This is a genomic window from Aeromonas tecta, from assembly GCF_000820185.1.
GTDB classification, from domain to species: Bacteria; Pseudomonadota; Gammaproteobacteria; order Enterobacterales; family Aeromonadaceae; genus Aeromonas; species Aeromonas tecta.
This window is the reverse complement of the sequence record NZ_CDCA01000037.1, coordinates 149,853-238,229: the sequence shown is the minus strand read 5'-3', so window position 1 is coordinate 238,229 and position 88,377 is coordinate 149,853. Positions and strand designations below refer to the sequence as shown.

Genomic DNA, 88,377 nt, shown 5'->3' with positions numbered 1-88,377 from the left:
TGGTCAGCGGCCAGGCCATGGCCATCAAGGCTGATAGCCTGACGCTGAATGGGGAAACCGAAGCCAAGTCGCTCAATGTGAACAGCGACGCTCTAACGGTCGGCGGCAAGGTGCGAGGAGAAGAAGTCCAGCTGACGGCAGGCAAGCTCCATAACCAGGGCGAGATACAGGCGGGCCAGACCCTGAGTTGGCAAGGCGGTGAGCTGGACAATAGCGGCAGCCTGCAGGGTGACAAGCACCTGGTGCTCAAGGGCGACACCCTGAGTAACCAGGGCTCTCTGGCCGGCGGTGAAACCTTGGCGATAACGGCCAACAAGCTAACCAACACGGGACGTATCGCCAGCCAGGATGTGGCGGTGGATGCCCACCAGTTGAGCAGTAGCGGCACTTTGCTGGGGGTCTCACGGCTCGCCCTTGACGGGGATGAGCTGGTGCTGATGGGCCAGCAGCTGACCGACGGTGAGCTGCAACTGGGCAGCCGGTTGTTGCAACTGAGTGGTCAGACCCTGGTGGGAGGCAAGGCCCACATCACAGCCGAGGAAGGTGAGTTTGATGGACTGCTCAAGGCCCAGTCGCTGGTGTTGGCGGTCAATCAGGCCAAGAGCGACGGCAAGCTGCACAGTCGGGAAGGGCTGCAGTGGTTGGGGCAGCATCTGACCACAGATCAGAATAGCGAGTTGATTGCCAACCAGGGGGTCACGCTCACAGGTGAGCAGCTGACGCTGGGAGGCACCATCGGCGCGGGTAACGCGCTGGACATCCAGGGCAAACAGGTCAGTCAGAGTGGCGCCCTGGTCAGCGGCCAGGCCATGGCCATCAAGGCTGATGATTTGTCATTGACCGGGCAGGTACAGGGGCAGTCCGTTCTACTCACCAGCGATCGCGGTAGCCAGCATGGTCGACTGCTGGCATCGGACAATTTGGTATGGCAAAGCAAGCAGCTGGAAGGTAATGGCTGGATGCAGGCGGGTGCCGATCTGACCCTGTCAGGGAATGCCTTGACTCACAAAGGCACTGCGCTGGCACAGGGGCGTATGGCGCTCGATTTTGCCGAGCTCAGCAGCCAGGGAGGGTTGTTCGCCCGGGATATGGCCTTGACTGGCTCTCGATTGACCCTGCAAGGAACGCTCGAGACCACCCGGGGCGCTCAATTGCAGGCCGATACGCTGCAACTCGGTGGGGGGTCTCGCATTGGCACGGATCTGACCTTGGGGGCCACCTTGTTGAGTCTGTCTGGCACACAGCAAGTCGGTGGCGCACTGCGGCTGGAGGCGAAAGATGCCGATCTCGGCGGTGAACTGGAGGTTGGCGCAGATCTCAACGTGAAGGCGGAAACCCTGCGCAGTGCCGGCAAGGTGTTGGCCAAGCAGGCGGACATCGACGCAGGGCAGTGGGATCAACGGGGTTCGCTGGCCACTGACGGTGCGCTGGTCTGGCGTGGAACACGGCTGACCCAACAAGACAAAGGTGTGTTACAGGCCGGTGGCAAGCTGTCATTGGCCGGAGATGCCGTGACGTTGGCAGGTACCGTGGCAGCCAAGGGGAACGTGGGCATCACTGCTGACAACTACGTTCAACTCGGCACGCTGAACACAGTCCAGGGCCTCAGCATTGATGCCGACCAGTTGCAGCTGGGTGGCTCGACACAAGCCAGGACTGCGGCGTTGCAAAGCCGTGAGGGGCAGAGCAGTGGCCAACACCTTATCGCAGATAGTTTTACCTGGCAGAGCGATCTGCTGACCAATAAGGGGTGGTTGCAGGCGGGCAAGGATCTGACGCTGACCACTCGCTCCCTCGATAACGATGGGACCCTCATTGCCGGTGGCAAACACAGTATCGAAGCCAAAGATCGCCTGACCAACCAGGGTAGCCTGGCGGGTAACCAACTCTCCCTGATCAGCAAAGAGCTGCAAAACAGTGGCTTGTTGCAAGGCAAGCAAGGGGTCGAACTTTCGGCGGAGCGCGCCATCCTGACCGGGCGCCTCACCAGTCAGGGGGCTGTCCAGCTTGGTGCCAACCTTTTAGCCCTGGGAGGGAATGCCGATATTGGTGGCTCCTTGACCCTGAAGGGCGATGAGCAACAGCTGGCTGGTAACTGGCGTGTTGGCGCCCTACTGCACAGCACGGGCAAGCAACTGACCCTCGATGGTGATTGGCAAGCCAGCCAATGGCAACTGTTGGCCGACTCTCTGGTCAACAAGGGGCGCTTGGCGAGCGAACAGGCTGCGAGTCTTAACGTCGGAGAAATGCATAACCAGCAGGGGGCGACTCTGGTGGCCGGTGGACCGCTCACCCTGGTTGGCAAGAGCCTGGTGCAAGAAGGCTCCTGGCTCGGTGCAGGCGATCAATCCATCAAGGTAGATGATGTGCAGCAGCACGGCCAGTGGGTCGGCGATGGCGCGCTGAAGATGGAAGGCACCCAATTCAACAACAGCGGCGCCTTGCGTGCCGCCAGCATGGGACTGGCATTTGGCGAACTGACAAACCGCGGGCGGATGGAGAGCCTGGAGGAATTTGGTTGGGAGGGGAAACAATGGCACAACCTGGGTGCCTTGATCGCCGGCCGGGCGACCCTGTCGGGTCAACACCTCATCAACAGTGGTGATGTGGGGGTTCATCAGTTGACCATGGTGGCCACGGATCGCCTCGAGAACAATGGGGTTCTGGTTGGCAAGGATCACATCAATCTGAACGCCGCAACCCTGGACTCCCAAGGGGACATGCTAAGCAGTGGCGAGCTGACGCTGGGAGCCGACTCATTGGCTCTGGGTGGTCTCACCCAGGCTAAGAAGCAACTCACACTGACTGCAGGCCAGGCAACGCTGGCAGGCAATGTCGTGGCCGATCGCCTGCAATGGGGTGGCCAGCATCTGATCATGGGGGGAACAACCGTCGCCCGCGAGGCTGAACTCAGCGGCAATCAGATCTCCCTGGAGGGGAGCCTCAAGGGAGATCGTCAGACACTGGAAGCCAGCACCCTGACAACAGGCAAAACAAGCAGCCTGCTGGCCAAGGAAAAGCAGCAGCTAAAGGCCGACCAGATGACGTTGCAAGGCAGTATAGTGGCTGGTTTGCAGCAGGAAATTCTGGCGACAGCCTTGACTCAGCAGGGTGTGCTGGCCAGTGGGGGAGGCTTGGCATTGCAGGTGGCAGATACCCTGCATAACGAAGGCAAGATCTCGAGTGAGACACTGACGCTTGAGGCCGGTCATATCGACAACGGCGGTGCGCTGGTCAGCAAGGGCGCGCTGGCCTTGAAAACTGGCGATCTGATCAACCGTGGCCATTGGCAAGCCGATCAAGGCATCACGCTGACGGCAACTCGTCTGCTCAATAGTGGGCACTGGATCAGTGGCCTGGCGCAGAGCCTGACGCTGGATGCGTTGGACAACAGCGGTACGCTGCAATCAGGCAGTGCCATGACCCTGACGGCGCAGCACCTCAATAGCCGCGGCAAGTTGTTGGCCAATCAGGATATGTCCCTGACTGCCGACGAGATAATTCTTGAGAACGGCAGCACCACGGCCAGTAACGGCCGGTTGGCACTCAAGGGGGCGGATGTCAGCAGTGCTGGCATGCTCTCCGCCGCGGATGATCTGAGCTGGCAGGGGCAACGCTTCAACCACAGTGGCACGACCGTCACGGATAGTGCGCTGCGGCTAGAAGGTGAAGCCTTGACGCTGGATGGCACCTTGCAGGGAGGGGCTGTCGCTCTGGATACGAGCAGCCTGACGACAGGAGGCAGCCTCAACAGCCAGGGCAATCTGGTGGTGAACGCCCGGGGCGCGGTTCAGCATGACGGACAGTGGCAAGGTGGTAATCTCGTTCTGAACAGTGCTAGCTGGCAAGGGGCGGGTACTCTGGGTAGCAATGGCACTCTGACGCTGCGCACCGGCCAACTGCAACAACAGGGCCCATGGCGTATCCTCGGCGCGACCGATATCCAGGCGGATACAGTCACGTTAAACGGATCTTTGATCAGTGGCGGCGATCTGACCCTACTGAGCCGCGGCGATCTGAGCAGTAAAACAGGCAGTCAGCTGGTATCGGGCGGTAACTTGTCGGTCGAAGGCAAGCAGCTGACCCAGCAAGGGCTCTGGCAGTCCGAGCGAGCAATGCAGATCAAAGGTAGCCGCGTTGAACAGCAGGGCGATCTGCTGGCAGGGACCGATCTCGGACTGCGCAGCGGCAGCTGGCAGCAAAACGGCAAGACCCGTGCCAGCGGCACCTTGAATGCCGCATTCACCGAGGATTCGGTACTTGCGGGCACGGTACAGGCAGATGGGGGCATCCTTCTCTCTGCGCCTTCACTGACTCTCAAGGGAACCCTGGCCTCCAAGGGCAATGTCAATCTCACCACCACCTCTCAGCTAAGCCAGTTGGGTAATCTGCTCAGTGGCGGTGAACTGACTCTGGGGGCGGCTCGCATCGATCAGCAAGGACGTATTGAGGCTGGTACTCTGCAGAGCCGCGGCGAACTGCAAAACGACGGCATCATGCTGGTTGTCGGTCAAGGAAGCCTGAGTGGCGCCCGGTTGGATAACCGGGGAACCTTGCAAGGGGATGGACTCACCATCACAAACGCTCAACTCGATAACCGGGGAGCGCTACTTGCCAATAATCTGACCATCACCAATGCCGAGGTTCTGAACCGTGGGCGTGTGCAGGGTGGCTCTGTGCGCCTGGAGACGCAGTCTCTCGACAATCAGCTGGGCGCCGTGCTGCGAGCACAGAACCAGGGCGATATCTCCGCCGTCACGCTCAGCAATGCCGGCGAGCTTTCATCCGGCAACAGTTTGCTCCTCAAGGGAAACCAGTTAAGCAATGCGGGCCTCGTCAGCGCTAACTGGCTGGAGGCCTCGCCACTGGCACGCTTGGTCAATACTGGCACCTTGTTCGGACAACAGCTTACCCTGCACAGTGCAGACATCTATGCTCCCGGCAAGATCCTGGCGGGGCAGAAGGCCACGCTGGAGGCTGGTCAGGCAACCGGCATAGGTGAATGGCTGTCCGGTGGCGATCTCTCCCTCAAAGTTGGTTCATCCCTGAGTAGCCAAGGCACTCTGAGTGCTAAGGGCACTCTTGACGTGAGAGTGCAAGGTGATTGGACACATGTTAATGAATGGGGTAGTGGTAATAAATTTATAATTAATATATCAGGCAATATGTATAATAAAGGTATGTTGGGGAGTAATGGAAGTGTAAATGTTGCTGTGAATAACCTATCCCAAACCGGATCAATTGTAGGTGGGGGAAAAGTAGGTATAAAAAGTAATGGCAACGTGGAGAATAAAGGGGCCATTGTTGGCACCATACTTTCAATTAACTCTAAAAGCATAGATAACTATAGTACACTTATCTCTGATAGTACCATGGTATTACATAGTGAACGTCTGACTAATGATCGTGGAGAGATAAGCTCACAGGATAATATTTTCATTGGCAGTGTGGTGGTCGTCAATGATGGGGGGAGAATAGAGAGTGTTGGTGGTAACATAGAAATAGTTGGTGAGAGGTTTACTAATAAATCCAATGCGATCTCTGTTGTTCGGAATGAAGTAAAACCTACACATAACCTTAATATTGGCAGCTCATCTCTCTATATACCTGTGGATTATAATGACCTTGTCATTGAAAGTAGAAACATACCATATGTATCTTATAAAAAAGTTGCAGTACCTAAGAATAAAGAAGATATAATATTGAATGGCAATGCATCAGAGTTGGTTGTTAATGCAGGGGAAAGAGGGGTTGTTGTCTCAGGGAAAGATATCAAAATAAAATCAAATCAAGTTGTGAATGAAATTGGAGATATCGTATCAGGTAGAGATATATATATGGAGTCATCACAAATAAATAATATTGGGTATACATCTGGCATCTCCCGTGAGACTTTTGTATATAAGCTAAAAGATGATGCGCTCCCACAGTTGTCAGATTTCTATAATACAGGTGTTTATGTATATAAAGATCCAGAGACGGGTGTGTTGTATGGAGTGAAGGACAATAAGACCAAGTTTTTATATACTCTGGTAAATACGAGTTCGAGCTATGCTGAAGGTACGGTACACACTTCTAATATATCGGCCTCACATGGGCTTTATGGTAATGTTAGTGGGATTTTAAATAATAATGGCGTAAAGGTTGATGGTCGCGATGATATATCTAGGCCTCAATACATAAATAATAATGGTAGTGCTTTCACTCCTCCATCGCCTAGTAATTTACAGTTTATATCTCATGTGTTGAAACCAGTCGGTCCCGATAACGGAGTACCGATGCCGGACTTCCAGTTACCCTCGGGAGACAAGGGTCTCTTTGCCATCAATGACAGCGGTGACAGCCCTTATCTGATCGAGGTCAATCCGCTGCTGGCCAACTTGGGGCAATCCGGCAACGGCATGATGGATCGCATCGATGCAGCTCTCCAGCAGCAGTTGCAGGGGTCGGGGCAACTCTCCTTCGATAGCATTTCTGGTAATGGCGGTATAACCCAGGCTAATGGTCAGAATGCGAACTGGTCGTTGCCTGGGCGTGTGATTGGCGAAGCCGCATCCCCCGATTTCCAAGACTTGAACGGCGTCAAGCCAGTCAACAATGGCCATGCCACTGTCTCTCAGCAATGGCAGCAGAGTTTGCAACAGGGCTTTGGCCCTACTGAACAGGGACCACAAGTCGGGGCTGGAGCCACAGGCGCTTCAGACCAATGGCAGCAGAGTTTGCAACAGGGTTTCAGCCCAACTGGACAAGGACCGCAAATTGCTGGGGGAAGTTCAGGGGCAACAGACCTGTGGCAACAGAGTTTGCAACAGGGTTTCAGCCCAACTGGGCAAGAGCCGCAAATTGCAGGGGGCAGCTCAGGAGTAACAAACCAATGGCAACATAGTCTGCAACAGAGCTTCAACCCCAGTGGACAGGGGCCGCATATCTCGGGTGGACATTCGGGGTCAGCTGGTCAATGGCAGCAAAGCTTGCAGGATGGTTTCACCCATGAAGGAGGTGGGCAGCAAGTTACCGGAGGGGGAGGACAAGTTGCTGGCCAATGGCAACAGAGCCTGCAAAATGGCTGGCAGGGTCAGCCCGTCAGCGGCGTGACTGTGGTGGCGCCTGGCGCCGCACAGATTAGCAGCCAGCCCACGCCTGCCGTTGTAACGGCTCCAGTGGTTGAAACCAGCCCGGTTCTGACCCAGGTCGACCAGTTCCTCGGCTCAAACTACTTCTTCGATCAGGTGAACTTCACCCCGGAGAAAGACATCAAGCTGCTCGGGGATGCGGCTTTCGATACCCGCGTTATCCGTGATGCGGTATTGGCCCAGACGGGTCGGCGCTTCATCAACAACGAGATGGGGTCTGATCTGGCTCAGATGAAGGCTCTGATCGACAACGCAGCCAAGAACCAGCGTGAGCTTGGGCTCTCTCCAGGGGTTGCCTTGAGCGCCGAGCAGGTCGCCCAACTCGGTCACAGCATGGTGTGGTGGGAGCCAGTCTGGTATCAGGGCAAGATAGTGCTCGCTCCCAAGCTCTACTTGACCGAAGCCGACAAACGCCACCTCTCCGGTAGTGTCATCACTGCCGCTAATATCGATCTGACTGCAGGAGGCATCAACAACAGCGGCACCCTGCTGGCCGATGGCACTCTATCCCTCAAGAGCGGCAGCACCCTGGTCAACCAGGGTCAGATCCAGGCCGGTGGGCGTCTCGAGCTGATTGCGAAGGGAGACATCCTCAACCAGAACCTCATCAAGGGGGGGAATGTCGCCATTGCCTCGTTGGACGGCTCGGTTCGTAACGAAACCCAGACCTCCCAGCGTCATGTGGATGTCAACGGTGTGCTGTCGAGTGAACTCACCGATCAGACTCGCTTCAGCCGCACCGACGTGGGGGACATCGCCCGTATCGAGTCAACGGGCAACCTCTTGCTGCAAGCCGGGCAGGACATCTCCCTGTCAGCCAGCAATCTCCTCGCGGGCCTCGACATGTCCCTCTCGGCAGGGCGGGATATCACCATTGGCAGCCTGGAGGATCGAAGCAAGTGGGAAGAGGGCCAAAACAGCTTCACCCGGGTCGAGCAGCTGATGAGTAGCCTGGATGCGGGCCGTTCATTGGCCCTCTCGGCAGATAGGGATCTGATTATCAGCGCCACCTCCCTCACGGCGAAAGGGGATGCGCTGTTGCAGGCAGGCAACGAACTCAGTTTGAAAACCGCGGATAACCAAGCCTCCTTGCATACCACTCGCCGCAATGGCTATGACATCGAGCGTCAGAGTGAAGAGGTAGGGGTCAACCTGACCGCCAACAACATAGCGCTGCGTTCGGGCGGGGATCTCAGCCTGCGCGCCGCCAGCGTACAGGCGACGGAGCAGCTATCGGCCACCGCTGGGCGAGATCTTCTGGTCGAGTCCGGTGAGACCACCGACTACCGTGAGTCTTATACCAAGGAAACAAAGAAGAAGGCGTTCAGCAAGAAGACCTCCACCACCCATGACATCGTCGAGCAACATGCCGCCCAGGCCAGCGATCTGGGTGGCCAGTATGTGCTGCTCAAGGCGCAGCAGGATATGGATATCAAGGGAAGCAATGTGGTCGGGGATCTCGGTGCTACCTTGTTGGCGGGCCGCGATATGAATATTTCCGCTGTCGATCTGTTGAGCCGCGAGATGCACTTCAGCGAAACCAAGCGCTCCGGCCTGATGGGCAGCGGCGGTCTGGGAGTCACCATCGGCAAACAGCAGCAAAGCAGCGACATGATGGGTGCCACCCTGGCCAAAGAGGGCTCCAGCGTTGGCAGCGTGCAAGGGAATGTCACCCTGCAGGCGGGTGATCAGCTGGTGGTAGCGGGCAGCGATGTCATCGCCGGCAAGGATATCCTGATGACGGGCAAGGATGTTGCGATCCTGTCCGAGCAGCAGATCATCACGCGCAAGGAGGAGTTCAAGAGCCAGCAGTCTGGCTTGACCCTGGCCTTGACAGGGGGCGCCGTCACCGCCGTACAGGCAGCCTATGATCTCGCCAAGACCAGCAAGGAGAGCAGCAACGATCGTCTGGTCGCCCTGCAAGGCACCAAGGCGGCGATGAGTGGTTACCAGGCCTGGGAGGCATTGCAATCCAGCTCGGGAGGTCCCGGGGGGGTGCCTGACGCCTCCTTCGTTGGCATCGCCATTTCGGTGGGCAACCAGCGCAGCCACTCGAGCAGCCAGAGCAGTGAGAGCAATGCCTTCACTTCCGAGGTCAACGCAGGCGGCGATGTGACCATCGTTGCCAAGGGCGATGCGGCCAATACCTCGGGTGATCTCCTGATGACAGGCAGTAGCGTCAAGGGGCAGAACGTGACCCTAGGCGCGGCCCGTGATCTGGTGTTGCAATCGGCAGTCAACAGCAGCGATAGCAAAGGCAGCAACCATAGCAGCGGCTGGAATGTGGGGCTCAGTATTGGGGTGTCCCAAGGCAGCTTCGGGATCAGCATCTTTGCCAATATGAATGCCGCCAAGGGCAAGGAGAATGGCGATTCGGATCGCTATACTGAAACCAATATCACCGCCGGCAATGTGCTGACCCTCACCTCGGGCCGTGATGCAACCCTGCTCGGGGCCATGGTCAGCGGTGACAAGGTCAATGCCGACATAGGTCGCAACCTGACTCTCACCAGCCAGCAGGATAACGATCACTATCAGAGCAAGCAGAGCAGCATAGCGGCGGGAGGCAGCTTTACCTTCGGCTCCATGTCAGGCTCTGGCTACATCAATGCCAGTCGCCAGAAGATTAACAGCGATTTTGAGAGCGTAGTGGAACAAACCGGGGTCTTTGCCGGCAAGCAGGGCTTCGATATCCGGGTCGGTGAGCATACCCAGCTCAATGGTGCCGTGCTGGCGGGCAGTGAAGACGATAGTAAGAACCGGCTCTCTACCGGCACGCTGGGCTGGAACGACCTGGTCAACCGCGCCGATTACAAGGTCGAAAGCCAGAGCATAGGCATCAGTAGCAGTGGAGGATCCAAGGAGGAGGGATTCTCAGGCAAAGGCGCAATGACAGCCGCCGCCATGCTGGGTGGTGGCAACAGTAGTGGTAGTGCCAGCTCGACCACTCATGCATCCATCAGCGCGGGTCAGATAGAGATCCGTAACGAAGAGGCGCAGCAGCAGGATCTAGTAACTCTGCACCGGGATCCGACCCAGGCTGCCAACGGCCTCTCACCCATCTTCGACAAGCAGAAAGAGCTGGAGAGAATGCAAGAGGCCCGGATGATCGGCGAAGTTGGGCAGCAGGCTACTCAATTGGTGGTGACCAAATATCTGGGAGAGGCGAACGAGAAGGCCAAGGAGGATCCCAAGTATGCCCAGAGCAAGGAGTACAAGGATCTTCAAGCGAAATGGGGGGTCGGCAGTGACTTCCAGCGGGGGATGCAGGCGGCGACAGCCGCCCTGCAAGGACTGGCCGGCGGGGATATCGCTCAGGCCGCTGCCGGTGCCGCTGCTCCTTATCTGGCTCAGTTGATTAAACAGCAAACCCCGGAGGGTCCATCTAGGGTGATGGCTCATGCCCTGGTACAGGGAGCCCTGGCCGCAGCCCAGAACAAGAACGCCATGGTCAGCGCTACCGGCGCCGCCACCGGCGAGTTGGTCGGCATGTTGGCGACTGAACTCTACCACAAAGATGCAAGCCAGCTGACAGAAGGGGAGAAGGAGACCGTCTCGACTCTGGCTACCCTCGCCGCCGGCTTGGCCGGTGGCCTGACCGGTGCTGATGGTACCGATGTGCTGGCAGGCGCCCAGACCGGCAAGACGGTGGTGGAAAATAACTCCTTAAGTGATGGTTGGCATAATATGCTTCAACCAGGAATAATGAGTTATGGGCAATCAGTAGCTTCTTATGTGAAATATGTGCAGGACAATAATCTGCCACCTGAACAGGTGTATGCAGGTTTAACTCAAATGGTAAAAGGCGATGCACCAGAAGGTACGGATATTATCAGGGCCATTCTGAGTAACAATCCCGGCTCCGATACCATAATGGCGATATTGTCTGCAGAAGATGCGAAAGATTACGCGTTGGCGCTACTGACATCGATCCCGGCAGAAAAGGCACTGTCTCTTGTCAGTAAAACAGCTAAAGTTATTGATAATAAAATCCTGATCCGTGCGGCAGAAAAAATATCGACGGCGAAGAAGGGACAGTCTACTCAGCCACGTGATTTAAATGAACAAGTCTTGTGGAATAATATTAAAGAAAGTCCATCAGGTGGGGTGAAGTTTTCAGATATGGGACTTGATTTAAATGGCGATGTTCGCTTCCCCAAATCCGCGGGTTTTGAAAAGATGACGATGTCTCATGAATTGCCTAATGGAAAGAAAATTGAAGTTCATTATCAATACAACACTGTTACAGGTAAGGCATATGATATGAAAATAGTTTCTCCTCAACGCACAACAACCAACCCAACTGATATCATTAATAATATAAAGGATGTAGTTAAATGAAAATTAAAACTGAAAAGGGTAACGCTGTCGATATTTATGGTATTTATTGGGTCATGTCAATTGATCGATCTAATACCGAAACAATTTTATTGGGCCTCCCCAAAGGTAATGGTGGTCTATCACCTTATAGAATCACTGGTGACCTAGCGGAGAAGGTAGAGTTTATTGATTCTACACTCCCTAATGGATTTGTTTATTCTAATTCCGGGGTTTATCATTGGTCACTAATAGAGGAAGGGTTGCTTGATGATCTTTTGGAATATGATGAAATAGCCTATGGTCGCTTTATCGACATTCTTAAAGATGAAGGTAAAATAGAGCAGGATTTTTTTTGAACTTTATAGGAGTAAGAAAAAATAAAGAGTGATTTTAAAAATGAAAAGTGAAGATATTATATTCTTTGCAAGGCTTATAGGTGTGTTTTTTATGTCAATATGAAGTCGGGCAACAGGCCACCCAGTTGGTGGTGAGCAAATATTTGGGAGAGGCGCATGCAGGCAACGACAGCCACCTTTGATGTGGAAGGTATCGGAAAGGTTGGCAAGAAAATATACTGGTACGACTTTAAAATGGAAGTGTTATGAAGATTGTTTTTACATCAGGCATGATATTATTTCTTGCGCTTCTAATATTGTATCAAGTACGTTTTTATGCTGAGAACAAAATAAAATCAAATGATGCGAAAGGTGTATTGATATTCATGAATAAGATTATGTATCAGTCTAGTGTATTGACTAATGCATCTGCTGTGTTCTTTCTTATATCATGCATTATGGGAATTGGGCTTTCGTGGGTGATGGGAGAGTCCTATGGCAATATCATTTCTTACTGTATTAACATGCTCGGAATAGTTTCTCTATTCCTACATTGTAGATTTCTATCAGTAAAGAACGATAAGGCAGATAGATTTGGTTTTTTAAAAGAGTTACTCTTTAGATGTGAGGTGTCTAAAAACAGCATCCTTATTTGGATGGCTAGATTGTCTTATTTAACATCAATACTTATTATGCTCTATTATGGATGGATTCTTAAGTGAGAAAGATTAATGTTATTGAATGGCAGTTGTAGGTGCAAGGCTAAGAGGCTAGCCCCAGCTCCAATCTATATGCTGACTGCGATAGAGCATCATTAAGGCCTCTGGTAGGTATGGCATATATATCTCCTCAGTGTACAACAGGCGACCTAATGGGCAGTTAAAGGAGCGATTTCAGTTGCAATGGCCAACGTGGCGTTTAGTACCTTGGTCAGTCAGGCGACAATTTCCACAATCAATAACGGTGGCAGCTTTGGTGGCAAGTGCAGGGGCATTGCAAGGGCAGGATAATACAATGGGGTGGGCGCAAAAGGCTAATGCAGCCAGCCACATCCGATCTGTTCTCCTGGGATACCTTCAACCGGGTGACGAGTCACTCAGCCGTAACCGCAGGCATTAATACCACCATCAATGGCTCCCACTTTGCGGATGCGTTTAAAGCCAGTTTGCTCTCCAATATTCAGGGGGAAGTGGGTAAGTCCACCGCCAACTGGATAGGGGATCAAGGCATTAAATTTGATGCTGCCAACAGTGCGTTGGCAGAGGCAGGGAAAATCGCTGCCCATGGGGTGACCAGCGGTGCCATTGCCGAGATCACCGGTGGCAAGTTTGCTGCGGGGGCAGCAGGTGGCGCCATGTCGGAGTTGGCCAGCAGCTGGAGTAGTCAGGTTTTCTCTAATACCGAGCACCAGGTCGCTTTGAACAAGGTACTGGGTGGTTTGGCTGCAGTGGCTGTAACTGGCGATCAAAACCAGTTTGATATCGGAGCTGAGCGGGCTGAGACGGTGTATCGGTATAACTACCTAAGTCATCCTCAAGAAAAGGAGCGTGAAAAGGATTTTGTTTCCTGTAACGGGGAAAGGCTATGCATTGTCCAGGAGGGTGCCAAATGGAATGCAATTAGTTTGTTGCAAGATAGCACCTTTGGTGCCGGTATGTTGGCAGGTGTTCCGGCAGGGATGATTGATGGTGTACAAGGGTTAGTACAACTGGGACTTAACCCCGTTCAGACGCTCACTGCACTGAAAGAACTGGTCAATAGTGGCGATATCCTTGGTACCGCGAAGGATGCAATAAAGCAGAGTTATCTGGCCCGTATTGAAGCTGCAGAGGCTGAGTATCAGAAGGCTGGTGCCAGCGGCTCGTTTAATGCGGGTATGGAGTATGGCAAACTGCTGGTCGAGGGGGCTTCGCTGGTCGCTGGGGGCGCAGGTGCAATCAAAGGCGGTGCGCTGCTGACTGAGAAAGTCACGGCCAAGTTGGTGAAGGAGGGGGGAGAAACATTGTTACCGGCGGTAGGTAAACCGGTGATGGTAACTTATCCCGATGGTATTAGCTTTCGTATTGATCAGCCAAAGCATCTGGCTACTGTAGATGGATTTACACAGAAATCAGGTATTTCTGGCGGACACAATGCGAATGTATTTTATGATGCCGCAAAAGAATACAATGTAAAGATTGTCAGCGAAACGCCTACGGGAGTGAATGGCATCACTGAGGTGAGGTATTTAATCCTGACTAAAGACCGTGCTGGGAATCTTACAGGGGAGTACAAAGTAACGCCTGAAACAAAAACTATCTATGACCCTTAAATATTTAATGATCAGAAAATGTTGGAGCTTGGGCAACAGGCTGCAGCTAAGGGCTATAAAGATGCACTAAACAGTCCTAATGGTGCCGTTAATGTTAGTGTCGATGGGATTAGTTTCAGGATATATGTTGACAAATCAACTGGAACTGTAAGAAATTATCACCCTAATTGATTTATTTCGGGAGCCGATATGAATAAAAACCTATTTGAAATGTCAGATGTGTACGCTGGTTTAGATGAAGTTATTATAGGATATTTCAATGCCATGTTTTCTGGTCGAAATTTCTTAGATGTTATTGAGCACATAGTGAAAAGACATGGTTTTAATACAGATGGCGCTTATTGTAACTTTCCAGATATGAATAGTTATGATGAAAGTGAGCATTTTGAAGGGGTTGAATTTGCCGTTGGCTATCCACCTTCTGAAGCCAAAGCAGTTATTGTTAGCGAAGAAACCTGCTATCACTACGTGCATCTTGCATGTGAACGATTCTTAAATCTGCATCCGGAACACGCATTAAAAATAAATAGTTTAATTGATAAAATACCAAAAAAAGGTACATAGATACAGCCTCGATTTATTCAGCGTAATTGATCTAACAAGGCAAGGCCATTACCGGTCTCACCCTTAATTTGATATTAACATCATCACTATTTACCGCAAATCAAACCATGCTTTATTAGCCCGTAGGCTCGATTAGCGAAGCGTAATCGGGCATTTGCGAAAATCTGCTTATCATAAAACACCGGCCTTTAGCCGGTGTTTTATATTGTCCACCAGCTATGCTGGCAAGCGGGTCGTTCAAGCAGACTCCCATCCGCCAAAATTCTGGGACACCCACCATTTTGACAGGAATATAGCGGTTTGCTTGGCTTGAGGCATCACTGCCGAGTAACTTGCCATGACCATTGCCCGTTCACGTCAAATCAGTCTGCAGGATACGCCTTACTACCATGTGGTCAGCCGCTGTGTGCGGCGGGCCTTCCTGTGCGGGGAAGATGCTTACTCGGGCCAGAGCTACGAGCTCGTCGCCAGTGGGTGGTAGACAAGCTGGGCCAGTTGTTTGTCGCGGATTTTTGCCATCGGTATCTGCACCTATGCGGTGATGATCAACCACTATCACCTGGTCCTGAAAGTGGATGCAGAGCAGGCGCAGGGGTGGAGCGAGCGGGAAGTGGCCGAGCACGTAGCAGTCGTGGTGCTCCGGAGTTGGCGCAGTGCCTGGATCACACTGAGGGAGTGGCCAATGGTTGTTCGATGGAAGAGTGCGGGAAGGCTGGCGGGACTGTTGATGACGAGCCTGGTGTCGGGTTGCGCCACCCTTGTCCCAGCCCCCATCTCGTATCTGCCGCAGGATCCGCCGCCGGGAGCCATCCCTTATGGCAAGCAGGTCTATGTGGATGATGGCCGCTGCCCGGACAGTCAGGTGAAGAAGCTGGTCGGCGGCGACGCCAAGCGGAATATCCCACGCCAAGTGGAATGTGTGCCCAGACCGCAATGATAAGTGGGCTGGAGTAGCGGAATATAGTGTAAAAAAGAGCCAAGGTAGTCGCCTTGGCTCTTTTCATATGGCTCGAAAGGGCCCCGCCGGGCTAGAAGGTGTCTCCCGGCACCCGTACCCAGCCTTCCATCAGGATGCGGGCGGAGCGCGACATCACCGCCTTGGTGACGGTCCACTCCCCATCCAGTTGCCGCGCCTCTGCACCCACCCGCAGGGTGCCTGAGGGATGACCGAAGCGCACTGCCTCGCGCTCGCCACCACCGGCGGCCGCGTTCACCAAGGTGCCCGGGATGGCCGCGGCCGTGCCGATGGCCACCGCGCAGGTGCCCATCATGGCGTGGTGCAGCTTGCCCATGGAGAGCGCCCTCACCAGCAGATCGACGTCCCCTGCCTTCACCTGTTTGCCACTGGCACTGAGGTAATCCTTCGGCTTGGCCACGAAGGCCACCTTGGGGGTGTGCTGGCGGGTGGCCGCCTCTGCCGCCGTCTTGATGAGCCCCATGCGCAGGGCGCCGGCGATGCGGATCGCCTCGAAGCGGGCCAGCGTCTCGGGATCTGTGTTGATCGCCTCGCGTAGCTCGGTGCCTTCATAGCCAATATCTTCGGCGTTGACGAACACAGTAGGGATGCCGGCGGTAATCATGGTGGCCTTCAGCACACCGATGCCGGGGACTTCCAGCTCATCTATCAAATTGCCGGTGGGGAAGAGGGCGCCGCCGTCTTCACCGTCATCTGAGGGGTCGAGAAATTCCAGCACGATCTCGGCGGCGGGGAAGGTCACCCCGTCCAGCTCGAAGTCGCCGGTCTCCTGCACCTGACCGTTGGTCACCGGCACGTGGGCGATGATGGTCTTACCGATGTTGGCCTGCCAGATCCGCACCACGCAGGTGCCGTTATCCGGGATGCGAGCTGCGTCTACCAGGCCGGCGTGGATGGCGAAGGCGCCGGCGCCGGTGGAGAGGTTGCCGCAGTTGCCGCTCCAGTCGACGAACGCCTTGTCGATGGCAATCTGGCCGTAGAGGTAGTCCACGTCGTGATCGGGCTGGCTGCTTTTAGAGAGGATCACGCACTTGGAGGTCGAAGAGGTGGCGCCCCCCATGCCGTCGATATGGGCGCTGTAGGGGTCCGGGCTGCCGATCACCCGCATGAAGAACTGGTCGCGGGTTGGGCCCGGTACCTGGCAGCGCGCTGGCAGGTCTTGCAGACGGAAAAATACACCCTTGCTGGTTCCGCCGCGCAGATAGGTGGCCGGGATTTTCACTTGGGGTTGGTGGGCCATAGAATCGTCCTGAAATGGGTGATAGACCCTTCTCCTTTGGGGAGAATGAGCCCGAAGATCAAAAGAGGGGAGAGCGCCGTATTTTCCCTCCCCAACCCTCTCCCACTGGGAGAGGGTACCTGGCCCGATATTAGCTGGCGGCCTGGTGCGCCGTTGACTCCAGGAAGTCCTGGGCGAAGCGTTGCAGCACGCCACCTGCCTCGTAGACCGAGACCTCCTCGGCGGTGTCGAGACGGCAGGTCATGGGCACCTCGACCACTTCACCGTTGCGACGAGTAATCACGAGCGCGAGATCGGTACGCGGCTTGCGCTCCCCCACCACATCGTAGGTCTCTGTGCCATCCAGCCCAAGGGTCAGGCGGGTGGTGCCCGGCTTGAACTCCAGGGGCAGCACGCCCATGCCGATCAGGTTGGTGCGGTGAATGCGCTCGAAGCCTTCCGCCGCGATCACCTCCACCCCGGCCAGCCGCACGCCCTTGGCCGCCCAGTCACGGGACGAGCCCTGACCGTAGTCGGCGCCCGCGACGATGATCAGCGGTTGCTTGCGCTCCATGTAGGTCTCGATAGCCTCCCACATCCGCATGACCCGGCCTTCCGGCTCGACACGGGCGAGGGAGCCCTTCTTCACCGCCCCGTTGACCACCGCCATCTCGTTCACCAACTGCGGGTTCGCGAAGGTGGCGCGCTGGGCGGTCAGGTGATCGCCGCGGTGCGTCGCGTAGGAGTTGAAGTCCTCCTCCGGCAGGCCCATCTTGTGCAGGTACTCCCCCGCCGCGCTGTTCATCATGATGGCGTTGGACGGCGACAGATGGTCGGTGGTGATGTTGTCAGGCAACACCGCCAGCGGCCTCATGCCCTTGAGGGTACGCTCACCGGCCAGGGCGCCTTCCCAGTAGGGGGGGCGGCGGATATAGGTGCTCTGTGGGCGCCAGTCATACAGTGGTGCCACCTTCGGACCCTGGTCTTCCTCGATGGTGAACATAGGGATATAGACCTGACGGAATTGAGAGGGCTTGACAGAGGCCTTGACCACGGCGTCGATCTCTTCATCCGATGGCCAGATGTCCTTGAGGCGGATTTCGCGCCCGTCTACCACCGCCAACACATCCTTCTCGATGTCAAAGCGGATGGTGCCGGCGATGGCGTAGGCCACCACCAGCGGCGGGGAGGCCAGGAACGCCTGCTTGGCATAGGGGTGGATGCGACCGTCGAAGTTGCGGTTGCCCGACAGCACCGCGGTGGCGTACAGATCCCGGTCGATGATCTCCTGCTGGATGATGGGATCCAGCGCACCGGACATGCCGTTGCAGGTGGTGCAGGCGAACGCCACTATGCCGAAGCCAAGTTGCTCCAGCTCCGCGTCGAGGCCGGCGTCTTTCAGGTACAGCGCCACTGTCTTGGAGCCCGGCGCCAGGGAGGATTTCACCCAGGGCTTGCGCGTCAGGCCGAGCCTGTTCGCGTTGCGGGCCAGCAAGCCTGCGGCAATCACGTTGCGCGGGTTGCTGGTGTTGGTACAGCTGGTGATGGCGGCGATGATGACGGCGCCATCCGGCAGCAGGCCATCGGCCTCCTGGGCACGGGCCTTGTCCAGATCCACGGCGATACCGCGGGAGGCCAGCTCGGCCACAGGCAGGCGGCGATGTGGGTTGGAAGGCCCCGCCAGGGTGCGCACCACAGTCGATAAATCAAAGTGCAGCACCCGCTCGTATTGGGCACCAGCCAGGGCGTCGGCCCAGAGACCGGCCTCCTTGGCGTAGGTTTCCACCAGCTTGACTTGGCTGTCGTCACGACCGGTCAGGCGAAGGTAGTCGATGGTCTGCTGATCGATGAAGAACATGGCCGCGGTAGCGCCATATTCCGGCGCCATGTTGGAGATGGTGGCGCGATCGCCCAGCGTCAGGGCGGCGGCGCCTTCGCCGCGAAACTCCAGATAGGCACCGACCACCTTCTGCTGGCGCAGGAACTCGGTCAAGGAGAGCACCACGTCGGTGGCGGTGATACCGGATTGCGGCCTGCCACTGAGCTCGACGCCGACGATCTCCGGCAGCCTCATCCAGGAGGCGCGCCCCAGCATCACGTTCTCGGCTTCGAGGCCGCCCACGCCCACGGCGATGACACCCAGGGCGTCAACGTGAGGGGTGTGGCTGTCGGTGCCGACGCAGGTGTCCGGGTAGGCGAGGCCACGGTCATTGTGAATGACCGGTGACATCTTCTCCAGGTTGATCTGGTGCATGATGCCGTTGCCCGGCTGGATCACCTCGATGTTCTTGAACGCCTGCTTGGTCCAGTTGATGAAGTGGAAGCGATCCTCGTTGCGGCGATCCTCGATGGCGCGGTTCTTCTCGAACGCCTGGGGATCAAAGCCGCCACACTCCACGGCGAGCGAGTGATCGACGATAAGCTGCACCGGCACCACAGGGTTGACCTGGGCGGGGTCACCGCCCTGATCGGCGATGGCATCGCGCAGCCCCGCCAGGTCCACCAGGGCGGTCTGGCCTAGGATGTCGTGGCACACCACCCGCGCCGGGAACCAGGGGAAGTCGCGCTCACGCTTGCCATGGACTATCTGGCCGAGGCATTCAGCGAGGATGGCCGGATCGCACTTGCGCACCAGATTCTCGGCATGCACCCGGGCCGTGTAGGAGAGCCTGTTCCAGGCGCCGGGCTGGATGGCCTCAACCGCCGCGCGGGCGTCGAAGTAATCCAGCGAAGTGCCGGGCAGCGGCTTGCGGTATTGAGCGTTTATCATCACTTGCGCTCCTGATTCTTCTCGGTGTGCACGCGGGCCGTGTAGGAGAGCCTGTCCCAGGCACCGGGCGCGATGGCGTCGACGGCGGCACGAGCGTCGAAGTAGTCAAGCGCCGTGCCGGGCAGGGGTTTACGGTATTGGCTGTTCATCACTTGCGATCCTTGAGCGGGACAAACATCAGATCTTCCGGGCCGACGTAGTTGGCGCTCGGGCGGATGATCTTGCCGTCGATGCGCTGCTCGATGACATGGGCCGACCAGCCGGAGGTGCGGGCGATGACGAACAGCGGGGTGAACATGGCGGTGGGCACCCCCATCATGTGGTAGCTGACGGCGCTGAACCAGTCCAGGTTCGGGAACATCTTCTTGATCTCCCACATGGTGGACTCCAGCCGCTCGGCGATGTTGAACATCTTGGCGTTGTGCTGCTCGGCAGAGAGCTCGCGGGCGACCTCCTTGATCACATGATTGCGCGGATCGGAGACGGTATAGACCGGGTGACCGAAGCCGATGACCACTTCCTTCTTCTCGACCCGGGCGCGGATGTCAGCCTCGGCTTCATCCGGGTTCTCGTAGCGCTTCTGGATCTCGAAGGCCACCTCGTTGGCGCCGCCATGCTTGGGCCCGCGCAGCGCGCCGATAGCGCCGGTGATACAGGAGTACATGTCGGAGCCGGTGCCGGCGATGACGCGCCCGGTGAAGGTGGAGGCGTTGAACTCGTGTTCGGCATAGAGGATGAGCGAGGTGTGCATGGCACGCACCCAGGAGGCGCGTGGCTTCTCACCGTGCAGCAGGTGCAGGAAGTGGCCGCCGATGGAGTCATCGTCGGTCTCGACTTCGATGCGCTTACCGTTGTGGCTGAAGTGGTACCAGTAGAGCAGCACAGAGCCGAGGCTCGCCATCAGCTTGTCGGCGATGTCGCGGGCGCCGGGGTGGTTGTGATCGTCCTTCTCCGGTGAGACGCAGCCCAATACCGAGACGGCGGTGCGCATCACATCCATCGGATGGGCGGAGGGGGGCAGCTGCTCCAGCGCGGTCTTGACGCCGGAGGGCAGGCCTCGCAGCGCTTTGAGTTTGGCCTTGTAGGCGGCGAGCTCGGCGATATTGGGCAGGTGGCCATGCACCAGCAGGTGGGCGATCTCTTCGAATTCGCAGGTGGTGGCGACATCGAGGATGTCATAGCCACGGTAGTGCAGATCGTTGCCGGAGAGGCCAACGGTGCACAGGGCGGTGTTGCCGGCGGCGGTGCCGGAGAGGGCCACGGACTTCTTTGGCTTGAAGACGGGGGTGACGGTGTCGGTAGTTGCGCTCATTGCTTGTCTTTCCTTATACGTGTGAGCCTGCCGGCGGCCCTCGTTGTCACAAGCAGGGCGGCCGGCGGTCTGTCATTCCATTGGGATCAGGCTTTATCACTCTTCTCCGCGGTGAAGAGGCGATCCAGGGTCTGCTCGTAGTGGTGGTAGCCGAGGAAGTCGTACAGCGCCTCCCGGGTCTGCATGGTGTCGACCACGGCGCGCTGGTGGCCATCGTGGCGCAGCTGCTGATAGACGTTGAGGGCGGCCTGGTTGGCGGCGCGGGCGGCGCTTAAGGGGTAGAGCACCATGTCGACGCCGTGATCGGCGAGGTGGCCCTTGTCAAACAGCTCGGTTTGGCCAAATTCGGTCATGTTCGCGAGGATGGGCACGCCGGCCGCCTGCTTGAACAGATCGTACTGGGGCAGCGCGGTGACGGCTTCGGCGAAGATCATGTCGGCGCCGGCGGCCACGTAAGCGGCGGCACGCTCCAGGGCGGAGTCAATTCCCTCGACGGCCAGCGCATCGGTGCGTGCCATGATGACGAAGTTGTCGTCGGTGCGGGCATCCACCGCGGCCTTGATCCTGTCCACCATCTCGGCAATGGAAACCACCGCCTTGTTCGGTCTGTGGCCGCAGCGTTTCTGGGCGACCTGATCTTCCATGTGGACAGCGGCGACGCCACCGCGCTCGAAGGCGCGGATGGTGCGGGCGATGTTGAAGGCGCCACCCCAGCCGGTGTCGATATCCACCAACAGCGGTACCTGGGTCGCGGCGGTGATGCGCTCGGCATCGATCAGCACGTCATTCATGGAGGTCATGCCGAGATCCGGCAGGCCGAAGGAGGCGTTCGCCACCCCGGCACCGGACAGGTAGATCGCCTTGAAACCGCTGCGTTCGGCCATCAGCGCCATGTAGGCGTTGATGGTACCGACGATCTGCAGGGGTTTTTCGTTGGCCAGCGCGCTGCGAAAGCGTGCTCCGGCCGAATTGGATGGGTTAGACATAGTGACTCCTTTCATGCTGCGGGTATTACCATCTCACACCACGTTGACGTTAACGTCAATCATGCTTAAGTCCAAGGTGCATCGACACCTGAGTACCGCCCACTCCGTTCGGATAACGCCATTTACTTCAAGATGATACCGCTCATCGCCCTGCGAGAGCAGCCTCTGGCGTGTTTCCGTCACGGTTGGACTGGGGCGATTCTGGCGCCTTAGCCGAGGGGGGGCAACGAATTCGAAGGGGGGTGTCATGAGATGAAAAGTGGCTGTCGCCCGATGCAAAGCGGACGTTTACGTAACCCCCTAGATTCAATCCGGACGAAGACTTTCACTCACGAACGGATTGGAGAACAGCCATGGCCAACGCCATACGCTTTTATGAAACCGGGGGCCCCGAGGTCCTGCGCTACGAAGAGGTCGCGGTCGGTGAACCGGGCCCGGGCCAGGTGCGACTGCGCCATGGCGCCGTCGGTCTGAACTATGCCGACACCTATTTTCGCAGCGGCATCTACCCCGTTGCCATGCCAAATGGCATCGGGGTCGAGGCGGCGGGCGTGGTAGACGCCATCGGCGAGGGGGTGACCCATGTCGCGGTCGGCGATCGCGTCACCTACACCGGTTTTCTCAACACCCTCGGCGCCTATGCGACCGAGCGCCTGATCCCGGCCGCGCCGCTCATCAAGCTGCCGGACAACATCGGCTTCGAGACCGCCGCCGCCATGACCATGCGTGGCCTGACGTCCGCCTACCTGATGCGCCGTCTCCACGACTTCAAACCCGGTGACAGCATCTTGCTGCATGCCGCCGCCGGCGGGGTGGGTCTCATCGTGGCCCAATGGGCCAAGCTGCTGGGCCTGACCGTGATCGGCACAGTGTCGAGCAAAGCCAAGGCCGAGGTGGCCAGGGCCCACGGTTGCGATTTCACCATCGACTACAGCCATGAAGATGTGGCCGCGCGGGTACGCGCCCTGACCGACGGTGTCGGCGTCAACGTGGTGTTCGACAGCGTCGGCAAGAGCACCTTTATAGGCTCCCTCGATTCCCTCAAGCGCCGCGGCCTGATGGTCTGCGTCGGCACGGCGTCCGGCACCATACCGCCGTTCGATCCCCAGTTGCTGGCGATGAAGGGCTCGCTCTATCTGACCCGCCCGGCGCTGGCCGACTACATTGCCGATCCGGCCGAGAAAGCCGCCCTCGCAGGCGAGTTGTTCGATCACGTGGCCAGCGGGCGGATCAAGATCGAGATCAACCAGAAGTATGCGCTGCAGGATGCGGTGCAGGCGCACCGGGATCTCGAATCGCGCAAGACCACGGGTTCATCGGTCTTCGTTATCTAAGCAGAGGCGCAAGGCATGAGGGCCGTCGTGGTCCGGGAGTTCATGCGAGGCGCATAGCGCAACAGACTTGTCATCGAGGGAGTGCATGACATGCGTGTAGAACAACTGACCTGCCATATCGGGGCCGAGCTTACCGGCGTCAACTTGGCAGATGCCGTTCATGATGAAGGGCTGTTCGCCGAGATCCGTACCCAGCTGCTCAGGCACAGGGTGCTGTTTTTGCGCAATCAGGACATCAGCCGTGCCGATCACGTGGCCTTCGCCCGCCGCTTCGGCGAGCTGGAAGATCATCCGGTGGCGGGCAGCGACCCGGACAACCCCGGCCTGGTGCGGATCTACAAGTCACCGGATGTGCCCAACGATCGCTACGAAAATGCCTGGCACACCGACGCCACCTGGCGCGAGAAGCCGCCGTTTGGCTGCGTGCTGCGCTGCGTGGAGTGCCCGCCGGTGGGGGGCGATACCCTCTGGGCCAACATGGCGGTGGCCTATGAAAAGTTGCCTGAGGAGATCAAGCAGAAGATCGCCGGTCTGCGCGCCCGCCACAGCATAGAGGCGAGCTTCGGGGCGGCCATGCCCATCGAGAAGCGCCTCGCCTTGAAGGCCCAGTTTCCGGACGCCGAGCACCCTGTGGTGCGCACGCATCCGGACACCGATGAGAAGATCCTGTTCGTCAACGCCTTTGCCACACACCTCACCAATTTCCACACCCCGGCCCATGTGCGCGTTGGGCAGGACTACAGCATGGGTGGCAGCGATCTGCTGCGCTACCTGATAAGCCAGGCCTATATCCCCGAGTACCAGGTGCGCTGGCGCTGGCAACCCAACAGCATCGCCATCTGGGACAACCGCAGCACCCAGCATTATGCCGCCATGGACTACCCGCCGAGCCATCGCAAGATGGAACGCGCCGGGATAGTGGGCGACACGCCTTACTGAGTCGTAACATCCCAGTGATACCGCTAATTTTCAATAACTTGAGGCAATAGACATGAACTTCCTTGACGGTTCTCTCTTCCCTGAAAATCAGGACAAGTTGGTTATTACCGTAGCCCCGTATGGCCCTGAGTGGTTCCCTTCCGACTATCCGGAAGACATCCCGGTGACCATGGAAGAGCAGATCCAGAAAGCGGTCGACTGCTACGAAGCGGGCGCCGCCGTACTGCACCTGCACGTGCGTGAACTGGACGGCAAGGGCTCCAAGCGCCTATCGATGTTCAACGAACTGATCGCCGGTGTGCGCAAGGCCGTGCCGGACATGATCATCCAGGTCGGCGGCTCTATTTCTTTCGCGCCGCCAGAAGATGGTGCGGCCGCCAAGTGGCTGCACGACGACACTCGGCACATGCTCGCCGAACTCGAGCCCAAACCCGACCAAGTCACTGTGACCGTCAACACCACGCAGATGAACGTGGTCGAGCAGATGGATAAGCGTGACTACGCCGGCACCTCTATGGGGACCGATACCTACGAAGCCTACCGCGAGATGATCGTGCCCTCCGGCCCTGGCTTCATCGAGGAGCACGTCAAGCGTCTGAGTGCCGCCGGCATCCAGAGTGCCTTCCAGTTTTACAACATCAACAGCTACGAGTCGGTGGAGCGCCTGATCCGCCGCGGTGTCTATAAGGGCCCGCTGGTATGCAACTGGGTGGCGATTGGCGGTGGCATGGACCAGCCACATATCTACAGCATGGCCAACTTCCTGCGCGCCATCCCCGACGGCACCATGCTGACGGTGGAAAGCTCCATGCTCAACACCCTGCCAATCAACCTGATGGGCATGGCGATGGGCCTGCACGTGCGCTGCGGTATTGAGGATAACCTCTGGACCCAGGACCGTTCCCGTAAGATGACCTCCGTCGAGCAGATCGAACAGTTGGTGCGCCTTGCCAAAGAGATCGGCCGTCCAGTTGCTAACGGTAAGGAAGCCCGCGAGATCCTAAAAATCGGTGTTTTCTATAACACGGTTGAAGAAACCCTTGCAGCCAACGGCTTCGCCCCTAATCCACAGGGCGGTCAACAGGGCTTCTTGAAGAAGTAATTGGCCTGCAGGCATAGGGTGTAATACCCACGCAGATCTGCGTGTCGGGGGGCAAGGCCACAAGCCAAGCGCCCTAAGTAAAAAGGGTCGCCACTCTGCGGATTGCGCCCCTAAGAACCTGTCCTAACTCTGTTTGCCAAAAACCGTTTGTCCTTGCACTATGCAGCACCCGGCAAACTGAGTGATGTGTCAGTAGTGGGTTTCCGGCGGCTCCGGCCACCGGTTCCCCAACCGGGTTCCAACCCCATTTGTTGTAGCGCGAGGGATTGTATGGCTACGTATCATATCGATGAGAGCGCCCCGGCCGGCGAGGTTGCCGTGCCCCGTCGCTACGCCTGGATAGTGTTTGCACTGACCTTCGGTCTGCTCATCTCCGACTATATGTCGCGTCAGGTGCTCAACGCCGTCTTCCCCATGCTCAAGGGGGAGTGGGTGCTCACGGATACCCAGCTTGGCCTGCTCAGCGGCATAGTGGCGCTGATGGTCGGGCTGCTCACCTTCCCGCTCTCCTTGCTGGCGGATCGCTTCGGCCGGGTGAAGAGCCTGGCGTTGATGGCCGCGCTCTGGAGTCTGGCGACCCTGGGCTGCGCCCTGGCCCAGAACTACGAGCAGATGTTCGTCGCCCGCTTCCTGGTCGGAGTGGGGGAGGCGGCCTATGGCAGCGTCGGCATCGCCGTGGTGGTCTCCGTCTTCCCGCGGGAGATGCGGGCCACCCTGTCGGGCGCCTTCATCTCGGGCGGCCTGTTTGGCTCCGTGCTTGGCATGGCCAGCGGGGGCGTGTTGGCCCACCTGATGGGCTGGCGCTGGGCCTTCGCCGGCATGGCGCTGTTTGGCCTGCTGCTGGCGGCGATCTATCCCCTCGTTGTCAAGGAGTCGCGCATCTCGACCCCTTGCCGCGCGTCCAGGGGCACGGCCGAGGGTCGCAATCCCTTGCGCAGCCTCTACTCCAGCCGCTCGGTGATCTCGGCCTATGTGGGCAGCGGATTGCAGCTGTTTGTTGGCGGCACCGTCATCGTCTGGATGCCGAGCTACCTCAACCGTTATTACGGCATGGAGACGGACAAGGCCGGCGCGGCGGCGGCCATCATAGTGCTGTGCAGCGGCGCCGGCATGATCCTCTGCGGCATGTTGAGCGACCGGCTGTGCAAGGCGCGCCCGGATCGCAAGATAAGCCTCGCCATCGGCTATTGCCTGGGGAGCTGCGCCCTGTTGTCGCTGGCATTTGCCCTGCCATTCGGCTTGCCCCAACTGCTGCTGATCTGCCTTGGCATGTTTATCGCCACCGGCACCTCGGGTCCTGCCGGCGCCATGGTGGCCAATCTCACCCACGCCAGCGTGCACGGCACCGCCTTTGCGACCCTGACGCTGGCCAACAACCTGCTTGGCCTCGCGCCGGGGCCCTTCATCACCGGCAAGGTGTCTGACCATATCGGTCTGGATCACGCCTTCCAGCTGGTGCCGCTGATCAGCCTCTTTGCGGCGGCGGTGTTCTTCTATGGCAAGCGTCACTACCACAAGGATGTCGCGAGACTGGAGGGCGAGATCTCAGCGCCTGTCGCCTGTGATCCCATGGCGAGCGCCTCTGTCGCGGAGGCAAGGGCATGAGTTGCGCCCCGAAGCGGGCAAACGGTTTTGACTCGATTTGCCCTGCGCCACGGCGCCGGGCAAGGACTGATACCCAGGAGACAAGGGCATGAGCAGTACCTTGAAAGTAGAGATTTACTTCGATTTTATCTGTCCCTGGTGCCTGATCGGCAAACGCCAGCTGGAGCAGGCGCTGGCCCGGTTGCATGCCGAGCGGCCCGAGTTGGTGGTGGAGCTGTGCTGGCACGGGGTGCAACTGCTGCCCTATCTGCCGGTGCAGGGAGAGGACTTCAACGATTTTTATCTGCGTCGACTCGGCGGTGAACAGGCGGTGCGCCTGCGCCAGGCCCAGGTGCAACAGGCCGCGGCGAGCGTCGGGGTGAGCCTGGACTTTGGCCGCATTGCCCGCATGCCGAACACCGCAGATGCCCATCGATTGTGGCAACGGGCCTGCCAGCTGGGCACGCCACAGCAGCAGGAAACACTGCTTGAGTCGCTTTTTTCCTGTCACTTCTTGCAAGGGGGAGACCTGAGTGACGGCAATCTGCTGCTGGGGCTCGCCGAGCAGGCGGGTTTCGCACTGGAGAGCCTGGTCAGTTGTCTGCACTGGGATGGCAGTCCCTTCTTGGGGATAGCCGAGGGCCCTGCCAGTCAGGGAGTGCCCAGTTTCGTGTTGGGAGGGGGCCTGACCCTCTCGGGGGCCCAACCGGTGGAAAAACTGCTCGTCAGCCTGCGGCTGGCGGTGGCGGCCCTGGAGACGAAAGTGAAGGGGAAGGCGCGCCTCGAGGTGCCAGCCAGCCGTGTGCCGGTACCCGGCCAGCGCGCCCTGATCGAGGCAGAGGGCAAGAGTCTGGTGCTGTTCAACATCGACGGCCAGTTTCACGCCATCGATGACAGCTGCCCTCACCAGGGGGCCTCCCTGTGCGGCGGCAAGCTGGAGGGGGAGACAATCCAGTGCCGCGCCCATGGCCTGCGTTTCAACCTGCGTACCGGTTACCTGCAGGGGTCGACCGAACTCAAGGTCGGCCGTTACCCGGTCGAGCAGGAAGGGGATCGCCTCTATATCGTCATCGAGTCGCAGGAGCTGACATCATGCACGCGCTAGCCCTGACCGACAGTTTCATGAGAATGCGCGCCTGGGTGCCTGGCATGGCGGTCAGCGTCACGGTGGCGGCGGCCGCGACCTTTCTGTCTGAACACTACGGCGCCCCTGTGCTGCTGTTTGCCCTGCTGCTCGGCATGGGGCTCAATTTCCTCTCCGCCGAGGGGGCCTGCAAGGCGGGCATCGAGTTCACGGCGCGCAGCGTGTTGCGCCTCGGTGTCGCGCTGCTGGGGATGCGCATCACCCTCGGCCAGATAGCCGAGCTTGGCTGGATGCCGGTGCTGCTGGTGGTCACTCTGGTGGTGGTCACCATCAGCCTTTCCGTCATCGCGGCCAAGCTGATGGGCTTCCAGCGCCTGTTTGGCATGCTGACCGGCGGCGCCACGGCGATCTGTGGCGCCTCCGCCGCGCTGGCCCTGGCCGCAGCCCTGCCCAATCATCCGCAAAAAGAGCGCGCCACCCTGTTCACGGTGATCGGGGTCTCGGTGCTCTCCACCTTGGCGATGATCACTTATCCGATGATTGCCCGCTTCTTCAACTTGTCACCTGTGGAATCCGGGGTCTTCCTCGGCGCCACCATCCACGACGTCGCGCAGGTGGTGGGCGCCGGTTACAGCATGTCTACCGAGACCGGGGATGTGGCGACCGTGGTCAAGTTGATGCGCGTCGCCATGCTGCTGCCGGTGATCCTGGTGGCCGCCATGATCACCCGTCGCCAGGGGGCGGATCCCACTTCCGGCAAACGGCCACCGCTGTTGCCGATGTTTGCGGTGGGCTTTCTGGTGCTGGCCTGCATCAACAGCACAGGCTGGGTGCCCGAAATCGTTCAGAGCGGGGTCAACGATCTGTCACGTTGGTGCCTGGTCATCGCCATCAGCGCCATCGGCATGAAGACCCAACTGAAAGAATTGGCCAAGGTGGGCATCAAACCCATCTTGCTGATGGTGGGGGAGACCCTCTTCCTTATCGCCTTGGTGCTGCTGCTGATGCATTGGGGTATGAAACCCTGAAGATGCGGTTTGACGCCCAATGAAGATAAACCAGTAGTAACAGCGAACTCGCCCCCGTGGCCAATGGATTAGCCGAGGTATTTATGAACAAGATCTATCCCAGTGCCGGGGCCGCTCTCGCGGATCTGGTGCAGGACGACATCACCATCGCCTCGGGCGGATTTGGCCTGTGCGGCATTCCCGAGCAGCTTATCGAGGCGCTACGAGAGAGTGGCAAGCGCGGCTTCACCATCATCAGCAACAACTGCGGGGTGGATGAATTCGGTCTGGGGCCGCTGCTCCATAGCCGCCAGATCAGCAAGATGATCTCCTCCTACGTCGGGGGCAACAAGGAGTTCGAGCGCCAGTATCTGGCAGGGGAATTGGAGCTGGAGTTCACCCCTCAAGGCACGCTGGCGGAGAAGCTGCGGGCAGGCGGCGCCGGTATCCCGGCCTTCTTCACCAAGACGGGCTACGGGACGCTGATCGCCGAGGGCAAGGAGACTCGCCAGTTCGACGGGGAGTGGTTCGTGATGGAACGCGCCCTGACCGCCGATCTGGCTCTGATCAAGGGCGCCAAGGCCGATAAGGCGGGTAACCTGATGTTCAACAAGACCGCCCGCAACTTCAACCCGCTCTGCGCCAAAGCGGGCCGGGTCTGCGTCGCCGAGGTGGAGGAGATCGTCGAGGTGGGGGATCTGGCCCCGGACGAGATCCATTTGCCCGGTATCTATGTGCAGCGGCTGGTGCTGAACCCCCATCCCGAGAAACGCGTCGAAGTGCGCACCGTCATGGAGAAAAACTGACATGCTCTGGACCCGTGAAGGTATGGCGCAATGTCTCGCTCAAGAGTCGCCAGTGGCTTCTTGTTTTCAACCGTATTCAGTAGGGAGCTAGTCATGGCCTGGACCCGTGAAGAGATGGCGCAGCGCGCCGCACAAGAATTACAGGACGGCTTCTACGTCAACCTGGGCATTGGCCTGCCGACCCTGGTGGCCAACTACATTCCCGCCGGCATGGAGGTGTGGCTGCAAAGCGAAAACGGCCTGCTCGGCATCGGCCCCTTCCCGAGCGAGGAAGAGCTGGATCCGGATCTCATCAACGCCGGCAAGCAGACCATCACCACCCTGCCTGGCAGCAGTTTCTTCGACAGCGCCGAGAGCTTTGCCATGATCCGTGGCGGCCACGTCAATTTGGCGTTGCTCGGCGCCATGCAGGTATCAGAGCGCGGCGATCTCGCCAACTGGATGATCCCGGGCATGCTGGTCAAGGGCATGGGGGGCGCCATGGATCTGGTGGCCGGAGTCAAGCGGGTGGTGGTGCTGATGGAGCACTGCGCCAAGGACGGCGCCCACAAGATCCTTTCGTGGTGCAATCTGCCGTTGACCGGGGTGGGGGTCGTGGATCGCATCATCAGCGATCTCGCCGTGCTGGACGTCACTCCGGCGGGCCTGCGCCTGGTGGAGATGGCCCCCGGTATCGACTTTGAGGTGCTGCAAGCCGCCACCGGCTGCACCATCTTGCGCTGACTCGCGTGTAGGCCGACTCGTCGGCCCTTTTTCCGGCGAAGGCGGGTGCCTGCGCCTTCTCCGCCGCTTTTATGTCGACCCCATTCTGCCGAGGCGGCTCTCCCTTCATCGGTGCCATCGATCGACCTCTTTCATCAGTCAGCAGCCAATGGCCTTCCCGAAGATGAGTCGCAATATGCGCTGCAGTTTGCCGGGTTGTGCCCCCGCCAGGGCCTGTCTGACGCTGCTTTTGACCATGCCACCGCTGGCTTTGTCATCTCCGGCAGGGGCTGTCATCAAATGAAAAGTAGCTGGCGTGCAATGGCAAGCGAACCACTGAATTGGGCCGTACATTCGGTAGCAAGAACAACACCGGGAGCCCCCGGGCGAGCGACCTCTCAGCGAGGGAGTATGCAGTTAATCGCATCCTCACCGCCAAGACGGGTCACCGCGACAAGGCATAACAATAAAGCCAACGGAAACGGCTACTAAGCAAAGAAAAACCAACAACAAATAACAGATGACGACACTCGGAGAGACTGTAATGGATTACAAGCACACGAGTCATGGTTGCCGCGCCCTGCGCCTCAGCCTGCTGGCGGTGGCCGTCTCGGCCGCCTTTATGCCAACCGTTCAGGCGGTCGAAGTGGACACGGGCAGTGAAGACTGGTCCGTCCGTTTCGATAACACCGGCAAGTTCAACTACGGTATGCGCACCGAGAGTGCCGACTCGCGCATGCTCGCCACCCCGAACAACAACGACGGTGATTACAACTTCAAGGATGCCGGTGACACCGTCGCCACCCGTTTCGATCTGTTGACCGAGCTGGACGTGGTGAACAAGGGCAACACCGGTTTTCGTATCAGCGCGGCCAGCTGGTATGACTTCGCCTACAGCGATATCGGTTCGGATGAAAACCCGTTTATCAACGGTAACAGCGCGACCTCCGGTATCGTCGGGCAGCCGCCCGTGGCAGGCAACCGCCACCTGAGCCCCTACGCCGATCGCTACTACCATGGCCCCTCCGGCGAGATCCTCGACGCCTTCGTGTTCCACAACATGGAGATCGGCAGCGAATCTCTGCTGGGCTTCAAGATTGGCCAGCACAACGTCTACTGGGGGGAGACCCTGCTCAACCCGGTGCACTCGATGAGCTACGGCCAGTCCGGCCTGGATCTCGCGAAACTCGCGGCATCCCCCGGCACCGAGGCCAAGGAGCTGTTCGTGCCGCGCAACCAGATCTCGGCCTCCTTCACCCTCAATCCCGAGTTGACCTTCGCCGCCCAGTATTTCCTGGACTGGAACGCCGCCCGTTTGCCAGAAGCCGGCACCTATTACGGCAGCTCCGATCTGGTGGGCTTCGGTGCCCAGTCCTTCCTGCTGGGTCACACCGGCGGTCCTGGCTTGGCCGGGCCGAACGGTACCCTGACCAACATCCGGCGCGGTGAGGATATCGAGCCGGGCAAGCACGGTGACTGGGGCATCATGGCGAAGTGGTCGCCCGAGGCGCTCGATGGCACCCTGGGCGCCTTCTACCGCCGCACCGCCGACATTTTGCCCCAGGCAGTACTGAATGCCCGTGGCATGACGGTGAGAGGCGCGGTGCCGCTGCCGGCCGGGGCTATTCCCAATCTGCGCAACTCGATCTCGACCACCAGCTACTCCCTGGCCTATGGCGAAGACATCGATATCTTTGGCCTCAGCCTCTCCAAGGATGTGGCCGGAGTCAGCGTCGGCAGCGATCTGAACTACCGCCACAACATGCCGCTTGCCAGCATCCCGGCGCTGCTCAGCGCCCCGGGGGCCGGCGGGCTATCCAACGGCTTCGGGGTGTTGCCTCCCCGTCAACCCGGTACCGGGGTCATCACCGATGACAGCGACGGTTACAGCGCCACCGGCGACACCCTGCACTGGACCCTAAACGGCCTGATGACCATCGCCGACACCCCGTTGTTCGATGCCGCCGCCCTGCTCGGGGAGCTCTACTACAGCAACCTGCTGAGCCTGGATGGCCACAACAAGGCGCTCTACAAGGGGGAGGACATCTATCAGGGTATCGACAAGCCGACCAAGGACAACTGGGGTCTGGCGGTCAACTTCACTCCCATCTGGTATCAGGTGTTCCCAGGCGTGGACATGAACATGCCGTTGTCGGTGAACTGGGGACTGAGCGGTATTTCCCCTGTGCAGGCCGGTGGGGCGAAAGATACCGGCAACTACGCGGTCGGCCTTGGTGCCACCATCTACAACCAATATTTCGTCGACCTGAAATACGTGGACTCCTTCGGCAAGTCTGAGGATTGCAACGACGGCGGTGCCGACGGCTCAACCCCGAACGCACTGGATGCCGCGCAGCGGACGACCTGCTACGCCGGTGGTTACTCCTCCTTCTCCGGTGGTGGTGCCACCACGGAAGACAGGGGCGCCGTCTACCTGACCCTGAAGACCACCTACTGATCCGATTAGCCAAGTGCTGGAGAACAACATGATGAGATTCGAGAAAACCCTGTTGGCTGCATCCCTCACCCTGGCCTTCATCGGCCAGGCCGAGGCGGCCGTATCCGCGAGCGAGGCGGGCAAGCTGGGCAACAGCCTCACCGCCGTGGGGGCCGAAGTGGCGGCCAGTAGCGATGGTGCCATCCCGGCCTACACCGGCGGTTTGACTCAGGCGCCCGCTGGCTTCAAGGCCGGTGACAGCATGCGCCCTGACCCTTATGCCAGCGACAAGCCGGTGCTGGTGATCGACGGCAAGAACGTGGCGCAGTACCAGAACCAGCTGACCGCCACCACGGCGGAGCTGCTCAAGCGCTACCCTGCGTTTCGCGTCGATGTCTATCCGACCCACCGTAGCGTAGTGCTGCCCCAGGCGGTGCTGGACAACACCAAGAAGAACGCGGTCAATGCCAAGACCCTGGAGGGTGGTCTGGCGGTGGACAACGTGCTGCCGGGCATTCCCTTCCCGATCCCCCAGACCGGTGCCGAGGCGATGTGGAACTTCCTGCTGCGCTATCAGGGGGTGAACATCGCGACCAAGTATGACTCCTGGAACGTCGACTCCTCGGGGACGGCGGCCCTGTCCACCACGGGCAAGGCATTCATCAACTACGCCATCTACGACGACATGTCCAAGCCCATTTCGGCCAAGGACACCTACTACCAGATGAAGCTGTACTACACCGGGCCGGCGCGCCGCGCCGGTGAGGCCATCATGCTGCGCGATGCGGCCAACCCCCTGGAGCAACCGCGCAAGGGCTGGCAGTACCTGCCTGGCCAGCGCCGGGTCAAACTGGCCCCGAACCTGGCCTATGACACCCCAAACCCTGGCACCTCTGGCGCCGGTACCTATGACGATGTGTTTGTCTTCAACGGTGCGTTGGATCGCTTCGACTGGAAGCTGGTGGGCAAGCAGGAGATGATCGTTCCTTATAACACCTACAAGGTGACCTATGAGCACGATGCCAGGGCGCTGACCACCCCGAACACCCTGTCACCGGATCTGGTGCGCTGGGAGAAGCACCGCGTCTGGGTCGTGGAAGGCTCCCTGAAGTCCGGCGAGCGCCATGTCTATGCCAAGCGCCGCTTCTATCTGGATGAAGACAGCTGGGTGGCCCTGGCGTCCGATCAGTACGATGCCCGTGATCAGCTCTACCGTGGTTCCTTCGCGTTCCTGAGCCAGAGCTACGACAAGCAGACCCCGGATGCCACCCCCTTCATGATCTATGACCTGGTGGCGGGTACTTACAACATCAATGGGGTGGTGGGCCCTTACGGCGGCATCAAGTATGGCGAGCCGCTGTCGAAGGCGCAGTGGTCGCCTGAAGCCCTTGCCGGGGCGGGTATTCGCTAGCAGTAACGGAGGACCGGTGCCTTGCCATTCCTGCATCGCACCGGGCTTCTTATATTGGCGTCGAGCCACCCTCGCGGTGCCACGACGCACTCCAATACAAGGACGTGGTATGGGGTCATTCCATAAGTTGGCGTCGCTGGTGTTTGGCGCCCTGCTGATGCAGAGCGCCGCACAGGCGTCCGATTTCGTTGATGTGCTGGACTTGCCCGCCAAGGCGAGCGTGCTGGCACAGCGTAGTCCGCTACTGGATCTCGCTTCCGCCGGGCAGCGCCTGGTGGCGGTGGGCCAGCGCGGCCATATTCTCTTTTCCGACGACGCGGGCAAGCAGTGGCAACAAGCCAGTGTGCCGGTCAGCGTCGATCTCAATGCGGTCTATTTTCCCACCCCAAGCCAAGGCTGGGCGGTAGGCGGCGATGGGGTGGTGCTGCACAGCAGGGATGCCGGTGCCACTTGGCAAAAACAGCTGGACGGTCGCCAGATAGGTGAACTGGTGTTGACGCATTACCGCGCCCTGGCCGCCGCAGAGCCGGGCAGCGAGCAGTGGCCCGCCCTGGTGGAGGAGGGGCAACGGCTGGTGGAGGAGGGGGCCGACAAGCCGCTGCTCGACGTCTGGTTCGAGAACGATAGGGTCGGTTATGTGGTCGGCGTCTTCAATCTTATCCTGCGCACCGAGGACGGTGGCCAGCACTGGACACCGCTGCAGGATCGTACCGACAACCCACAGGGTTTCCACCTCAACGCCATCAACTCCACCGGTGATGCACTCTATCTGGTCGGCGAGCAGGGGTTGCTGCGCAAGTGGGGCCCGGCGCAGCAGCGCTTCCTCGACGTGCCGAGCCCCTATGAGGGCAGCTATTTCGGCCTGATCGGCCAGCCCGGCGAGGTGATCGTCTATGGCCTGCGTGGCCATGTGTTTCGCAGCACCGATGGCGGCCAGCATTGGGCCAAACTCGACAGCGGCCTGCCCATCAGCATCAGCGCGGCGGTGCCAGATGGCAGCGGTCACTTCCGGCTGTTCACCCAGGCCGGCCATATGTTGCGCCAGAACGGCAACGACCCGCTGCAGCTGATCAAGCAGGTGGAGCCGTCGCCGGTGGCCGGTGCGGCCCTGACCGATGCCGGCACGCTGGCGCTGGTCGGTAGCCGGGGTGTGCGCACCTTGTCAGCCAAGTGACGGCCGCCGGATAACGAGAATAACGAGAGCGAGAACGCAGACATGAACAATGTGAAGCAAGAGACCATGCCGGTGATCCGCGATCTGTCGGATTTTGATCGGCGCAGTGGCAACCTGCTGGAGCGGATGGTGTTCAACCACCGCCCGCTCTTCATGCTACTCATGACCCTGGCCACCTTGGTGTTTGGCTATATGGCGACGACCCGGCTGGCGCTTGCCCCCAGCTTCGAGAAGATGATCCCCCAGAGCCAGCCCTACATCAAAAACTTCCTCGAGAACCGCCACTCCTTGCGTGGCCTCGGCAACTCGGTGCGGGTGGTGGTGGAAAACACCGAGGGTGACATCTTCGATCCCGATTACCTGGCTGTGCTCAAGCAGGTCAACGACGAGCTGTTCCTGAGCGAAGGGGTTGACCGGGTCTGGATGAAGTCGTTGTGGAGCCCGGCGGTGCGCTGGACCGAGGTGACCGAAGAGGGCTTCCAGGGTGGCCCCGTGATGCCCGACTCCTACAAGGGCTCGGCCGCCGACATCGAGCAACTGCGCCAGAACATCAACCGGGCCGGCATCGTCGGCAGCTTGGTATCGAACGACTTCAAGTCCACCATGCTGATCGTGCCCTTGCTGGACAAGGCCTCGGCCACCGGCAAGCCGCTCAACTACCATCAGTTCTCCCAGCGCATCGAACAGCTGCGCGACAAGATTGAGTTTGGCGGCGCGTCTCACAAGGCGGGGGCCGAGGGCACGGGCAAGTACAAGATCCGGGTGATCGGTTTTGCCAAGTTGGTGGGGGATCTGATCGACGGCCTCATTCAGGTGATCATGTTCTTCGGCCTGGCGGTGCTGACTTCCCTTGGCATCATCTTCCTCTATACCCGCTGCGTGCGTAGCACCTTACTCGTGGTTGGCTGCTCGCTGGTTGCCGTGGTGTGGCAGCTTGGCATCGTCGCCTGGCTCGGCTATGCCATCGACCCCTATTCGGTGCTGGTGCCCTTCCTCATCTTCGCCATCGGCGTCTCCCACGCGGCCCAGAAGATGAACGGCATCATGCAGGACATCGCCCGCGGCACCCACCGCCAGATAGCGGCCCGTTACACCTTCCGCCGGTTATTCTTGGCCGGGGTCACCGCGCTGCTCGCCGATGCGGTCGGCTTCGCGGTGCTGATGTTGATCGACATCCCGGTGATCCAGGATCTCGCCATCACCGCCAGCATCGGCGTGGCGGTGCTGATTTTTACCTCTTTGCTGCTGATGCCGGTGGCGCTCTCCTTCGTCGGGGTCGGCCGCAAGGCGGCGGAACGTGCGCTCAAGATCGACACCAATGCCGATGCCCACAAGGGTTTTGGCAAGTTGTGGGATCTGCTGGATCACTGCACCGAACGCAAGTGGGCCACCATCGTGGTACTGCTGGGGCTGGCGATGGGGATCGGCGGCTATCTGGTGAGCCTGAATCTGAAAGTCGGCGATCTGGATAGCGGGGCGCCGGAGCTGCGGGCGGATTCGCGCTACAACCGTGATAACGGCTACATCACCGGCCACTATGCGCTCTCGAGCGACTTGTTCGCGGTCATGATCAAGACGGCGCCGGAAGGCTGCCTGAACTATCAGACCCTGATCCTGGCCGACCGGCTGGCCTGGGAGCTGCAGCAGTATCCGGGGGTGCAAGCGACCTCGTCCCTGGTCAATGCGGTGCGCCAGATAACCGCTGGTACCTACGAGGGCAACCCCAAGCTTGCCAGCATCCAGCGCAACCAGAATGTGCTGAACTATGCCGCCCAGCAGGCCTCGGTCAATACCCCCGAGCTGTTCAACACCGATTGCTCGGTGATGCCGGTGATCGCTTACCTGCGGGATCACAAGGCCGAGACCCTCAATGCCGTGGTGGCCATTGCCGACAAGTTCGCCCAGGAGAACAGCACGTCGGATCGCCAGTTCCTGCTCGCCGCTGGCAGCGCGGGCATCGAGGCCGCCACCAACCTGGTGGTGCACGAGGCCAACCGCACCATGCTGCTCTACGTCTATCTGGCGGTCACCGTTTTCTGCCTCATCACCTTCCGTAGCTGGCGGGCGACCGTGGTGGCGCTGGTGCCGCTGATGCTCACCTCGGTGCTGTGCGAGGCGCTGATGGTCGCCATGGGCATCGGCGTCAAGGTCGCGACCCTGCCGGTCATTGCGCTTGGGGTCGGTATCGGGGTGGACTACGCACTCTATCTGTTGAGCGTGCAGCTGCACTATCAGCGCCAGGGCATGTCATTGACCGAGGCGTATCGCAACGCGGTGGCCTTCACCGGTCGGGTGGTGGGTCTGGTCGGTATCACTCTGGCCGCCGGCGTGGTGGGTTGGGCCTGGTCCCCCATCAAGTTCCAGGCCGACATGGGCATACTGCTCACCTTCATGTTCCTGTGGAACATGCTGGGGGCGCTCATCGGCATCCCGGCGCTGTCGTATTTCTTGCTCTCTGGCCCAAGGACGCAGACCGCCAGAGCAGGGGCGATCCGCGAGCAAGCGCCCTCGTCAGAGGCCGCCAAGGCGAACGAGAGTCAGCGACTCGCCAATGCCGATGCCCGCTAGGGAGCAAGGTATTTTGGCCGTCACGATAACCGGGTGCGGGATATGAAAAGAGAGGGAGGCTTGATGCCTCCCTCTCTTTGGTCATGAGGTCGAGAGCCTAGCCGTAAGCCAGGCTGGTGCGGGCACTCTGGGCGGCGTTGGGGACTATCTTGTGGCGGGAGCGCCAGGTGGCCGGCGGCATGCCGAACTGGGCGCTGAACCAGCGAGTGAAGGAGCTGGGCATGGAGTAGCCGAGCATGTCGGCAATGTGACCGAGGGAATAGCCTGCATTTTGCAGGTAGCGCATCACCAGATCCCGGCGCACCTCGTTGACCAACTCGCTGAAGGTGACGCCGCTCTCTTCCAGATGACGCTGCAGGGTGCGCACGTTCATCCCCAGGGTGCTGGCTATCTGATCTATGGTGGCGCGCCCCATGGGGAGCTGCAGATAAATGGTCTTGCGCACATCGACCAGCAGGGACTGCTGGGTCTCCACCAGCAAGGTGTCGAGGTACTGGCGCGCATGGCGGGCCATGGCCTGATTGGCCAGCGGATTGGGGATGTCCAGATCCGTAGACTGGCACACTATACCGTTGAATTCGCTACCAAATTCCAGCTTGCAGCCAAACAGGCGCTTGTGGATGCTGAGATCGGCTGGCGCCGCATGGGTGAAGTTGACGCTGATGGGGTGCCAGTTGTTACCGACCCCGACCTGGGCGGCGCAGAAGCGATACATGACGCCAACTGCCAGCTCGGTGGCCTGGCGCGACGGCATGGGACTGTCGGTGATGATCTCCTCGCGGATGATGACGGTCTTGCCCGCCTCCTCGATGAAGATCGCCAACGCATTGTTGAACAGCCGGATGTATTGCACCATCACCTGCAAGGCTTCGCGCAGATTGGGCTGATAGCTGAGCAGCAAGCTGACTTCACCAAAATCGGACAGCTGGCGATGCTCCGCCATCCGCAGCCCCAGGCCGTCGCAGGCACCGATACGGGCCGACAGCTCGAGCAGCTTGATGATGGCCGAGACCGGCAGACGCTGGTTGGGAACATCCAGAATGGAGGTACTGAGGCCGGCCTCTGCCAGCAGCTTGGGGGTGTTGAGGCCCAACTGACGGGCGACATCGAGATAATTGGTGAGCGTAGCGGCTCTGGCGAAGAGGGTCATAATACGGTTCCCATTACAGCGGAGCACATGCTGATCTGCTTGTTATTAACTCTTTTTTATCATTTCATTTACAAAATGAGAAGCGACTTGTGACTAGTTAATTAGTCATGTGCTTCATCTGAAAACCACTGTGCCGGGCGCTGCGCTGGCCCCTCATCAGCCACTGCGTGGTGGCTGTGTTGTCGCAAAATGATAAGCCCATGACACCCAAGGTAAAGCAATGTGCCGCCGGGCACCTTACTGTGTCCCTCAAGGTGCTTGGCCCTCGCCGAGCAGATGAGAGACGAGGGAGTGACATGGAGAAATTACACACTAGGGCGACGGTGTTGATCGTGCCTGGCCTGCGTGATCATGTGGCGGATCATTGGCAGACACTGCTTGAGGCTCGCCTGGCCAGGGTGCATTCGGTAGCGCCGTTAACCGAAGACAAGCTGAACTGTCAGGCCAGGGTCGATGCCATTCAACAGGCGCTTGCTGGCATCGACGGGCCGGTGATCCTGGTCGCCCACAGTGCCGGGGTCTTGATGGCGGTGCATTGGGCCGCGACGCATCGCCGCCCTATCCTGGGTGCGCTGCTGGTTACGCCCCCGGATCTCGATGCTCCCTGGCCGTCTTACTACCCCAGCCCGCAAGCCATGCACGGCGGAGGCTGGATCCCGCTGCCACGCACGCAGCTCCCATTTGCCAGCTTGGTCGCCATGAGCCGCAACGATCCCCTTGCCAGTCAGGACGCCGTGCGCGCCATGGCCCTCGACTGGGGGAGTGAGCTGGTCGATATCGGGGAGGTGGGTCATCTCAACCCGGCGAGCGGGTTCGGTCCCTGGCCCGAGGCGGAGGCATTGCTGCGGCGTCTCGATATCTGACACCGACGATCCGCTATCGTGCTATCCCATGTAAGGCGTCGGCCGCGAGTACACAGGGGGATGGATGTCCCCGTCATCCCATCGAGCAGATGGACACAAGGAGTGAATATGGTGAAGACCCGGATCATACCGCCAGCGCAGGGAGCCCATGCTTATCCCTTGCTGATCAAGAGCCTGCTGATGTCCGGGGTGCGCTATCACCCCACGCAGCAGATAGTCTATGCCGACAGATTGCGTTACGACTATCGCACCCTCAACCAGCGGATCCAGCGCTTGGCGAACATGCTGACCGCCGCCGGGGTCGGCCCCGGTGACACTGTCGCCCTGCTGGACTGGGACAGTCACCGCTCCCTTGAGTGCTTCTTCGCGGTGCCCATGATCGGGGCCGTGCTGCACACGGTCAACGTGCGCTTCTCGCCGGAGCAGATCGCCTACACCATGCACCACGCCGAGGATAAGCTGGTGCTGGTGCACGATGACTTCTTGCCGATCCTCGAATCCATTGATGATCAGCTGCCGACGGTCAGGGGCTATATCCAGCTCACCGATGACGAGGCGCCAGTGACCAGCCTGCCCAGCCTGGGCGAGTATGAAGCGCTGCTGGCGGCGGCAGACGACCACTATGGCTTCCCCGATTTTGATGAGCAGTCGGTGGCCACCTTGTTCTACACCACGGGCACCACCGGAGATCCCAAGGGGGTCTACTTCAGCCATCGCCAGCTGGTGCTGCATACCCTCAACGAACTGGGCACCCTGGCGGCTCATACGGGACAGGCATTGCTGCAGTCGGGCGACGTCTATATGCCGATCACGCCGATGTTCCACGTCCACGCCTGGGGCGTGCCCTATGTGGCGACCATGCTCGGGGTGAAACAGGTCTATCCTGGCCGCTACGAGCCCAACAAGCTGGTTCGACTCTACCTGGAGGAGGGCGTGACCTTCTCTCATTGCGTGCCAACCATCTTGCAGATGATCCTCGATTGCGAGGAGGCGAAGCAGCGCTCGCTCATCGGCTGGAAGATGCTGCTGGGGGGCAGTGCACTGCCACTGGGTCTTGCCACCCAGGCACACCAAAAGGGGATCCTGATCCATGCCGGTTACGGCATGTCGGAGACCTGCCCGCTGCTGTGTGTGGGGCACTTGAGCGACGCCGAGTTGGCGCTGCCCATGGACGAGCAGTTGCCCCTGCGGATCCGCACCGGCACCCCGATCCCGCTGGTGGACTTGCGCATCATAGACGCGGAGGGCAAGGAGGTCGCTCATGATGGCCAATCCATGGGGGAGATAGTGGTGCGGGCACCCTGGTTGACCCAAGGCTATCTGAAAGAGCCGGAGAAGGGCGCCGAGCTTTGGCAGGGCGGCTGGCTGCACACCGGCGATGTAGCCTCCATCACGCCGCTGGGCACGGTGGAGATCAAGGATCGTATCAAGGATGTGATCAAGACGGGGGGAGAGTGGATAAGCTCTCTCGCGCTGGAGAATCTCATCAGTGCCCACGCTGCTGTGCATGCGGTGGCCGTGGTGGGGATCCCGGATGAGCAGTGGGGAGAGCGCCCCTTGGCGCTGGTGGTCTGCAAGGAGGGGAACAATCTGGATCAGCAAGCCATCGCTGCGCACCTGCAGCACTTTGTCGACAGCGGCCGTATCAATCGCTGGGCGATCCCGCGTCAGATCCGAGTCGTACAGGAGATCCCCAAGACCAGTGTCGGCAAGGTCAACAAGAGGCTGATCCGGGAGCAAGAAATGCATGTTGTGAGCAAAAATTGAGCGCTACGTCATGAAATGAAGCCCTGGACTCTCAACCTCACCCACCGGGTGAGGGGCATGGATTGCCGGGGGAAAGGGGCTTGACTACGCTAATTGAGTTTTCACATAAAAGGCGGGCGCGATGAGCAAGACGCAGGTACATCTCATTGATGAGGAAGTCGATTTTTCAGCCAATGAGCAGTTGGTGTCCACCACGGATATGCGGGGTGTCATCACCTACGCGAATGACAATTTTTGCAGGGTGGCAGGTTACAGTCCGGCGGAAATGATCGGCCAGCATCACAACATGGTGCGCCACCCTGACATGCCCAAGGCTGCCTTTGCCGATCTCTGGGGCAAGCTGAAACAGGGCAAGCCCTGGCGCGGCATGGTCAAGAATCGTTGCAAGGATGGCCGTTACTACTGGGTGGATGCCTATGTGACGCCCATCTTCGAGCAGGGCAAGATCAGTGGTTATCAGTCGGTACGCAGCCGCGCCGAACCGGAACTGAAAGCCATCGCGACGCGCACCTATGCCAGATTGAGGTCGCATGAGCGAGGGGAGCGCAAGGCCGGTGTTGCCCTCGGGCAGGGAGTGCGCCATGGGGTGGCCATCCTCGGGCTGGTGTTGATGCTGGGGGGCGGTACCTATCTATGGGGCACTTGGGCTCCGCTGTGCATGCTGTTGCCGCTGGCCTGGTTCATCCTGCTCTATCGCCATGACCTTATCAGCACCCCGCGTTACCTGCGTCAGCTGGCCCATGAGTATGACAGCCTGACCCGGCTCATTTACTCGGGCAATGAGCCCAATGCCATCGCGGATTTCCACATCAAATTGTTGCAGGCCAGGATCCGGACCGTGCTTGGACGAGTGGACGATGCGACCCTCTCCCTGCAAGACCTTGCCGTTCACCTCAAAACGGCTTCCAGCGAGGCGAGTGCCGACATCGTCGAGCAGGACATCCAGACCCAGCAGGTGGCGGCGGCTATCACCGAGATGGCGGCAACGGCCCATGAGATAGCCCGCAATATCGAGGAGACGGATAGCCAGATAGCCCAGGCCAAGGAGCATTGCCAGCATACTGACAGGCAGCTGGAGGATACCCAACTGCGCATCACCGAGCTGGCCGCCCAGGCCGAGCATGCCTTCAGCGCGGCGGTGGCGCTGGCCGATGAGTCGGATCGGATTGGGGTCTTGATGAACGAGATCCAGGGCATTGCGGATCAGACCAATCTGCTAGCACTCAACGCGGCCATTGAGGCCGCCCGCGCCGGTGAACAGGGCCGGGGTTTTGCGGTGGTGGCCGATGAGGTGCGCACCCTGTCTACCCGTACCCACAGGGCGACCGAGCAGATCCAGGGGAGCATAGGGCAGATCCAGCGCACCCTGAACGACTGGAAGGGGATGATGCAACAGAACCTGCAGCAGACCCAGTCTTGCGTAACCCTGACCCGGCAGGGCTCGGACAGCCTGCATCAGGTGTTGACGGAGATAGAGCAGGTGGTGGCGCTGTCGACCCAGATCTCGGCCGCGGCCGGGCAGCAGCAGGCGGTGGTCGAGGACATCAGCCAGAACGTCAATGTCATCTCCCAGCACTCGCACACCAACAGCAACAAGATGAAGGTCGTCAATGAGTCGAGCGATATCCTGCTCACCAAGGCGCGGCAACTCAAATCCCTGGGGCAGACATTCGGCTGAGCCCGATGATTGTCTCCAATACAACAAGGCCACCTCAGGGTGGCCTTGTTGTATTGGGAGGAGGGGTTTCTGTGATCAACCCTGTGTGATCAACTCTCTGTGATCAACCCAGGGTGCGATGCTTCTCCAGTACGATTCCCTTGTCACCATACATGGCCTGATCGGCGTGAATGAGCCACTGCTCCGCATTCCAGTTGGCCTGATAGGGGCTGACCCCCACGCTGATCCCGATTGACAGCGGGTGGCCCTGAACCACGAAGGGGCGGAGGATGGCTTGCCGGATCACCTCGGCCACGTCCTCGGCTTGCTGGCGGTTGTGATGGGGCAGCAACAGCACAAACTCATCGCCCGCCAGTCTGGCGAAGAAGCGTTGATAGCCGAGACTCTGATTGATGCGCTCCGCCAGTTGGCAGAGCAGGGCATCGCCACAGCTGTGGCCGTAACTGTCGTTGACCTGTTTGAAATTGTCGAGATCGCAAAACAGCAGGCAGCCGGGCTCGGGGCTGTTGATCTGCAGCTCCAGCTGCTCCATGAGGCTCAGGCGGTTGGGCAGGCCGGTGAGTGGATCCTGGCGGGCCAGCTGCAATATCTCTTGCTCTCGCAGCTTGCGCAGGGCAACTTCCCGGTTCAGACGCTCGTTGCTGATCAGCAGGTAGATGCTCAACAGCAGGATGAGGGCGCCTACCGCCAGGCTCAGGAAAAACCAGGGGCGCCAGAATGTCCACTGCTCCGAGGGGGCTTTATAGAGAAAATCGGTCAGCGGCAAGGGTCTGGGGATGAGGCCGATCTCCGTCAGCTGCGCCATGATGTGGGCGAAGCGGTCCGGGTTCATATACCCGATCTCCACATAGAGCGGCTGGATCATCTCCTTGCTCATCTGCAGCTCGTATTCCATGTGCGCCTGGCTGCGGTTGACTCCATATTCCTTGCGTAGCAGGGCGATCGCCTCCGCCGGGTGAGAGAGAGCGTATCGCCACCCCTTGAGGCTGGCGGCGCGAAAACGCTCAACCCGCCCCAGGTTGGCCTGCTCTTGCGCCTGGGTCGTGAACAGGATGTCGCTGTAAAAATCGATGCCGTAGTTGCGGGGGTTGATGATGGATACAGCTATGCCCCGCTCTTCCAGATAGAAAGGCTCGTTGCTGATATAGGCGTTGAAGATATCGACGCGATTCGCGACCAGATCGTCGATATTGACCGAGGTGGGCACGGGAATGAGTTCGCGCTCGTGCAGCCCCTGGTAGTAGAGGGTGGCGAGCAGTTCGGCATCCTGATGGCCGGGGAACATCATGATCCGTTTGCCCCGCATGTCTGCAACGGTGAGAATGCCGCTGTCACGACGGGCCAGGAACACGGAAGGTGAATGCTGATAGACGCTGGCGAGCGCCAGCAAAGGCTGGCCGCTGGCGTAACTGGTCAACACTTCGGTGTTGCCGACGCCAAAATCGGCGCGCCCGGCCAGTACCTCCTGTACCGGGCTGATGCCCTTGCCGCCTGGTCTTATCTCGACGTCCAGTCCTGCATCGGCATAGAAGCCCTTGGCCTTGGCCATGTGGTAGCCCACAAACTGGGGCTGATGCAGCCAGCGCAGTTGCAATACCACCCGATCAGGCGCCTCATGCGAGCGATCACTGGCCAGGAGTAGAGGAGGGGTACTGGCGACCAGCAGTAGCAGCCAAAATAAGCATCTCTTCATCCGTGTGATTCTTGTGCTGAGGGTCCATGGGGTGTGGCCAGGCGGCCCGTTCACAACTTATTAATAAAGTTATTCTAAAGGGTTCTCGATGTACCGGATACTGTCGCAACACAAAGATTTCATAGTGATTAACAAAGGGCCTGGCCTGGGTATGCATGATGAGGCGGGGGAGGCTGGGCTGGTTAATCGGGTGCGGATTGAAACCGGGTTGGAACTCTACCCCGTGCATCGGCTCGACAAGATGACCTCGGGGTTGCTGTTGTTGGCTCGCACCCCTGTGGCAAACCGGGCCCTTAGCATGGCGTTCGCCGAGCGGCGGGTGAGCAAGCAGTATCTGGCACTCTCCGATCGCAAGCCGAAGAAGAAGCAGGGCTGGGTCAAAGGGGACATGCAAAAAGGGCGAGGCGGCAGCTGGATGCTGGCGCGAACCCTGGACAACCCCGCCATCAGCTGGTTTGACTCCTGCCCGGTGCGCGAGGGACTGCGGCTCTATCGCATCAAGCCCCAGACCGGCAAGACCCACCAGATCCGGGTCGCGCTCAAGAGCATAGGGGCGCCGATCCTGGGGGACGAGCGCTATGGCGGCACCCCGGCGGATCGTGGCTACTTGCATGCCTGGCGGCTGAGTTTCACCCTGGCGGATGAGTCGTTTGACTTCATCTGCCCCCCCGAACAGGGGGACGAATTTGTCACTCCCGAGTTGCTGGCCGCGGTCTCCGGGTTGAGCGAATGAGCAAGGAGCAGGAGATGGCGCCGAATGGTTGGATCCTGGCGGACTTTGACGACACATTGGCGCCGGATGACAGTCATGCCGGCCTGCTGCGCTATATCTTGCGCCGCCGTCTCTGGCCGCTGTTGCTGTGGCCTCTTATCGCACTGGGGGGCGTAATCTATCTGCTGCCTGCCCAGCGGCGGCGGGGCATTTCGCTGATCTGGTGGGTCATCACCCTCGGGCTCTCGCCCCTTGGTTGGCGCAAGTTGGTGCGGGGCTATTGCCGTACCCGGCCGGGGCTCTATCGGGAGGCGCGCACCTTGCTGGTGGCAGAGGGGGAGCGCTGCTGGGTGCTATCGGCCAGCCCCCGCGCCCTGGTGCGGGGTCAGCTCTATCAGCAACTCTCCACCATGCCTCACCGAGTGATCGGCTCGCGGATGCACTATCGCCGTGGCGGGCTGATGCCGCGTTTCTACTGCCATGGGCAGCACAAGATCCTGCCGGAGATCCTGGCGATTAAGCCAGTCCTTGCCCTGAGTGACAGCCTGCACGATCTGCCGCTGCTAGCACTGGGGGAGCAGGCCTGGCTCATCAACCCGACTCCGGCTCGCTTGCAAAAAGTGCAGCAGAGGTTGCCGCATATCGCGCCCAAATACTGGCAACTGTAAGCCCAGGCTGACAGCCCTGCGGACCGCCATCGGCGGATCCGCAGGGCTGCACCTTGCGCGTCACATTTCATTTACATCCTTGCAGGGAAAACTCGAAAAACTATCGTTCATCCGCCTCTTCTCTTCTGCGCTCGCGCTGCCTCTAATGAAACAAGTTGATAACAATCATTCCCCCAAGGGGGATCTCATCGGCTTGACCATGGCCGCTGCAACAGGGCAGCGCCGCAAGGAGCGCATCATGACGACCACTTCCTCTTCCCGTTCTCACACCCTCAATCCCCTCGGTACCGACGGTTTCGAATTCGTCGAGTACACGGCGCCGGACGCCAAAGGCATCGCCGCCCTCAAGGCGTTGTTCGTTTCTCTGGGCTTTGCCGAGGTGGCGCAGCACAAACACAAGCAGTGCTGGCTCTATCGTCAGGGTGACATCAACTTCGTGGTCAACGCCGAGCCCCACTCCCAGGCGGAGCAGTTCGCCAGCCTGCACGGACCGAGCGTCTGCGGCATGGCGTTTCGGGTGAGCGATGCGGGCCTTGCCCAGCAATATGCCATCGGCAAGGGGGCCAAGCCCTTTGTCGGCAAGATAGGACCCATGGAGCTCAATATCCCGGCCATCTATGGCATCGGTGAGAGCACGCTCTCCTTTGTCGACAGATACGGTGACAAGGGCTCCATCTATGACGTGGACTTCGTGTTCTACCCCGATTGGCAAGCGCGCATGGCCGAGGTGGATGCCGGGCTCTACGAGATCGATCACCTGACCCACAACGTGCAGCGCGGCAACATGGATGTCTGGTCGAACTTCTACGAGCGGATCGGCAATTTTCGCGAAATTCGCTACTTCGACATCGAGGGCAAGCTGACCGGCCTGCATTCCCGTGCCATGACGGCTCCCTGCGGCAAGATCCGCATCCCCATCAACGAATCCTCCGACGACAAGTCGCAGATCGAGGAGTACCTGCGCCAGTACAAAGGGGAGGGGATCCAGCACATCGCCCTCGCATCCAGCGACATCTACCAGACCATCCGCACCCTGCGCGGCCGTGGCACCGGCTTTATGCCGACCCCGGACACCTACTATGAGCAGGTGAATAACCGGGTCGAGGGCCATCAGGAAGATCTGGAGGCGCTCAAGGCGCTGCGCATCCTGATCGACGGCTCGCCGACCAAGGACGGCATCCTGCTGCAGATCTTCACCGACACCGTCATCGGCCCGGTGTTCTTCGAAATCATCCAGCGCAAGGGTAACGAGGGCTTTGGCGAGGGTAACTTCCAGGCATTGTTCGAATCCATCGAGCTCGACCAGATCCGCCGTGGTGTGCTTCATGATGCATAAGTCTTCGACCAGGTGTCAGGATCAGGCCATTCGCTATTTTGCAGGAGGTTGCCATGCGCAACTGGATTAGCTTTCCCCACCGGGAGGGGACCCATTCCCGCCAGGCCCACGCCGACTTGCCCGAACAGGCCATCTACGAGCGCGAACTCGGGCGCTCCGGTTTCTTCGGCCCGGCCACCCACATGCACCACAAACATGCCCCCACCGACTGGGTGGGTTGGGAAGGGCCGCTGCGACCCAGGGCCTTTGATCTCAACGGCCTCAAGGAGGAGATAAGCTCCCTCTCCCCCTGGGTGATGCCGGACATTCTGCACAACGCCCACTGCCGCTATCGGGTATGGCGCCTGTCGGAAACCATGCCGTTTCTGGTGCGCAACGCCGATGGCGACGAGCTGCTGTTTATCCACGAGGGGCGCGGCGAGTTCTATTGCGACTACGGCCATCTGAGTGTGCGAGACGGGGACTATGTGGTGATCCCCCGTGGCACAATGTGGCGCATCGAGCCAACAGAACCGCTGTTTATCCTGATGATCGAGGCGACAAACGACAGTTATCAGCTGCCGGACAAGGGGCTGGTGGGCAATCATGCCATCTTCGATCCCGCGGCGCTGGATGTGCCCGCCATCGATGACACCTTCCTGGCCCAGCAGGACGAGAACCCTTGGTCGCTGCAGATCAAGCGCCACCACCAGGTCTCGGTCGTCACCTGGCCGTTCAACCCGCTCGATGCCCAGGGTTGGCACGGGGACTTGTGCGTGGTGCGCCTCAACTGGCGCGATATCCGCCCGCTGATGAGCCACCGCTACCACCTGCCGCCCTCGGCTCACTCTACTTTCGTGGCGAGTCGTTTCGTGGTCTGCACCTTCGTACCGCGCCCCATCGAGAGCGATCCGGGTGCGCTGCGGGTGCCCTTCTACCACAGCAACGACGATTTTGACGAGGTGCTGTTCTACCACGCTGGCGACTTCTTCAGCCGGGACAACATAGAGCGGGGCATGGTCACCTTCCATCCCGCCGGCTTCACCCACGGCCCCCATCCCAAGGCATTCGCGGCCGGCCGCGCCCACGCCAAGCAGTTCACCGACGAGGTGGCGGTGATGCTCGATACCCGCGATGCCCTGAACGTCGGCAGCCTGTGCGAGGGGGTGGAGAATCCCCGTTACGTCAACAGCTGGCTGCGCCCCGAACTCGCCCAAAGCGGTAAATAAGGATCTGTCATGAAACTCGCAACATTGAATAACGGCAAGCGCGATGGCGCCCTGGTGGTGGTCAGCCGGGATCTGGCCCGCGCCGTGTCGGTGGCGGACATCGCCCCGACCCTGCAAGGGGCGCTGGACGAGTGGGCCGATACGGCGCCACGATTGGCAGCGATCTACGCGGCCCTCAACGAGGATGGCTGTGCCGATGCCTTCCCGTTCGACGAGGCTGCCTGCCTCTCACCCTTGCCTCGCGCCTACCAGTGGGCCGATGGCAGCGCCTACGTCAACCACGTGGAGCTGGTGCGCAAGGCGCGCGGCGCCGAGATGCCGGGCAGTTTCTGGCACGATCCCCTGATGTATCAGGGGGGCTCTGACCGCTTCCTGGCACCGCGTGGCCCCATCGTGATGGAGACGGAGGAGTGGGGCATCGACTTTGAATCCGAGGTGGCCATCATCACCGACGATGTGCCCATGGGGGTGAGCCCGGAAGCTGCCGCTAGCCACGTCAAGCTGTTGATGCTGGTCAACGATGTCAGCCTGCGCAACCTTATCCCGGGGGAGCTTGCCAAGGGCTTTGGCTTCTTCCAGTCCAAGCCCTCAAGCAGCTTCTCGCCGGTGGCCATCACCCCGGACGAGCTCGGTCAGGATTGGCAAGATGGCAAGGTGCATCTGCCGCTCATGACGCACCTCAACGGCGCCCTGTTTGGCGCTCCCAATGCGGGGGTGGACATGACCTTCAACTTCTTCGAGCTGATTGCCCACGCCGCCAAGACCCGGCCGCTCGGGGCGGGTTGCATCATCGGCTCTGGCACCGTCTCCAATTACGACAGAAGTGCCGGTTCTTCCTGCCTCGCCGAGCTGCGCATGCTGGAAATTATCGAGTCGGGTCAGGCCACTACACCCTTCCTGCGCTTTGGTGATACAGTGTCCATCGCGATGCAGGATCGCAACGGGATGAGTCTGTTTGGCACCATTTTGCAGCGCGTCGCGCAAACGGAGGCCAGCCAGACGAGCTAGGAAGCCTGGGCCGGCGACAGGGCCGGCAGGCGACACGGCAGGTGGCACACACCTGCCATCACAGGGACAGAATATGCTGCAGTTGTTTGGATATTGGCGTTCATCGGCCAGTTTTCGGGTGCGACTGGTGTTGCAACTGAAAGGACTCAGTTATGAGCAGCACCCGGTGCATCTGGGCAAGGGCGAGCAGAAAGAGAAAGCCTATCGTCGGCTCAATCCCCAGGGGCTGGTGCCTTTTCTCATCGATGGGGAGGTGCAGCTGGGGCAGTCGGTCGCCATCATGGAATACCTCGACGAGACCTATCCCGCCTATCCGCTGATGCCGTCGGCGGCGCTGGAGCGGGCCAGGGTACGCCAGATAGTCAATATGATCGCCTGCGACATCCACCCTTTGAACAACCTGCGGGTGCTCAACTATCTGGAGCAGTCGTTGGGGCAGGGCAAGACGACCCGTGATACCTGGTATCGCCACTGGATTGACGAGACCTTCACCGCCCTCGAGCAGCTATTGATGACCACCGCCGGTGTCTATTGCGTCGGCAACGAGGTGACTCTGGCGGATTGCATGCTGGTGCCCCAGGTCTACAACGCTCACCGCTTCAATATGACCCTGGACGATTACCCTACCATCGCCCGCATCGTCGCCAACTGCGAACAGTTGCAGGCCTTTATTCAGGCGGCCCCCGCCAACCAGCCGGATGCGCAAGCCTGAGATTGTGTGTGCAGGTTGGGCGTGGTAACACCAGCCCAACCTGCAGTATTCCATACTGCCGACCTCTCTTGTATTACCCTCCTATGGCGTTCCGTTGCACCCATACAGCCTAAATCCGGGCCGCTCACTCAATCGCTGGTAATAGTCGCTCACCGCCGGCAGTGGTGGACGGTCAAATGGCGTTTCCAGCCAGCGGTTGACGGAAAGACCGATGGGAATGTCGGCGAGTGAGAAGTGACTCCCTGCCACATAAGCGCCGGTTGATTGGAGATGCCGGTCCAGGATCTGCATGTATCTGGACCAATCCGCGCAACCTGCGCTGAGTGCTCGGCTGTCCTGATGCAAGGGGGAGAGCCTCACCAGCGACATGAAGGCGTAGCTCCAGGAGCGGTTCAAGTCTGACGATTGCCAATCTATCCATTGATCGACCCCGGCCCTCGCACGTGCCTCGGTGGGATAGAGGGCTCCGTCGCCGTAGCGCGTGGCCAGGTAGCGGATGATGGAATTCGATTCCCACAGGATGAAGTCACCATCCTGAATGACTGGCACCATGGCGTTGGGATTCATCGCCAGGAATTCGGGGGTATCGGTGGGTTTGAAACCAGAGCCCCACTCCTCTCGCTCGAAAGGCAGGTTCAGCTCGGAGCAGGTCCAGAGCACCTTGCGCACATTGATTGACGAGGCCTTGCCCAATATCCGTAACATCTCATCGTCCTTGTGTAGAAAACCGGGGATCCATCGAGGAAGCGTCTCATCGCGCAAGGGGATAAATCAATGGCTACGAATGATGGCTACCAGCCCCAAGATACCGGGATCCTGTGTTCAGCCCCAGGAGCAATGACGGCATACACAATCAGGGCTCCCTCGGTCGAGGAGCCCTGATTTATGGTTGTTTAGCCGCGGGCCGTCTTGGGCTGGAAGAAGGCGATAAACTTGCCGAACTTCTCCTCGTCGTAGCTCTTGCCCTTCTCGAGCAGCCCGGTATTGAACGACTCCAGCAGCTTGCCCTTGTCATTCAACACATAGAAGTGGGGGACGCCCAGGTACTCGGGATAGCGTTTCAAGAAAGGCTCGTTCTTGTTCTCCTTGCTGACGTTCACCTTGACCACCACGAAGGTCTGGTTGAACTGGCTGGCAAGTTGGGGCTCCCTGTCCAGAAACTGGTTCATCTCCTGGCACCAGCTGCACCACTCGCCACCCACCAGCAGCAACACCTTCTTGCCCTCCTGCTCGGCCCTCACGCTGGCGGCAGCGAGATCGCTGACCGGATCCCGCTGCTCGTCATAACCCTGGCTGTAGTCGGGCAGCCCCTTGGCCCAGAGGTGGTCGGCCGCCTGAGCCGTCCCATTGAACAGCGCGGTGCCCAGCATCAGGGGCAGTAACAGTCGTTTCATGGTCTCTTCCTTGTGTCGTAATGGGTTGCTTCCGAGCTGCAACAATGTGACACGAACGAACCCCGTCACCAAGGGTCAGGATGAGCTGGGATATGCAAAGATCGGTATTGTTAAGCCACGAAGACGCACATGAAGAAGACGCGCATGAAAAAGCCCCTCGCTGGGAGGGGCTTGGTGATCTCGATGGGAGATGAGGGGCTTAGTAGCCTTGCTGGTGGACGTCCATCACGGCGCGGCCGGACGGGTCGGCCATCTCTTTGAATTTGGCATCCCATTCGAGCGCGGTCGGGGTGGAGCAGGCGACCGACTTGCCGTAAGGCACGGTGCGGGCGGCGGCTTCCAGCGGGAAGTGCTCGTCGAAGATGGCGCGATAGTAGTAGGCCTCCTTGGTGAGCGGGGTGTTGATGGGGAAGCGGAACGCGGCCGCCTCAAACATCTGATCCGTCACCTCGACCTCGACCATGGCTTTGAGGCTGTCAATCCAGGAGTAGCCCACGCCATCGGAGAACTGCTCCTTCTGGCGCCAGGCCACCTCGTGGGGCAGCAGCTCCTCAAAGGCTTCCCGCAGGATATGCTTCTCGATCTTGCCCTTGCCACACATCTTGTCGGCAGGCTGCAGGCGCATGGCCACATCCATGAACTCTTTGTCAAGGAAGGGCACGCGGCCCTCCACGCCCCAGGCGGCCATGGACTTGTTGGCCCGCAGGCAGTCATACAGATGCAGGGAGGCGAGCTTGCGCACGTTCTCCTCGTGGAACTCTTTGGCGTTCGGCGCCTTGTGGAAGTAAAGATAACCGCCAAACAGCTCGTCCGAACCCTCGCCGGACAGCACCATCTTGATGCCCATCGCCTTGATATAGCGGGCCATCAGGTACATCGGTGTGGAGGCGCGGATGGTGGTGACGTCATAGGTCTCGAGGTGATAGATGACGTCCCGCAGGGCATCCAGGCCCTCTTGCACGGTGAAGTGGATCTGGTGGTGAATGGTGCCGAGGTGATCGGCCACCTTGCGGGCGGCGGCCAAGTCTGGCGAACCATCCAGCCCGACGGCGAAGGAGTGCAGCTGTGGCCACCAGGCCTCGCTCTTGCCATCGTCTTCCACCCGGCGGGCGGCGTAGAGCTTGGTGATGGCGGAGATGACGGAGGAATCCAGACCGCCGGAGAGCAGCACGCCGTAGGGCACGTCGCACATCAGCTGGCGCTTGACCGCCGCTTCCAGCGCCGCTTTCAGCTCCGCCTTGTCGCTGACATTCTGCTCGACCGCGCTATATTCCATCCAGTCGCGCTGGTACCACTGCTTGAGTTCGCCATCCTTGCTCCACAGGTAGTGTCCCGGCGGGAAGGTTTCGACGCTCTTGCACACCGGTACCAGCGCCTTCATCTCGGAGGCGACATAGAAGTTGCCGTGCTCGTCGCGACCGGTGTAGAGCGGGATGATCCCCATGTGATCGCGACCAATCAGGTAGGCATCCTGCTCGGCGTCATAGAGGATAAAGGCGAAGATGCCGTTCAGATCGTCCAGGAAGGCGGGGCCCTTCTCCTTGTAGAGTGCCAGCAGCACCTCGCAGTCGGAGTGGGTCTGGAACTGGAAGTCGACCTTGAGGCCCTTCTCCAGCTCTTTGTGGTTGTAAATCTCGCCGTTGACGGCCAGCACATGGGTGCGCTCGGGGTTGTAGAGCGGCTGGGCGCCGTTGCCCGGATCGACGATGGCCAGGCGCTCGTGCACCAGAATGGCCTTGTCCGAGCTGTAGACGCCGGACCAGTCGGGTCCGCGGTGACGCAGTCGCTTGGACATTTCCAGCGCTGATTTGCGCAGGGTTGCTGCGTCAGACTTGATGTCCAGAATGCCGAAAATAGAACACATTGGCGGTAATCCTCTTGATTTTTATATGAGCCCCCCACGTTTGGGCTCGAAATTCCATTTACATTCCTCGTCAATCACAATGCCTAGCGCAAAACCCTTTTGCAAGCGGGAAAACCGCACAAAATCATGCCGCGAGCGTCAAGCTGGCGGCATCGGAAGCGGGTTGGGAAAAGGGGATGAATTGACGGGAACGTCAAGTCGTTGCGGGTTCGAAGATCACATAGAGTTTGCGGCAGGCAATGAGGGTCTCCCACTCGCCGACGAAGCCTGCCGGGATGACGAACTGGCTGCCCGGGGTGAGGTGCAATTTGCCCCCCTGGCTGTCGTGGATCAGCGCCTCGCCTTCCAGCAGTTGGCAATACTCGTGCTCGGTGTAGTGCACGGCCCAGCGGCCGGGCTCGCAGGCCCAGAAGCCCACGTGAAACTGCTGGCTCGGATCGGAATAGTGATTCCACAGGGTCTGGTTTGGATTGCCTGCCTTGATGCGATCCGCTGGTGGAGTGTGCGGGGTGGGGGTGACGAAGTGATCGCTCAGCAGGATCCAGTCATTCAAGTTTTTCATGGGGCTTCCTTGCAAGGGGAGAGGGGCAACGGGATCGTCCTGATCCCGTGTTCGTTTACTTTTCTTAACAATGTTGCGTTTAAGTTAAACGATCTGCCCGGCCTTGCCAAGGGGCCGCGCGGCGGCCCACAGGCATGATCAGACGATATCGATGTCGACGACGGAGTCGAAGATGTGATTCGGTCTGAACGGCATGCGGTCGATGTCCGCCACCTTGCTCACCCCGGACAGCACCAGCACGGTCTCCAGACCCGCCTGGAAGCCCGCCAGTATGTCGGTGCGCAAGTTGTCGCCGATGATGATGGTGTCGTCGGAGTGGGCTTCCATCCGGTTGAGCGCCGCGCGGATGATCCAGGCGCTCGGCTTGCCGACGTAGAACGGCTTCTTGCCGGTCATCCGCTCGATGGGGGCGCACAGCGCGCCGCAGGCCGGGTACATCATGGGGCCGTGGGTGTCGGGGTTGGTGGCGATGAAGCGCGCTCCCTGATCCACGAACTTGGCGCCCAGCTGCATCATGGTCCAGTTGTAGTTGCGGGTCTCCCCTACCACCACGAAGTCGGGATCGATGTCGGTGATGGTGAAGCCGGCCTTGTAGAGCTCGTGGGTCAGGGCCCCTTCGCCGATCACATAGGCCTTCTTGCCATCCTGGCGCTTGAGAAAATCGGCGGTGCCCATGGCGGAGGTGTAGAAGCACTCCTCGGGCACTTCGATGCCGGCAGAGCGAAAGCGGTTCTGCAGATCTTTCTGGGTCTGGGCCGGATAGTTGGTGAGAAACAACAGCTTGCTGCCCTGCTCAAGCAGGCGATGCACGAAGCGATCGGCCCCGGGGATGAGATCGTTGTTGTGCAGGATGACGCCGTCGATATCACAGATGACGTTTTTCTTCATAGGGACTCCTTGTAGGGCGGCAGGGCGCTAGGGACGCCAACTGTTAATGTCTTCAATCAGTTATGATTTTTGTGCCGCCATTATAAGGCGCTTTGATGACAAGTCTCCCCCGGCGTGCCAGATGGGTGCACAATGATGGCAGAAGGAGGGCGCCACCTCGGTCGCGCCTGCATGACCCTCATGGGTCTGACGATGGAGCCGTCATCATGGAACGCTTTATTGCCGGCTTGCCCAAGCTGGAGTTGCACCTGCATATCGAGGGCACCCTCGAGCCCGAGCTGATGTTCACACTGGCCGCCCGCAACGGCGTGGCGCTGCCCTGGCCCGATGTGGCGGCGGTGCGCGCCGCCTACGAGTTCGACAATCTGCAATCCTTCCTCGATCTCTACTACCTCGGCGCCAGCGTGCTCATCCGCGAGCAGGATTTCTTCGATCTCACCTTCGCTTATCTGAAGCGCTGCGCCGCGGACAAGGTGGTGCATGTGGAAGTCTTCTTCGATCCCCAGACCCACACCGCCCGCGGCGTCCCCTTCGCCACCGTGCTCGGCGGCATAGAGCGGGCCTTGCAGGCCGGTGAGGAGAGCTTCGGGATTAGTTGGCGACTTATCATGAGCTTCTTGCGCCACTTAAGCGAAGAGGAAGCCTTCGCCACCCTGGCCGAGGCCGAGCCCTATCTTGCCCGCCTTCACGGGGTGGGGCTCGATTCGGGAGAACTTGGCAACCCACCAACCAAGTTTGCCGGGGTCTTTGCCAGGGCGAGGTCGCTCGGCTTGCCGGTGGTGTGCCACGCGGGGGAGGAGGGGCCGGCGGCCTATATCTGGCAGGCCATCAACGAGTTGCAGGTGCGGCGCATCGATCACGGGGTGCGCTGCGTCGATGACCCCGAGTTGCTGCGCTACCTCGCCGACACCCGGCTGCCGCTCACCGTCTGCCCCCTGTCCAACGTGCGACTCAAGGTGTTTGAGGATATGAGGCAGCACAACGTGCTAACCCTGTTAGAAAAAGGTCTATGTATCACTATTAATTCAGATGATCCTGCTTACTTCGGCGGTTATCTCGGGGCCAATTTCGAGGCCCTCGCCCAGAGTCTCGGCGCCAGCCGGGAGCAACTGTGCCGCCTCTCCCTCAACGCCGTGGAGGCGAGCTGGCTGAGCCTGGCGGACAAGGCGCGGCTCACCCGCGACATTCGTGCCCACGGGGCCTGCCACGATGCCTTGCCTGGTTGAGCGTGTCTGACCGAGGTGCCTGGCTGAGCGTGCCGGTTAAGATTGCGGGTTAAGAGCGTTGGTTGCTGAGAGTGAGTGGTTGGCGCGCTGGGTGAAAGGCATCGGCACAGAGAGGCGCTGAAGCAATGTCGGAAAAACACAGGGCCCGCCGTGGCGAGCCCTGTGTGATACGAGCCTTGGTAATCCTGAGCCGGGTCAGTGCCGGCCACGCAGGGCATTGAGCAGGATGCCGATGGTGGTGCCGTTGTGCAGCACGGACGCGGCGATGGGGCTCAACAGGCCGACCGCCGCCGCTCCCAAAATGGCGGTGTTGGCGCCTATGGTGATGCGGTAGTTGTCGTGGATAAGCCCCATGGCGGCGCACGCCAGCTCGCGGGCATCGGCCACTCGGCTGATGTCGTCCTGCAGCAGGGCGATATCGGCCGAGATGCGGGCGATGTCGGCCCCTTTTTGCATGGCGATCCCCACATGAGCCCCCGCCAGCGCTGGCGCATCGTTGATGCCATCCCCGACGAAGGCGATGCGCGACCCATCCGCGGTCAGCTGTTTTATGATGCTGGCCTTCTCCTCCGGCAGCAGCTGGGCAAACACCTCGTCGATGCCGAGCTGGGCTGCTAGCTCGCTGGCCCTGTCGTGGTGATCCCCGGTCAGCATCAGGATGCGTTTCACCCCGGATTGGCGCAGCCGCGCCAGTGTGGCGGCGCTCTGCTCGCGCACCGTATCGCGCAGGGCCAGCACGCCGATGAGGCTGCCGCCGTAGCCGATGTAGAGCAGGGTCTTGCCCTCCAGATAGAGGTTGTGCAGGGTTTCGGCCCAGGGGGTGACATCGATCCCCTCGTCTTCCTCCACGAAGTGGCGCGAGCCCACCACGATGCGCTTGCCATCGATCTCGCTCGCGACCCCGTGGGCGACGATGAACTCCACCTCGGTGTGATCGAAGTGGCGGCCCTGAATGTTGCGGGACGCCTCCACCACGGCGATGGCCAGCGGGTGGAAGTAGTGCTCCTCCACCGAGGCGGCGAGCCAGATGAGATCGTCCGCGGTGTAGGCGGAATCGAAGGTCACAGAATCAGTCACCACCAGATCCCCGTTGGTCAGGGTGCCGGTCTTGTCGAAGATGAAGGTATCGGCCTCGGCCAGGCGCTCGAGGGCCGTGGCCCCCTTGATGAGAATGCCCCCCTTGCCGGCTGCGTACATGGCGGATTTGAATGCCACCGGGGTGGCGAGCTTGAGGGCGCAGGAGTAGTCCGCCTGCAGCACGGCGGCGGCCCGGCGCCAGTCACCGCTGAGCAGGAAGGCCGAGCCCGCGAGCCCGAGTACCCTCGGCACCAGCTTGTCGGCGAGCTGGGAGGCCTGCAGCTGCACCTCGCTCTTGGCGGTGAGGGATTGCTGCACATAGTCGGCGATGCGGGCGGCGGCGGTGCGCTGGCCCACGTGCTCGGCGTAGATGCGCAGCCGCCCATCCTCCAGCACGGTACCGGACATCACGGCGTCGCCGCGCGATTTGGCAACGGATCGGCTCTCGCCGGTCATGGAGGCCTCGTTGACATAGGCCTCGCCGCCGAGCACTGTGCCATCTATCTGGATGACCATGCCGGTGGCGACGATCACCGTCTCGCCGACCTCGACCTCGCTCGCGGGCACCAGAATTTCCACCCCATCCCGCTCGACCCAGATCTCGTCGCTGGCGGGTTTGAGCAATTCCCGCAGCATGTCATCGGATCGCCTGGAGATGGACTCCTCCAGATATTCCCCCAGCTCCAGCATGAAGGAGGTGGTGTTGGCCGCGAGATAATCGCCGCTGCCAAGGGAGATGGAAACCGCCATCCCTTCCAGTACATGGGAGGTGAGGCCGCGGGAGACCAGCTCACCGGCGCCGTGGCGCAGCACCGGCAGCGCCATCAGCAAAGAGAGGGGCAGACGCTGTGGCACCGGCAGCAGGTTGACCCCGAGCAGCGCCGCCAGATTGGTGGCGAGCCGGGTGCGACTGACGGCGGCAGGTGCAGGGGCTGCAAATCCGATCCGGCCAGGGGGCGGGGTGAGCGCCAGGATCTGCTCGGCCAGGGTGGATGCCGCTGTCACGCGCCAGTCAAAGGAGATGACGAGGGAGCTGGCCTTGGGGTTGAACCTGACCTGCTGCACCCCGGCCAGATCGGCGATGGCGTAGCTGAGCCCCTGGCAGTCCAGCGGTTGCCCCGATGAGCGGCGATAGTGCCAGCGTACCCGTCCCCGGCACAAATGTACCTGGCGCAGGGAGGCGACACCGGCGAGCTCGCTACTCATCCTGCTCGCCGCCCTGGGCCTGCAGCTCGGCCTGCATGTCGGCCATCTGCTCCTTGAGCTCCGCCACGCCACCGTTGATGTCGCTGTAGAGACGCACCGCCGAGCGCACTATCTTCTCGCGCAGCTCATCGTTGCTGAGCACATAGACGGCCGCCGCACCGATGGCCGCCCCGAGCAGCAGTTGCTGGGTGTTATTGCCCTGCAACTTGCCAAGCCAGCCCTGAGCCTGACTCAGGCCGGCCTGAGCGCCATTGCCTTGCGCCATTTGTGCCTTCAACAGCTTCTTGTAGGCCTTCTTGCTCTTCTTACCCATGTGACGATTCCTTTGAGTGATTCAGTAGTTGTTCGGTGCTGGCGATGCCGATGACACCCCCCAGCAACAGCAGGCCGGCCCGCTGCACATTGCCCTGCTCGAGGGCGTTGGCGACCCCAAGGCCGGTGGCCACGGCCAGGCCGCCTTGCAATGAATGGCGCAGGATCTTGCGACAAGGCGCCTTGCCCGGCTTGGCGCCGCTTTGCAGTGCGCTGAGCAAGCCACCCGCCACGGCGCCGCGCACGAAGTGATTGGCGAGTTCGCGGCTCTGGGGCTTCATGCCTCTGACTCCCGCTGGGCGGGCTGCGGATCGCTGGCGGGATCGGCCACAGCTGCGACGGGCGCAACCTGCTCCTGTGTCTCGGCCAGATGCTGACGCAGTTTGGCGGAGGAGTGCTCCAGGTTGGCGAGGCCACAGATGGACGCCTCGCGCAGTTTGGCCTTCACCGTGCCGACCGAGGCGGTGGACACGGTGCGGGGCAGATTGCGGGGAAGGGTGCGCATCGCCAGGGCGCCGGCGATGGCGCCGACAATCAATGGGATCATGTTGATACTCCTGTGGTTGATTCAGAGGTGCCGCAGCCTGCTCAGCCGCGGGCGAAGGTCTGGTAATGGTGTTCGATGCGATCGAGTGCCTGGGTCACCTGCGGGCACTCTTCCCCGCCGAGCAGGGACTCCCACAGGGGAGGGGGGATCTCGGCCGTGTCATACTCCACCACGCACGACAGGGCGGCGGGATTGACTCTCAAATCGCGGATGCCGGGCATGGTTTCGATCATCTGCTTGAGTTGGCCGACCTGGCTCAGCTGACCGAGTTCCGGGCTGGCGAGCGCCCCCAGCTTGAGTTTGAAGCGAACCCGGCCGGGAATGTGGTGGGCGATGGTCAGGTGGCGGGTCAGGGCCCGCAGTTGTTCAAGGCGAGTCATGCATGGCCCTTGTTTGCGCTGCATCAGTGAAAGACATTGCGACGGTGAATGGCGAGGTGAACCGAGAGGGCGGCCACAAACAGCCAGCCGGTGGCGGCGTGCAGGCGCTTGTTGCCGGCATAGACCAGGGCGATGGAGACCGGCAGCGCCACTATGGCGGCTATCTTGGCTCCCCGGTTGGCACGGCGGCGCCAGGCGGCGCGATGGGCTCGCTTTGCGGGTTTGGTTGCCTGCGCCGGGGCGGCTGCCTCGGGCGGGTGGTTGGTCTGCCCTTGCGCGTCCTGGGGCTCGCTCTGCGGTTGCCCGTTGCACAGGGTCAGCACCCTGGACTCCATCTCGGCTTTGTCACAGTGCGCGATGCGATATTGCACTATCAGGCTGCGCGCCTCTGGGTTGAGGCGAAGGCTCTGTACCTCTGGCCAGGCGGCCAGTTCGGTTTGCCAATGGCTCAGCTGGGCCGGGTCAGTGGCGCCCTGCCTGATGCGAAGCCGCCCCGGAACCGAGGCGACCAAACGAGATTGCGGTGTGCTCACAACCGAAACTCCATGGATGAGTGAGATAGCTGCACTATCTGCCTGTCGCGGGGGGGATTTTTTGATCTCCATCAGACAAGTGATGATTGACTCCCAGCTTTTGACGCAGCCAGGGCAATCGATTGCGAAGAAGGGGTGACAAAGCATGAAAATAAGGTGGAGCTCCTGCTGAGCTGAAAAGAAGCGGATAGCGGATAAAGGAGGAAAGGGGCGAGAAACGAACAGCCCCCGCTGATGGGGGGCTGTTGCATGTCAGATCACTCAGGCCGGTTGTGGCTCCGTGCTGGCCTGATAGACGGGGTAGTCGATAAGGCCCTGCTCGGCCCCACCAAACAGGGTGGCCGGATCGTGGGGCGTCCAGGGGTAGCCGTGACGCAGCCGGTTCGGCAAGTCAGGGTTCGCCACGAAGGGGCGACCGAAGCCAATCATGTCGGCCCAGCCCGCCTTGAGGGCGGCGCGCGCCCGCTCACCATCGTACTTGCCCGCATAGATGAGGGTGTTGGGGAAGGCGTCCCGCAGCCCTTGCTTGAAGTTGTCCGGCATCAGGGGGGCATCGTCCCAATCCGCCTCGGCGATATGCAGATAGGTGACATTGAGCTCCCCCAGCAGCTTGGCGGCGGCCAGATAGGTCTGCTCCGGGTTCGCATCGACGGTGCCGTTGAGGGTGGTGAGCGGGGCCAGGCGCACGCCGACTCTGTCTGCGCCGATCTCGGCGCTGACCGCCTCGGTCACTTCTCTCAAGAAGCGCAGCCGATTCTCGAGGGAGCCACCGTAGCTGTCGGTGCGGGCATTGGACTCGGAGTCGAGGAACTGGTTGATGAGGTAGCCGTTGGCGGCGTGCAGCTCGATGCCGTCAAAGCCTGCGTCCATGGCGTTGCGGGCGGCCTGGCGGAACTGATCCACCACGGCATCGATGTCGTCCTGGCTCATGGCGCGGGGGGGGACGGTCTCGACGAAGCCGGGGGCGTCGCCGCCGTTATCGACGAACACCCTGACCCCATCGGCCTTGATGGCAGAGGCCGAGATGGGCTGGGCACCGCCGATGTTGTCAGGATGGGTGACCCGACCCACGTGCCAGAGCTGGGCGAACATGGTGCCCCCCTTGGCGTGGACGGCGTCGGTCACCTGCTTCCAGCCGGCGACCTGCTCAGGACTATAGATACCTGGCGTCCAGGCATAGCCCTTACCGAGAGGATCTATCTGGGTGCCTTCACCGATGATGAGGCCGGCCCCGGCGCGCTGGGCGTAATAGGTCGCCATCATGGCGTTGGCTACGTCCCCTGGCTGACTGGCACGGGAGCGGGTCATGGGGGGCATGACGATACGGTTATTCAGGTGCAATTGGCCGAGGCGCAGGGGGCAGAACAGGTTGTCGTGGCTCATCTTGAATTCCTCATTTGGGATTGAGGTCACTCTACGTTCGGATGTCATTGTGAAAAAGAGGGGTAATTGCAGAAGAGAATTGCAAGTTGTGCAGCAATAGAGGGGGAATATCAGGAAAAGGCCATCGCTGGGATAGTACAGTGTGGTGGCGATGGGCGCAGCAATGCATACAGAACGGGGGTGAAAAAAGAGAGGGAGGCATATGGCCTCCCTCTCTCGTTATCTACCGCTAGGGCGATCATCAGGGCATTAGAGGCCCAGCGGGGTGACGCGCACCCGCTCGATGCGTCGCTCGCTCACCGCCAGCACCTCGAAGCAGAGCTGGCCGAGCCGCAGCTGCTGGCCGGCATTTGGCAGCACGCCGAAGTGGGAGAGCAGCATGCCCGCCAGGGTCACGTACTCGTCGCTGTCGCTCACCAGACCGTCGCACTCCAGCACCTGCTCCACATGGTGGATGTTGGTGCTGCCATTGATGAGCCAACCCTCGCCCTCAGGCACTATGTCCGGAGTCTCGTCCTCGTCCGGCAGTTCGCCGACGATGGCCTCCAGCAGATCATGGGTGGTGACCAGTCCCTGGATGACGCCGAACTCGTCGGCCACCAGGATGAGGCTGCCCTTGGCCTGGCGCAGCTCCGCCAGCAGCCGGATCACGTTGATGGTCTGCGGCACTATGATGGGGTCGTTCTGCTTGGCGAGCTCGGCCAGTGACTGGCCCTCATTCAAGGCAAACAGCAGATCGCGCGCCTTGACCACCCCGACTATCTCGTCCAGCTCACCGTCGCAGACCGGGAACAGGCTGTGAGGGGCGCGCTGTAGCAGGGCACGGATCTCGTCGATGGAGTCGTTGATGTCGATCCACTCCATCTCGGCGCGGGGGGTCATGATGGTGCGAATGGATCGCTCGGCCAAGGAGAGCACCCCGGTCACCATGTAACGCTCCTCCTCACCAAAGCTGATGGGGCGAGGAGTATCTTGCTCCTCTTCCTCATCTTGCAGATGCTGCTGATTGGCCTTGCTACCGCCCATCAAACTGAAGATGGCGGCGGTGGTGCGCTCGCGCAGTGGCTGCCTGGACTCATGACGCTGGGCACTGCGCTGGGCCAGCTGGTTGAAGAACTCGATGAGCACCGAGAAGCCGATGGCGGCGTAGAGATAACCCTTGGGGATGTGGAAGCCAAAACCTTCCGCCACCAGGCTGAAGCCTATCATCAGCAGGAAGCTCAGACAGAGCACCACTACTGTGGGGTGGGCGTTGACGAAGCGGGTCAGCGGTTTGGAAGCGAGCACCATCACCACCATGGCGATGGTCACGGCGGCCATCATGACGCCGAGGTGATCCACCATGCCGACGGCGGTGATGATGGAGTCCAGGGAGAAGACCGCATCCAGCACCAAAATCTGGGCGATCACCACCCCGAAGCCGGCGTAGACGCCGACCTGACCATGTTGCTCGGGCTTGGCTTCGAGCCGTTCGTGCAGCTCGGTGGTGGCCTTGAACAGTAGGAACAGGCCACCCCCCATCAGGATCAGATCCCGACCGGAGAAGGCGAACTCACCGAGTTGCAAGATGGGCTGGGTGAGCGTCACCAGCCAGGACATGATACTGAGCAACCCCAGCCGCATCAGCAGGGCCAGCGACAGCCCGATGAGCCTTGCCTTGTCCCGCTGGGCGGGGGGCAATTTTTTCACCAGGATGGCGATGAACACCAGATTGTCTATCCCGAGCACTATCTCCAGGATGATCAGGGTAAAAAGACCGACCCAGATCGAGGGGTCCAGCAAGAATTCCATGTCATAAACCTCAATAAAAACAAACAGAAAGGGTGTCAGTCACGGCAAGGGCCGCGGCAGTGCAAGGCTGTTGTTCAGAGGCGCTGATGGAGCAGGTAAAGATAGGCTTTGATGGGGAAAGACGAAGGGCTACTTCGGGGGTTGTCCATGATGGGCAATAAAACCTCGGTTAAAAATGAACCCCGATGATAACGGTTGTCGCTGATTTGGCAAGGGATTGTGATGGCGGGCTGAGCAATGGGTTTTATGAACGCAAACAAAGCCGCTCGTCGCCAGAACACATGATGACAACGACATCAATATAAAGAGATTCATTGAGCAAGCAGAGGCTGCCGGTAATTATTAATCAGTGCAGACTGTCGATAATAAACGCCGATGCACCCCAATGTTATTAACCTCGGCATTCTTTATTTGTCACAATCGAATTAAATATGGGATAAATACTCTATTTTGGTTGAGCGATATATATTGAGGGTGTGAGATATAGATACACCAGATCTTGTCGGGATAATGCATCTGTCTGGATGGAAATATAAGCACAAAGCAGGGAGGTGATGCCTCCCCCTTGCGATTACACCTTGATGGACCGGGTTGATGGATCGGGGTTGACCGTCCGCAGATCGGGCTATTGGTTGCCGGTGTAAGCGGCGCCTTGCACATGTCCTTTTTTGTCACTGAGGCAGGACCAGGGGGCCTCGGCGCCCGGCACCTGGATGGTGACGCCCACCCCAGCTTGCGAATCCAGCACCTCGGTGACCTTGAGTTGGCTCAGGGGAACCTTGGTTTTGCCAGCCACGGCCTTCAGACAGGCAGTCTCGGCAGGGCTGGCCTTGCTGGCGGGGGCGCTCTTGCTGGCAGCGGCTGCGCTGGGTTGGCAAATGCCCGAGCCTTGCTTGCTGGTGTAGGATACGTCGTACTGCTTCCCGGTCTTGCTGATGGAGAGGGTGACACCGGCGCCTCTGGCCTCATAGAAGTCGTCGCTGTACTTCTTGAGTTTGGCCTCTTTGCCATTGATATAGACGGCGCCGCCTTCATCGCTGTGCATCTGGATCTTACCCGGACATTGATAGTTCAGCTGGGGCAGGGCGGCACTCGCCGTGCCAGCCATTGCCATGGTGATGATTGCAATGAACATTTTATTCATGACTATTACCTTCACTGTTTAACAATATGTCGCTTGTTATTTTATTGAGGTGTGACAAGGTGCCTCGGCGAATATCCATTGGTTCGCGGTGAGAATAAATAGCGGTTGCACTTAATTTTAGCAACGAAATTTTTGTATTGTTTTGTACATGGTAATGGTTATTGATACGCCATCAGGGGAAGCCGAATATTGTTTACTTAAATAATCACATTAATGCGAATAAAGAGAGGGGAATAGCAACACCGGGAGGCCGGTGGATGGCGGCGCAAATGGATGTTGTCATTTGGCAGGGGAATAGTGTGGGCGGGGGCTCGAACCTTATCTCGCTACTGCGCCATCACGCGGGGCCGAACCCCGCGTGATGGCAAAGGGTCAGAGCCAGCGCTTCTCGCGGGTGAAGCAGACCGACAGCCAGGCATCGCCGAGGGTATCGCCAAGGCGGGACCAGAGCTCCTGGCGCAGGGCATCCTGGCGCTCGATGGGCCACTCCTGATCGGGCGCAACCAGGATGTTGAGCTCCAAGTCGAAGCGGCGGCCGCTTTTGGCCAAATGGCTGTAACACTCGATGCCATGACGTTGGCGCAGGGCCTCTATCTCGTGCTCGACCCGCTCTGTGACCTCGCCCTTGGGGGCTACTTTGAGCACTTCGCGCAGGTTGCGGCCCAACACCTTGATGGGGATCAGGGTGGCGCACAGGGCAAGCAGGGTGACCAGCACCGGGTCTATGTAGCGGTTGTAGTGGCCGTAGCCGATGGCCTCGAGGCCGATGGCGACCACGAAACCGATGAGCAGGGTGGCGCTGAGCAGGGTGTCGACCAGCCACTCCTTGGAGTCGACTCGCACCAGTTCGGAGTTGATCCGCTCGGCAACCGCCGCTTCGATGCGGTAGATGATGGCGCAGAAGAAGGTGCAGACGGCGGCATAGATGAGGGCGTGACCGAGATCGATTTCCCGACCGCCTGCCATCAGGGAGGTGATGCCGCTATAGAGGGCGCCGAGACAGAGCAGCAGAATGATGGCGCCGTTGATGACGTTGGTGATGGGCTCGAAGTGGGCGTAGCCGTACTGGAAACGGTCATCTGAGGGGCGGGTAACCAAGTAGGCGGTGATGAGCCCAAGGCCCGTCATGCCCATGCTGAACAGGGTGAAGATGCCATCGAGCATGATGGCGTTGGAGCCGACGAAGAGACCATAGCCGATGCCGAAGATGGCGAAGCTGATGCAACCAAACAGCGACAGCGTCAGGGCCTGTTTTTCGGTGCGAATAAGCGTACTGATAACATGGCTGTAATGAGCCATAAAAGTCCTCCTTTCAAATGGTGAAGATTGCAGAGCGCAAGCGGTTTTCTAGCTGATATACTGCCCGCTCACATGTGAGCGGATCGGCCAAGGCAGCCCGGTAGAGGCCAGTCTGGCGGTCGTTGTCGCCGGTGTTCCGGCATCAAGCAAAGGAAGGGAACAAGGATTCATGATCCCGAGACTCGATTACCAGGACAGTTTGTCACCCACAACCCTGCAGTTCCTTGAGTTGCTAGGACGCAGCGCATTTCGTGGTGATATCGAAAAGTCTTATGCAAGCCGGTTGGCGATGGCGACGGATAACAGCGTCTATCAGGTCGTTCCTCAGGCAGTCCTTTATCCGCGCAGCGCGGATGATATTGCGGTGATGCTCAAGTTGGCTCAGCAGCCAGACCACGCAGCCTTGAGCTTTTTCCCTCGCGGCGGCGGTACCGGCACCAATGGCCAGTCCTTGGGCGGCGGCATTATCGTCGATCTCTCCCGCCATATGAACCAGATCATGGAAATTAATCTGGAAGAGGGCTGGGTGCGGGCCCAGGCCGGGGTGGTAAAGGATCAGCTCAACGCCTATCTCAAACCCCACGGCTTCTTCTTCTCGCCGGATCTCTCCACTTCCAACCGCGCCACCCTGGGCGGCATGGTCAACACCGATGCCTCGGGGCAAGGGTCGCTGGTCTACGGCAAGACCTCGGATCACGTGCTGGGCCTCAAAGCCGTGCTGGAAAACGGTGACATCCTGGCGACCGAGCCGGTCAATGGCGCGCGGCTCGAAGACAAGCTGGCCCTCGAGAGTCGGGAGGGGGATATTTATCGCACCCTCTATCGCATCGGCAAGGAGAGGCGCGCCGACATAGAGGCGACCTTCCCCAAGCTGAACCGTTTCCTCACCGGTTACGATCTCAAACACCTCTATAGCCCCGAGACCGACACTCTGGATATAAGTCGGGTGCTGTGCGGCTCGGAAGGCTCCTTGGGCTTTATCACCGAGGCCAGGCTCAACATCACCCCCATCCCGCGCTACCGGACCCTGGTCAACGTCAAGTACGACAGCTTTCCCTCCGCCCTGCGCAACGCCCCCTTTATGGTGCAAGCCCACGCCCTGTCGGTGGAGACGGTGGATTCTCGCGTCTTGGGGCTGGCTCGCGCCGATATCATCTGGCATTCGGTGAAAGAGTTCATTCAGGACGTGCCGGGCAAGGATCTGCAGGGGCTCAACATCGTCGAGTTTGCGGATACCGATGAAGCAGCGCACGAGATCAAGGTGGCCGAGCTGTGCCGCCGTATCGATGGGTTACTGGAGCACGGCGAGGCGGGCGTCATCGGCTATCAGGTGTGCAGTCATTTGCCAAGCATCGAGACCATCTACGGCATGCGCAAGAAGTCGGTGGGGCTGCTCGGCAACGCCGAGGGCCGCAAGAAGCCGGTGGCTTTTACCGAAGATACCGCGGTACCGCCAGAATCCCTCGCCGATTTCATCATGGAGTTTCGTGCCCTGCTCGACGGTCACGGCCTCGATTACGGCATGTTCGGCCACGTCGATGCGGGGGTGCTGCACGTGCGCCCGGCACTGGATCTGTGCGATCCCGAGCAGGAGGTGCTGCTGCGCCGCATCTCGGATCAGGTGGTGGCGCTCACCGCCAAATACGGCGGCCTGATGTGGGGCGAGCACGGCAAGGGCTTTCGCTCCGAGTACAGCCCCGCCTTCTTCGGCGAGCTGTGGGAGGAGTTGCAGCGGGTGAAGGGGGCCTTCGATCCCCAAAATCGCCTCAACCCCGGCAAGATCTGCGTGCCCTATGGCAGCGGCGCCGAGCTTGTATCAGTGGATGGGCCCAAGCGCGGCAAGTTTGATCGCCAGATCCCCATCGCCGTGCGCGCGAGTTACACCCGCGCCATGGACTGCAACGGCAACGGTCTGTGCTTCACCTTCGAGACCGACTCCCCCATGTGCCCCTCGGTCAAGGTAAGCAAAGACAGGCGTCACTCTCCCAAGGGACGGGCGGGCTTGATGCGTGAATGGCTGCGCCAGCTGGCTGAGCAGGGTTTCGATCCTCTGGCAGAGGAGGTGGCGCTGCAAAGCGGTGGCTTAGCGATAAAGAGCATTGTCGACAAGGTGCGTAACACAGTGGCTCGCGCCCGCGGCCAGTATGACTTCTCCCACGAGGTGATGGAGGCGATGGAAGGGTGCCTGGCCTGCAAGGCGTGCACCAGCCAGTGCCCCATCAAGGTGGATGTGCCCAACTTCCGCGCCCGCTTCATGCAGCTCTATCACAGCCGCTACCTGCGCGGCCCCAAGGATTACTTCGTCGGCACCGTCGAAAGCTATGCACCACTGCTCGCCAAGGCCCCCAAGCTGGTCAACTTCTTCCTGGAAAAAGAGTGGGCCCAGAAGGCGACCGAGAAGAGCATCGGCATGGTGGATGTGCCCCTGCTCTCGGTGCCGACCCTGGCGGACTCCCTGCGCGACCATCGTGCCCGTTACTTCGACCTGCCGGGGCTTGAGGCCATGAGCCTTGAGCAGCGTCAAAAAGTGGTTCTTATCGTACAAGACCCCTTCACTAGTTATTACGACGCGCCCGTGGTGCGCGATCTGGTGAAACTCGCCAGTAAACTCGGGCTTCAGCCCTATTTGCTGCCGTTCAAGCCCAATGGCAAACCCCAGCATGTAAAAGGTTTCCTGCGCGCCTTTGCCCGCACCGCGGCGAGCAGTGCCCAGTTCCTCAACAAGATAGCGGCGCTGGGCATCCCCATGGTGGGGGTGGATCCCTCGCTAGTGCTTTGCTATCGCGATGAATACGCCAAGGCGCTGGGCGCCGCCCGTGGCGACTTCCAGGTGTTGCTGCCCCAGGAGTGGCTGCTGACGCTACCTGCGCCAGAGCCGAAAGCCGTCGCAGCGGAGCCCTGGTATCTGTTTGCCCACTGCACCGAGAAGACCAACAAGCCGTCGACCCACGGCGACTGGAGCACCCTGTTTAGCCGCTTCGGCGCCAAGTTGCAGCCAGTCCCGGTCGGCTGCTGCGGCATGGCAGGTACCTACGGTCACGACGCCAAGCAGGTGGACAACTCCAAGGGCATCTATGGCTTGAGTTGGGCCGAGCCGCTTGCTCGTCTGCCCAAAGAACGCTGTCTGGCCACGGGTTACTCCTGTCGCAGTCAGGTGAAACGGATGGAGGGCGAAAAACTCAAGCATCCGCTGCAGGCGTTGCTGGAACTGCTCTGATGCTCAGCCTGCCCAAACGGTTTCGGGTGCCGCAAGCCTTTCGGCACCCGAGTTTTCTGCTGTTGCCGACCAGCCAGGCTCAGGCGGTGGTGGAGTTTGTGGCCATATTGCGTTCGCGCGAGCAGCTGCATCAGCTGTTTCGTGCCAACGACATCTGGCCTTCCGCCCAGTTCAGCCTGAGCCAGCATGAGGCCGATCTGGAGTGGCAGCGCTCCGAGTTTCTGGCCAAGCGCTCCTTTGCCTATGGCCTCTGGAGCCCGGAGCGGGAGCCCGTGTTTTGGGGGGGCGTCTATCTCTATCCCTCGGTCTTGCCCGAGGTGGAGGTGGAGCTGTTCTTCTGGAAGGTGGCCGAGGCGCCCCTGTCGGATGCCGAGCTGGAGGCCGAGTTGCGTGCCTGGCTTGGCAAGACGTGGCATTGGTCCCAGCCGTGCTTGCCGGGGCGGGAAATCCCCTGGAACGAGTGGCCAGGGGTGACCTACCCCTGGTGACTCGGTTATCATTTTGCGCGAATGTCCCGCACAGCCCCGGCGCAGGCATTTTTTCGTGCCGCTTTCTCTGACACTGCATGTTTCAACTCATTGATCATACAAGGAGTCATCTCGTCATGAACCAAGATAGCGCGCCCATCTGGCGCAAACCCATCAGTCTGGAGGGGCTCAATGCCAGCTCCCGCAACACCCTGATGGCCCACCTTGGCATCCTCTACACGGCCTTTGGCCCGGATTGGCTGGAAGCCAGCATGCCGGTGGATCACCGTACCCATCAACCGCTCGGCATGTTGCACGGCGGCGCCTCAGTAGTGCTGGCGGAGACGCTGGGATCGTTGGCGGCCAATATGGCGGTCGGTGCAGACAGTTATTGTGTGGGACTGGAGGTCAATGCCAACCATCTGCGGGCCAAGCGGGAAGGGGTGGTGACAGGGCGTTGTTCACCCTTGCATCTGGGGGCAACGACCCAGGTGTGGCAGATTGAAATCCGGGATGAAAGGGGGCGTTTGCTCTGTACCAGCCGGCTCACCATGGCGGTGTTAAAACACAAGCTGGACAAGGACTTTCGCGAGAAGTGATCTGCAATAACGCACTATGCGTGCAAAATAAGCAAGCCATAGTCGCGAGATCCCTCTATAATTGCCAACGTCTTGAGATGCTTATCACATTTTTCAAGACAGCAGAACAAAGTGGCGCTATAATCGCCGCCTTTTTGCTATTCCGCGGTGTTAGCCGCCTGCCTTAATCTGGAAGAATCGAATCTATGTCTGATACCGAACAACTGCCCCTTTTTAGTGAGCTTGGACTGGCCGCGCCTGTATTGAAAGCGCTGCAGGACGTGGGCTATGAGCGCCCGTCTCCCATCCAGGCCGCAGCAATCCCCCACCTGATGGCGGGACACGATCTGCTGGGGCAGGCTCAAACCGGTACAGGGAAGACCGCTGCTTTTGCCTTGCCTCTGTTGTCTCGTTTGGAAGCTGGTAACCGTAACACCCAGGTTTTGGTGCTGGCACCTACTCGTGAACTGGCGCTGCAGGTTGCTGAGGCGTGCCAACGTTACGCCAAGCACATGCCTGACTTCCACGTCCTGCCGATCTACGGTGGTTCCTCCTACGAAACCCAGACCCGCGCTCTGCGTCGCGGCGCTCAGGTTGTCGTGGGTACCCCGGGTCGTGTGATGGATCTGATCCGTCGCAAAAATCTGGACCTCTCCGGCCTGAAAGCGCTGGTGCTGGACGAAGCCGATGAAATGCTGCGCATGGGCTTCATCGACGACGTGGACTGGATCATGGATCAGTGCCCGGCCGGTCGTCAGGTTGCCCTGTTCTCCGCCACCATGCCGGAGCAGATCCGTCGTGTGGCCCAGAAGCACCTGAAACAGCCGAAAGAGATCAAGATCGTCTCCAAGACCTCCACTGCACCGACCATCCGTCAGCGCTACTGGCAGGTAACCGGTCTGCACAAGCTGGACGCCATGACCCGTCTGCTGGAAGTCGAGCCCTACGAGGCTGTACTGGTGTTTGTACGCACCAAGAACGCCGCCGAAGAGCTGGCCGGCAAGCTGGCCGCTCGTGGCCACGCCTGTGAAGCCTTGCACGGTGACATCCCGCAGAAACTGCGTGAGCGTACCGTCGACAAGCTGCGTCAAGGCCAGCTGGACATCCTGATCGCCACCGACGTGGTCGCTCGTGGTCTGGACGTTGAGCGTATCACCCACGTGGTGAACTACGACATTCCGTACGATACCGAATCCTACGTACACCGTATCGGCCGTACTGGTCGTGCCGGTCGTAAGGGTGAGGCCATCCTGTTCGTGGCTCCCCGTGAGCGCCGCATGCTGCGCGCCATCGAGCACGCAACTCGTCAGGCCATCGAGCCGATGAAGATGCCGAGCACCGAAGACATCAACCAGCATCGTATGACCAAGTTCAAAGAGCGCATCCGGGAAACCATGATGGGCGAAGAGCTTGAGCTCTATCACAACCTGGTCAACGAGCTGATCGAAGAAGATTCTGCCGATCCGCTGGAGCTGGCTGCTGCATTGGCCAAGCTGGTACAGGGCGACCAACCGCTGCTGCTGGACGAGTCCATCCCGGATCCGGCCTTCAACACCAGCAACGATCGTGGTGGCCGTGACTTCGAGCGCCGTGATGGTGGTCGTGAGTTCGGTAACCGTGATTTCGCCGACCGTGGTGATCGTCCTGCCCGTCGCATGCCGTCCCTCGAGCCGCGTCCGCTGAAAGACAACCCGGACGTGGAAATGGAGCGCTACCGTGTAGACGTGGGTGCCCATCACGGCGTCAAGCCGGGCCAGATCGTGGGCGCCATCGCCAACGAAGCGAACATCGAGAGCCGTTTCATCGGTAACATCGACATCGCCGATGACTTCTCCACCGTCGACCTGCCCAAGGGCATGACCGCCGACGTGCTGGAAGTGATCAAGAAGGCCCGTGTCTGCCAGCGTCCGCTGCAGATCAGCCGCTACACCGAAGTGCCGGCCGGCAGCAACACTGCTCCCCGTCCGTCCAGCGATCGTCCCTTCAACAAGGACCGTCCTTTCAACAAGGATCGCCGTCCTGCCGGTGACCGTCCGTTCAACAAGAGCGGGGAGCGCCGTGAAGGTGGCTTCAACAAGGATCGCAAGTTCGGTGGCAACAAGCGCCGCGATAGCTAAGTCCTGATTGCACTGATAAAAGGCCGCTCATTGAGCGGCCTTTTTTATGGGCGCAATACTCATCTTGCTCGAGCTGGCTGGCCTGATGGCTGTCACCTGCTAAGGCAGCGATCCCGTGGCCGTGGTGTCGACCAGACCGGGTATGGGCTTGTGCCCGATGGGCCTAGCAGTGGTTGGTAAAGGCATTAACGAACGGGGTAAGGGCAGGGGGAATGCCTCGATAGGGGTGATGGCGATATTTGTGCTGGCGGTTATCTTGCTGGGTGGGGATAGCGCACTTATCGCCCATCAGCAATGTAGCGATGGCCTGTGAGGTGCCGGGCAATAACCCAACTCATGGCGGACATATTGCTCGCAATGCGCTCGGTTCCGGTGGCGTCATGAGGCGGCCGGTTCGGGGTGGGCGGAGGTGAATTGCGGTTGGCGTTGCAGATACTGCTGCTGGTGATGCTAGGGCGGCGCAAGAGGCTAGCGCTGGCCCGACGATGCCTGTGAGCGGGATAAACAAAAGGCGACCCTGGGGTCGCCTTTTGCATTGCATCTGTCTGTGCTCTCAGCCGGGTGCTTAGAGCACCATGGCGGCTATCCAGCCGAAGATGATGAGCGGGATGTTGTAGTGGACGAAGGTGGGCACCACGCTGTCCCAGATGTGGTCGTGCTGACCATCGGCGTTGAGGCCGGAGGTCGGCCCCAGGGTCGAATCCGAGGCGGGAGAACCCGCATCCCCCAGCGCACCGGCGGTCCCCACTAGGGAGATGGTCGCCAGCGGGGAGAAGCCGAGGTGGAGGCACAGCGGCACATAGATGGTGGCGATGATGGGCACGGTGGAGAAGGAGGAGCCGATCCCCATGGTGATGAGCAGGCCCACCAGCAGCATCAGGAAGGCAGCTATGCCCTTGTGACCGGCCATCATGCCGGAGACGGCCTGCACCAGGCTCTCGACCCCGTGGGTTTCCTTCATCACGGCGGCGAAGCCGGCGGCGGAGATCATGATGAAGCCGATGAGGGACATCATGCGCACGCCCTGGGTGAAGGCGTCCTGACTCTCGCGGAACTTGATGACGCCGCCGCAGGTAAAGATGACAAAACCGGCCAGCGCACCCAGTACGATGCTGTTGGTCATCAGCTGCAGCCCCAGCGCCACGGCGATGGCCAGCAGGGCGACCCAGATGTGGTTGAGGTTAAGATCCACCGTCTCCGGCTCGGCGGCCAGGATCTTGTCCAGATCGTACTGGCGTGGCTTGCGGTAGCTGAAGAAGACGGCGATCAGCAGACCGATGAACATGCCAAACACCGGGATGGCCATGGCCAGCGGCAACTGGCTGTGCTCTACGGCAACGCCGTTGTCGATCAGGTTCTTGGCCAGGATGTTGTTGAGGAAGATGCCGCCAAAGCCCACCGGCAGCAGCATATAGGTCGCGGTCAGGCCGAAGGTGATGACGCAGGCCACCTGACGGCGGTCAATTTGCATCTGGGCCATGACGTGCAACAGCGGTGGGATCAGGATGGGGATGAAGGCGATGTGCACCGGGATCAGGTTCTGGGAGGAGATGGAGACCCCCAGTACCGAGCTGAGCAGCAGGGTTTTGACCCAGAGGATGCGCGAACTGCTGGCATCTTTGCCGAGCTGGCTGATGACCTTGCGGGCCAGCAGATCGGTGATCCCTGAGCGGGAGATGGCGACCGCGAAGGCCCCCAGCATGGCGTAGGAGAGGGCGATTTCGGCGCCGCCCCCCAGGCCACCGCTGAAGGTGCTGAGGGTGTGCTCCAGTGAGAGTCCGCCGATCAGGCCACCGACGATGGCGCCGATGGCGAGGGAGACCACCACATTGATCCGCAGCAGGCTGAGCACCAGCATCAGCGCCACCGCGATAACAACAGGATTCATTTGATTTCCTTATTTATTATGTTGCTGTCTGTCATGTGAAAAGCGGTTAGTTTGCGAAAAACGTGACAAATGTCGAGAAAAAAATCGGCCAAATAGGCTATTTGGCAGCATCTTGTGGCACAAAATTGATCATAGGCAGCATTTGACCCGCAGGCGGTGTTCTGTGCCCGTTCTGGTCAAACCAGCAGCAGTAGCCGACCTCTCGCAAAACAAACAGGCTGCCTGGGGGCAGCCTGTTTGTGCAGGGCTCAAACGGCCTATGCCTCGGGTTCGGCCTCAGGTGCCTCGTCCGGGTTGGCTGGCGGCCAGCCGCCCAGGCTCTTCCAGCGGTTGACGATATGACAGAACAGTTCGCTGGTGCGCTCGGTGTCATAGAGGGCGGAGTGCGCCTCTTTGTTGTCAAACGGGATGCGGGCGCTCTGGCAGGCCTTGGCCAGCACGGTCTGACCCAGGGCAAGGCCCGCGAGCGCGGCGGTGTCGAAGGTCGCAAAGGGGTGGAATGGATTGCGCTTGAGGCCAGCGCGCTCGGCGGCGGCCATCACGAAGCCGTGATCGAAAGTGGCGTTGTGGGCCACTATGATGGCGCGGCCGCAATCTTGCTCCTTCATGCCCTTGCGCACGCCCTTGAAGATCTCGGTCAGCGCCTCTTTCTCGCTGACGGCGCCGCGCAGCGGATTGAAGGGGTCGATGCCGGTGAAGTCCAGCGCCGCCTTCTCCAGGTTGGCGCCTTCGAATGGCTCGACATGAAAATGAAACATCTGATCAGGTACCAGCCAGCCCTGCTCATCCATCTTGAGAGTAGAGGCGGCGATCTCCAGCAGGGCGTCGGTACTGGCATTGAACCCGGCGGTTTCAACATCGATGACGACGGGGTAAAAGCCACGAAAGCGGCCCTTGAGGGTGTGAACGGCGTCGGTCATGGTATCTCGGTCGGCGTGAAAGGAAGGCGCATTATGGCAAAAAAGCGCGCTCTTGTCCCTCCCGAGCGACGGCCAAGCGACGCGCTGACCCCTGGGTTTTCGCATTATGCGGCGGCGCGGCCAGCACTTGACCCGCCTTTGAGCTTTTCTCCCTCCCTTGCCCCGCTTTGTTGCTAAAGCTTGCGCCGCCCCTGCCGATAGTTAATCCGAGATCGTATGGAGGGCAAGCCATTGAATGCTTGGGTGTTAGGGTTGGTCAGCATATCCGTGAGTATGCAGTTGCAGGCGGGAGTCACCGAATTTGGTGCCGGCCTGGATCAATCCGTCTGGCGGTTGACCTCCGATAGCCAGGTCGAGTGTCGCCTCGAGCATCCCATTCCCCGCTGGGGCACCGGCGCCTTCGTCAGCCGTGCCGGTCGCAAGATCAATCTGGATTTCGAATTGAAGGGACAGCGCCCCCAGGCGCGCACCCAGACCGTGAGCCTCGGCATCATGCCGCCCATCTGGCGACCGGGCGTGGCTGGCCGTGAGATAAGCCAGCTGCAGTTTTACCAGCAGTTTGACGGTCTGGTGGGGGGGCAAACCGCCTGGACCATGCTGGACGAGCTGGAAGGGGGGCGCATGCCGACCTTCCAGTACCGCGACTGGTATCGCCAGGACAGGCCGGTGCGGGTGTCGCTCTCCTCGGTCAACTTCCGGGTCAAATACCAGGCCTTCATGGATTGCCTGAGCGGCCTGCTGCCTTACAACTTCAATGACATCGCCTTCAGCGTGCTCACCTATGACAAGAACAGCGACAACCTGTCGGTCGCCTCCCGCAGGCGGCTGGCGATGATCGGCGACTACGTGAAGGCGGACAAGAGTATCGACGTGGTGGTGATCGACGCCTACAGCGACAGCTACGGCGGGCGCTGGCCCAATCAGAAGCTGTCCGAGAAGCGGGCCGATGCCATCAAGCAGGTGTTTGTGGACTTGGGGATCGAGGAGGGCAAGATCTCGGTGGAGGGCCATGGCGAGAAGCAGCACGTGGCCTCCAATGAAACGGAAGGCGGCCGCGCCAAGAACCGGCGAGTGGTGATCAACATGGGCCGCAACGGCGCCATCTGACAGGCAGTGAGCCATGCTGCCTGACCTCTGCAGCATATCGCCTAATGCTGTAAAACGTTGCTTTGATGAAATATTGCACTGCCTATCCAGGGTTATTTTCCTCATATCCTGACCATAATAGCCATCCCTAAAGACCCCTTATTCCCGCATGACGGGCATAAAAAAATGCCAGTCAGCTGAGCCGACTGGCATTTTTTCTATCGAGAATACGCTGGCTTATTTGGCCAGGGATTCCGGCAGGTTCTCGCGGATCTTGCCGAGCATCTCTTTGAGGACGCGCGGGTTGGCGACGACCAGGTTACCGGAGTTCTCGTAGTTGTGACCACCGACGAAGTCGGTCACGATGGCACCCGCTTCCTTGGCCAGCAGCTCACCGGCGGCGGTTTCCCAAGGCTTCAGGCCTATTTCCCAGAAACCGTCGATACGACCAGCGGCCACGTAGGCCAGATCCAGCGCAGGGCAGCCGGCGCGACGGATGTCGGCACACTCGATGAACATGCTCTGGAACATCTTCAGGTAAGGCTCGATGTGGTGCTTCTGCTTGAACGGGAAACCGGTGGCCAGTACGGTGCCAGCCATCTCTTTGGCCTTGCCGACGCGGATGCGGTAGCCGTTCAGCTGAGCGCCGTTACCGCGGGTAGAGGTAAACAGCTCGTCGCGGATCGGATCGTACACAACGGCTTGTTCGGTCTTGCCCTTGACGCGCAGGGCGATGGAGACGGCAAAGTGCGGAATGCCTTTGACCAGGTTGGTCGTGCCATCCAGTGGGTCGATGATCCATTGGTAATCCGGATTGGTACCGGCAATCTCACCAGACTCTTCAGCCACGATGCTGTGTTCCGGGTAAGATTTTTTGATGGTGTGAATGATGGCCGCTTCGGCGTCACGGTCAACGTTGGTCACGAAGTCATGGCTGCCTTTCTGGATAGCCTCGATGTTCTCAGGCTGGGAGAAGGCTTTTACTACAACTTGACCGGCGTTGCGCGCAGCGCGCACGGCGATATTCAGCATCGGATGCATAGGTTCACCACTGGATGTTAAAGAACGGGGATAAAAGGACGCGGTATCTTACCAAGATATTTGAGAATGGCAACCGATATACATGCGTCCCCTTACTTTCGCGACTGCCAGATCTGACGGCTCCAATAAAGACTCTTTTTGGTCTAGTCTTATCGCGACAGCCGAACAACAGGCTGTGGTGAGCATAGGGACATGAGCCATGAATCTGTCATTGATTAGTCAAAAACCGGCGGCTGCGACGGCGCAGGGAGTGTTGGTCGCACTGCAGGCCGCCAGTGGATATGGGAATTATTTCAACGAGGTACGTGTCTCACAACCCGCACAATGGCAACCCGAGCCAGGCGAGGCGGCCATTCTGTTGCTGGAAGAGGATGATGCCGCCTGGCCCGAGCTGTCCTGGTCGCTTGGCAATGAATCGCTGGGCCTGCCGGTCTTGCCGCTGCGGGTGTATCGGCAGAGCGACACCCTCTCGCCCCAGGGGCCGGATGTCAGGGATCCCCGCTTCTACTTTGTCTCCAACGGCATAGTGCTGGATGAAGCAGACCTGGCCGATCCCGCCCGCAGCCGCGTCTTGCAGAGCAAGCTCGAGTCCTATTTCCCCCTCCTTTCCCGTCTCACCCTGCTGCGTCAGCGCCAACCCATGGGGCTGCCCAGCTAGTCAGCTTATCTTTGGTATCGCTGTTCAAGCGGCGCAATATTTGTCATAACTGACCGGTATTGCGCAGCCGCGATCTGTTTTACTCCCCGCATTGTCGATGTGTCACGGCGAATGAGAGCGACTGTCAACGGAGAATGACATGAAGGTGTATGAGTTGAGGCGTGCCCCCAACGCCCGCCGGGTCAGGATGTTCCTGGCGGAGAAAGGGGTCGAGATGACGTACCAGCAGGTGGACCTGGGGGCGGGGGAGAACCTGGCCCCGGACTTTCTGGCCAAGAATCCCGCCGGGCGCATCCCGGTGCTTGAGCTAGATGATGGCACCCACATCAGTGAAACCATCGCCATCTGCCGCTATTTTGAAGAGCTTTATCCCACTCCCAATCTGTTTGGCAGCACACCCCTTGAGCGGGCGACCATAGAGATGTGGAGTCGCTTCATCGAGTTCAACCTCTGGTTGCCGACCGGCATGGCGTTTCGCCACATCACCGGCTTTTACAAGGATAGGGAGACCGTCTTCCCCGACTGGGGCGAGGAGTGCAAAAGGAATGCCCAGACATGGTTTGACAAGCTGGAGGCGCGGCTGGCCGAGGTGCCCTATATGGCCGGCGAGCGTTTCACCATCGCCGATATCCTGACCCTCTGTACCATCGATTTTGGCAAGGTGGTGGGATTGCGCATCGCCCCCACTCAACGGCATCTTCAGGCTTGGCACGAGCGGGTCAGTGCCCGTCAGAGTGCCCAGGCCTGACGGCTATGTGTGAATAATCAAGGAGTCCATGATGATCGATCTCTATACCGCAGCAACCCCCAATGGCTTCAAGGTCACCATCGCCCTGGAAGAGCTGGGGCTGCCCTATCGGGTGATCCCCCTCGACCTGTCGGCGCTGGATCAGAAGAAGCCTGACTTTCTGGCGATCAATCCCAACGGCCGCATTCCGGCCATCGTCGACCGGGATAACGGCGACTTCGCGGTGTTCGAATCCGGCGCCATCCTGCTCTATCTGGCGGAGAAAGCGGGCAAGCTGCTGCCGCAAGATCCCAAGCGCCGCTCCCAGGCCATTCAGTGGCTGATGTTCCAGATGGGCGGCGTCGGTCCCATGATGGGGCAGGCCAACGTCTTCTATCGCTACTTCCCCGAGAAGATCCCGGCCGCCATCGAGCGCTACCAGAAAGAGGGGCGCCGCCTGTTCGAGGTGCTCGACAGCCATCTGGCCCACCACCAGTATCTGGCCGACGAGTACAGCATCGCCGACATCGCCACCTGGCCCTGGGTGCGGATCTATGACTGGAGCGGTATCTCCATCGAGGGGCTGACTCATTTGCAGGCCTGGATGGATCGCATGGCCGCCAAGCCCGCCTGCCAGAAGGGCATCAACATACCGCCGCGCAAGGAAGAGACGCCAGAAGAGGCGGCCAAACGGGTGCAACAGATGGTCACTCGTTAAGATGACAAGGATGGCCCTGCGATGGGCCATCTTTTTTCCAGTTCTTCCCCCCTCGTTTTGACCCCAATATTTCCCACCACCCATCTCGACAAAGCCCTGATCTGAAGGGCTGATGACATCGTTCATTTCCGTCAAATAAGCCATTTATCAAGAGAAGAAAGCTATTTTGCACGAATAAATGTTATGTTATAACGAAACGCTTTTGGCTGATAATGATTATTGTTTGGGTGGAAGGAATGACAAAAAAGTATGCCTATTCAGGCTGGTGCGCGCTGGCACTGCTGGTTGGGATGAGTGCGGCCCATGGCAAGCCGCTCACCATGGTGGGGCCCTGGGAGATCCACAGCCTGGATCCGGCCAGTAACGGGGTCTTCTTCACCCGCTTGCAGGTCGCCGAGACCCTGGTGGAAGTGGGCGACAAGGGAGAACTGCAACCTGGCCTCGCCAGTAGCTGGTCAGTGTCCGACGATGGTTTGAGCTGGCAATTCAGGCTGCGCCCCCACGCCCATTTTCACGATGACAGCGAGGTGAGTGCCGAGCAGGTCGCGTTTGCCTTGCAGCAGGCCTTGCGCAAACCCGGCGTGCTGCAAAGCGTGCCTATCGAGAGGGTTGAAGCAAAAGAGGATTCGCTGCTCATCAGTCTCCACGAGCCCTTCGCCTCCTTGGCGGCGGTGCTGGCCCATCCCAGTACCCAGATCCTGGCGAAGGGGGCTTATGACGACAAGGGGGAGGTGACCCGGGTTATTGGCTCCGGCCCTTATCGCATCAGCCGTTTACAGCAACCGCAGCGAATTGACGTCAGCCGCTTCGAGGGGTGGGATGGCGCCCAACCTGCTATTGAGCAAGTCAGCTATCTGACGGTGGGCCGCGCCGAGAGCCGCACCCTGATGGCCGAGAGCGGTCAGGCTGACATCGCCTGGGGGCTGGATCCGGTCAGCATCCGCCGCCTGCAGCAGGCCCCTCGCGTTACCATCGCCTCGGTGACTCTGCCACGCACCATACAGCTCAAACTCAATGGGGCCGATCCGCTGTTAAGTGATCCGGCCGTGCGCCGCGCACTCAGTCTGGCTATCGACCGCAGCGGCATGGCGACCGCCCTGCTGCGGGATCCCGAGATGGCGGCGACTCAGCTGTTTCCACCCAGCCTGAGCGAATGGCATCAACCCGGCCTGACCCCGCTCGCCTATGACCTGAAGGCGGCGCAGGCGGCCTTTGCCGCGGCGGGTTGGCACAAGGGGGACGACGGCGTGTTGCACAAGGGACAGGCTCGCTTTGCCCTGACCCTGCGCACCTTCCCGGATCGCCCGGAGTTGCCGCAGCTGGCGACGGCGTTGCAGGCGCAGTGGAAGCAAGTGGGGGTCGAGCTCAAGGTGGCGGTGGGCAACTCGAGCGAGATCCCGGCCGGCCATCAGGATGGCTCGCTCCAGCTCGGTCTCTATGCCCGCAACTATGCGCTGGTGCCGGATCCGCTGGTGACCCTGCTGGGGGATCTGGCACCCGCAGGGGCCGACTGGGGAGTGATGAACTGGCAATCCCCCGCGCTTGAGCAAGATCTTGCCCGCCTTGGCAAGGAGACGCTGCCGGCAAAGGAGGCCGCCGCGCTTCGCCTCGGCATCGCCACCACATTGCAACAGGAGCTGCCGCTGCTGCCCATCGCCTGGTATCGCCAGAGTGCGGCGGTCAGCCGTCAGCTCAAGGGCTTTGCGCTGGATCCCCAGGAGCGCAGCTACCATCTGACCAGGCTGACATGGAGTGCGCCATGACAGGCTCGCTCTGGCCGACCGTCATGGCGGTCCTCGGCCTGCGGCTGATACAGGCGCTGACGGTGGCGCTGCTGGTGGCCGGGCTCTGTTTTCTGATGGTGCAATCCCTGCCGGGGGACATCGCCTTTCGCATCGCCGCGGGCCGCTACGGCTATGACTATGTCACCGCCGAGGCCGCGAGCGCAGTGCGCAGCGAGCCGGGACTGACCGGCTCGGCCCTTGCCCGCTTCGGTGACTGGCTGGGCGCCCTGCTGCAGGGGGATCTGGGCAACTCCCTGGTGACAGGGGCGCCGGTGGCGGGCGAGATTGCCCATCACCTGGGGGCCACCCTGTCGCTGGCGTTCGCCGCCGTGGTGCTGGCCCTGCTGCTGGCCTTGCCCCTCGGCAGCCTGAGCGCCCTGCGCCCGGGAGGGCTCTGCGATCGGTTGATCCTGGCCTGGAGTGTGCTGATGCGGGCGCTGCCTCCCTTCCTGCTCGGCCTGGTGCTGATGGTACTGCTCTCGGTCGAGCTGGGCTGGTTTCGCGCCGCCGGGCACGGGGAGGGACACAACCTCTGGCTGCCCGCATTGACCCTGGGGCTTGGCCTCTCCGGCGTGCTGGCCCGAGTGGTGCGAGAAAGCGTGCTCAGCGTGGTGCAGTCCGATTATTACCGCTTCGCCCTCACCAAGGGGCTCTCTCCGGTGCGGGTATTCTGGCGCCACGGGCTGCGCAACATCGGGGTCAGCGTCATCGCCTACACCAGCGTGCAATTGGTGCTCCTGATCGAAGGCGTGGTGGTGGTCGAGAGCCTGTTCGCCTGGCCCGGCATCGGCCATGCGCTGGTGCATGCCATCTTCTGGCGCGACGTGCCCATGGTTCAGGGCACTGTGCTGGTGCTGGCGGCGCTGTTCGTGCTGCTCAACACCCTGACCGACTTGCTTTGCCTCGCCATCGATCCCCGTGGTCCCAAGGAGTCTTGATCATGTCTTTTTCCGTCAAGGCGGGGGCCGCGCTGCTCCTGCTGGTGGTGCTGTTTGCCTTGTTGGCGCCCCTCGCCTGGTCCGATCCGGCGGCCCAGGATCTGGCTCATTTTCTGGCCGGTCCCAGTTGGCAAGAACCGCTCGGCCGCGATCAGCTGGGCCGCAGCCTGATGGCCCGGCTCGGATCGGCAACCCGCTTGTCCTTGCTGCTTGGCAGCCTCTGTGTGCTGACCGCGGCCCTGCTCGGTTGCCTGCTTGGCTGGCTCAGCGCCTGGCGCGGTGGCTGGGTGGACGGGCTGCTGCGCAGCCTGGCCGACGGCGTGCTGGCCCTGCCGAGCCTGCTGCTGGTGCTGCTGTTCTCCGCCATGGCCCAGGGCGGCTTCGCCATTCTTTACCTCGGTCTGGCGATGGCCCAATGGGTGGAGTACTACCGGGTGGTGCGGGCCCGCAGTCGCAGTCTGCTCGCCTCGCCGCAGGTGGAGGCGTCCCGGCTGCTCGGCTTTGGCAATGGCTATGTCGCGCGCCGCCACCTCTGGCCCGTGCTGGCGCCCCAGTTGCTGACCATGATGGCGTTCGGCCTCGCCGGAGCCATTCTGACCCTCTCGACCCTGGGCTTCGTTGGCGTGGGCATTCAGCCGCCCACCCCGGAGCTGGGCCTGATGATGACGGAGGCGCTGCCTCACTATCAGGAGGCGCCCCGCCTGTTGCTGGCGCCCATCATGGTGATGGGGCTGATGCTGCTGGCGCTGGTGCTGCTCAATCAGCAGGTTTCTCCCCATCCCCGTTCTTCACAAGGAGTCGCAGCATGACGGCCATTCATATCAAGGGTCTTCGGGTGAGCGATGGCAGACAAGTCTTGCTACAAGCGTTGGACCTGACCCTCATCCCCGGCACGGCCCTGACCCTGATAGGGGAGAGCGGCTCGGGCAAATCCCTGTTGGCCCACGCCCTGATGGGCACATTGCCTCCCCCCCTGCTAGCACAGGGGCGGCTTGAGGTGGCAGGCCAGCATCACGATCTGGCCGAGCCCCATCGTCTGCGGGCCCTGTGGGGGCGAGAGCTGGTGATGCTGCCACAGGAGCCGGTGCTGGCGCTGGATCCCACCATGGGGTTGCTGCGCCAGGTGGAAGAGGGCTGGCTGGCCAGAGGGCCAACCGCGCGCTCGCGGGCCCGGGCGTCCCTCGAGCATTTGGGGCTGGCGGGACGGGAGCGCCACCTGCCGCACCAGCTCTCCGGTGGTATGGCCCAGCGCGCCGCCTTTGCGGCGGCCACCCTGGGGCAGGCCCGGCTGCTTATCGCCGATGAACCCACCAAGGGGCTCGACCGTCTGGCCTGCGCGAAGTTGCAAGAGTTGCTGCTCGGCTATCTGGCGCGAGGCAGCCAGCTGCTGACCATCACCCATGATCTGGCCCTGGCCCGCGTGCTGGGGGGCTGGGTGCTGGTGGTCAAGGGGGGGGAGATAGTGGAGCAGGGCCCCGCCGAGCGGGTGCTGCACCAGCCTGTCCACTCTTACACCCGGGCGCTGCTGGCGGCGGAGCCCGGGGCCTGGCCCAGGGCGAGCGCGCCCGCGCCCGGTGACTGGCTGTTGAGGGGCGAGGGGCTGACCATGGGCTACGGGGAGCAACGGCTGTTCGAGGATCTCGATGTGCAACTGGCGCAGGGGGAGCGGCTGGCCATCATGGCGCCGAGCGGGGCGGGCAAGAGCACCCTCGGCAATGTGCTGCTCGGCCTGCAGCGGCCGCTGCGCGGGCAGTTGTTGCGCCGGGAGGGGATAGCGCCTCACCGCTGGCAGAAGCTCTATCAGGATCCGGTGCAGGCCTTCGCCAGCCGGGTGCGGCTCGGCACCCTGTTTGACGATCTGCTGCGCCACCATCAGTTGCCCCGCCAGCGCCTGACCGACTACCTAGGGAGGCTCGGGCTGGACGAGGGCCTGCTGATGCGCCTGCCGGGCCAGGTGTCGGGCGGCGAGCTGCAGCGGCTGTCGCTGATCCGGGCGCTGCTGCTGCGCCCCGTGCTGCTGTTTGCCGACGAGCCGACCTCCCGGCTCGATCCCCTCAGCCAGCAGCAGACCATGGCCTGCCTGCTGGAGGAGCTCGGCGAAATAGGCTGCGCCCTGCTGCTGGTGACCCATGACGAGGCGCTGGCCGACAAGGTTGGTGATCGCTGCCTGCGGCTGGGAGAGACGGTGGCAAACCAGGAGCTGGCCAGCGGACGGCGGGCGGGGTGATGCGGTGGCCGGACGGGGGCCTGAGCATGCGCCTGGTTCCGAGACCTTGGTGAGGCAGGCGACCCCGCCACCTCGGGTGCACTAGAGGCCGTAAATAGCAACATAATATTCTTATTTTTCAACACAAATCACTGATTAATGGCGCTAATTAGGCGCAATAAACTGCCTCCAGCAGAGATGTCCAGCGATAACAAGGGGATAAAGATGTATCAGATCAAAGGGGTACAACAGATGACGAGCCGCCGGACGGCGCTGGCTGAATGGCGCCGTCCGGCTTGTCTGGCGAGGCGCTTCCCCCATGGCGGTGTCAGGGGGAGAGCGGCTGCCAGCGTCCGTCAGCGGCGTGACTGGCCAGGCTGGCTTCGATGAAGCGCATCCCCGCCACCCCGTCCTCGACCGTGGTGAGAGCCAGACTCTCGGGCGGGGGCGGGAGGCCCGCCTCGAGGGCGTGGATCTGCAGCGCCGCGTCCGTGTAAAGCTGGGCGAAGGCCTCCAGATAGCCCTCGGGATGCCCGGCAGGTACCCGGCTGGCGTGCTGCGCCGCCGGGCTCGCCACCCGGCCCCGGGTCAGCCGCTGGCTGGCGCCGCCGAGGGGGGTGAGCCAGAGCACATTGGGATCCTCCTGGCGAAAGACAAGGCTGGCCTTGCTGCCATAGAGGCGGATCTGCAGCCGGTTCTCCTCGCCGCTGGCGACCTGGCTCGCGTTGAGCGATCCGCGCATCCCGCCGGGGTAGCGCAGCCAGACTTGCAGATGGTCGTCCACCAGGCGCCCCGGCACGAAGCTGTGCAGCAGGGCGGCAAGCTCGCCTGGCTGCTGCCCGCTGATAAAGGCCGCCAGCTGGTAGGCGTGGGTGCCGATGTCACCGAGACAACCCGCCCGCCCGGCCAGGGCGGGATCCGCCCGCCAGTCCGCCTGCTTGTTCTGGCCGGGAGGGATGGGATTGGCGAGCCAGTCTTGCAGGTATTCCACCTGCACATAGCGCAGCTCGCCCAGGGCGCCGGCGGCGACCAGCTCGCGGGCGTGGCGCACCATGGGGTAGCCCGAATAGGTGTGGGTGAGGGCGAACAGCCGCCGTTGCTGGCGGGCGAGCAGGGCGAGCTCTTCCCCCTCGGCCAGGGTCAGCGCCAGCGGTTTGTCGCAGATGACGTGGATCCCGGCCTGCAGGAAGGCGCGCGCCACCGGGGCGTGCAGGTGGTTCGGGGTGGTGATGGCCACCACCTCGATGCCGTCGGGTCTGGCCGCCTCGGCCCGGGCCATGAGGGTGTAATCCTCATAGGCGCGGGCCGGATCCAGCCCGAGGGCGAGTGCGCTCGCCCGGGCGTTGGCGGGATCGGCGGAGAGGGCGGCGGCGAGCAGCTCATAGTGATCGTCCATGCGGGCGGCCAGCCGGTGCACGGCGCCGATGAAGGCCCCCTGGCCGCCCCCCACCATGCCCAGACGCAGTCGTCTTGTCATCGCTTATCTCCTTGCTTGCCGGTGGGATCCGCGCCGAGGCCGAGCAGGTTTCTGACCTCTTCCCGCGCCAGGCCGCTGCCGGCGAAGTCATCGAAGGGGTGCTCGGCGACCCGGATAATGTGGCGGCGGATGAAGTCGGCCCCCTCGGCGGCACCGTCCTGCGGGTGCTTGAGGGCGCACTCCCACTCCAGCACGGCCCAACCGGGGTAGTCGTACTGGGCGAGCTTGCTGAAGATGGCACCAAAGTCGATCTGCCCATCCCCCAGGGAGCGAAAGCGTCCCGCCCGCTCCAGCCAGGGGGCATAGCCGCCGTAGACGCCCTGGCGCCCCGAGGGCCTGAACTCGGCATCTTTGACGTGGAAGGCGCGCACCCGCTCGTGATAGAGATCGAGGAAGGCGAGGTAGTCGAGCTGCTGCAGCAGCATGTGGCTGGGATCGTAGAGCACGTTGACCCGGGGGTGATTACCGGTCGCCTCGAGGAAGCGCTCCAGCGTGGCGCCGTCGAACAGATCTTCCCCCGGGTGCAGCTCGTAGCAGAGATCCACCCCGGCCTCATCAAACGTGTTCAGCAGGGGGAGCCAGCGGCGGGCGAGCTCGGCGAAGGCCTCTTCGATGAGCCCGGCAGGGCGCTGGGGCCAGGGGTAGAGATAAGGCCAGGCGAGGGCGCCGGAGAAGGTGACGTGGGCACTGAGGCCGAGTCGTCGGGAGGCGGTGGCGGCCGCCTTGAGCTGATCGCTTGCCCACTGGGTGCGGGCGGCGGGCTTGCCGCGCACCGCCGGGGGGGCGAAGCCGTCGAACAGGCTGTCATAGGCGGGGTGGACCGCCAGCAGCTGACCCTGCAGATGGGTGGATAGCTCGGTGATGACCAGCCCCCGCTCGGCCAGCAGGCCGCTGACCTCGTCGCAATAATCCTGACTGGCCGCCGCCTTAGTCAGATCGAACAGGCGCGGGTCCGTCGGCAGTTGCAGGCCGTGAAAGCCGAGGCCGGCGGCCCAGTCGGCCAGGCCCGTCAGGCTGTTGAATGGCGGCTGCTCCCCCATGAACTGGGCGAGGAAGATGGCCGGTCCCTTGATGGTCTTCATGGGCACTCCTGCGTCAAAGCGCGGTGAAAGGTTGCACGGATGACAGACTGGCGATCGGCTGGGCCGATCGCCAGTGGCTGCTTAGAACGGGGAGTCGGGGAAGTAGAACTCCTTGGCCGTCTGCGGGGTGATCAGCACCGAGGGGATGATGGTGTTGGCCGGCAGGGGCTCGCCCTTGATGCGGGCCTCGGCGGTGAGCATGATGGCGTCATACATGAACTTGGGGGAGTAGGAGACGTTGGCCTGGATGCGCGGATCGCTACCCTCCATCAGGGTCTTGATCGCCCCCTTGGCGCCGGCGCCGCCAAACACCAGCTTGATGTCGGTACGCTTGGCCTGATCGATGGCCTTGAGCACCCCCACCGCCATGTCGTCATCCGCCGCCCAGACCGCATCTATGTGCTTGAAGCGGGTCAGGAAGTCCTGCATCACCTTGAAGGCGTCGTCTCGGTTCCAGTTGCCGTATTTGGCGTCGAGGATCTTGATCTCCCCGTGCTGCTTCATCACGCCGCTGAAGGCATCGTAACGCTCGTTGTCCAGGGTGGTGGGAATGCCGCGAAGGGCGACGACATTCCCTTTGCCATTCAGGGTCTTGGCGATGAACTCCGCCGGCAGCTTGCCGAAGGCGGTGTTGTCCCCGGCCACGTAGGCATCCTGGGCGCTGGTGTCGGTCAGCCCCCGGTCGACCACGGTGACATAGACCCCCTTCTTCTTGACCTGGGCCACGGGCTTGGTCAGGGAGGCTGACTCAAACGGGAAGATGACTAGCGTGTCTATCTTGTTGACCGTCAGCAGATCCTGCAGCTGGTTGGCCTGTTCCGGCGCCGTGGCGGCGGTCTTGACGATCACCTTGAGATCGGGGTGGGCCTTCTCCAGATCCTCCTTGGCCTTGTTGGCCCACCAGACGATGCCGGCGGTGAAGCTGTGGGTGGCGGTCGGGATGGAGACCCCCAGGGTCATCTTCTCGGCCGCCAGGGCGCTGCTGGCGCCAAGCATGA

The 88,377-nt window shown here is 60.6% G+C and carries 67 protein-coding genes and 1 pseudogene (1 of these 68 cut by a window edge); 40 read left to right on the top strand and 28 right to left on the bottom strand.

Going from position 1 to position 88,377, the window contains the following annotated elements:
* Positions 1–17 precede the first annotated feature (17 nt).
* The 6 genes and pseudogenes from BN1137_RS18265 to BN1137_RS23125 all read left to right on the top strand — a co-directional run bounded on the left by BN1137_RS18265 (position 18) and on the right by BN1137_RS23125 (position 15,600).
* Positions 18–11,474, top strand: coding sequence for a hemagglutinin repeat-containing protein (locus BN1137_RS18265; protein WP_050719955.1), 11,457 nt, complete (start codon positions 18–20; stop codon positions 11,472–11,474).
* A complete protein-coding gene (locus BN1137_RS18260; protein ID WP_050719954.1) occupies positions 11,471–11,809 on the top strand; it encodes a hypothetical protein in 339 nt (112 codons plus the stop codon). The genes BN1137_RS18265 and BN1137_RS18260 overlap by 4 nt, the downstream gene beginning before the upstream one ends.
* A 1,015-nt stretch (positions 11,810–12,824) precedes the next feature.
* Positions 12,825–14,099 (top strand): DUF637 domain-containing protein, encoded by a 1,275-nt coding sequence (locus BN1137_RS18250; RefSeq protein ID WP_050719952.1) that lies wholly within the window; start codon positions 12,825–12,827, stop codon positions 14,097–14,099.
* Between the two features lie 189 nt (positions 14,100–14,288).
* On the top strand, positions 14,289–14,663 hold the full coding sequence (gene cdiI, locus BN1137_RS22105) for a ribonuclease toxin immunity protein CdiI (RefSeq protein ID WP_083443480.1): 375 nt from the start codon (positions 14,289–14,291) through the stop codon (positions 14,661–14,663).
* A gap of 337 nt (positions 14,664–15,000) precedes the next feature.
* Positions 15,001–15,357, top strand: a pseudogene (locus BN1137_RS22100) (hypothetical protein); the annotation flags it as partial.
* The gene (locus BN1137_RS23125) at positions 15,346–15,600 is read left to right on the top strand and encodes a DUF6719 family protein (RefSeq protein ID WP_332309866.1); all 255 of its coding nucleotides are present in this window, start codon (positions 15,346–15,348) and stop codon (positions 15,598–15,600) included. The pseudogene BN1137_RS22100 and the gene BN1137_RS23125, both read left to right, overlap by 12 nt.
* A gap of 91 nt (positions 15,601–15,691) precedes the next feature.
* Here BN1137_RS23125 and prpF read toward each other — a convergent pair whose 3' ends face one another.
* From prpF to prpB, 5 genes are all read right to left on the bottom strand, one after another.
* Positions 15,692–16,879 carry a 2-methylaconitate cis-trans isomerase PrpF gene (prpF, locus tag BN1137_RS18240; RefSeq protein WP_050719950.1) on the bottom strand — a complete coding sequence of 396 codons (1,188 nt, stop codon included), beginning with the start codon at positions 16,877–16,879 and terminating at the stop codon, positions 15,692–15,694.
* 130 nt (positions 16,880–17,009) lie between these two features.
* On the bottom strand, positions 17,010–19,628 hold the full coding sequence (gene acnD / locus BN1137_RS18235; protein WP_198150668.1) for a Fe/S-dependent 2-methylisocitrate dehydratase AcnD: 2,619 nt from the start codon (positions 19,626–19,628) through the stop codon (positions 17,010–17,012).
* Positions 19,628–19,777 (bottom strand): hypothetical protein, encoded by a 150-nt coding sequence (locus BN1137_RS22575; protein ID WP_157433825.1) that lies wholly within the window; start codon positions 19,775–19,777, stop codon positions 19,628–19,630. Before BN1137_RS22575 ends, acnD begins: the two co-directional genes overlap by 1 nt.
* Entirely contained in the window at positions 19,777–20,940 is a 1,164-nt protein-coding gene (gene prpC / locus BN1137_RS18230) for a bifunctional 2-methylcitrate synthase/citrate synthase (protein ID WP_050719949.1), read from the bottom strand. Before prpC ends, BN1137_RS22575 begins: the two co-directional genes overlap by 1 nt.
* A gap of 86 nt (positions 20,941–21,026) precedes the next feature.
* Positions 21,027–21,926, bottom strand: coding sequence for a methylisocitrate lyase (gene prpB / locus BN1137_RS18225; RefSeq protein ID WP_050719948.1), 900 nt, complete (start codon positions 21,924–21,926; stop codon positions 21,027–21,029).
* A 353-nt stretch (positions 21,927–22,279) separates the two neighbouring features.
* Here prpB and BN1137_RS18220 point away from each other — a divergent pair, with 353 nt between their 5' ends.
* The 12 genes from BN1137_RS18220 to BN1137_RS18165 all read left to right on the top strand — a co-directional run bounded on the left by BN1137_RS18220 (position 22,280) and on the right by BN1137_RS18165 (position 38,074).
* Entirely contained in the window at positions 22,280–23,260 is a 981-nt protein-coding gene (locus BN1137_RS18220) for a quinone oxidoreductase family protein (RefSeq protein ID WP_050719947.1), read from the top strand.
* A 90-nt stretch (positions 23,261–23,350) separates the two neighbouring features.
* Entirely contained in the window at positions 23,351–24,199 is an 849-nt protein-coding gene (locus BN1137_RS18215) for a TauD/TfdA dioxygenase family protein (protein ID WP_050719946.1), read from the top strand.
* 52 nt (positions 24,200–24,251) lie between these two features.
* Positions 24,252–25,301, top strand: a complete 1,050-nt coding sequence (locus BN1137_RS18210; RefSeq protein WP_050719945.1) for a beta-keto acid cleavage family enzyme — start codon at positions 24,252–24,254, stop codon at positions 25,299–25,301.
* Between the two features lie 270 nt (positions 25,302–25,571).
* Complete coding sequence (locus BN1137_RS18205) at positions 25,572–26,906, top strand: MFS transporter (protein WP_050719944.1); 1,335 nt, start codon at positions 25,572–25,574, stop codon at positions 26,904–26,906.
* Between the two features lie 88 nt (positions 26,907–26,994).
* Positions 26,995–27,990 carry a DsbA family protein gene (locus tag BN1137_RS22750; protein ID WP_083443479.1) on the top strand — a complete coding sequence of 332 codons (996 nt, stop codon included), beginning with the start codon at positions 26,995–26,997 and terminating at the stop codon, positions 27,988–27,990.
* Positions 27,978–28,997: a YeiH family protein gene (locus tag BN1137_RS18195; protein ID WP_050719943.1), complete on the top strand. Its 1,020-nt coding sequence runs from the start codon at positions 27,978–27,980 to the stop codon at positions 28,995–28,997. The genes BN1137_RS22750 and BN1137_RS18195 overlap by 13 nt, the downstream gene beginning before the upstream one ends.
* A gap of 83 nt (positions 28,998–29,080) precedes the next feature.
* Positions 29,081–29,782, top strand: a complete 702-nt coding sequence (locus BN1137_RS18190; protein WP_050719942.1) for a CoA transferase subunit A — start codon at positions 29,081–29,083, stop codon at positions 29,780–29,782.
* A 93-nt stretch (positions 29,783–29,875) separates the two neighbouring features.
* A complete protein-coding gene (locus tag BN1137_RS18185) occupies positions 29,876–30,505 on the top strand; it encodes a CoA transferase subunit B (protein ID WP_050719941.1) in 630 nt (209 codons plus the stop codon).
* Positions 30,506–31,028: 523 nt separating this feature from the next.
* Positions 31,029–32,942, top strand: coding sequence for a DUF1302 domain-containing protein (locus BN1137_RS18180; protein ID WP_050719940.1), 1,914 nt, complete (start codon positions 31,029–31,031; stop codon positions 32,940–32,942).
* A 31-nt stretch (positions 32,943–32,973) separates the two neighbouring features.
* A complete protein-coding gene (locus tag BN1137_RS18175; protein WP_050719964.1) occupies positions 32,974–34,332 on the top strand; it encodes a DUF1329 domain-containing protein in 1,359 nt (452 codons plus the stop codon).
* A 109-nt stretch (positions 34,333–34,441) separates the two neighbouring features.
* A complete protein-coding gene (locus tag BN1137_RS18170) occupies positions 34,442–35,506 on the top strand; it encodes a WD40/YVTN/BNR-like repeat-containing protein (protein ID WP_050719939.1) in 1,065 nt (354 codons plus the stop codon).
* A gap of 42 nt (positions 35,507–35,548) precedes the next feature.
* Positions 35,549–38,074 carry an efflux RND transporter permease subunit gene (locus tag BN1137_RS18165; protein ID WP_050719938.1) on the top strand — a complete coding sequence of 842 codons (2,526 nt, stop codon included), beginning with the start codon at positions 35,549–35,551 and terminating at the stop codon, positions 38,072–38,074.
* Positions 38,075–38,171: 97 nt separating this feature from the next.
* On the opposite strand, the gene BN1137_RS18160 is transcribed toward BN1137_RS18165, so the two are convergent.
* Positions 38,172–39,224, bottom strand: coding sequence for an AraC family transcriptional regulator (locus tag BN1137_RS18160; protein ID WP_050719937.1), 1,053 nt, complete (start codon positions 39,222–39,224; stop codon positions 38,172–38,174).
* Positions 39,225–39,520: 296 nt separating this feature from the next.
* Here BN1137_RS18160 and BN1137_RS18155 point away from each other — a divergent pair, with 296 nt between their 5' ends.
* From BN1137_RS18155 to BN1137_RS18145, 3 genes are all read left to right on the top strand, one after another.
* A complete protein-coding gene (locus BN1137_RS18155) occupies positions 39,521–40,087 on the top strand; it encodes an RBBP9/YdeN family alpha/beta hydrolase (protein WP_050719936.1) in 567 nt (188 codons plus the stop codon).
* A 108-nt stretch (positions 40,088–40,195) separates the two neighbouring features.
* Entirely contained in the window at positions 40,196–41,854 is a 1,659-nt protein-coding gene (locus BN1137_RS18150; RefSeq protein ID WP_050719935.1) for a fatty acid--CoA ligase, read from the top strand.
* A 121-nt stretch (positions 41,855–41,975) separates the two neighbouring features.
* The gene (locus BN1137_RS18145) at positions 41,976–43,532 is read left to right on the top strand and encodes a methyl-accepting chemotaxis protein (protein WP_050719934.1); all 1,557 of its coding nucleotides are present in this window, start codon (positions 41,976–41,978) and stop codon (positions 43,530–43,532) included.
* A gap of 103 nt (positions 43,533–43,635) precedes the next feature.
* On the opposite strand, the gene BN1137_RS18140 is transcribed toward BN1137_RS18145, so the two are convergent.
* On the bottom strand, positions 43,636–45,225 hold the full coding sequence (locus BN1137_RS18140; RefSeq protein WP_050719933.1) for a GGDEF domain-containing protein: 1,590 nt from the start codon (positions 45,223–45,225) through the stop codon (positions 43,636–43,638).
* An 88-nt stretch (positions 45,226–45,313) separates the two neighbouring features.
* Between BN1137_RS18140 and BN1137_RS18135 the strand changes: the two genes are divergently transcribed.
* From BN1137_RS18135 to maiA, 6 genes are all read left to right on the top strand, one after another.
* On the top strand, positions 45,314–45,958 hold the full coding sequence (locus BN1137_RS18135) for a TIGR01621 family pseudouridine synthase (RefSeq protein ID WP_050719932.1): 645 nt from the start codon (positions 45,314–45,316) through the stop codon (positions 45,956–45,958).
* 14 nt (positions 45,959–45,972) lie between these two features.
* Complete coding sequence (locus BN1137_RS18130; protein WP_232306965.1) at positions 45,973–46,605, top strand: HAD family hydrolase; 633 nt, start codon at positions 45,973–45,975, stop codon at positions 46,603–46,605.
* A gap of 238 nt (positions 46,606–46,843) precedes the next feature.
* Complete coding sequence (gene hppD / locus BN1137_RS18125; RefSeq protein ID WP_050719930.1) at positions 46,844–47,941, top strand: 4-hydroxyphenylpyruvate dioxygenase; 1,098 nt, start codon at positions 46,844–46,846, stop codon at positions 47,939–47,941.
* Between the two features lie 53 nt (positions 47,942–47,994).
* Positions 47,995–49,149: a homogentisate 1,2-dioxygenase gene (locus BN1137_RS18120; RefSeq protein WP_050719929.1), complete on the top strand. Its 1,155-nt coding sequence runs from the start codon at positions 47,995–47,997 to the stop codon at positions 49,147–49,149.
* Positions 49,150–49,158: 9 nt separating this feature from the next.
* Positions 49,159–50,157: a fumarylacetoacetate hydrolase family protein gene (locus BN1137_RS18115; protein WP_050719928.1), complete on the top strand. Its 999-nt coding sequence runs from the start codon at positions 49,159–49,161 to the stop codon at positions 50,155–50,157.
* Between the two features lie 73 nt (positions 50,158–50,230).
* Positions 50,231–50,869 (top strand): maleylacetoacetate isomerase, encoded by a 639-nt coding sequence (gene maiA, locus BN1137_RS18110; RefSeq protein ID WP_050719927.1) that lies wholly within the window; start codon positions 50,231–50,233, stop codon positions 50,867–50,869.
* Between the two features lie 81 nt (positions 50,870–50,950).
* Here the strand turns inward: maiA and BN1137_RS18105 are convergent, their stop codons facing one another.
* The 5 genes from BN1137_RS18105 to BN1137_RS18085 all read right to left on the bottom strand — a co-directional run bounded on the left by BN1137_RS18105 (position 50,951) and on the right by BN1137_RS18085 (position 55,577).
* A complete protein-coding gene (locus BN1137_RS18105) occupies positions 50,951–51,574 on the bottom strand; it encodes a glutathione S-transferase family protein (RefSeq protein ID WP_050719926.1) in 624 nt (207 codons plus the stop codon).
* Between the two features lie 188 nt (positions 51,575–51,762).
* Positions 51,763–52,263, bottom strand: a complete 501-nt coding sequence (locus BN1137_RS18100) for a thioredoxin family protein (RefSeq protein ID WP_050719925.1) — start codon at positions 52,261–52,263, stop codon at positions 51,763–51,765.
* A gap of 199 nt (positions 52,264–52,462) precedes the next feature.
* Positions 52,463–54,127 carry an asparagine synthase B gene (gene asnB, locus BN1137_RS18095; protein ID WP_050719924.1) on the bottom strand — a complete coding sequence of 555 codons (1,665 nt, stop codon included), beginning with the start codon at positions 54,125–54,127 and terminating at the stop codon, positions 52,463–52,465.
* Between the two features lie 193 nt (positions 54,128–54,320).
* A complete protein-coding gene (locus BN1137_RS18090) occupies positions 54,321–54,689 on the bottom strand; it encodes a cupin domain-containing protein (protein WP_050719923.1) in 369 nt (122 codons plus the stop codon).
* Positions 54,690–54,827: 138 nt separating this feature from the next.
* Complete coding sequence (locus tag BN1137_RS18085) at positions 54,828–55,577, bottom strand: HAD-IIA family hydrolase (protein WP_033130858.1); 750 nt, start codon at positions 55,575–55,577, stop codon at positions 54,828–54,830.
* Between the two features lie 206 nt (positions 55,578–55,783).
* Between BN1137_RS18085 and BN1137_RS18080 the strand changes: the two genes are divergently transcribed.
* A complete protein-coding gene (locus tag BN1137_RS18080; RefSeq protein WP_050719922.1) occupies positions 55,784–56,803 on the top strand; it encodes an adenosine deaminase in 1,020 nt (339 codons plus the stop codon).
* 195 nt (positions 56,804–56,998) lie between these two features.
* Here BN1137_RS18080 and BN1137_RS18075 read toward each other — a convergent pair whose 3' ends face one another.
* The 10 genes from BN1137_RS18075 to BN1137_RS18030 form a co-directional block, all read right to left on the bottom strand.
* Entirely contained in the window at positions 56,999–59,086 is a 2,088-nt protein-coding gene (locus tag BN1137_RS18075) for a heavy metal translocating P-type ATPase (RefSeq protein WP_050719921.1), read from the bottom strand.
* The gene (locus BN1137_RS18070) at positions 59,079–59,399 is read right to left on the bottom strand and encodes a hypothetical protein (RefSeq protein ID WP_050719920.1); all 321 of its coding nucleotides are present in this window, start codon (positions 59,397–59,399) and stop codon (positions 59,079–59,081) included. Before BN1137_RS18070 ends, BN1137_RS18075 begins: the two co-directional genes overlap by 8 nt.
* Positions 59,392–59,679 (bottom strand): hypothetical protein, encoded by a 288-nt coding sequence (locus BN1137_RS18065; protein ID WP_050719919.1) that lies wholly within the window; start codon positions 59,677–59,679, stop codon positions 59,392–59,394. Before BN1137_RS18065 ends, BN1137_RS18070 begins: the two co-directional genes overlap by 8 nt.
* Positions 59,676–59,945 (bottom strand): hypothetical protein, encoded by a 270-nt coding sequence (locus tag BN1137_RS18060; RefSeq protein ID WP_050719918.1) that lies wholly within the window; start codon positions 59,943–59,945, stop codon positions 59,676–59,678. The genes BN1137_RS18065 and BN1137_RS18060 overlap by 4 nt, the downstream gene beginning before the upstream one ends.
* 41 nt (positions 59,946–59,986) lie before the next feature.
* Positions 59,987–60,325, bottom strand: a complete 339-nt coding sequence (locus tag BN1137_RS18055) for a hypothetical protein (RefSeq protein WP_198150667.1) — start codon at positions 60,323–60,325, stop codon at positions 59,987–59,989.
* A 23-nt stretch (positions 60,326–60,348) separates the two neighbouring features.
* Entirely contained in the window at positions 60,349–60,858 is a 510-nt protein-coding gene (locus BN1137_RS18050; protein WP_157433824.1) for a hypothetical protein, read from the bottom strand.
* Positions 60,859–61,119: 261 nt separating this feature from the next.
* Positions 61,120–62,241, bottom strand: a complete 1,122-nt coding sequence (locus BN1137_RS18045) for an alkene reductase (RefSeq protein WP_050719915.1) — start codon at positions 62,239–62,241, stop codon at positions 61,120–61,122.
* Between the two features lie 249 nt (positions 62,242–62,490).
* On the bottom strand, positions 62,491–64,032 hold the full coding sequence (locus BN1137_RS18040) for a TerC family protein (RefSeq protein WP_050719914.1): 1,542 nt from the start codon (positions 64,030–64,032) through the stop codon (positions 62,491–62,493).
* A gap of 625 nt (positions 64,033–64,657) precedes the next feature.
* Entirely contained in the window at positions 64,658–65,176 is a 519-nt protein-coding gene (locus BN1137_RS18035; protein ID WP_050719913.1) for a hypothetical protein, read from the bottom strand.
* 372 nt (positions 65,177–65,548) lie between these two features.
* Positions 65,549–66,475 (bottom strand): cation diffusion facilitator family transporter, encoded by a 927-nt coding sequence (locus BN1137_RS18030; protein ID WP_050719912.1) that lies wholly within the window; start codon positions 66,473–66,475, stop codon positions 65,549–65,551.
* A gap of 169 nt (positions 66,476–66,644) precedes the next feature.
* Between BN1137_RS18030 and ydiJ the strand changes: the two genes are divergently transcribed.
* From ydiJ to BN1137_RS18010, 4 genes are all read left to right on the top strand, one after another.
* A complete protein-coding gene (gene ydiJ / locus BN1137_RS18025) occupies positions 66,645–69,692 on the top strand; it encodes a D-2-hydroxyglutarate dehydrogenase YdiJ (protein ID WP_050719911.1) in 3,048 nt (1,015 codons plus the stop codon).
* The gene (locus BN1137_RS18020) at positions 69,692–70,180 is read left to right on the top strand and encodes a hypothetical protein (RefSeq protein WP_050719910.1); all 489 of its coding nucleotides are present in this window, start codon (positions 69,692–69,694) and stop codon (positions 70,178–70,180) included. Before ydiJ ends, BN1137_RS18020 begins: the two co-directional genes overlap by 1 nt.
* 116 nt (positions 70,181–70,296) lie before the next feature.
* A complete protein-coding gene (locus BN1137_RS18015; RefSeq protein WP_050719909.1) occupies positions 70,297–70,758 on the top strand; it encodes a hotdog fold thioesterase in 462 nt (153 codons plus the stop codon).
* A gap of 185 nt (positions 70,759–70,943) precedes the next feature.
* Positions 70,944–72,854 carry a DEAD/DEAH box helicase gene (locus BN1137_RS18010; RefSeq protein WP_050719908.1) on the top strand — a complete coding sequence of 637 codons (1,911 nt, stop codon included), beginning with the start codon at positions 70,944–70,946 and terminating at the stop codon, positions 72,852–72,854.
* Positions 72,855–73,419: 565 nt separating this feature from the next.
* On the opposite strand, the gene BN1137_RS18000 is transcribed toward BN1137_RS18010, so the two are convergent.
* Both BN1137_RS18000 and rnt read right to left on the bottom strand, forming a co-directional pair.
* Entirely contained in the window at positions 73,420–74,742 is a 1,323-nt protein-coding gene (locus tag BN1137_RS18000) for a Na+/H+ antiporter family protein (protein WP_050719906.1), read from the bottom strand.
* A gap of 257 nt (positions 74,743–74,999) precedes the next feature.
* Entirely contained in the window at positions 75,000–75,662 is a 663-nt protein-coding gene (gene rnt / locus BN1137_RS17995) for a ribonuclease T (protein ID WP_050719905.1), read from the bottom strand.
* A 231-nt stretch (positions 75,663–75,893) separates the two neighbouring features.
* Between rnt and BN1137_RS17990 the strand changes: the two genes are divergently transcribed.
* Complete coding sequence (locus BN1137_RS17990; protein ID WP_198150666.1) at positions 75,894–76,769, top strand: flagellar protein MotY; 876 nt, start codon at positions 75,894–75,896, stop codon at positions 76,767–76,769.
* Between the two features lie 216 nt (positions 76,770–76,985).
* Here BN1137_RS17990 and suhB read toward each other — a convergent pair whose 3' ends face one another.
* Positions 76,986–77,789 (bottom strand): inositol-1-monophosphatase, encoded by an 804-nt coding sequence (suhB, locus tag BN1137_RS17985; protein WP_050719904.1) that lies wholly within the window; start codon positions 77,787–77,789, stop codon positions 76,986–76,988.
* Positions 77,790–77,988: 199 nt separating this feature from the next.
* On the opposite strand from suhB, the gene BN1137_RS17980 reads away from it, so the two are divergent.
* The 7 genes from BN1137_RS17980 to BN1137_RS17950 all read left to right on the top strand — a co-directional run bounded on the left by BN1137_RS17980 (position 77,989) and on the right by BN1137_RS17950 (position 84,841).
* A complete protein-coding gene (locus BN1137_RS17980) occupies positions 77,989–78,447 on the top strand; it encodes a hypothetical protein (protein ID WP_050719903.1) in 459 nt (152 codons plus the stop codon).
* A gap of 139 nt (positions 78,448–78,586) precedes the next feature.
* On the top strand, positions 78,587–79,195 hold the full coding sequence (locus tag BN1137_RS17975) for a glutathione S-transferase family protein (RefSeq protein ID WP_050719902.1): 609 nt from the start codon (positions 78,587–78,589) through the stop codon (positions 79,193–79,195).
* Between the two features lie 31 nt (positions 79,196–79,226).
* Complete coding sequence (locus BN1137_RS17970) at positions 79,227–79,892, top strand: glutathione S-transferase family protein (protein ID WP_050719901.1); 666 nt, start codon at positions 79,227–79,229, stop codon at positions 79,890–79,892.
* 236 nt (positions 79,893–80,128) lie between these two features.
* Positions 80,129–81,655, top strand: a complete 1,527-nt coding sequence (locus BN1137_RS17965; RefSeq protein ID WP_050719900.1) for an ABC transporter substrate-binding protein — start codon at positions 80,129–80,131, stop codon at positions 81,653–81,655.
* Complete coding sequence (locus BN1137_RS17960) at positions 81,652–82,614, top strand: ABC transporter permease (RefSeq protein WP_050719899.1); 963 nt, start codon at positions 81,652–81,654, stop codon at positions 82,612–82,614. Before BN1137_RS17965 ends, BN1137_RS17960 begins: the two co-directional genes overlap by 4 nt.
* A 2-nt stretch (positions 82,615–82,616) precedes the next feature.
* Positions 82,617–83,423, top strand: coding sequence for an ABC transporter permease (locus BN1137_RS17955; protein WP_050719898.1), 807 nt, complete (start codon positions 82,617–82,619; stop codon positions 83,421–83,423).
* A complete protein-coding gene (locus BN1137_RS17950) occupies positions 83,420–84,841 on the top strand; it encodes an ABC transporter ATP-binding protein (RefSeq protein WP_050719897.1) in 1,422 nt (473 codons plus the stop codon). The genes BN1137_RS17955 and BN1137_RS17950 overlap by 4 nt, the downstream gene beginning before the upstream one ends.
* 307 nt (positions 84,842–85,148) lie before the next feature.
* Here BN1137_RS17950 and BN1137_RS17945 read toward each other — a convergent pair whose 3' ends face one another.
* The 3 genes from BN1137_RS17945 to BN1137_RS17935 all read right to left on the bottom strand — a co-directional run.
* Positions 85,149–86,297 (bottom strand): Gfo/Idh/MocA family protein, encoded by a 1,149-nt coding sequence (locus BN1137_RS17945; protein ID WP_050719896.1) that lies wholly within the window; start codon positions 86,295–86,297, stop codon positions 85,149–85,151.
* Positions 86,294–87,379: a sugar phosphate isomerase/epimerase family protein gene (locus BN1137_RS17940; protein WP_050719895.1), complete on the bottom strand. Its 1,086-nt coding sequence runs from the start codon at positions 87,377–87,379 to the stop codon at positions 86,294–86,296. Before BN1137_RS17940 ends, BN1137_RS17945 begins: the two co-directional genes overlap by 4 nt.
* Positions 87,380–87,460: 81 nt before the next feature.
* Positions 87,461–88,377: the 3' portion of a substrate-binding domain-containing protein gene (locus tag BN1137_RS17935; protein WP_050719894.1), read on the bottom strand. Its footprint extends 37 nt past the window's final position; 917 of the gene's 954 nt are visible here — the last part of the coding sequence; the start codon falls outside the window, past its right edge; it ends in the stop codon at positions 87,461–87,463.

Coding starts and splice junctions, on each gene's coding strand:
- BN1137_RS18265 (WP_050719955.1), top strand. CDS start 18: ATGGCCATCAAGGCTGATAGCCTGACGCTGAATGGGGAAACCGAAGCC.
- BN1137_RS18260 (WP_050719954.1), top strand. CDS start 11,471: ATGAAAATTAAAACTGAAAAGGGTAACGCTGTCGATATTTATGGTATT.
- BN1137_RS18250 (WP_050719952.1), top strand. CDS start 12,825: ATGCAGCCAGCCACATCCGATCTGTTCTCCTGGGATACCTTCAACCGG.
- cdiI (WP_083443480.1), top strand. CDS start 14,289: ATGAATAAAAACCTATTTGAAATGTCAGATGTGTACGCTGGTTTAGAT.
- BN1137_RS23125 (WP_332309866.1), top strand. CDS start 15,346: ATGGTTGTTCGATGGAAGAGTGCGGGAAGGCTGGCGGGACTGTTGATG.
- prpF (WP_050719950.1), bottom strand. CDS start 16,879: ATGGCCCACCAACCCCAAGTGAAAATCCCGGCCACCTATCTGCGCGGC.
- acnD (WP_198150668.1), bottom strand. CDS start 19,628: ATGATAAACGCTCAATACCGCAAGCCGCTGCCCGGCACTTCGCTGGAT.
- BN1137_RS22575 (WP_157433825.1), bottom strand. CDS start 19,777: ATGAACAGCCAATACCGTAAACCCCTGCCCGGCACGGCGCTTGACTAC.
- prpC (WP_050719949.1), bottom strand. CDS start 20,940: ATGAGCGCAACTACCGACACCGTCACCCCCGTCTTCAAGCCAAAGAAG.
- prpB (WP_050719948.1), bottom strand. CDS start 21,926: ATGTCTAACCCATCCAATTCGGCCGGAGCACGCTTTCGCAGCGCGCTG.
- BN1137_RS18220 (WP_050719947.1), top strand. CDS start 22,280: ATGGCCAACGCCATACGCTTTTATGAAACCGGGGGCCCCGAGGTCCTG.
- BN1137_RS18215 (WP_050719946.1), top strand. CDS start 23,351: ATGCGTGTAGAACAACTGACCTGCCATATCGGGGCCGAGCTTACCGGC.
- BN1137_RS18210 (WP_050719945.1), top strand. CDS start 24,252: ATGAACTTCCTTGACGGTTCTCTCTTCCCTGAAAATCAGGACAAGTTG.
- BN1137_RS18205 (WP_050719944.1), top strand. CDS start 25,572: ATGGCTACGTATCATATCGATGAGAGCGCCCCGGCCGGCGAGGTTGCC.
- BN1137_RS22750 (WP_083443479.1), top strand. CDS start 26,995: ATGAGCAGTACCTTGAAAGTAGAGATTTACTTCGATTTTATCTGTCCC.
- BN1137_RS18195 (WP_050719943.1), top strand. CDS start 27,978: ATGCACGCGCTAGCCCTGACCGACAGTTTCATGAGAATGCGCGCCTGG.
- BN1137_RS18190 (WP_050719942.1), top strand. CDS start 29,081: ATGAACAAGATCTATCCCAGTGCCGGGGCCGCTCTCGCGGATCTGGTG.
- BN1137_RS18185 (WP_050719941.1), top strand. CDS start 29,876: ATGGCCTGGACCCGTGAAGAGATGGCGCAGCGCGCCGCACAAGAATTA.
- BN1137_RS18180 (WP_050719940.1), top strand. CDS start 31,029: ATGGATTACAAGCACACGAGTCATGGTTGCCGCGCCCTGCGCCTCAGC.
- BN1137_RS18175 (WP_050719964.1), top strand. CDS start 32,974: ATGAGATTCGAGAAAACCCTGTTGGCTGCATCCCTCACCCTGGCCTTC.
- BN1137_RS18170 (WP_050719939.1), top strand. CDS start 34,442: ATGGGGTCATTCCATAAGTTGGCGTCGCTGGTGTTTGGCGCCCTGCTG.
- BN1137_RS18165 (WP_050719938.1), top strand. CDS start 35,549: ATGAACAATGTGAAGCAAGAGACCATGCCGGTGATCCGCGATCTGTCG.
- BN1137_RS18160 (WP_050719937.1), bottom strand. CDS start 39,224: ATGACCCTCTTCGCCAGAGCCGCTACGCTCACCAATTATCTCGATGTC.
- BN1137_RS18155 (WP_050719936.1), top strand. CDS start 39,521: ATGGAGAAATTACACACTAGGGCGACGGTGTTGATCGTGCCTGGCCTG.
- BN1137_RS18150 (WP_050719935.1), top strand. CDS start 40,196: ATGGTGAAGACCCGGATCATACCGCCAGCGCAGGGAGCCCATGCTTAT.
- BN1137_RS18145 (WP_050719934.1), top strand. CDS start 41,976: ATGAGCAAGACGCAGGTACATCTCATTGATGAGGAAGTCGATTTTTCA.
- BN1137_RS18140 (WP_050719933.1), bottom strand. CDS start 45,225: ATGAAGAGATGCTTATTTTGGCTGCTACTGCTGGTCGCCAGTACCCCT.
- BN1137_RS18135 (WP_050719932.1), top strand. CDS start 45,314: ATGTACCGGATACTGTCGCAACACAAAGATTTCATAGTGATTAACAAA.
- BN1137_RS18130 (WP_232306965.1), top strand. CDS start 45,973: ATGGCGCCGAATGGTTGGATCCTGGCGGACTTTGACGACACATTGGCG.
- hppD (WP_050719930.1), top strand. CDS start 46,844: ATGACGACCACTTCCTCTTCCCGTTCTCACACCCTCAATCCCCTCGGT.
- BN1137_RS18120 (WP_050719929.1), top strand. CDS start 47,995: ATGCGCAACTGGATTAGCTTTCCCCACCGGGAGGGGACCCATTCCCGC.
- BN1137_RS18115 (WP_050719928.1), top strand. CDS start 49,159: ATGAAACTCGCAACATTGAATAACGGCAAGCGCGATGGCGCCCTGGTG.
- maiA (WP_050719927.1), top strand. CDS start 50,231: ATGCTGCAGTTGTTTGGATATTGGCGTTCATCGGCCAGTTTTCGGGTG.
- BN1137_RS18105 (WP_050719926.1), bottom strand. CDS start 51,574: ATGTTACGGATATTGGGCAAGGCCTCGTCAATCAATGTGCGCAAGGTG.
- BN1137_RS18100 (WP_050719925.1), bottom strand. CDS start 52,263: ATGAAACGACTGTTACTGCCCCTGATGCTGGGCACCGCGCTGTTCAAT.
- asnB (WP_050719924.1), bottom strand. CDS start 54,127: ATGTGTTCTATTTTCGGCATTCTGGACATCAAGTCTGACGCAGCAACC.
- BN1137_RS18090 (WP_050719923.1), bottom strand. CDS start 54,689: ATGAAAAACTTGAATGACTGGATCCTGCTGAGCGATCACTTCGTCACC.
- BN1137_RS18085 (WP_033130858.1), bottom strand. CDS start 55,577: ATGAAGAAAAACGTCATCTGTGATATCGACGGCGTCATCCTGCACAAC.
- BN1137_RS18080 (WP_050719922.1), top strand. CDS start 55,784: ATGGAACGCTTTATTGCCGGCTTGCCCAAGCTGGAGTTGCACCTGCAT.
- BN1137_RS18075 (WP_050719921.1), bottom strand. CDS start 59,086: ATGAGTAGCGAGCTCGCCGGTGTCGCCTCCCTGCGCCAGGTACATTTG.
- BN1137_RS18070 (WP_050719920.1), bottom strand. CDS start 59,399: ATGGGTAAGAAGAGCAAGAAGGCCTACAAGAAGCTGTTGAAGGCACAA.
- BN1137_RS18065 (WP_050719919.1), bottom strand. CDS start 59,679: ATGAAGCCCCAGAGCCGCGAACTCGCCAATCACTTCGTGCGCGGCGCC.
- BN1137_RS18060 (WP_050719918.1), bottom strand. CDS start 59,945: ATGATCCCATTGATTGTCGGCGCCATCGCCGGCGCCCTGGCGATGCGC.
- BN1137_RS18055 (WP_198150667.1), bottom strand. CDS start 60,325: ATGACTCGCCTTGAACAACTGCGGGCCCTGACCCGCCACCTGACCATC.
- BN1137_RS18045 (WP_050719915.1), bottom strand. CDS start 62,241: ATGAGCCACGACAACCTGTTCTGCCCCCTGCGCCTCGGCCAATTGCAC.
- BN1137_RS18040 (WP_050719914.1), bottom strand. CDS start 64,032: ATGGAATTCTTGCTGGACCCCTCGATCTGGGTCGGTCTTTTTACCCTG.
- BN1137_RS18035 (WP_050719913.1), bottom strand. CDS start 65,176: ATGAATAAAATGTTCATTGCAATCATCACCATGGCAATGGCTGGCACG.
- BN1137_RS18030 (WP_050719912.1), bottom strand. CDS start 66,475: ATGGCTCATTACAGCCATGTTATCAGTACGCTTATTCGCACCGAAAAA.
- ydiJ (WP_050719911.1), top strand. CDS start 66,645: ATGATCCCGAGACTCGATTACCAGGACAGTTTGTCACCCACAACCCTG.
- BN1137_RS18020 (WP_050719910.1), top strand. CDS start 69,692: ATGCTCAGCCTGCCCAAACGGTTTCGGGTGCCGCAAGCCTTTCGGCAC.
- BN1137_RS18015 (WP_050719909.1), top strand. CDS start 70,297: ATGAACCAAGATAGCGCGCCCATCTGGCGCAAACCCATCAGTCTGGAG.
- BN1137_RS18010 (WP_050719908.1), top strand. CDS start 70,944: ATGTCTGATACCGAACAACTGCCCCTTTTTAGTGAGCTTGGACTGGCC.
- BN1137_RS18000 (WP_050719906.1), bottom strand. CDS start 74,742: ATGAATCCTGTTGTTATCGCGGTGGCGCTGATGCTGGTGCTCAGCCTG.
- rnt (WP_050719905.1), bottom strand. CDS start 75,662: ATGACCGACGCCGTTCACACCCTCAAGGGCCGCTTTCGTGGCTTTTAC.
- suhB (WP_050719904.1), bottom strand. CDS start 77,789: ATGCATCCGATGCTGAATATCGCCGTGCGCGCTGCGCGCAACGCCGGT.
- BN1137_RS17980 (WP_050719903.1), top strand. CDS start 77,989: ATGAATCTGTCATTGATTAGTCAAAAACCGGCGGCTGCGACGGCGCAG.
- BN1137_RS17975 (WP_050719902.1), top strand. CDS start 78,587: ATGAAGGTGTATGAGTTGAGGCGTGCCCCCAACGCCCGCCGGGTCAGG.
- BN1137_RS17970 (WP_050719901.1), top strand. CDS start 79,227: ATGATCGATCTCTATACCGCAGCAACCCCCAATGGCTTCAAGGTCACC.
- BN1137_RS17965 (WP_050719900.1), top strand. CDS start 80,129: ATGACAAAAAAGTATGCCTATTCAGGCTGGTGCGCGCTGGCACTGCTG.
- BN1137_RS17960 (WP_050719899.1), top strand. CDS start 81,652: ATGACAGGCTCGCTCTGGCCGACCGTCATGGCGGTCCTCGGCCTGCGG.
- BN1137_RS17955 (WP_050719898.1), top strand. CDS start 82,617: ATGTCTTTTTCCGTCAAGGCGGGGGCCGCGCTGCTCCTGCTGGTGGTG.
- BN1137_RS17950 (WP_050719897.1), top strand. CDS start 83,420: ATGACGGCCATTCATATCAAGGGTCTTCGGGTGAGCGATGGCAGACAA.
- BN1137_RS17945 (WP_050719896.1), bottom strand. CDS start 86,297: ATGACAAGACGACTGCGTCTGGGCATGGTGGGGGGCGGCCAGGGGGCC.
- BN1137_RS17940 (WP_050719895.1), bottom strand. CDS start 87,379: ATGAAGACCATCAAGGGACCGGCCATCTTCCTCGCCCAGTTCATGGGG.